Consider the following 91084-nt stretch of genomic DNA (forward strand, 5'->3'; position numbering starts at 1 on the left):
TCTAGTTTTTCCAAACGAAGAGTTTGTTCAACAGCTACACGGTGTTGCTTGCCACCACTCTGGATAACAGCGTACATGTTTCTTACTCCGTTCAGGCATCTCGTGCTACTTTATTCGAAATATAGCATCAAGAGCACACTTATATTAATCTCAATGGTGGCGGATTCTACGGCAAATATTCATTGTTAGCAATGTTATTGGCTAAAAATATTTCAATTTAATTACGCCTTAAATTTACCCGCTAAAATAAAATAAGCATCAATATTAGCGGAAAGCAGATTTTGTTAATAAAGCGCTTGATTTTATTCGCCGTAATCTCAACAAACTGGCAAATGCCCTCCTAAATGCCCTCCTAATGAGCAGCGAATCAATTATTTTTGGCAACCCTTGTAACGGAAAAAACCCTCTAATTTATAATTTATAGAGCGTAATAGTGATAGTGATAACTCTATGCGGAATACTTTTTTGTTTAAGCAGTTGAGATATCGCTGATAAACGGCAATAATAGTCACTCTTTTTAAGCACTAAAATGCGGAACGTCAATACCATGGATATAAAAACAATTCAGCAGATATCACTAACTGAAATGCAGCAGGTTAATGAGCTGATCACCGCGCAATTAAGTTCAGATGTCGCTTTAATTAACCAGCTTAGTTTTTATATCATCAATAGTGGTGGAAAACGCATTCGTCCGTTAATTACCATCTTAGCCGCCAAAGCGCTGGGTATCCATGATCTAAACAGCACTAAACTTGCCACTATTATTGAATTTATCCACACCGCAACCCTACTGCACGATGATGTGGTCGATGAATCGGACATGCGCCGCGGCAAAGAAACAGCAAATGCACTTTTTGGTAACGCGGCGAGCGTACTGGTCGGCGACTTTTTATATACCCGCTCTTTTCAGATGATGACCGAGTTGCGTGATTTCAAAGTATTGGATATTTTATCTTCGGCAACTAATATCATTGCTGAAGGTGAAGTTTTACAGTTGATGAATTGTAATGATCCCGATACTACTGAAAAAAATTATATGGATGTTATCTACTTTAAAACCGCCAAGCTATTTGAAGCAGCAACCCAAATTGTCGCCGTATTAGGAGAGCAGTCTGCGGAAATTGAAATGGCTTTACTCAATTATGGAAAATACCTTGGCACGGCATTCCAGTTAACCGACGATGTTATGGACTATAACTCCGATGCGAGCGAGATGGGTAAAAATACCGGTGATGACCTGGCAGAAGGTAAACCGACCTTACCACTTTTATATGCTATTCAGCACGGCAACAAGCAGCAAGTAGCGCTTATCAGAGAGGCAATCGAAAAAGGCAATGGTATGCAGCACTTTGATGAGATCATGCAGGCGTTGCATGATACTAAAGCATTAGAGCACACCAAACAGCGCGCACTTGAAGAAGCGGAGAAAGCAATTAAAGCCCTTAGTGTTATTCCCGACAATGAATACAAACAAGCATTAATAAGCCTGGCCTACCTTGCCGCAGATAGAACCTCTTAAATATTAAAAAAGCCCTAAGCTACAAACAGCTAAAGGCTTTTATCTTATACCCCGTAAACCCTTGAATTAATGATTTTCAATCAACAACACTCGACACTCATAAGGTTTTAGTGCGACTGACCGCGTCGCTTGCACGGATAATATTTCCGGGTAATTGCCAATAATATAATGGGCGTTGTGAAGTTCCAGATTCATTGGCAACACATATGCAAAGGGCTTGTCGTAATAATTGTTGATACAAATAAGCGTCTGCTTGTCGCTGCGACGCTGATAACAAAACAGCTGCCTATGCTCAGGGGCTAAATCCGTATAATCCCCGGCTGTTATCACCTCGACTTCTTTACGCAGCGCAATTAAACGCTGGTAATAATAAAAAACTGAATTTTGATCTTTAAGCGCCTGCTCGACATTAATCTGCTTGTAATTTTTTGCCACTTCCAGCCAGGGAACGCCTTTTGTAAAACCTGCATGCGGATCACCATTCCATTGAATAGGCGTGCGTGAATTGTCGCGTGATTTCTGAGCAAGAATAGCGAGCACCTGCTGTTCACTTTTCCCCTGTTGATTGAGCATAATGTCATACATATTGGTACTTTCAAGATCGCGGTATTGTTCAACCGAGGTATAACCCGGGTTGGTCATTGCAATCTCTTCACCCTGGTAAACATAAGGCGTTCCCTGCATCATATGCAGTGAGGTTGCCAACATTTTTGCGGATTCAACTCGATACTGCTGATCATTACCCAACCGGCTAACGATCCGCGGCTGATCATGATTACACCAAAATAGTGCCGACCACCCTTTGCCGAACATGCCCTGCTGCCAATGATTAAAAATAGTTTTCAGCTCAATAAAATCAAAGGGTGCCTGCGTCCATTTCTGACCCTTTACATAATCGACTTTTAAATGGTGAAAATTAAACACCATAGATAACTCTTTTCCGTCAAGTGCAGAATATTGCTGACACTGCTGCAGCGAGGTGGAAGACATCTCACCTACCGTGACAGCGCCGTATTTATTAAATACCGCAGCACTTAACTCACGCAGGTATTGATGTACGCGCGGCCCATCGGTATAAAAACGACGCCCGTCACCCTGATAGTCGTTCTGATAATCCTGCTCTTTAGAGACTAAGTTAATAACATCAAGACGAAAACCATCAACCCCTTTTTCGGCCCAAAAGCTGATTATATTTTTGACTTCATCGCGTACTCAGGAATTTCAATAAATTTTACAGAGAGACGAGACTGCCGATAGATCAAAAAAGCCCTTATTACTTTACAAGCATAAGGGCTTTTTATTAAGATCTGAGCATTTACTTAGTTAAACGGGTTAATCCGAATAATAGTTTCATGACGATCCGGACCCGTAGAGATAAGATCCATTGGTATGCCGGTGATCTCTTCCAGACGCTTGATATAAGCCTGTGCATTTGCAGGCAGTGCATCAAATGAAGTCACGCCAAATGAACTTTCTGTCCAGCCGGGCATTGTTTCATAAATCGGTACAGCTTGCTCGTAACCATCTGCACACATTGGTGGAACGTCTACCAGTTTATCGCCGGGCATTTTGTAAGCCGTACAGATTTTAATCTCTTGCAAACCATCTAAAACATCCAGTTTAGTTAAGCAGAAACCGGTAATACTGTTTAATTGTACGGCACGTTTAATAGCAACGGCATCAAACCAGCCGGTACGACGTAAACGACCCGTGGTTGCGCCAAACTCGTGTCCGACAGTACCAAGATGCTTACCGGCCGGATCAAGTTTCTCAAGACCATCATACAATTCAGTCGGGAAAGGACCCGATCCAACACGCGTAGTATAAGCTTTGACAATGCCTAATACATAATCGAGATGAGCAGGACCAAAGCCACTGCCCGTCGCAACACCACCAGCGGTTGTATTTGAAGAGGTAACATAAGGATAGGTACCGTGATCAATATCAAGCAGAGTACCCTGAGCGCCTTCAAACAGGATGTTTTCACCACGTAAACGGGCTTTATCAAGCTCATCCGTTACATCGATAACCAGACTGATAAGCAGATCGGCAACTTCTGTTACCTGTTTCAGCACTTCATCAAAGTTAACCGCTTCTACTTTGTAGTAATTAACTAATTGAAAATTGTGGTAATCAATGACTTCTTTGAGTTTGACCGCAAAGGTTTCCATATTAAAGAGATCATCAACACGTAATCCGCGACGGGCAACTTTATCTTCATATGCAGGACCAATACCGCGTCCTGTTGTACCAATGGCTTTATTACCACGGGCAAGCTCTCGAGCAACATCAAGAGCAATATGATAGGGAAGAATTAAAGGACATCCTTCACTTATATGCAGACGTTCTCTTGCAGGAATCCCGCGATCTTCAAGCATTTTCAGCTCGGTCAATAGGGCTTCGGGTGATAAAACCACGCCGTTTCCGATAACACATTTTACGTTATCGCGCAGGATGCCTGATGGGATAAGATGAAGAACTGTTTTCTCACCATCAATCACAAGTGTGTGACCGGCATTGTGTCCACCTTGATAGCGAACAACCCATTGTGCTTTGTCAGTTAGCAGGTCGACGACCTTGCCTTTACCTTCGTCACCCCATTGAGTGCCAAGTACTACTACATTATTTCCCATCAGAATTACATATCTCTAGCGAATTAAACGCAGATTTTAGCAAACATTAAACCTGCATTTCAAGCACGATATACAGATCTTTACGAACTAATCCATATACGGCTTTATTTAGGACAAAAAAAAGGGCGGAAAACCGCCCTTTTAACATAAAAATAATTAAAACTAATCTTTATTATTCATATACTTAAAGAAGTCAGAGTCAGGGCTTAATACCATCACATCATCTTTACCGGTAAAACTTTTTTGATACGCCTGCATACTGCGTAAAAAAGCGAAAAACTCAGCATCTTTTGAATAAGAGTCGCCATATATTTGTGAAGACTCGGCATCACCTGCACCGCGAACCTGCAAAGATTCTTTATTCGCTTGGGAGAGCATAATAGAGACTTCCCGGTCAATATTAGCGCGAATCACTTCTGATTGCTCCTGACCTTTAGAGCGATGCTCTTTTGCCACGGCTAATCGTTCAGCACGCATCCGTTTGTAAACACTATTGCTGACTTCTTCAGGTAAATTGATTCTTTTGATACGAACATCAACCACCTTAATACCTAATTCACTTGAGCGAGCCATACGTTTCAGTGCTGTTTCCATCACTTGACCACGTTTACCCGAGACAATATCCGTAATAGTATGCGAGCCTATCTCACTGCGTAATCCATTGTTAATTTTACGTTTCAGTAAGGATTCAGCCTGCATTTTATTGCCGCCTGTTGCCAAAAAGTAAACCGCTAAATCATCAATTTGCCATTTCACATAAGAGTCGATGATTAAATCTTTTTTCTCCGAAGTAACAAAGCGATCTGCTTTATCATCCAAGGTTTGGATACGGGTATCCATGCTGCGTACAGAATCAATAAAAGGAATTTTAAAGTGTAAGCCAGGCGGATAAGCAACCGGTACCCCGGCTGAATCACGTTTAACTTTACTAAATTGCATTACGATCCCGTGCTGCCCTTCCATAATGACAAAAGCGCTGCTGAAAAGCATTGCAATAATTAGCACTGGAAGTATTAATAATTTATTCATTAGTAGTCTCTCCCAGAGCTTCTGTTACTGCTACGGGTGAGCGGAGTAGTTCCGCCCGCTCGTTCATCTTGATCTGCTTTTTCATCGGCACGTGAACGTGTTTCGATTTCTGAAACGCCATTAGCGCCCCCTGCTTCAGTGGTGCTTGTCCCCATCAGCTTATCGAGCGGAAGAAAAGTCAAATTACCCCCGGCGTTATTATCGATGAGCACTTTAGAGGTGCTGTTCAATACCATTTCCATCGCCTCGAGATACAGACGTTGACGCGTCACATCAGGATTGGCTTGATATTCAGGTAATAATTGATTAAAACGGGCTACTTCACCCTGCGCTTTTAAAATCAGACCTTCTTTATAGGCTAACGCTTGCTGTTCAATACGTTTCACCTGACCACGAGCAATAGGTGCTTTTTCACGTTCATAAGCTTCAGCTTCACGTATAAAACGCTGCTCATCTTCCTGTGCGGCAATGGCATCATCAAAGGCATCTTTAACTTCTTCAGGTGGACGAGTTTGCTGTAAGTTAACATCCACAATGTCGATACCCAGATCGTATGATCCGATAATATCGTCGATCATTACCCATGTTTCTTGCCGTACCACTTCCCGGCCTGTTGTTAACACATCATCCATAGTCGAATGACCAACAATAAAACGCAGAGAACTGTCTAATGCCTGCAATAAACTGTTATCGGCATCAGTAACACTAAACAGGTATTTTTCCGGCTCAATGATACGGTACTGCACTTCCATGCCAACCTTAACAATATTTTCATCTTCAGTTAACATGAAACCCGTTGTCGGCATAGTACGAAATGCTTCAACGTTAATCGGAATAATTTGATCAACAAACTTCGGATTCCAATGCAAACCGGCATCAACTTGAGAATGGTAAGCACCAAAACGTAATACAACACCACGATCAGATTCTTTAATCGTATACCAACCACTAGCAAACCAAACAATAGCAATTAATGCACACACAGCAATAAGGGCAATATTACCGCCACCCTTGTTACCACTATCGCCTGAAGAGGGCTTTTTACCAAACAAACCACCGAGTAATTTTGATAATTTCTGGAGAACAACATCAAGATCAGGCGGTCCCTGATCTTTGTTCTTATCATTGTTTTTCCACGGGTCTTTATCTTTCCCCGGTTCGTTCCAAGCCATATATAGCTCCCGATTTAATAATACAAAAAAGTGTTAAGCAATGTACCAATGTTCACCCTAATAATAAAGAAAACATGACATAATATGCGACGAGTTGATTAAAAAAAGCTATTTAGCGTTAACCACATACTCCTCTATGGAGGCACCTTGCTGTTTTATCAAGCGCAGCCACTCAATAGTATTTAAACGAATATCCAATATACAATCGCCATTATCAGCATAAGACTCATCTTCAATACAGTCCAACTGGTAAAATAAGGCCCGTAATTTTCCTTCGTCGGCCGGTATGGCAAGTTGCAGCGAACGAATCTGTCCAGATAATATAGTCGTTAATGACTTAAATAACAGCTCCACACCTTCACCGGTTTGTGCAGATAACCACACCTTAGCGGGTTTTCCCAAATCATCAAAATCAACATGCGGCTCAATACCATCAACGGCATCAATTTTATTCATGATCATCAGCTGCGGTACTTCAGCTGCACCGATCTCATCTAAGACGGTTTGCACCGCAATAATATTATCCTGGTAACAGGGATCGGCACAATCGACAATATGTAATAATAATGTCGCGTCACGGGTTTCCTGCAGCGTGGCTTTAAAGGCGGCGACCAGATCATGGGGTAAGTGACGAATAAAACCGACGGTATCGGCCAAAATACAACTGCCAACATCAACAACATCAACTTTACGCAGCATTGGATCAAGTGTTGCAAAGAGTTGATCCGCGGCATAAACCCCGGCATCGGTAAGGTAATTAAAGAGCGTAGATTTACCCGCGTTAGTATATCCAACCAATGCAACAGTCGGCACTTCATTACGTTGACGGGCCCGTCGTCCCTGCTCACGCTGTTTTTCCACTTTTGCCAGGCGCGCTCTGATGGTACTGATACGAGCGCGCAGTAAACGTCTATCTGTTTCTAATTGAGTTTCACCCGGACCGCGTAATCCAATCCCTCCTTTTTGCCGTTCCAAATGCGTCCAGCCACGAATAAGTCGCGTAGAAAGGTGACGCAATTGCGCTAATTCCACCTGCAGTTTACCCTCATAAGTGCGTGCTCGTTGGGCAAAGATGTCTAAAATCAACGCGGTTCTGTCTAATACCAAGCATTCACATAAGGCTTCTAAATTACGTTGCTGAGCAGGGGTTAATGCATGATTAAAAATAACCACATTAGCCCCTAGTGTTTTCACAGTATCAGCAATTTCCTGTGCTTTACCCGTGCCGACAAAGTAACGAGCATGCGGGGCTTTGCGGGGACCGGTAACAGTCTCAAGCGTATCTACACCGGCAGAACTCACTAATAGTTTAAGTTCATCAAGGTCTTCTTTTTTATTCTCATCGGAAAAAATGATATGAACTAAAACTGCCCGTTCTCCGGCTTCGTAACGATCAAACAAATAAATCTCCAATATTGAAGGAAAGTAGTGATTATCATCCTAACATAAGCCACTTAAGGATAGGATGATAATGTTATAAAAAAAGGCCTGCGTAAAGCAAGCCAAAATTGATCGAAAAACGCTTTTTACGCTTAATCATTTTCCGTATGTTGAATTGGAGGCATAGCGCGAGCAGGCACAACGGTTGAAATAGCGTGTTTGTAAACCATTTGACTGACGGTGTTTTTTAACAGGATCACAAACTGATCAAAAGACTCAATTTGTCCCTGTAACTTTATGCCATTTACTAAATAGATTGCCACTGGGATCTGTTCTTTACGCAGCGCATTTAAAAATGGGTCTTGAAGTGACTGTCCTTTGGCCATGGGCTTTCCCTATTATTGTTATTAGATAGTGATTCATGCCTGCTTAGTATAAACAATGGTTAAATAAAAACTGATTTGATTACTCAAAATTTTGATCCATAACACTTTCTTGCAGCGGCAAATGCTAAAAACAGGTACCTGATTTAGAGTGGCTTTTGAAATTTCAGTGAATATTTTATCTGCAATCATAAAATAAGACGTTAACAGTACTTTCAGTCGCAGCCACAGCGCTTTGGTTACGGTTTATAACTACTTATAAAACCACCTTTATTCACTCAAAATTATCAGTATCCCAGTTTCAAGCCAGGTTACATTTTACCAGTCGCGTAGCCCCAGTGTTTTTAATAAAAGGTATTGCCGCACGGCAAATTACTTGGTTACGAGTTATAAAACGGCTTTTATCCGTTTAAAATTATCTTCATGACCCGTTTCAAGCCAGGTTACATTTTGCCAGCCGCGTAACCCCAGTGTTTTTAATAAACAGTATTGCCGCACGGCTAATTACTTGGTTACGGCTTATAAGACGGCTTTTATCCGTTTAAAATTATCTTCATGACCCGTTTCAAGCCAGGTCACGTTTTGCCAGCCGCGTAACCAGGTCATTTGCCGTTTGGCGAGTTGCCGGGTTGCAACAACACCACGAAAACGCATTTCCTCATAATCCATTGTGCCCTGTAAATATGCCCACATTTGCCGGTAACCAACGCAGCGCATTGAGGGTAAATCTAAATGCAAATCACCACGTTGATAAAGTTCGCGCACCTCTTGCTCAAACCCGGATGCCAGCATCAGATCAAAACGTTGCTCGATACGCTTATGTAATGCGCTTTTTTCAAGGGGGGCGATGGCGAACTGTTTAATGTTATAGGGAATAGGATCACTTTTGACTTGCGTCAGTTCAGTTAAGCTTTTTCCTGATATGCGGTAAACTTCAAGTGCTCGGGCTAAACGTTGCGGATCATTAACATGGATACGTGCAGCTGAAACGGGATCTATCTCATGCAGCTGCTCATGTAATACTTGCCAGCCTTTTTCCTGCGCTTCTTTTTCTATCTGCGCACGAATTTCCGGGTTAGCACTGGGCAGCGGGGACAATCCGTCTACGAGGGCTTTGTAATACAACATAGTCCCGCCCACCAGCAAGGGAGTGTGACCGCGATTGGTGATCTCCTGCATTAACCTTAATGCGTCTTCACGAAAGTCACCGGCCGAATAGGACTCAAGCGGGTCGATAATATCCACCAAAGCATGCGCCACTCGTTGCAGCTCTTTATTACTTGGTTTGGCCGTTCCGATATCCATGCTTTTATAAATTAACGCGGAATCAACACTGATAATTTCACAGTCACATTGCAGCGCTAATTTTATGGCTAAGTCAGTTTTTCCAGAAGCGGTCGGCCCCATTAAAAAAAGGACGGTGGGATAGTTATTCATTTGAAAAACCTTGTACTAATAATGAAAAATCGGGCACTTTAAATAATTGCTCCTGACACTCTTTAAGATTATCGGAAAATGACGCCAGTAATAAATCAAAAAGCGCTTTAGCACTTTGCTCAGTCCAGTTAATATTTTCTGTTTGCTGCTGTTTTAATGTTTTCACCAAAAAGGCACAAAACAGATTGACCTGTTGCGCATTCATGTTGTTATCTGTTTGACTTAAATAGCTTAATAATTCGGGAATAATTTTCGCAATCGGCGCCTGCCTGAGTAACGCGGGCACTTTACTGATAATAAGCTTACCGCTCTGACTTTTAAAAACAAAACCTAAGCGCATAAATAACTCGCTAAAGTCTTCGCTGGTTTTTAATAAAAGTGCATCAAGCGCTACACGCACAGGTAATAACAAAGGTTGTGCTATCACTTCACCGTCGGACCAGGCGGCAAATAACTGCGTCTGTTTAATCATCACATCAGCTTTTTCCAGAGACAGCACCAAAAAAGGCGAGTCACTATTGAGCAACTGCTGCTTAGCATCCAGCTTAATTAATAAATATTGGCCGTTGATCAAACACACTATTCCCGCAAAAGTCGCCTGCGAGAGAGTCGCTGATGTTCGCTCGTCTGCCGATAGGGGTAGATGAGCCGCGGCGACAAAATCGCAATAGGCAGCCACTTTAGCTTGATCCAATGGAGGATTGCTTGCACGTTTGGTATAACTTGAATAGGGAACGGCTGCTTGCTCATTCGCCCGTCCAACACTTTTATTCTGCGCCTCTAAATCATACTGGATCTCGGGTTTAGGATCTTCGCGGTTTGCCGGTAAATAAGCATGCTCACTGGGTTTTGGTTGAGCTTCTGATGCCAGTTGGGAGGCTTCATTGTGGGTAGCGGTTAATGTGCTGACGATAAAGTCATGTACCCAACGCGCCTGATGAAAACGTACTTCGTGTTTTGAGGGGTGAACATTCACATCCACCTGATCCGGGTTACATTCAATATAAATAACGTAAGCGGGAAATTTCCCCTGAGGTAAAGAGTAGGCATAAACCTGCCTGATCGCATGATTAATTAATTTATCGCGAATCACCCTGCCATTAATATAACAATACTGCACATCATTTGATGACCGGGCCGAGAGATGATCCGAAACCCAACCGGATATTTTTAATTCATTATCGCTATTTTGAAAAGATAAAGCGCTGAAAACAAAACTTTCGCTGCAAATAGAGGCAAGACGTTTTTCCTGCTGATGTTGGGTCTTTGCGGCGCGATACTGACGAACAATTTTATGATTGTGTTTGAGTATAAAGGTAATTTCAAAACGGCTTAGTGCGATCCGTCGAATCAACTCGTCAATATGCTGAAATTCAGTTTTTTCTGTTTTTAAAAAGCGTCGTCGGGCGGGCGTATTAAAAAACAGATCCAGAACCTCGACCGTGGTCCCCTGCGGATGTGCAGCCGGTTGAATCTTAACCTGCATATCCCGACCTTCAGCGATCGCTTGCCAAGCCTGCTCCTGATCGGCGGGCTTAGAGGTAAATGTCAGACGCGAAACGGAACTTACGCTGGCTAAGGCTTCGCCGCGAAACCCCAGGCTGACAATAGCTTCAAGATCGTCTAAGTGGCTTATTTTACTGGTTGCATGGCGACTTAATGCCAAGGTCAGCTGTTCTTGACAAACACCGCCGCCATTATCTTTGACACGGATACATTTTGCGCCGCCCTTTTCGATATCGATTTCAATTTTTGTCGCCCCGGCATCCAAGCTGTTTTCAATCAGCTCTTTCACCACGGAAGCAGGACGTTCCACAACCTCGCCCGCGGCTATTTGGTTAGCCAGGCGAGCAGGTAAAATTTGAATAGGCATTAAAAGGGTATCCGAAAACGATTAACTGACAGGGATGGTTAATACTTGACCAACCCGGAGCAAAGTTGAACTGAGTTTATTAAATTCTTTGAGCAGATCACTGGTTGTACCATAACGACTGGCAATCACTGAAAGTGATTCACCACTGCGTACCTTATGCTCTTTTATAACATAACCCGCCGATGGCACTTTAAGCTTTTGGCCAACAAACACAGTGCTGGAACTTAACCCGTTATGTGCTTTTAATCGTGAACTTGTAGTCTCGTAACGTTGTGCTATGACGGACAACGACTCGCCCGATTTCACCCTATGCACGCGATCGACCAATGGCACATCGGCGACATAATCTACACTTGGAATTTGCAGCACCTGACCTATCAATAATGAATTTGAGTTTAACTTATTAAAGGCCTTTAAGTTACCTGAACTGATATTGTAACGGTTTGCGAGAACCGACAGAGACTCACCGCTGCTGACCTTATGCGAGCTTGGCCTAACCGGTGTAGCCTTTACAACTTCGCTGCTATTAGCCCCGGGTATCTTTATTTTTTGCCCGATCGCAAGTCTCATTGAAGATAAATTATTAAAGGTTTTCAAGGCGCTGGCAGTGGTATCGTAATGTTGCGCTATCACCGATAGCGACTCTCCCGATTTGACCCTATGTAACCGCTCAACCACCGGCAAAGGGGCGGCATAATCGATGTCTGGAATTTGCAGAACCTGACCTATCAATAATGAATTTGAGTGTAGCTTATTATAGGCTTGTAAGTTATCTGAGCTGATGTTGTAGCGATCGGCAACCACCGACAGGGACTCACCGCTGCTGACTTTATGCGAGCTTGGCCTGACAGGGATGGGCTGCGGCGTTGTATTAACGCCCGGTATGTTGATTTGTTGTCCGATAGCAAGGCTCATTGAAGACAAGTTATTAAAGGTTTTAAGGTTGCTCGCCGTTGTCCCATATTGAGCCGCAATCACCGACAGCGATTCGCCACGGCTTACCCTATGTACACTGGCAGGCCTGCTATTCACAACAACGGTTTTTGCAGCATAAGCGCCCGGAATATTGATTTGTTGCCCGATAGCGAGGCTCATTGAAGACAAGTTATTAAAGGTTTTAAGGTTGCTAGCCGTTGTCCCGTACTGGGCCGCAATCACCGACAGCGACTCTCCACGGCTTACTTTATGTACACTGGCAGCCCTAACATTAGCAACAAGCGGTTTTGCAGCATAAGCGCCCGGAATATTGATTTTTTGACCGATAGCAAGGCTCATTGAAGACAAGTTATTAAAGGTTTTAAGGTTACTCGCCGTTGTCCCGTATTGAGCCGCAATCACCGACAGCGATTCGCCACGGCTTACTCGATGCACACTTGCAGCCCTGCTATTCACAACAACAGGTTTTTCAACATAACTTCCCGGAATGTTGATTTTTTGACCCACCTGCAATGCAGTTGACCGGAGATTATTAAAGTCTTTAAGGGTTTGCGTTTCAGTGCCGTATTGGGCCGCGATTAGCGACAATGACTGACCTCGAGTCACCAAGTGAACACGTGCCGGTTGCTCAGTACGAACGAACTGTTTAACCGGTTCCGGAGTAACAAATAAGTGGTAATCGGGCGGTATATTTAAGACCTGATCAACGTGCAGAGAATTTGAGCTTAAATTATTATATTCCTTCAAGCTGTTCAGGCTGACGCTATAACGTTCAGACAGTACCGATAAGGATTCACCGCTGCGGACAGTGTGTTTGATAACACGTTTTTTTTGTGCAAATAAGGTATTCTGCGGAGGAGATTGAGCGAAATGTTTATAAATGCCGTTAAAGATCGCATTGGTAATTTTGTTTTGATGCGCGGCTTGATTTAACAACCGTTCTTCAGTGCGGTTAGTAATAAAACCGGCTTCCACCAGGATAGAAGGAATATCCGGGGATTTTAATACCGCCAGGCTCGCATGAACCGGTACAGACTGATGCAAAGGAGTCACTTTTTTTAATTCCTGGACAACCCGCTGGCCGACATTAAAACCCACCGCCATGGAATTCCCCATGGACATATCTAAGACCATTTTTTGCAGATAAGGCAGGTTGCTCGAACCCTGCATCATTTTACCCGCACCACCGATTAACTCAGAATGGGCTTCATTATTTTCCATCCAGCGCCCCTGTTCTGTGGTCGCTCTTCTTTTTGATAAGACTAAAACCGATGCACCTCGAGGCCGGGCAGAGGTAAATCCATCGGCATGAATAGACACAAAAAAATCAGCATCACCTTTACGTGCAATAGCGGTTCGTTGATGCAGACCAACGTAATAATCACCTTCGCGAATTAAAAAAGCGCTCATTCCGGTTTGGTGATTAATTTTTTTCAGCAAGCGTTTAGCTATCTGCAGGGTGATTTTTTTTTCATAACTGTATCGGCCCAGAGCACCCGGATCATCACCACCGTGTCCGGCATCGATCGCAATAATAATATCGCGCCCTTGTGGTTGTTGAGGTTTTGGTTTGTTAACCTTTGCAGTGCTTAGCTTATTATGCGGCAAGTCAATAACCAGACGGTGACCATAGGGTTTTGCTGACGGCAAGACGAATATTTTAGCCTGACTGGCTTTATTCAGATCGACCACGATTCGGTAACTGTTTTTGGATCTGCTGGCACTTTCTCGAAGATTATTAACCAGGGGACCATTATGCTTGATTTTTGTTAAATCAACGGCTGTTGAGGTTGACTCAAGATCGATAACCAGTCGATCCGGATTTTTTAAATAATGTGTTTGATAGCTGGGTTTATGTAAAAAATCTAAAACAACGCGGGTATTATCCGGTGAAGGCCAGGTGCGCACCCCTTTTAATTGGTTTGTTGAAGCAGCAGTTGCGCTTGAAATAGTAAACATCCCCTGCACAAGCAGAGCAGATAAAAAAACCAAGCGTATAAAAAGTGGTGTTAATAATTTCATAATTTATTTAATACTCGCTGCCCGACTTCGGTATTCGCCTGTAACTCGACGACTCTTTGTTGATCGACATAACGTAGTGTTAAATCAATATCAGGAGAAGGCAAAACTCCTTCTCCACGCTCAGGCCATTCCACTAAACAATGGCTTGTTGCATTAAAATAATCACGGATCCCCATAAACTCTAATTCTTCGGGATCTCCCAACCGGTATAAATCAAAATGGTACACTTGCCAGTCAGCCAGTTGATAGGGTTCAACTAACGTATAAGTCGGGCTTTTTACATTTCCTATATGGCCTAATCCTTGAATAAAACCGCGGCTTAATGTGGTTTTGCCCGCCCCCAAATCGCCGTGTAAATAGATACAGACAGGCTGCTCGCAAGCTGCGCTTAAACGTCCGCCAAAAGCAACGGTCTGTTCGGCATTAACTAATTCTTCTTTAAAAAAATTTAACATGATGGATTAACTAACTTCCTAATATAAGAGAACAGATCACTGGCTAATAATCCACGCTCGCCTTGCTGCGCAGCCAAGTCCGCGGCATCCCCGTGGATACAAACCGAAAGGCGGGCAGCATCAAGCGAATTTAAACCTTGTGCTAATAGACCGCCTATAATACCAGAAAGCACGTCCCCCATGCCACCACTTGCCATACCGGGATTGCCAACATTTGCCAAAAAGGTTTGCTTGCCGTCACAAATTAAGCTCCCGGCTCCCTTTAAAATCACAATTCCACCATAAATGGATTGTAAACGGCGTACGGCACTAAAGCGATCTTTTTCAATTTCAGCAATGCCCGTCCCCAGTAATTTAGCCGCTTCACCGGGATGGGGGGTTAAAATCCAATTATCTTTACAAACAGGTTTAGACGCCAATAAGGTTAATGCATCGGCGTCTACCACGCAGGGTAACTCGGTGCCTATTACCCGCTTTAATAAACTCTGTGCCCAGTCATCTAAGCCCAGTCCGGGGCCGATCACCAGTACCGTTGGCCAATCTTCAAACAGATCCTCAGATGCTGTTTTTTCAGAATAATATTGAAGCATCAGTTCCGGACGCCCGAAAATAACCGCGTTGTGGTTTTCCTGCCGAGTAAGCACTTTAACTAATCCCGAGCCGCTACGCAGTGCCGATTCTGCGGCTAACCGCACCGCACCGGGCATACCGATATTACCGCCTATAACTAAGGTTTTACCAAATTGGCCTTTATGGCTGTCGCGTTGTCGTTTTTTTAATAAATGAGTAAGATCCTGATAGCTAACGCGGGAGACGTCACTGACCGCTAAATCTGCAAAATACTGAGTAATGCCTAAACCTGAACAATACAGTTGTCCGCAATGATTAGCTCCGGCCCCGGTAAATAAGCCCTGTTTTAACCCCACAAAGGTAACAGTTGCAGCGGCTTTTATCGCCACAGGGTTGACAGCCCCGCTGTCGGCATTAAGACCCGATGGAATATCGACACTCAAAACGGCTTTACCGGCCTGGTTGATTTTAGCAATTAAAGATTTAAATTCCGGGCGCAGGCCACCCGAAAGTCCTGTTCCCAAAAGCGCATCAACAATCACATCGGTAGCGCCAATATTTGCCTGTTCGATTGTTTCTATTTTACCCTGCCCTTTTTCCCATGTTTTTTTGGCCCGCCGTGCGTCATTCGCCACATTGCCAGGATCTCCCATCTGGCAAAGCTGCACCTCCAGCCCCGCCTTTTTAGCAATGCCAGCAAAAATATAACCATCGCCGCCATTGTTGCCCTGACCTGTAAAAACCAGTACTTTCCCGGCATTCGGAAAATGTGTTTTGAAAACGTCATAACAAGCCTGCCCGGCCACTTTCATCAGATCATAAAGGGTCAATCCGGCTAATTGTGCGGCAGCGCCTTCGAATTCTTTGATCTGCTCAGCACGATATAAAGAATGTGGTAAACTGCCGGCTGTTTTTATCTGATCCTTAAGCATATTGATCATCCCATAAGAGTTAAGTATTTAAATGATAAATCAAAAAAATGTAACTGACCCCATTAAAGCAATCGATTTATCAAGTTTATCTGAAAATATCAAGCTGTGGGGTAAAGCGCTCGGTTTTCAGAAAGTGGGGATCACAGATATTGATCTAAAACAGCAGGAAGGTAAATTACAGTCGTGGTTAGATAACAATTATCACGGCGAAATGGAGTATATGAGCAAGCACGGCATGAAACGCGCGCGCCCCGATGAACTGTTGCCCGGTACCTTAAGGGTTATTTCCGTGCGCATGGATTATTTACCGGAGAATGCCCAATTTGCCAGTACATTAAAAAATAAAAACAGCGCTTATATCAGTCGTTATGCCCTTGGCCGGGATTATCACAAAGTGCTGCGCAAAAAACTTAAACAGCTGGGTCAAAAAATTGAACTTGAAGTCGGGCAACTTGGTTACCGTCCTTTTGTTGACAGCGCGCCCATATTGGAACGTCCCCTTGCTTCAAAGGCCGGGCTCGGCTGGGTTGGTAAACACTCACTGCTTATTGATGCAAAAGCGGGATCGTGGTTTTTTATTGGCGAACTGCTGGTCGATTTACCCTTAGTCATTGATCAACCCGTCGAAAAAAAATGCGGAAAGTGTGTTGCCTGTTTAACCATCTGTCCGACCCAAGCGATCGTTGCCCCCTATGTGGTCGATGGCCGCCGCTGTATCTCCTACCTGACCATCGAACTGCAGGGCCCGATTCCGGTTGAATTTCGTAAAGCCATTGGTAACCGCATCTACGGTTGTGATGATTGCCAGCTGATCTGTCCCTGGAACCGTTTTGCCGATACCACGGAGGAAAGCGATTACCAAATTCGTCAGCAGCTGCAAAACAGATCCTTATTGGCATTATTTAGCTGGACCGAAGAAGAGTTTTTATCCTACAGCGAAGGCTCTCCCATTCGTCGTATCGGTTATCAGCGTTGGTTGCGTAATATAAGCGTTGCCTTGGGTAATGCGCCAACCAGCGAGGCAGTAGTCGAGGCGTTAACCAACAAACTTGCCGAGAATCTGTCTGATATGTTAAATGAGCATCTGCAATGGGCACTAGCGCAACACCAAGATCAAATTCCGGTGTTTAATGAGCGCCTTAACCAACGTTTAATTAAGGCTGTCGAAAAAGGTTTACCCAGAGATGCGTAATGATTAGGGCCTAATATAAAAAAAATACTGCCTTAGTTAACGCGTTAGCGTACTTATTCTTGACAGAAACAACATTTTCGAAAAAGATTGCAGATAACTATTACAACAAAATGGAAGAGGTTATGATCTATGTACTTTTTCGCTGGGAAATAAAATCCGGGTGCGAGCAGTCTTTTAAAGAGGGTTGGACAGAAATAATTCATCGTAATATCGAAAAACACGGCGCGCTTGGGTCGCGTTTGCATAAAACCAAAGACAATCAATGGATTTCCTATAGCAAATGGCTCAGCGAAGGGCATTTTAATCGCGCCCAAAATTTACGTGACCAACACGAACAAGCACGTGTTAAAATGGTCAATGCAATCATTAAAACCTATCCACCAATAATGATGGTGCCGGTTTTAGATAATGTTGTAATAATAGATCCCGCGCAGCCGCAATCGCACTTATAAGATACTCAATCAACGGTTTGATTGAGTGGTAAGGCGATAGAGAAGTTAAAAACAATATCCATCAACTAAATTTTTGACTATAGAGTCATCAACAGGACCTAAAATGAGTAACGTGCTAGACACAAAGCAGATTCAAACAATTCAACAATATGATGCGCAGCAGCGTTATAACTATTTACTCAAAGAGGTCGTTAATAATACCCAAATTTGGTTACTGGTTGATGAACATGGTTGCGTAATGCTTAATACCGAAGAGCAGGACTGCGTACCGGTTTGGCCAAATAAAGAGTTCGCTCAAGCCTGGGCAACCGAAGAGTGGTCACACTGCAAGCCAGAATCTATCTCCCTGGCAAAATGGCATAACCGCTGGACCCATGGTTTAGAAGAAGATGAACTCGCTATTGTGGTTTTTCCAAATCAGGATAATGAAGGCTTGATCTTTTACCCAGACGAATTTGATTATGAACTGCAGCAGCAGGCAAAAAAAATAGCCAATAAAAAACGAAAATAGCGCCTTATTAAAATAAACCCGATAATCGTTCGGGTTTATTGTTTATACCTGAAGATCGATCAAAAGAAGCTCAAAACGCCTTCCCTACGAATAAAAGCACAGCACTTTTCACCATGCCCTGGCACAATTTAATTAACCTCATTTTTACCTTTGTCAGCTGATTTGTTCAGGCTCTTTTAACTCAGAAATTGATTGTTATTCTAAAATCGGCTGCGGGATTTTATCGCATTTCCGTATTCAGGCATTTTTACACCCTCCTATAAAATATGGCCAGTTACTTGAGCTGCAGATAATCCCGACCAAGCCGGTGATTCCCCTGTATTTAGCCTGGAAAGTGGTTAACCGGGACAAAGCCTTAAAAATGTTAGATGAGATGTTAGGGGGTAATACGGCGTTGATTAAATGTTAAAAGGCCTATGCAGGCCTTTTTGTTAATTATGCTTAGCTGAGCTTTATTATTCGTCAGGGTAATAATAAGCAACGGAGGAGTATGAGGTAGGTGTATTATTTTCTCCAGCAATATCATTTATATCGGCAAGGGCTTCATCGTAATGGATCGCGGTTGCACTTGATACTGAAACTTCGTTACCACGTACCGACCCCATTATATTGCCTCCTCCTGTCAACGATACATTACCGTTTGGCATATAAACCCTTGCATAGATTTCCGCATTACTGGTTACGGATAAGCCAAGGTCTTCATCTTTTTTAGTTGGGGTGCTTATATAAGATGAATAGATGCTTACAGGAACTTTATTGTCTGCATCAATACTCAATGCGTTACCGTTTGCATAAACAGTCGTGGTATTATTCTTTATATCAATTTGACCAGCAGTATATATGGTTAATGAACTGGATGTATTAGCCAGCGTAAATGCTGTGTTTTTAGTGGTGATATCACCTTTGACATAAATGGTTACATCACCCGTTATTAATACATCGTTACCTGTCGTGTTAAATTCATTATAAACATAAACATTTCCGTCCGTAAAAACATTAGAATTTTTATAGATTGTGCGGACAGTTCCACCTGTAGCAGCAATTTTATTTATTTCCCCTTCCTGGTCAACGCCATCATCATCAGTGTAATCAACCATATGAAGCGGATCACAATCACCAAGGTCGTCTGTTGAATTGGCCATAACATCACCGGATACGCTATTGACTTTTTTTACACCTATTTCCCCAGAGGCAGTGATACTTCCATCAACCGATCCACTAGAGTCCACCTCGGCTCCCCCATCAGTAACAGTAATATCACCATTCTTCAATGAATTACTGGTAGTGTCATAGGCTCCATTTCTTGAATCATAACTATTAACGAAGCCATTTTTTACTGTCACTCCTTTACAGCCCTTAACCGCATCGTTAAAAACACTGCTCCCACTCTCCTCACTGGCTTTTATGGTTGTTTTTAAATAAGCAAAAGCACCGTTAGCTTCGCCTTTACTGGTAAAAGTAAATGTATGTCGACCAAAATAATATCTTGCAGGGTAGATACATTTCCAGTATTAGTATATGGAGTCTTATTAAGATTCGTCTCTATGTTTTCATTTGAAGTACCTAATACATTTTGCGCTTCTATATACACAAAGGCATCAAAAACACCCTTTTCTGCAGCAAGGCGCGCATTGATCTCTTTCTCCTGGTTACCGGCTATCCGCTCCTGCAGGCGATTTTCACTGAATTGAGAAAATGCCAGCATAGTGGTAATAGTGGTGATAATAAGCACCGATACCAGTACAAATCCTTTTTGCTGTTTCATATATTTTCCTTTTTTTGAACCACTTAGTCAGCTAAATCCAATAATATTTTTTGCCGCAATGCTAAGGTGAACATTAACCCGCCAGCGGTTTTCATGGATTCGGGCATTCCATCTATTTTCATAGTTACCTTTACGCCGTCATAAATAGTAGCGCCAGTACTGTCAGCATGGCTAATTGCTGTAAATGTTAACGTTTCAACACCTAATGCAATCAATTGCTCATCGATACCGATACCATCATCGCAATACAAGCCATCACCATTCGAGCTATAAGTATCGGTAGGTGTGCTACCCGATATGAGCTGATTTCCTAAGCAACTATATAATTTAGGGTCATCTGTCACTTCGCCATATTCAGCCAATAATTCAGTGTTACCTGCACCGCTAATAGTAAGGCTTCCCGCCTGACGTATCGAACGCGACATTAGATAAAATGCCCCCCGTAATGACTCCTGCGCTTTTGCCAAATCCTGAGCAGTGCTTATGCTGCTTTTTAATGAGCTGTACAGCGTGGTGCAGGCAAAGATCAATATTAAACTGATCAGCATGGCAACCAGCAGTTCAACTAGACTAAATCCCGCCTGCGGTGCTATTTTTTTGTTAAAATTCAAATTTTTAGTCTGCATTTTATTAACTTCCACAACTGCTATAAGGGAATGTAACATTTAAGGTTAATGTATTATTTGCAGCAGATTCAGGTGTATTAAAACGCCGATCGGTCCAACTGACAGTCACATCTGTACTTTGTGCATATGAAGCAGGAGGGCTATCTGCTTGCGTAAGCATTCCGGCAGAAGTGATTTCATTTCTCCATTTTTGGCGGATCTGCCCATAAGTTCCACTCGCAGATGAGCTTTGTGCATAACATCCCGCCCAGACGGCATCGACAAAACTGTTCGCTCGAATAGTTGCCACGGTATAGTTAAAACTCGACTGCGATGACTTTAGAATATACACCTCCATCTGTGCTAGCCCCAGTAACGCGACCCCGGTGATAAACATCGATACCAGTACTTCAAACAAGGTGAATCCTTTTGCAGTTTTTCTCATGAGCAGGACTCGCCTTTTTCAGGATATCGGAATACGCTTTGCCCGCTTGCGTATATGCATAATAGACTCGTTTTACTCGCACCAGAAATCGTAAAACTGATGCTACTCACTAACGATCCTCTCCCTTTCACAGTCACAGTATCGCCTGCACCAGAAGCAATGATAGTAATACTTTCATGGGGAATCCGACTTACGAGCAACGGAGTAGTACTAGTACTACTGCTTAAGACCTGCCATCCTAACCATTTTTCTTTTCCATCAGCAGTAGTAACTGTCGTCGTCGCCTTTAATATCATTGAATGCGATGTTTTTAGCGCTTCATTACGTGCAAAACGGTAGGCGTTGTTCAGTTCATTGCTCGCCACTGCAAAACGCTCGTTGGCCATAAAAGTGTTATAACTTGGTACAGCGACCATGGCTAATATGATGATAATGGCCATGGTGATTAATAATTCCAGTAAGGTCAGGCCCTGTGAGTTTTTTAGGGAAAAATATTTCATATTACTACCAGCAACCGCTAGGCGTGGTTTTCCCTGCCTGATTAATAGTCATTTCATCACACTCATCACCGTCGTTAATGCCACCTACGACTGGCTTCGCCTTAATAGTAAAGGTGTCAGCGGCATTACTTGTTGGTACAAAAGTATAACTATCCGGACTATCGATGGCTGCGATCACAACTGAGGCTGTTGGAACCGAGATAGGATACCCCCCCTGGCGCGCACTGATTCGTTCAAACTGCTGTGCCATTTTAGTTAAGGCAAGCTGTGCGGTCACGCGATTGGCTTTTTGGATATGGGCTTGGTAAGAGGGCAAAGCAATAGCAGTCAAGATCCCAATAATCACGATCACAATCAGTAATTCAATAAGGGTAAAACCTTGTTTTTTTTTCATAAAACAACCTATTTTATTAAGGGGCTGCATCAATTCAGACGATTTTAGTTATTTTTTTATCGCCTTCTAATAAATCGATTAATTTTCAAATCATACAAAAAATGGGTTTTGTTTTAGATCAATTTAATAAATAAATTCTAAGTTGATCATTCTTTTCTGTCTCATATGCCGAGTTTATGCGAGACTCGCTAAACCTATAGTCTAATATTACGCAGAAAAGATCAACAAAAACAAAAACTTTGATCAATGAAAAACAAAATACTTGATCAATAAGCGACGGACCTAGCTGGATTAAAAACAACCAAAATCATTAATTTTCACCACTAAGATAGCTTATTTTATTCAGGTATCGGGAATCAAAAAATGAGCATTTTTTGATTGATGAAATTAAAAATATTCTCTCTATTGTTATGGCTTTACTGCATATTCAGAATAATATGTAGGAATTCCCTCATGCTTTCAATTTTTGATATCTATAAAATCGGTATTGACCCATCAAGCTCAGACACCAATGGTCCTATTGCAGGTTATCAATTTACTTTATTGATCGACAAAATACTGCCTTCAGTAAACGAAATCAGGGTGGATCTGTTTGGATATTTTGCGCTTACGAGTGAAAGAATCATACCGACAAAGCAGTATTGTTAGATTTGTTAGGCTTTCAGCCTGAAAAATTAAAACAAAAAGTGCCAATCAACTGATTAAAAAGGTGAAAAAACCTTAAAAAAGCCACAGAATTAGCTGTTGGTGATGCTCGTAATAAAATCAAGCAGTCCTTGAATTTAGTTCTGCGCAGGAGGTGTTAAGCAAAGCGCATTGACGGGAGAGTGCAGAAAAATGAATTGGCTTTTTACGACCCAAAAAGGGATAGATCAAATATGCGAAATGATAGGTTTGTGTCTACAACGCGGTTTACAAACCGAAGCTATACTTGAGGGCCGGTTAAATATCATACGGAGTGCCACTGGATTGCGCATTCGCTGAGCAGTGAAATATGCCTAAAAATTAAGACGCATTTAGCGGGCTTTTACCTTTTACAAGATGGCCAGTTGATTGAGCTGCAGATAACTCCGCCCCGGCCGACACTCCCTTTATATTTAGCCAGGAAAGAGGTGAATCAGTGTAAAACCTTAAAAAGGATTCGCGAAATGCAGATCGAAAATAAATCGTTAATTAAATGTTAGAAGCGGGTTTATTTATTAAACCCGCTTTTATTAAGCGCTCTTTTTATAATCAGGATTAGTTCTAACCAGCGGCAGCAACTGCTGTATTATAAGCAGTTAAAGCTGTCTTAGTAGCCTCAATAGCATCCACATAAACAGCTTTTGCAGTATTGGCGGTAGCAGTAGCAGTTTCTACAGCATCTGCTATGCATTTCTTTGTCTGCCCTTTGTTTTTATCGCTACAAGCTGTACTGGCAGCAGCATCATCAGCGGCAGTATTAGCATCCGTAGCAGCATCAGCATAAGCTTGTTGCGCTAAATCTTCAGCATCTTCAGCATCTTGATAATAGGTTTCTGCAGTAATTACAGCTGCGTCCGCTAATTCCGCTGCTTCTATTGCTTCTATTGCTTCCATTGCCTCCAATATATCTTCTTCTGCCGCTGTAATTATTCCCTCAGCGACCCCCGTGGCCGTATCATCTATTCCTTTTGCTATCGCCGCTAACTCTGCTTTCTCCTCATCCGTCGTTGTTCCCTCGGCAATCAACGCTGCCGCTGCCGCCGCTACCCACCTTGCTTCTGCTTTTGCCGCGTATTCGGTGCAAGCCGTTGTTTTCACTAGCGTTTCAGCTACCAACGTGGTCAATGCTGCTCTCTCTGCTGCTGGCGCAGCTGCTACCATAGCTGTCCCTGCATTAGCAACCACTATTGCTAAGTCTGACGCCGCTGTTGATGCAGCTGTTGCAGCTATTGCCGCCGCTGCCGCTCCGTTGTATTCGCTGTATTCGCCAAATGTGTGAGAGCTGTATCCACATAATCCGCTGTCTTCATCATCGTCTACCGTGGCGACGTCGGTACTGCTTTCGCAGTACTCCGGAGTGTACGTGGAATCCGTTTCAGGGTAGTAATAATAATTCGAACAGTATGAGACTAAGCCCGTTGCACCCGAATCACCAATACCACTAAGACCTTCATCGTAATGGAATTGCCCTGCACTGGATGTGAATGAAACTTGGTTACCACGTACCGCTCCCATAATATTACCTCCCCCTGTTAACGATATATTGCCGAATGGCGCATAAACCATTGCATAAATCTCTCCATTACTACCTATGGTAAAAGCAAGATCTGAATCAGAAGTACTTTCATAATTAGAATAAATAGTCAGAGGGACGTCACCGTCTTCATTAACGCTGAGTTCGCTACCGTCTGCGTAAACAGTAGTGGTATTAGAATTTATATCAATTTGGCCAGCAGTATATATGGTTAATGAACTGGATGTATCAGCCAGCTTAAATGTTGTATTTTTAGTGGTGATATCACCTTTTATATAAAGAGTTACATCACCCGTTATTAATACATTGTTACCTGTCGTGTCAAATTCATCATAAACATAAACATTCCCGTCCGTAAAAACATCAGTACTTTCATAGATTGTGCGGACAGTTCCACCTGTATCTGCAATATCCGCCATTACAGTCGCAATGCCAAGCGGATCACAGTCACCAAGGTCTGCGCTTGAATTTGCATCAACCTTGCCGGATATATTGTCTGTTTTGGCTAAATTTATTTCCCCAGAGGCAGTAAGACTCCCATCAACCTCTCCACTTGCCACCACATCGATATCCCCTCCAACAACAGCGACATCTCCATTCTTCAACGGAGTAATATCGCCATAAGCTCCATCTCCAGAGTTATAACTATCAACCTTGCCATTTTTTACCGTTACCCCCTTACAGCCAAGGAGCGCATAGTCAAAAATACCGATCGGTTTAAAATATATTGCTGTCTTCAAATAAGCATTGGCATTATCAGCTACACCTTTACTCACAAAAGAAAAGTTACGGTCAACAAGTTGAATATTTTGGAGGGTATAACCTTCATCATTAGTAAAATCAGTCCCTTCAAGACCCGTTTTGATAGAATCATTTGTACTACCTGATACATTTTGATCTTCTATATATTCAAAGGCAGCAAAAACACCTTTTTCGGCTTCCCGTCGTGCATTAATTTCTTTCTGCTGGTTACCGGCCATCCTCTCTTCCATACGATTCTCGCTGAGTTGCGAAAATGCCAGCATGGTTGTAATAGTGGTGATAATAAGCACAGTTACCAGTACAAATCCTTTTTGCTGCTGCATATATATTCCTTTTTTTAAACCACTTATTCAGTTAAATCTAATAATACTTTTTGCCGTAATGCTAAGGTGAACGTTAGCCCGTCCGAATAGGAAGAGGATGGCATGCCATCTATTTTCATGGTTACCTTTACACCATCTACAATAGTACCGCTAGCATGACTAATTGCCTCAAATGTTAAGGTTTCAACACCTAATGCAATCAGCTGTTCACCTGACCCATCATCACAATATAAGTGAGATAAGCCGTCATCATCTGTTGCAGTAAAATAGGAATCAGTACTTCCGGCGGAAGAGATCGTATTGCCTAGACAACTGTACATGTCATGATTGATTAGACTGCTATACTTAACAATCAGTGGTGTCCCGCTAACATCGATACCGTCGGCCTGATATAGCGAACGGGATAATAAATAAAATGAGCCGCGTAATGATTCCTGCGCTTTTGCCAACTTCTGAGAAGTGCTTATGCTACTTTTTAATGAGCTGTACAGCGTGGTACAGGCAAAAATCAAGATTAAACTGATCAGCATAGCAATTAGCAGCTCGATCAGCGAAAATCCGCCCTGCTGCGCTTCTTTTTGGGTAAAATTATTAGTCTGCATATTATTCACCACAGCCACTATCTGGAAATTCAACATCTAATGTCAAGGTGTTATTTAAATCATCATCGGTGAATCGCGGATCAGTCCACCTGATTGTTACTATTGAAGTCTTATCTGCTGATGTATAGGTTTCTGTAGCAGTCATACCGGCATCAGATACTTCAGCTATCCAATCAGTGCGAATCTCTGCATAGGTATTTAGCGATGCGGATGCCTCTTGTGCGTTACACAAATCCGCCCATACGGCGTCCACAAAACTATTTGCCCGAATTGTCGCCACCGTATAGTTAAAACTCGACTGCGATGACTTTAGAATATAGACCTCCATCTGTGCTATTCCCAATAGCGCCACTCCGATGATAAACAGCGATACCAGCACTTCAAATAAGGTGAATCCTTTTTCAGTTTTTTTCATGAGCAGACCACTGATTCTAATTGACTTTGACCGCTTGATAATATGGATAGGTTGCTACATTTGCTGGTACCGATAATCGAAAATGTTGCACCACCGTCAGATAAACTCCCCATCCCCAATACTGTAATCGCTGTGCCGGAAATAATAATACTTGAATGGGTTGTTTTACTTTCGAATAATATATCTCCACTGCTATTTTTCACCTGCCATTTTGTCCAATTCCCGTCGTCATCCACAGTCACCGCGTCTAGCGTCATTGAACTCGAGGTTTTTAGCGCTTCATTACGTGCAAAGCGGTAAGCGTTGTTCAGGTCGTTGCTCGCCACGGCAAAGCGCTCATTGGCCATAAAAGTGCTATAACTGGGCACGGCGATAGTGGATAAAATGATGATAATCGCCATGGTGATTAACAATTCCAGTAAGGTCAGGCCCTGTGCATTTTTTAGGGAAAAATATTTCATATAACTACCAGCAGTCACTAGGGGTGGTTTGTCCCGCCTGATTAATAGTCATTTCATCACACTCATAATCGTCATTTACAGATCCTTCGATAGCCGTAGCGGTGATCGTAAAAGTATCGTCATCACTAACAGCTGTAATCTCATAAGTAACAGTGTCCTCAGCACCCAGAACATATGTTGAATAATCGCCTTGACGCGCACTGCTTCGCTCAAACTCTTGTGCCAGTCGGGTCAAGGTGAGTTGTGCGTCAATTCGGTTAGAGGTGCGGATATATTCTTGATAAGAGGGTAAAACAATAGCAGTCAAGATCCCGATAATCGCGATCACAATAAGCAGTTCAATGAGTGTGAAACCTTTATTTCTTTCCATACACAACCTGTTTCATCCCATTAAAGAAGTGTTTTAGATCAACTTGTTACCTATTTTATTTTACATACATTCCGAAAAAATAATAATCATTAAATCATCATGTTTAAATCGTTAAATAACCGCCATTGCACGGCAAAGTAAAATTAATTTATTGAATAAATTCAACTTTCATTCCAGATATTCCTGGGGAAATAAATTTCTTTTTAATCAACAAATTACAAGTGTGGGACGAAAAATTAGAAATAAGATCATATTTTATCAAAGGACAACAAGATTAATAATATTCGCTTAGGAGCATACCCTGAAACTAAAAAGATGCTCAGGTACCGTTACAAACACCCTAGCAGCTGATTGTAAAAAACTGCTCAGCAGATTCCTTTCTATCGACTTAGTTCGGATATCAAAACAATAATGACAAATCTGATTTTTTGAATACAAAATTAGAATATAAATGATCAAAAAATGACTAACATTACGTAGAGAAAGGCTAAAATTAGACAGAAATTTAACCCAATACCAACTCTAATGTTATAAACAGCTTATTTAATTAAAAATGCTCTTAGGGGCAGTAAAAAATGAATGGTTAAGTTTATACTTAATCTAAATATTGAAACTTGTTCGAAAGAGATTAGCTATGCAGCGGATAAAGGAAAATGACGGCTTTTGATGAATATTCCGTTAAAAATATCCTCGCTATTGTTAAGACTTTACTGCATATTCAAAATAACGTTTTTTACCTGAAAAACACCTTTTTGCGCGACAACATTTAGGAATTCCCCCATGCTTTCAATTTTTGATATCTATAAAATCGGTATTGGCCCATCAAGCTCACACACTAATGGTCCTATGATTGCAGGTTATCAATTTACTTTATTGATCAGTAAAATACTGCCTTCGGTAAACGAAATTAGGGTGGATCTGTTTGGATCTTTAGCTCTGACCGGTAAAGGGCACCATACCGACAAAGCGGTATTATTAGGTTTATTAGGCTTTCAGCCTGAAACAATTAAAGTAAAAAGCGCTAATCAAATGATTGAAAAGGTGAAAAAAACCTTAAAACTGCCACTTTCAAATGAAAAGTTAATCGACTTTAATCCTCAAGAGCAGATTAAATTCCATTTTGAAAATCTGCCGCTGCACGAGAATGGGATGTCGATCAGTGCTTTTGATGTTAACGGAGCACAGCTTTGCAGTGAGACCTATTATTCTATTGGTGGCGGGTTTATTAAAACAGCCGCAGAATTGACCAGTGGTGAGACCCCAAATAAAATCAAGCTGCCCTTTGAATTTAATTCTGCGCAGGAGCTGTTAAGCAAAGCAGACCGCCAGGGTTTAAGTATTGGCGGGTTAGTGCAGAAAAATGAATTAGCTTTTCGCAGCCAAAAAGAGATCGATCAAAAGACCGATCAAATCTGGAAAGTGATGTGTTTGTGTTTACAACGCGGTTTGCAAACCGAAGGCATACTTGAAGGGGGATTAAATGTCACACGACGCGCCCCGGCGTTATTAAAAACACTTGAAGCTAACCAGGCAACCGATAGCGATCCGATGACTATTATTGATTGGGTTAACCTCTATGCTTTTGCCGTCAGTGAAGAAAATGCAGCCGGCGGGCAGGTAGTCACATCGCCAACCAACGGCGCGGCGGGGGTTGTTCCCGCGGTCTTAACCTACTACCATAAATTTATTCATGAATTAGACACCAAACAATTAAAAGACTTTCTCGGTGTATCGGCTGCGATCGGCATGCTTTATAAAATGAATGCGTCAATTTCCGGTGCAGAGGTCGGCTGTCAGGGCGAAATAGGGGTTTCATCATCCATGGCGGCAGCGGGTTTAACGGCCATTCGCGGCGGCAGTAATGAGCAAATCTGCATGGCGGCTGAAATTGCCATGGAACATTCGCTCGGCATGACCTGCGATCCGGTCGGTGGTTTAGTACAGATTCCGTGCATTGAACGTAATGCCATGGGGGCAATGAAAGCCATTAATGCCTCGCGCATGGCATTAAAACGTAACAGCAAATCAATTATTAGCTTGGACAGGGTCATTGAGACGATGTTTCAGACCGGCAAGGATATGCACAGAAACTACCGGGAAACATCACTGGGCGGGTTAGCGATTATTCACATCGCCCCGCCCTGTGAATAGTTTTGTTAAGTTTAAATAGGTTTAAATAAGTTTTGCGCTATTAAAACGGTCACCACGATAAGGTAACGGGGCCGTTTTAAATGTTGCGCAGATCATCTTTAAAATTAATTAATCGCAATTAACTCAACATCAAAAATCAGCAATGAACCCGATGGGATTTTCCCCGTAGCACGATTACCATAGGCTAAACGACTGGGAATATAAAAACGGAATTTATCCCCTTCGACCATCAACTGCACTCCCTCGGTCCAGCCGGCGATAACCTGATTCAACCCAAATGAGATGGGCGTACCGCGATCCACTGAACTGTCAAAAACAGTGCCGTCTATTAACATGCCGTGGTAATGCACTTTTACGTTACTTTTAGCCGTTGGATGTACTTCGCCAGCGCCTTTTTCTAATACTTTATACTGCAAGCCAGAAGCCGTGCTGAGAACGCCCTCTTTAGCTTCGTTGACAGCCAGAAAATCGGCACCTAGTTGAATATTTTGCGGCGCATTTTTACCTGCATTCATGCGCTGAAAGACAAAAAATGCGGCGAGTAAAAGTAGTACAATAAGAATAATTTTTGACACAACAACCCCCTTTAAGTAAGAAAAAAGTGACTTTACTAAATTTTCATGCAGAACGAAATGATTACTGCTTTTATTTTGGATTAGCGATGATGGCTATAAAGTGCTCGCAGGTTAATCTTACAACAATAAATCACCGGCAATCGGGTAAAATACGGTCGATGCATCAATCAGGGCTTTGGCGGTTAATTTAGGCACACCATAAGCGATGGTTTTAACGCCGTAAGCCTGTTTCACTTTATCAAATAAAATGGCAAAATCACCGTCACCGGAAAGTAAAACAACCGTATCTACCTGCGCCGCGGTTTCCATAATATCGATGGTGATACCCACATCCCAATCGCCTTTGGCGGTGCCGTCACTGCGCTGAATAAAGGGTTTAAGTTTCACTTCAAAGCCTAAGTGGGTCAATACGTCTTGAAATTTTTTCTGCTGGTTATCGCCGCGATCAATGGCATAGGCATAGGCCGCCACAATCTCCCCCTGCTGCTCGAGCTGTTGCCATAATTTGCGGTAGTTAAACTGTTTCCCGTAGGCCTGACGGGTGGTGTAGTAAATATTTTGCACATCGGCAAATACTGCAATTTTTTTCACGCGTTTGTATACCTTCTGTAAGTTGTTACCTGACAAAAAAAAACCTTAACCAAATTAATTGGTTAAGGTTTTTTTATCAAGCTAATTCGTTAACTTTACAATCACTATGAACCGCTGACAAAATTACCGCGGACTGAACGATGTCTTTTGTTAGCCGCTGTATTGGCTGCAGAGCGTTGCCCATCACGATGATCCGAATGCGGTTTTTTTGGCTTTTGCGGTTTAGGGTCACGACCATCCAGTGCTGAAGGCGGCAACGGCTCACCGGGCTCAAAACCTGCGAGGATTTCACGCGGAATCACTTTTTTAATTAATTTTTCAATGTCTTTAAGCAGTTTAAATTCTTCGTTACAAACCAGAGAGAGCGCCTGCCCTTCGTTACCCGCACGACCCGTACGGCCTATTCGGTGCACATAATCTTCGGACACATGGGGTAAATCAAAATTAACAACCTGTGGTAAGTGGTCAATATCGATACCACGCGCGGCAATATCGGTGGCCACTAACACGCGCACCTGGCCTTCTTTGAATCCGGCTAGGGCTCTAGTACGTGCAGCTTGACTTTTATTGCCATGAATAGCGGCAGCAGTAATGCCACGTCCATCCAGACTTTTAACCAAACGGTTAGCACCGTGTTTGGTTTTTACAAAAACCAATACCTGCTGCCAGTCATTTTGTTTTATCAGGGTACTCAGGACAATGGATTTTTTAGTTTTATCGACTTCATAAACCGTTTGGGTGACATTTTCTGCGGTGGTATTACGCGGGCTAACTGAAATTTCAACGGGGTTATTCACTAACCCTTTTGCCAGGCGGCGAATATCGGGAGAGAAAGTTGCAGAGAACAGTAAGTTCTGGCGTTGTTTCGGCAATACCGCCAAAATACGCTTAATATCGTGAATAAATCCCATGTCCAGCATACGGTCAGCTTCATCTAAAATCAAAACTTCTAATTGTTTAAAGCTCACTGCATTCTGGTTGTAAAGATCGATTAAACGCCCCGGGGTCGCCACTAATACATCCACACCCTGACGCAGAATCTGCATTTGCGGATTAATTTTCACCCCGCCAAAGACGACTGCGCTGCGCAGCGGCATATTTTTACCGTAAGTTGCCACGCTGGCATGAACCTGAGCCGCCAGCTCACGCGTTGGTGTTAGCACCAATGCACGGACCTGATTTGATTTTGGACGGTTACCTTTTTCTAACAGGGTTAATAACGGCAGCGTGAAACCAGCAGTTTTACCTGTTCCCGTTTGTGCTGCTGCCATCACATCCTTACCTTCTAATATGGCAGGAATAGCCTGAGCTTGAATCGGCGAGGGTTCTGTATAGCCTTGCTCTTTGACCGCTTTAAGTAGTGAATCGGGTAAACCTAATAAATCAAAGCTCATAATTAATCTCTTGGTTGTAAAGTTGCAAAAGCGCGTAGCTTACAGTAACCCTAGATTAAGTGCTACAACCCAGTTGGCAAATTAATGAGCAAAATTCGTACAAATGCGACGTGATTAACCTCACATTTTCTGTATAATAGCGTCACAATAAAATTGTAGGGTTAACAGCTCTAACACAAACCATATACACATAGCGGCGTTTACCCGTAAACGTCGCCTTGAATTAGGAAAAATGCCTTGTTAAGTACAAACAACATCACCATGCAGTTTGGTGCAAAACCTTTATTTGAAAATATCTCAGTTAAATTTGGTAATGGTAACCGTTATGGCCTGATTGGCGCCAACGGATGTGGTAAATCAACATTCATGAAAATTTTAACCGGCGATCTTGAGCCAAGTGCCGGTAATGTTGCTAAAGATCCTAACGAACGTGTCGCAAAACTGCATCAGGACCAGTTCGCTTTTGAAGAGTTCTCAGTACTTGATACGGTATTAATGGGTCACAAAGAGATGTGGGCGGTGATGGCTGAGCGTAATCGCATTTACAGTCTTCCTGATATGAGCGAAGCAGACGGCATGAAAGTGGCCGACCTTGAAACCGAATTCGCAGAGATGGACGGTTACACCGCCGATTCCCGCGCCGGAGAATTATTACTGAGCGTTGGTATCCCGCTGGATCTGCACTACGGTTTAATGTCGGAAGTGGCACCGGGTTGGAAACTGCGTGTGCTACTCGCACAGGTTTTATTCTCAAATCCAGAAATTATGTTACTTGATGAGCCGACCAATAACTTGGACATTGATACTATCCGCTGGTTAGAAGACGAGTTAAAAGCCCGTCAATGTACTATGGTTATCATCTCCCATGACCGTCATTTCTTAAACTCAGTTTGTTCCCATATGGCCGATATTGATTACGGCGAATTACGTTTATATTCCGGCAACTATGATCAATATATGACCGCAGCAACACAGGTTCGTGAACGTCTATTGTCCGATAATGCCAAGAAAAAAGCGCAGCTTTCTGAACTGCAGGATTTTGTTAGCCGTTTTTCTGCCAATGCATCAAAAGCCAAACAAGCCACCTCTCGTGCAAAACAGATGGATAAAATCGTACTGGATGAAGTGAAACCATCAAGTCGGGTTAATCCTTATATTGTTTTCAAACAAGAGAAAAAACTGTTCCGTACTGCACTGGAAGTCACTAAGGCCTGTAAATCTTTTGATAAAGTCTTGTTTAAAGACTTTAACCTGATGATTGAAGTTGGCGAACGTATTGCTATTATTGGCCAAAACGGCGTGGGTAAAACAACGTTATTACGCACTTTAATGGACCACACTCAATTAGATTCAGGTCAGTTTAAGTGGTCTGAAAATGCCCACTTAGGTTATTACGCACAGGATCATGCTTACGCTTTTGAAAAAGACCAAACTTTAATGGAATGGATGAGTCAATGGATGAAACCCGGTGATGACGAACAATCTGTGCGTGGTACATTAGGGCGTTTACTGTTTGGCTCAAACGACATCGGCAAATCCGTGAAAATCATTTCCGGTGGTGAACAGGGCAGAATGTTATTTGGTAAGTTAATGATGGACTTACCCAACATACTGTTAATGGATGAGCCAACCAATCACTTGGATATGGAATCTATTGAATCATTAAACTTAGCGCTTGAAAACTATGCAGGAACACTGCTGTTTGTCAGTCATGACCGTGAGTTTGTGTCTTCATTAGCAACCCGTATTATCGAAATTAAAACAGATAAAATCATCGATTTCCACGGCACCTACAGTGAATACCTTAATAGCCAGGGTGTTGTATCCGCTTAATAAGATTATAATAATCTTCCGTACCAAACGCGGGAATTAAAAAAAGGGCCTAGTGCCCTTTTTTTGTTGTTATGGAATTACTTTTTTAATAAACACAGATACTGCAGGTCATTACCCCATAAATGAATATAGCGACGTTTTTTATCCTTACTCAAGACGCATTTTCCAAATAAGATAAATCCAGCGCCCTCCAGATCAACCGCCTTCTTAATATCAAAACGACTTAACAAATCATCACGATACTTTGAAATGGGTAACGCAACGCCAGAGTCTTCAGCTGTGTTAAGCCAGTTTAAGGTTTTATCCGCACGAGAAATAGTTCCCCAATACATGCGTGGCGCATTATTTTCCGTGGGCTGCGCATTCTTAATATTAACAAACAGGTTTTTAGCGCGCCATTTATGTTTCTCACTGGTATAAATCCAAAGATCAGAATCCGCCAGAGAGCTACCGCGCAGTAAACTAATCAGCAGTTTTTTTAACCCCTGCTTGCTCACCTTTGGCTCTGGATCACCCACTTCTTTATTTTCTTTAACGGCTGCTGGGGCGGTATTAAGCACCTTATTGGGGCTTGTTTTGTGGCTCGTTGATATTTTACCTGATATTTTTTTCGCTTTAACAAGCGGCGCACTAAAATCAATCACTAAGGAATCGTTTTCAAGCAGTACTTTTTCCACTTCAGCAAGCTGTTTTTCCTCCTCAGTTTTACGCGCAGAGGGGTTATACTCAATGCAGTCCGTTTTATGATAACGGGAGCCAAAACAGGCTTGTTTGCCATCAATGGAGGCTTTTCGAAAGTAGGCTTGTTGTTGGCAGACAGGGCAGATTAGAAAATAGCGTAATTTATCTATATCACGCTCCGCTAAGGCCTTAAACTCAAAAATAGAATAGGTTTTAGGCTTGTCAGGATCATAATTACAAATTGCATCTAACATACTTTCCCCTGCAACGGCGGTTCCGTTTTCTGTGATAACTATATCACCCTCCCCCGTCTGATCTGCATAAAAAACTGTCTCTAAGCATCGCAAAATGGGTGTTTGGATTCGACCAAAAGCATAAACTCAAGGGTTTCAGCTTTATTAAGAGCAGAAAATTTGAAATTATGGACTCTAATAAGGCAGTTATACTGCTGAATTTATCAAAACAGTGTAGTCTTTGAATGACTTTATTTACGACAATCAAGCGCGTTTATTTTTAGCCTGTTATACCAAATGTATTAAAGATGTGATCTTGTATTGCATAGGAAAAATTAACACTAGCAAGGCATGAGTTGCAGGAAGTAGTTATTCTCCTTTCAAGACTCATCACGCAGATAGGGTTGATTTTAACCAGCAAGACTAATCACTTATTGATACGTTTGGTATTATAATCGAATCTATTTAAGGAATCAGTATGGAGTTTACAACGTTGGGCAGCAATGGCCTTTCAATATCAAAAATCTGCTTGGGAACGATGACCTGGGGATTGCAAAATAATCAACAGGATGCAAACCAGCAAATAGAGTATTCCGTTGACCAGGGTATTAACTTTATTGATACCGCAGAAATGTATGCCGTCCCCCCTTCCCCGGAGACCTATGGAAAAACAGAAAGTATCCTTGGTAACTGGCTGGCAAAGAATAAAACTCAACGTAAAGATTTGATCATTGCCAGTAAAATAGCCGGTGCCGGTGTGCCCTGGATACGTGATGGCGGCCCGATAACGGGTGAGGCTGTGGAACAGGCGGTGGATGAGTCCTTAAAACGTCTGCAGACAGATTATATTGACCTTTATCAGCTCCACTGGCCGAATCGAACTTCACCACATTTCAGCAAACACTGGCCAAATCAGTTTAAATTCAGTGACGTTAATGCAGAGGAACACACGGCGCAAATGTTAGATATTTTACAAGGACTTAACCGCTGCATTAAAGCCGGAAAAATAGGTCATTGCGGATTATCCGACGATACTACTTGGGGTATTAATACCTATCTCAAATTAAGTGAAAAACACGATCTGCCAAGAATGGTGTCAATACAAAATGAGTTCAGTTTATTACACGCAAAGGACTGGCCTTATTTAATCGAAAACTGTGTCCATGAAGATATTGCTTATTTACCCTGGTCTCCGCTTGCCGGTGGTATGTTAAGCGGGAAATACCTCAATGGTGTACGCCCCGAAGGCAGTCGCTGGACATTAGCGCAGCGTAATGGTTTATTCCGCGATACGCTGGCGGCGCAAAAAGCAATTGCGGCCTATGCAGAGATAGCTAAACAAAACGGCTTTACACCCGCTCAATTAGCGCTCGCCTGGTGCGCTCAAGTTGATGGTGTTAGCTCAACGATTATTGGTGCGACAAGTATGAGCCAATTACAGGACGATATTAAGGCATTCTCAATGCCCTTAAGCGAGCAAGCCTTAACCGATATTGAATCTGTGTTTAAAACCTATCCGGTTCCTTTTTAAGTTAAGCGCATAAAACTCCGCACCTGAAATAGAAAAACCACCGCTAATAAAATGAGCGGTGGTTTTCTAGCCAAACTACTTAAAGATGTAGTTTCAGAGTTTTGCGCGGTATTTATTGAATAAATTCAATTTTTCCATCAACAACATCGGCTTGTATCTCTTTACCCGTTTGCAAACGTCCAGACAGAATATCTTGCGCTAGGGAGTTCTCCAGCAATTGCTGAATAGCACGTTTTAAAGGTCTTGCGCCATAAACAGGATCATAACCCGCATCCACCAATAATTGGATAGCTTGATCCGTAAAGGTGACGTGGTAATCCTTATCCGTAAGACGTTTTTGTAAAGATTGTAATTGAATCGAAGCAATCGATTTAATATGCTCCTTACCTAATGGATGGAAAACCACGGTTTCATCTATTCGATTTAAAAATTCCGGTTTAAATTGCTGCGCTAATATATCCAGCAGATAAGACTTTATTTCTTCATAGCTGACTTTATCAAACTGCTCCTGAATAATATCAGAGCCGATATTTGAGGTCATAATAATCACCGTATTACGGAAATCAACGGTACGCCCCTGGCCATCGGTTAAACGTCCGTCATCTAATACCTGTAATAAAATATTAAATACATCCGGGTGAGCTTTCTCGACCTCATCTAATAAAATGACGGAGTAAGGTTTGCGGCGCACCGCTTCAGTTAAATATCCGCCCTCTTCATAGCCTACATATCCGGGAGGAGCTCCCACTAAGCGCGACACTGAATGTTTTTCCATAAACTCAGACATATCAATGCGCACCATATTGTCTTCACTGTCAAACAGGAAATTAGCCAGTGCTTTACAAGATTCAGTTTTACCCACCCCGGTCGGACCTAAAAACAGGAAAGAGCCGATCGGACGATTAGGATCGCTTAACCCTGCCCGGCTGCGCCGTATGGCATTAGCAATCGCATCAATGGCTTCGTTTTGACCTATCACTCGAGTATGCAGATGGGTTTCCATTTTAAGCAGCTTATCACGCTCCCCTTCAAGCATTTTCGCCACCGGAATTCCCGTCCAATGGGCAAGAATTTCAGCAATTTCATTTTCGGTCACCGCATGCTTTAACAGGGTCATCTCTTGGGTTTCAGCTTGTGCTGCCAGCGCCAGTTCTTTTTCCAACGCAGGTATGATGCCGTACTGCAATTCAGACATACGGGTTAAATCCACAGCCCGGCTGGCAACTTCAAGGTCTAAACGCGCCTGTTCGATGGATTGTTTAATATTTTGTGTACCTGAAAGCGCGGCCTTTTCAGCGCGCCACACTTTATCCAGGGCCAAATAGGCTTGTTCTTTTTCCGCAAGCGAGCTTTCTAAATCAGCCAGGCGTTTAACCGTGGCTTCATCGGTGTCATTTTGCAGCGCCTTTTGCTCTAACTTTAACTGGATAATTTTTCGCTCTAATTTATCCAAATCTTCCGGCTTAGAATCCATCTGCAAACGAATGCTTGATGCCGCTTCGTCAATCAGGTCAATCGCTTTATCGGGCAGTTGCCGATCGGCAATGTAACGGTGGGAAAGTGTCGCCGCCGCCACAATCGCAGGATCGGTAATTTCAACCTTATGATGGAGTTCATAGCGCTCTTTTAAACCGCGCAAAATGGCAATAGTATCTTCAACCGTGGGTTCATCGACCAGGACTTTTTGGAAACGACGCTCAAGGGCGGCATCTTTTTCAATATACTTGCGGTATTCATCCAGGGTCGTTGCGCCAACGCAGTGCAGGTCTCCCCGTGCCAGCGCAGGTTTTAACATATTACCCGCGTCCATCGCACCGTCGGCTTTACCCGCACCCACCATGGTATGAAGCTCATCAATAAAGAGGATGATTTTGCCCTCTTCTTTGGCTAACTCACTCAATACTGATTTTAATCTTTCTTCAAATTCACCGCGGTATTTTGCACCGGCAATCAAGGCTCCCATATCCAGAGACAGTACCCGTTTGTTTTTTAAACCTTCCGGTACTTCGCCATTAATAATACGCTGAGCCAGACCTTCGACAATAGCTGTTTTACCCACACCCGGCTCACCGATAATTACCGGATTATTTTTAGTCCGGCGTTGCAGCACCTGAATCATACGGCGCACTTCATCATCGCGGCCAATAACAGGATCGAGCTTGCCCTGCTCAGCCTGCTCGGTTAAGTCAATGGTAAATTTAGCTAATGCTTTCTCCTGTCCCTCGCCATCCTGATCCGTGACGTTTTGGCCATTACGATTTTTTTCAATCGATTTTTCAACTTTTTGTTTACTTAAACCTAATTTTTTTAAAATCTCGCCTAACCGACCTTTGTCTTCACAAGCGGCGACTAAAAACAGCTCCGAAGAGATAAATTTATCCTGGGATTTTTGGACATATTTGTCGCACAGATTAAACAGCGTATTAAGTTGCGCAGATATCTGCAGATCACCGCCGACCCCGGCAACTTTTGGAAGACGATCCAGTTCAGTGGAAAGTTGCGAGCGTAATGCGCTAAGATCAACCTCCAAATCGGAAAATATTGGCCGCAGTGACCCGCCATCCTGATTGAGCAGAGCAAGCATAATATGAATCGGTTCAATATATTGGTTATCACGTCCGAGTGCTAAGGATTGCGCATCGGCAATTGCTAATTGAAACTTACTGGTTAATTTATCCATACGCATTGGGAAACCCTCAATAATAATGTATACATGAATAATGGTGGTTAATTAAACAATTTCAAGGAAGGAAGATAAAACAGCGGTAGTTTTTTGATAAAAAATTATGAGTTTTGATATTGAGGGACTATTTTTCTACTTGTTAATCCAGATTAAAGTTGCCATTCGCCCGGTGATACCATCACGACGATAGGAATAAAAAAGATCGCTCTGATTAAAGGTGCAGTATTCACTGGCGGTGATTTCAAAAACATTAAATGGCGCTAAGCGTAAACGCGCCAACTGCTGTAAATCAGCCAACCAACGATCTCCACAAGCCTTAAATGCAGATTTAGCTTGTCCGTTTTCAGCAATAAAGGCAGCCCGTACCTCACTACCCACTTCAAAAGCCGTTTTGCCGATACAAGGCCCTAACCAGACCAGTAAGTCCTTGGCATTAACGCCTAACTGCCCGCAAATAGTGTTAATTGATTTTTCAATAATACCATCACATAACCCCCGCCAACCGGCATGGATAGCAGCAACAAAAGTACCAAGCTTGTCGGTAATAAGCACCGGCAAACAATCAGCCGTCATAATAATACAGGGGGTGTTTTTATTATGGCTCCATACCGCGTCGCCGGTCAGAGAACTTGCGGTATTTTCTTCAAGTTTGAGTAAAATAGTGCTGTGGGTCTGATTTAACCAGCAAAGCGGGGTAGGTAAGGATAAAGTATTGGCTAAGGTGCTGCGATTTTTGCCGACAATAAGAGGATCATCACCAACATGTAAACCTAAATTCAACCCGCAATAAGGGCCCTGGCTGACTCCATCAAGTCGAGTGCTGGAATAGGCCCGAATATGTGCAGGAGCAGACCAGTTAGGTTTGAGCAACTGCACATCAGAATATTTATTAACCACCGTGCAGAATCATATCCTGACGTAACGCTTCTGCTAATTCAGCCATATCGGCCGGTAGTGGCGCATGCCATTCCATCATTTCACCGGTGATAGGATGCGCTAAACGTAACATAGTTGCGTGTAATGCCTGACGTCTAAAACCACGTAAAACATCTAATAACGCCTCAGATGCACCTTTAGGTGGACGAGGACGACCGCCATAAACGGGGTCACCCGTCAGTACATGACCAATATGCATCATATGCACACGAATTTGGTGTGTACGACCTGTTTCAAGGCGTAAGCGCAAACGCGTATGGGCACGATATTTCTCAGAGACCCGGTAATGAGTCAGAGCATGTTTACCGCCGGTTGAATTAACCGCCATTTTAACACGATGTACTTTGTCCCGCCCAATCGGAGCATCAACAAATCCACCTGCAGTAAAGCCGCCCATGGCAATTGCTTCGTACTCACGGGTGATTTCGCGCGCCTGCAAACTGGTCACTAAATGTGTTTGTGCCGGCACAGTTTTAGCAACGACCATCAGTCCGGTTGTATCTTTATCCAAACGATGCACAATACCTGCTCGAGGCACTTCAATAATTTGCGGATAATGATGCAGCAGTGCATTCAGGACAGTACCGTCGGGGTTACCTGCACCGGGGTGCACGACTAAACCGGCTGGTTTGTTAATGACTAAAATATCATCGTCTTCAAAGACAATTTCTAATTTAATCTTTTGCGCTTTATAAACCACTTCATCTTCGAGCATCGCCTGCACTGCGACCGTTTGCCCGGTATAAACTTTTTCGCGAGGACGATTAACGACTTCGCCATCAATTTTGACCATATCAGCCAAAATCCATTCTTTAATCCGCGTACGCGAATAGTCAGGGAATAGTGACGCTACTGCCTGATCGACTCGAAATCCGAGTTGTTGATCAGTCACTTCTGCGGTAAGGTTTAACTCTTGGCTCATATATTGTTCTCTTTTCTACACTATTGTTTGTTAGCAAATGGATTGATTATTTTCCCATGCCGGGAGTCATTTAATCAAACCATTATTAATAAGATTCATTTAGCTGTGATACAGTCACATTTTATCTTTTTTAACTTTTCTTTTATGGATTGATAGAAGATACTGTACCTTTATCTGCATTGGCATTATAACACTTATGAAAAAGATCCTCAGACTAATAACGTCCTCTCTTGTGATTGTTTTATTAAGCACCGGCTGTTCATCTAAAAAAGCCGAAAAACCTAAAGTGGAAGATAAACCACCTACGGTACTTTATGAACAGGCAAAACAAGCATTAGAGTCAGCAAGTTTTGAAAAAGCATCTGAAATTTTAGAGGCTTTGGATACCCGTTACCCCTTTGGCCCCCATTCAGATCAGGTCCAATTGGATCTTATTTACGCTTATTATAAACGTAATGAAACCGCATTGGCACTGGCCAATATTGACCGTTTTCTACGCCTCAATCCGACCCATCCGGATCTTGATTATGTTTATTATATGCGTGGATTAACCTATATTGCCTCAGATCAGCAATTTTTCCAGGACTTATTTGGTGTTGACCGTTACAACCGGGCGCCAAATAATTCAATCCAAGCCTTCAAAGACTTATCAAGAGTTATTAAATATTACCCGAACAGTGAATACGCTGCCGATGCACAGCAGCGAATAATATATCTTAAAGATCGTTTAGCACGTTATGAAATTAGCATTGCGCAGTGGTATCTCAAACGTGAAGCTTATATTGCCGCTATCAACCGCTGCAAAATAGTCTTAAATAATTACCCCGATACGCCATCGGTTGAACAGGCACTGGAAATCATGATTGCAAGTTATGATGTATTAGGGATCGCAGAGCCTAAAAGCAATGCATTGGCGGTATTAAAGTTAAATTACCCGAAAAATCCGCTGCTTTAGGTTTTAAGAATTAAAATTTTAATTTCAATTCCTGATGGTTTTAAAGAGAGAAACGGCCTTACGGGTAATATTCAAGTACTAGATATGACGCAATAGGCTATAAAAGAATATAAAAAAAGGAGAACTGAGTTCTCCTTTTTTTATGCTGCACAAGTGACTAAACGGCTTCATTGTCCTCTTCACCGGTACGAATTCGAATAACACGTTCAACGGGCATAACGAAAATTTTACCATCGCCAATTTTCCCTGTTTGCGCGGTACTCATAATGGCTTCGATACAACGGTCAACATCTTCTTTTTTAACCACTAATTCTATTTTCACTTTGGGTAAAAAATCAACCATGTATTCCGCACCGCGATAAAGCTCAGTATGTCCTTTCTGACGACCAAACCCCTTGACCTCAGAAACCGTCATCCCGGTGATATCGATATCGGCAAGCGCTTCACGAACATCATCCATTTTAAACGGTTTAATTATTGCTTCTATTTTTTTCATAGAGATCTCTTTATGTTATTTTAAACGAAAATATATCTCACTACTTTAATACTAATTACAGTAAATATACAGATAGAAAACGCAAAAAACGCTACAGCCGTTGTATTTTTAAATGCATTTCACTCTAAAAGATAAAAATCAGTCGATCTGCTTAATGCGCAGTTCAGCCGGTACTTCAAAAATGATACTTTCTTCAACACCCTGATTTTCAGTCACTACAGTGCCGCCCAATTTTTTGAGTTTATCTATCACCGCCTGCACCAGCACTTCGGGTGCAGAGGCCCCTGCAGTAACACCAACCACTTTTACATTTTCAAGCCACTCAGGCTTAATATCTCTTTCATTGTCAATCAGGTAAGCATTCACGCCGACACAACTTGCTTTTTCCTGCAAACGATTTGAATTTGAAGAATTGGTCGAGCCAACCACTAAAACAAGGTCGCTTTTTTCGGCAAGGATTTTAACCGCATCCTGGCGATTTTGTGTTGCATAGCAGATATCGTCTTTGCGCGGCCCTTCAATGCTCGGGAACTGCTCGCGCAGAGCCGTAATAATATTTGCGGTATCATCTACGGAAAGGGTCGTTTGTGAACTGAAACAAAGACTGTTGGGGTTTTTAACCTGTAAGGTTTTGACATCTTCAGGCGATTCAACTAAATAAATCCCACCCTGCGGATTATCATATTGCCCCATAGTGCCAACTACCTCGGGGTGGCCCTGATGACCGATCAAAATACATTCCTGCCCGCGACGACTGGCACGCGTCACTTCCATATGTACTTTAGTCACTAACGGACAAGTTGCATCAAAGATTTTAAGATCGCGGCGTTTGGCTTCTGCGCGCACCGATTGTGCTACACCATGGGCACTGAAAATAACGATACTGTTCTCGGGGACTTCATCTAACTCTTCAACAAATACCGCGCCACGGGACTTTAAATCATCTACAACATACTGGTTATGCACGACTTCATGACGCACATAAATGGGGGGAGTAAAAATCTCCAGGGCACGATCAACAATTGAAATAGCACGATGAACACCGGCACAAAAACCACGCGGATTCGCTAAAATAATTTCCATAAATAACCTTTATTTAAGAAGCAGGAAGCTATCAGCAGTGGCTGCCAGCTCGAAGCTCGAAGCTAATTAGTTTAAAACTTCTAATACATCCACTTCAAAGGTGACCGTTTGACCTGCCAGAGGATGGTTGAAATCAACGGTCACACTGTCTGCGACAATCTCGCGAATAATACCGGGAATTTCCTCACCATTTGGCTGCGTAAAGCTAATAATGGTGCCTATTTCTGCCGGCACATCACTGCTGAATTTACTTAATTCAAGGTGATGGATATTATCCGGATTAGGCAAACCAAATGCCGACTCGGGCGCCAGAGTAAAGGTTTCCGATTGTCCGACCTGCAAACCAAGCAGACACTCTTCAAAACCAGGCGTTAAACTGCCGTCTCCCATTACAAACTTTGCCGGTTTATTGGAGACTTTAGTACTGTCAACAGCAGATCCATCGGATAAACGAATCGAAAAATGCATCAGAACTTCACTTTTATCTACAATCGACAGATTCTTAACTTCAGACATTTTTATTTCCCTTTGGTTGGTTAATTGGTTTTTCCTGTTTAGCAAAAAAAGACTCAAAAATCATCATCGCAGCACCAATAAAAATAGCAATATCTGCAACGTTAAAGGTCGGCCAGCGATAAAAACCTAAATCAAAATCTAAAAAGTCGACAACATAACCAAACATCACACGATCCATTACATTGCCAAGCGCACCCGCTAAAATCAACGCATAAGCACAGTTAATCCAACGATCGGCCGAAGAGTTTTTCTTTAATAAGTAAACTAAATAGCTGGAAACGACGATCGCAATTGCCGTAAACAGGTATCTTTGCCACCCGCCCGCGTCACCTAAAAAGCTAAAGGCTGCACCGTAATTTCTTGCGTGGGTAAAATTGAAGAATGAAAAGATCCTATAAGATTCATATAGATCTAATGACTGTATTGTCCAATACTTAGTCACCTGGTCAAGCACGACCATTATTACGGCAAGCCATAACCAGCGCAAACCTGATTTTTCTATTATTTCTGCCATTTTAAATCCCAATTAAAAACGCCTTAAAATATTAAGGCGTTGATACCCAAACCACTTGAAGATACAGATTCAAATAGTGTGGGTTTATGTTAGATAATACAATTATTACGCAAATTTACGGTCTTCACCCTGCCCGTCAATATTGGTCACGCAGCGGCCACATAGTTCAGGATGCTGTTCATTTTGACCAATCTCTTCACGGTGATGCCAGCAACGCTCACACTTCGGCGCCGCACTCTTAACTACGCTGACCAATAAACCGCTCAGTTCAGTTTGAAGAGCTGACTGCGGTGCATTCGCCAAAGGTTTAACCTCTGCTTGGGAAGTGATCAGAACAAAACGTAATTCATCTTCCAGGGTTGTCAATAAAGTCGCTATTTCATCGCAAGCATAAAGGGTGACTTCGGCTTCCAAACCACCACCGATAACATTTTCTTTACGGGCGATTTCTAAGGCTTTATTAACCTCGGCACGGACTAAAATCAACTGCGACCATGCGGATTCGCTGAGGGCTTCATTATCAGACAAACCAAACAAACCATCGTACCAAACTGTGGTGAAGACAAATTCATCACGTGCGCCCGGCAGACGTCCCCAAATTTCATCGGCGGTAAAGCTTAGAATGGGTGCCATTAAACGTACCAACGCTTCGGCAACATGGAACAGAGCAGTTTGACAACTGCGATGTGCATTACTGTCCGCTTTAGCGGTGTACTGACGATCTTTAATAATATCCAGGTAGAAGCTGCCTAATTCGATAGAGCAGAAATGGGTCAACTTTTGGTAAACCACATGCAGGCTATAACTGTCGTAGGCTTCAATAACTTCATTTTGTAATATTAAGGTTTGCGCTACAATCCAGCGATCCAGCGCAACCATCTCTTCGTTAGGCACTAGATCAGTGCTTGGTTCAAAACCGTTTAAGTTAGCCAGTAAAAAGCGTGAAGTATTACGAATACGGCGGTAGCTGTCTGCACTGCGATTAAGTATTTCATCGGAAACCGTCATCTCGCCGGTGTAATCCGTTGAAGCTACCCATAAACGCAGAATATCCGCGCCAAGATTGTTCATCACGGTTTGTGGAGACATGACATTACCGAGGGACTTAGACATTTTTTTGCCCTTGCCGTCAACCACAAAACCGTGGGTTAATACTTCTTTGTATGGGGCTTTATTATTAATCGCCATACCGGTCATTAACGACGACTGGAACCAGCCACGGTGTTGATCTGAACCTTCAAGATAGAGATCCGCTTGTGCTTGTTCGCCGGACGCTAACGTGTATTCTTCTCGTTTTGCAACAACCGAAGCATGGGTTGTACCTGAATCGAACCACACGTCTAGCGTATCGGTTACTTTACGGTATTCTTCAGCTTCAAACCCTAACAGGGTTTCCGGCTCTAAATCCCACCAGGCCTGAATACCCTCTTTTTCAATTTTGCGCGCAATCAGTTCCATCATTTCAACACTGTTAGGGTGCAGTTCATCTGTTTCTTTATTGACAAACAAAGTAATAGGAACTCCCCAGGTACGTTGACGAGAGATACACCAGTCAGGACGGTTCTCGACCATTTTTTCGATCCGTTGCTGACCCCAACTTGGAATCCATTTTACATCTTTGATCTCGGCCAGTGCATCCGCGCGTAAACCTTTTTGATCCATGGCGATAAACCATTGTGGCGTAGCACGAAAAATAATCGGGGTTTTATGTCTCCAGCAATGCGGGTAACTGTGATTCAATTTGATAAAGCACAGTAATGCGTTTCTTTCTTCTAAGACTTCAAGCACCCGGTCGTTAGCTTTAAAGACGTGTAAACCTGCAAAAAATTCGGTATCTTCGCGGAAAACACCATTATCGGCAACCGGGTTAGCAACCTCTAAACCGTAACGCAAACCGACAGCGTAATCGTCCTGACCATGCCCTGGCGCGGTATGTACACAACCGGTACCCGCATCTACAGTGACGTAGTCGGCAAGAATAGCCGGTACCTGCAAATCTAAGAAGGGATGGTTAAATAATTGCTTCTCTAAATCGCCCCCTTTACAGATAGCCAAAGTGCTAAAATCTTCATTACCATAACGTTTCAGACAATCGGCCACTAGATCCGTGGCTATAATTAAACGTCGTTCTCCAGCTTGTACTAATGAGTATTCTACTTTTTCAGCTAATGCAATGGCGCGGTTAGCCGGCAGTGTCCAGGGAGTGGTTGTCCAGATCACGGCATATACATCACCTGTTCCGAGATTATCCGTCACCGCGCTAAAGCAGTTTAAAACTTGATCGTTATCAACCGCGCTAAAAGCGACATCAATGGCTGGCGATAGTTTATCTTCATATTCAACTTCGGCCTCAGCTAATGCACTGCCGCAGTCTGTACACCAATGCACAGGTTTAGAGCCTTTATGAAGGTGGTCATTTTTAATGACTTGCGCGAGCGCGCGAACGATGTTGGCTTCGGTGCCAAAATCCATCGTAAGGTAGGGTTTCTCCCACTCGCCTAACACACCCAAACGTTTAAAATCTTTACGCTGGCCGTCAACTTGACGCGCTGCATATTCACGACATTTTTTACGAAATTCAGCGGCTGTGATTTTTTTACCGGGTTTGCCAACTTTTTGCTCAACTTTCAGCTCAATAGGCAGACCATGACAATCCCAACCTGGAATATAGGGCGCATCAAAATCAGATAATGTTTTTGATTTAATAATAATGTCTTTAAGGATTTTATTAACCGAGTGACCGATATGAATATCACCATTTGCATAGGGAGGACCATCATGCAGAATAAATGTTTTTTTACCTTTTTTAGCCGCACGGATCTTGCCGTAAAGGTCGTTGCTGTACCAATTTTTCAACATATTAGGTTCACGATTAGCAAGATTTGCACGCATCGGGAAACCAGTTTTTGGTAGGTTTAATGTACTTTTATAATCACTCATTGCTTTTTTATTCCATCTGACATTACGTTGGGATTTATACCCAAGCTACTTTAACATTAATTTTCAAAGTCATGTACGACTAACGGATTCCTGCATCTTCAAGTAGTTTGTGGCTATTTATTGAGCAAGTGCCATTGTTTGGCCTGCTTGATGTCTTTGTCTATCTGAATTTTTAATTCTGCGAATGAATCAAAGCGCACTTCATCGCGTATTTTTTCTTCTAACACTACTTCTAATTGTAAACCGTATAAGTTCGCATCAAAGTTAAATATATGCACTTCTAACTGCTGGCGGACACCCTGCACGGTCGGACGCTGGCCAATATTAGCTACCCCCTGATAAACCTGATTGTCAATGCCCAACACTGATACCACAAAAACACCAGAAACGGGTGAGACTCGACGTTTTAACAACAGGTTAGCAGTGGGTACACCAATAGTACGCCCTAACTTTTGCCCATGAGCCACTCTACCGGTGATACTGTATTTTCGGCCCAGCATTAGCGCAGCTTCTTGCATCTGGCCGTCAGCCAAAGCAGCGCGAATACGACTGCTGCTGATACGATGTTTTTTTTGGGTCAGACTGTGAGTATCCACAACCTCAAAACCATGCTTTTTACCGGCTTTTTTTAATAACTCAAAGTCGCCTTGACGCTGATAACCAAAATGAAAATCATCACCAATCACCAAAAACTTCACGCCGAGTTTTTTTATCAACAGCTCTTCGATAAATGCCTGCGCACTTAAATTAGCGAACTGATGGGTAAATGAAACGCATAAAAGGCGATCTAACCCAAGTTTATCAAGTTGTATAAACTTATCGCGTAAACGGCTTAATCGGGCAGGTGCATTATCTCCGGAAAACAGTTCAGCAGGTTGCGGTTCAAAGGTTAAGACAGTTGCCGGTACCTGCAGGCGCTTCGCCTCAAATAATAATCGGGAAAGCACCGCCTTATGGCCTAAATGTATCCCGTCAAAATTGCCAATACTCAAAACACATCCCTGATGTGATGCTTTGATATTGTGAATGCCGCGTAATAATTCCATTTTATTTTACTTAATAAGAGGCGCTAAAATATAAATAGAGTGGATTATATATGAAGCCGCGCAACTAATCAGCCCTCATTTAGGCATTCTTATGTGAAAATGCCTGAAGCGTAATCCGGTCAATGCTAAGGCAAACAGATACACCAGAGCACCCGCTGCGATTAGAGCAAACAGTTTTATTGCCGCTTCAATCCACGACAATTGACTCCACTCCTGTAATGATGGATTGAAAACCACTAAACCTGCGGCCATCACCAGCCCCGCAATCATAATACGCAGCAATACCGACACACTGTCTTTTTGTCTTTGATAAACACCTTTTTTGTATAAACCATACCATAACAAACTTGCATTTAAGGTCGCTGAGATTGAGGTGGCAATGGCAAGACCGACATAACCGTAGGGGATAGCAAAAATTATATTTAAAACCATATTGCTGACCATGGCAATCACGCCGTATTTTACCGGGGTTCTTGTATCCTGGCGGGCGTAGTATCCGGGTGCTAATATTTTCACCATCATAAAGCTCAATAATCCACTGCCATAAGCGCATAAACTCATGGAGGCCATCACCACATCATTACTGGCAAATTCACCGCGCATAAATAAAACCCGCAGCATAGGCTCCGCCAGTACAATCAAACCTAACATCGCGGGAAAACCCAAGATGCAGATCATACGTATGCCCCAGTCCAGCGTTTTCGCAAAATACTCTTTGGACAGGGTAACGTGAGATGAAGACAGACTCGGTAAAATAACCGTTGCGATGGCGATCCCAAATAACCCTAATGGAAATTCCAGCAAACGATCCGAGTAATATAACCAACTGATCGAACCCGTTTGCAGAAAGCTGGCAATAAAAGTATCAAGTAATAGATTAATTTGGCTAACGGATACTCCAAACAGTGCGGGGATCATCAATACCCTGATTTTTACAACCCCGGGATGATGCCAATTCCAGGTGGGTTTAACCAATAATTTTTGTTTATGTAGAAAAGGGATCTGGAAAAAAAACTGTACCGCCCCACCAATAAACACGCCCATTGCCAAGCCTATTTCGGGTTGCTGCAGATGCGGGGAGACAAAAAGTGCACAACCGATAATTGCCACATTTAAAAATACCGGCGTAAAAGCAGCGACAGCAAATTTACCCAGAGTATTTAAAATGGCTCCGGATAATGCAGTGAAGGTAATAAACCATAAATAGGGAAAGGTAATTTTTAACATGAAAGAAGCAAGTTCAAATTTTTGCCCGTCCGGACCGCCGTGCCACCAGTCTAAAAACCAACCGAAGCCGAATAATGCGGTAATAACGGAAGAGCCGAGCACCCCGAAAATCGTAATAATAGTAACAATAGTGCCCAGAGTGCCGGAGACAGCGGCAATTAATTTTTTAACTTCATCAAAAGAATGTTTTTTTTCGTATTCTGTCAAGACCGGTACAAATGCCTGCGCAAAGGCACCTTCAGCAAATAAACGACGTAAAAAATTAGGGATTTTATTGGCAAAGAAAAACACATCGGCGGCAGCTCCGGCGCCCATCAAGTTGGCAATAACAACATCTCTCAGCAGACCTAAAATTCTAGAAATTAATGTCATCGAGCTTACGATCAAACCTGATCTCAGTAATTTTTTACTCACAATATTTTTCCTACTAAAGGGAATTTAATTTTGTTCAACGTATTTGAAAAATGCACTCAATAAGTTAACCGAAGTTTGAATCGTCAGCATTCGTCAATCCCATCAGCCGCTGGAAATATCGTAACTGAAAGGCCTGCAGATTCTTGCATTGTCAAGCCGCTTGGGTATATAATGCGCGCAGTTTAACCATCTACTTGGTTTCTTACCAGTTTTTTAAGTGGTTAAAAAGAAATCATTTGACAATATACGTACGACAGGGCATATTCCACGACCTTTGATTATCCCTTGTTATACAGAATTTAGGAGTTTAGGTCTTGGCTAATATCAAGTCTGCTAAAAAACGCGCTTTACAATCCGAAAAAAGCCGTAAACATAATGCCAGTCGTCGTACAATGATGCGTACTTTCATTAAGAAAGTTGTTGTTGCTATCGAAGCTGCAGATAAAGAAGTTGCTACCGCTGAGTTTATAAAACTGCAATCAGTTTTAGATACCTATGCAACTAAAGGCTTAATTAACAAAAATACTGCTGCTCGTAAGAAAAGCCGTCTTTCTGTAAAAATCAAAGCACTATAATTCTTATTTAAGAAAATAGTCTTTAATTTTAAGCTTTAAAAAAACGACCTAGTGTCGTAAGGTCACCAGCTATATTCGGGGCGGACCACTATAAACAGGAAGGTTGATAGGCGTAATGCTTATTAACCTTTTTTTATGCCTGTAATAAAGTGGGACGTTGACGATTAAAAATTGAGCTTTTTATATCAGACCAATTCCACGTATCAAATACCTCATTTACGCATCAAAGCAGAGCATTGATTACAGTCACTCATTTTCTCTTTAGACACCGCCCTCTCGGCTCATTGCCCTCATGGAGCACCACCTCTGAATGCAGAAATTGTGCAGCCTCGGCGGAATCCTTCACTTTGCTGGCACTGCGTGCCAACATTTCCGATTCAAACTCAGTTAACACACTTTCCCTTACGCCTGCCCTCCTCCATTGAGATAAGGGTCTGCATCCTTTTTTGATCCCTCGAGCCAGCGCTAGCGCATCCAATAACGCTTGATTCGCTCCTTGGCCTTTGAATGGACTCATCGGATGAGCCGCATCTCCGATCAGAGTCACTTTAGATCCTTTCGCCAACAATTCGGGCTCAATGGGGGCACGATCGTAGACCGGATAACCGGAAATCTGCTCTGTCAGCGTTGCCGCTAAAATCTGGGGAATAGGATTGTGCCACCGACATCGACGCAAGGCTTCCTGCTTAAGTGCTTGAGGCCCTTCTGCACTTAAGGCCTTGGCCGCTTTTTCTGACATTGGAAAACTCAGCTGCCACATCACCGAGTTTGATGTATAAGGCATCATATAGATACGCTCATTGCCATTGGCTGTCTGGAATACCGTGGCCGAGTCCAGCAAAGCACTATCACGAGCTTCGCTGTCTGCAATAGCCTGCAAAGGACAAATCCCCAGAATCACAATGCAACCTAAGTAACATAACGGGGAAGTCTCTTCACCAATCAATAACCTGCGCACCGAACTGCGAATACCATCCGCTCCCACCACAAGATCCGCATTGACGTGCTTTATCTGCCCCTCTACTTGAAAGCTTAAATCCACACCTTGACCCTGACATTCTTTAAAATCCAGCAACTGGTACCCCCACTGCACCGCATTCTCTCCACCTAGCTGCTGGAGCAGCGCTAAGCGCAACGACTGCCTCGCGATATGGATATTGGTGCGTTTCGATGAGGTTTTCTCATTGCGCGGCCCCAACTCCCTTATTCCCCATTCACCGATCACTTTTCCGTCGCTAGTATGAACCACATGCCTGGTTGACATCACACCTTCTTCTAAGGCCGCAATTCCCAATCCCTGAATCGCACGACTTGCTTGCTGCAGAGTCAGCCCATAACCCTGATTTCGTGTGTCGAATCCGCTATCGCGCTCAAAAAGAGTAAAGGGGATTTTGCGGTGTAAACAGGCGACGGCAAGGGCCACCCCGCCTATTCCACCGCCAATAATGGCAAGCTGCGGATAGTTTTCTTGATCGGCTAAAGGAGGCGTCACAGAATGAATCAACCCGGAACCTTTACAGTTCAAGCACGTATCAAGGTGACCCAGAGGACGAATTGGAGCGCTTCCCTGGCTGTTGTTTTTTTCAAATTGCTGCAATTCCCTCTGGTAGCGGAGTCTCACTTTTTTGCGCAGCCCCTTACTTTTATTGCCACGTCCCTGACATTCAGGACAAATAGTCCAGTTATCATCTTTATTTTTCACCTTTCCACCGCCTTTTATGTAACCCGCTATTACTCACCCTTTAATAGGAAAAATTTCAGCCGACAGGGCTGACGTAGAGGCAGATAGCCAAGTTGTGACTGCAACCTTTATTACTGTCTATTATCTTATAATAAAAGAAAATTTATAAAGATCTTACCGTGTTCAAATCATTAGCAAAGAGCTTAAGGGGTGCTCCACCGATTAGTTAATTTTTGGCACGCAATAAAATAAACTAGAACAATTAAAAAAACCGACTCGGGGTCGGTTTTTTGTGTCCATTTTTCAGGAAAAATACAAATCTACTCTCTTTAATCTAAGCGGGTTTATATTCCCATGCTAGAGAGTGCTGCAATCAGGTCTTTAATCACCTTACCGACAGCCGGATTGGTTTCTTCAAAAACGATCAGTTGCTCGGCAAGCTTTTTATCACGAATCGATTTTCTCGGATCACCTGATTTTATTGCTTCTTGAAGCTCATCACGTACCTGTCGTAATTCTCCGGCAGTACACTCATCAGCAATAAGATCCTCGTCTAAAATGGCCGATAATTTTTCAAACTCTGATTTAACTTTTTTAATAGGCATAAACACCTCTGAACAGTGAATGAATTAAAACCAAACCAATTAATTATACACCTCAGAGGTTTGGCTAAAATAAATAATATTAGGATCAATAACCAAGTATAGTCTTAAAATAAACAATGCGGTCAGCTTGATTTAAAAAAATGATCCAGACAACGTCCTAATAATAAAGAGATAATAACAAAAAAGACACTCAATAACATCAGGCCAATTTTAAACCACTGGTAATCTGCATAATGTTGCAAATATAAAGAGGAGAGATAAATAGCAAAAACCCAGTATAGGATACGAAATACGTATGCCCAGAATGGATAAACACGATCGGTTAACCATAATTTAGCCACATCAGGCTCCTTTAATTGTAAAACTGATGACATCATCAATGTGTGTTTTAGCGCAAGCCAGCATCACTAGGCGATCGATTCCCAGAGCAACACCCGCACAATCAGGTAAAGACGCCAGCGACGAGATAAAGTGCTCGTCAATCGGCATTTGCGCGAGTCCCTTTTGTGATCGTAAATAATTATCTGCTTGAAAGCGTTTTAACTGCTCTTGCCCGTCGCTTAATTCATGAAAACCATTCGCCAGCTCAATACCTTGAAAATAAACCTCAAAACGTTCTGCAACACGCTTATCTGCGTAACTAATTCTTGCCAGTGCAGCTTGAGAAGCTGGAAAGTTATAAATAAAACAGGGTTTGTGCTGCGCAATAACAGGTTCAATAGCGATACAAAATAATAGCTGCAGTACAGTATCCCGGTCAGGCTCTTCACTGAGCACGTCCCCAAGATTAAGCTTTTCTCCTGAACTCTTCAATTGCTTAAGACTCGCAGAGAGAGGATCAACCGCTAATACTTCTAAAAAAGCATTCTGGTAGGTACAACGGCGGGCAGGCTGCGATTTAAGAATAAATTGTAATAACTGATCCATTTCATCCATTAACCGGAAATGATCAAATCCAATCCGATACCATTCCAGCAAGGTAAATTCCGGATTATGGAAGCGTCCCGACTCTTCATTGCGAAAGACTTTACTTATTTGAAAAATACAACCACTGCCGGCAGACAAAAGACGTTTCATATGAAATTCAGGCGATGTTTGCAGATATAACGGGCAGCCCCGGTTATCCTGCTGTGATGAAGATATTTGCGGTCCGATAAAATGGGTTTTAAAACAAAACAGGTGGATATCCGTCACACCCGCCTGACTTAATGCCGGCGTCTCTACTTCTAATAATCCGCGGGTTATAAAAAAATGTCGAATAGCCTGTAATATTTTTGCACGTTGTTTTAATTCTTTGATCGAAGCACTTGGTTTCCAGCTCATCTTGATTCCTTTATCTCCGCGGATTGACCTTTTTACACCGCAACAGGTGATGGCATAAGCACCCTAGTTTACCTAAGTATAAAAAATTCGGTAATAAAAAATCATTGTCATTTTCCGACCTGATTTAGATCACTATTTATTGCTTATTTTCAAATAACCATGTTTATTTCACGGTATTTTATAAACTCACTGATAGAATCAAAGAATAATATCAATAACATGAATAAGATGAATAAGATGAATAATATAAACAACTAATGGAGTAGAAATGTGCAGATAATTAAAACAGATGTTGCCATTATTGGTGCCGGCGGTTCCGGTCTTCGAGCCGCGATTGAAATTGCAGAAAACCATCCAGAGCTCGATATTGCCTTAATATCCAAGGTTTATCCGATGCGTAGCCATACTGTTGCAGCTGAAGGCGGCGCGGCAGGTGTTGTCCAGGGTCATGATTCATTGGATAACCACTTCGATGATACTGTCTCGGGTGGTGACTGGTTATGCGAGCAGGATGTTGTTGAGTATTTTGTGGAGAATGCAGCCAAACAACTTACCCAACTTGAACATTGGGGCTGCCCATGGAGCCGCAAAGAGGATGGCTCTATTAATGTGCGCGCATTCGGTGGGATGAAAATAGAACGTACCTGGTTCGCTGCCGATAAAAGTGGCTTCCATATTCTCCACACGCTTTTTCAAACCTCACTCCAACACCCCAAAATCAGACGTTTTGATGAGCATTTTTGTCTGGATCTGGTTGTTGAAGATAATAAAATACAGGGTGTTGTGATCCTTGATATTGCCGAAGGTGAAGTCAAACTGATTCAAGCCAAATCGGTGATCATGGCAACCGGCGGCGCAGGTCGCGTATACAGCTACAATACCAATGGCGGCATTGTCACCGGCGACGGTATGTCCCTCGCTTATCGACATGGTGTTGCGCTGCGTGACATGGAGTTTGTACAGTATCATCCGACCGGTTTACCGGGCAGTGGTATTTTAATGACCGAAGGTTGTCGTGGTGAAGGGGGAATATTAGTCAATAAAAATGGTTACCGTTATCTGCAGGATTATGGCTTGGGGCCTGAAGTACCTATCGGACAGACTAAAAATAAACACATGGAACTTGGGCCGCGTGACAAACTCAGCCAATGTTTCTGGCAGGAACAGCAAAAGGGCAATGTCTTTAAAGGTGAACGCGGGGACTATATTCACATGGATCTTCGTCATCTGGGTGAAGAAAAAATTAATGATCGCCTGCCGTTTATTCGCGAACTGGCAAAAGCCTATGTCGGAGTGGATCCTGTTTATGAACCTATTCCAGTGCGCCCTACCGTGCACTATACAATGGGCGGTATCGAAACGGATGCTAAAACAGCAACCAGTCTGGCCGGATTATACGCAATAGGCGAATGTGCTTCTATTGGTTTGCACGGTGCTAACCGTTTGGGCTCCAATTCGTTGACCGAGCTTGCCGTATTTGGCCAGTTAGGAGGCCAGGAAGCCGCAAACTATGCCCACAATACGGAGCATCAGGATACGGCTCCATTAAAAAAACAAGCGGATGCTATTTTGGCCCGCACAGAAGCCTTATTACACAGCAAAGGCACTGAAAAGATGGCCGATATTCGTTTAGAAATGGGCGACTGCATGGAAGAAGGCGTTGGCATTTACCGCACCAAAGAATCAATGCAAAAAACCATTGATAAACTCGCAGAGCTTAAAGAACGTTATAAAAATATTCAAATCATTGATAAATCCAGTGTGTTTAATACCGAGTTTTTATATGCCGTGGAATTGGGATATTTACTCGACAGCGCCGAAGCAATGGCTCACAGTGCAATAAATCGCGAAGAGTCGCGTGGTTCACATCAACGTATTGACGGTTTTGATAAACGTGATGACCAAAACTACTTAAAACATTCGCTGGCATATTATCAAGCTGATAAAGCACCCAAAATTGAATATTCAGCCGTAACTATTACTAAAAGCCAACCCGCTGAACGTGTTTATGGTGAAGCATCGGACAAAGCACACGCTGCCGCTGAACAAGCAAAAGCAGACTCGGCACAGGAGCAGATTTAATGACCCCGTCAACTATTACAATAGATATACTGAGATACCGTCCTGAAATGGATGAAAAACCATTTACTCAATCTTTTGAAGTTCCTTACACTGCAGACTTATCTATTTTGGAAGCCTTGCAATATATTAAAGATCATCTGGACAGCACCGTTAGTTTCCGCTGGTCTTGCCGCATGGCGATTTGTGGCAGTTGCGGAATGATGGTGAACGGCGTTCCTAAATTAGGTTGTAAAGCATTTCTGCGCGATTATTTTCCTAAAAAAGTCACTTTAGCACCGCTGGCCAACTTCCCTATCGAACGTGATTTGGTGGTCGTAATGGATGACTTTATTAAAAAATTAGAGTCTGTTAAGCCCTACATCATTCCTGAAAAAGAAAAAAGTTTATCGGAAGGTCCTTATCAGCAAACACCGCTGCAGATGGAGAAATATAAACAGTTCTCAATGTGCATAAATTGCGGCCTTTGTTATGCGGCCTGCCCGCAATATGCCTTAGACAAGAAGTTTACCGGCCCTGCGGCCCTTGCATTACTGGCGCGATACAACCGTGATAGTCGTGATAATGGTGAAGCCGAGCGAATCAAAATAGTCAACCAGGAAGAAGGTGTTTGGGGTTGTACTTTTGTTGGTTATTGTTCGGTAGTTTGCCCTAAAGATGTTGATCCTGCTGCAGCAATTCAGCTTCTTAAAGTGGACAGCAGTAAAGATTATTTAATTGGTATGTTTAAACCTGATTAAACGGATAACTATGCGAACAAGCAACAGGATTGATAACAGCTTTAATTTATGGAGACTACAAAAATGAGTAAACGTAAACCTTATGAACGGCCACTGCCAACGGATTGGTGGCTGAAAAATGCATTTTATACAAAGTATATGATTCGCGAAGGTAGCAGTATTTTCATCACTATATACAGTCTAATATTAGCCTGGGGAGTGTTCCGTTTAAGTCAGGGTGAAGTCGCTTTTGACGCCTGGATGGCTGCATTGCACAATCCATTTTCAATTATTGTGCACCTTATCGCCTTAGCGTTGGCCCTGTATCATACTGTTACCTGGTTTTCGCTTGCACCTAAAGCGATGGCCTTATGGATCAAAGGAAAAAGATTACAAGACAAGGTTATTATTGTCGGTCATTATTGCGCATTAGTTGCAGTGGCTATTTTCTGCCTGGTCATTATTACCCTATAAGGAGAATGGAAATGTCTAATACTACAGAGAAAACCTATATACGTTCACATGAACCCATTTTCTGGGGATTGTTTGGTGCGGGCGGAATGCTTATCGCATTCATGACACCGGTGATGATTTTGATTACCGGTATCTTAATTCCAATGGGTTTAATGGACAGTGAGAATCTTAGTTATGAAAGAGTTCATCACTTTGCCACCAGCTGGTTCGGAGCAGCCATTGTATTAGTGTTGGTTGCTTTGCCTCTATGGCATACCCTGCATCGTATTTTCCACGGGCTGCATGATATCGGCATCAAGCGCGGCCGCGATTTGCAACAGGTTTTCTGTTACGGGTTTGCTTTTGCCGTCAGTGTGTTTGTGTTTACCCTGCTGCTGCAGATGTTCTAGTAATTTCTTACTCGAGAAAAAAAAACCAGCTGATTAGCTGGTTTTTTTATATTCAAATTACTTGAAGATATCAGAAAAGTTTATTTTTTCACCCGGCTAACGTATTCCGCGCTGCGAGTATCCACTTTTACCATATCACCAATCTGAATAAATAAAGGTACTCGAATAAGCGCGCCCGTTGCCAAGGTAGCAGGTTTACCCCCCGTACCGGCAGTATCACCTTTGAGTCCCGGATCTGTATCTGTCACTTCCAGCTCAACAAAGTTTGGTGGTGTTACCACAATAGGGCTATCGTTCCAGGTAGTGATGGTACACATATCCTGCTCAACCAACCATTTAGCCATATCACCGACCGCTTTTTCATCTGCGGCAATTTGCTCAAAAGTCTCATTATTCATAAAATGGTAAAACTCACCATCGTTGTAGAGATAGGCAAGATCAATATCCATTACATCTGCCGATTCAACTGACTCGCCAGATTTAAAGGTTTTTTCAATCACTTTACCGGATAAAAGTTTGCGCAGTTTGACACGATTAAAGGCCTGCCCTTTACCTGGTTTAACAAATTCATTATCGATAATTGTACAAGGCTCGTTATCGAGCATAAATTTTAGCCCGCCTTTGAATTCACTGGTATTATATGTTCCCATCATTACCTCACTATAAATTGATTTATAAAATATGCTGCAAATAATTACCACGGATAATACCCATGTGTTGCCGAGTTGGCAAAAAGAACTCGCTAATGCGGTCAAAAATCCACAACAACTATTACAATTATTGGATTTATCCCCAAAAAATGTACCGTTAAGCTTAAAAGCCCGTAAAAGCTTCCCGATGTTGGTACCGATGCCGTTTATTCAAAAAATGAAAAAAGGAGATATTAATGACCCTTTACTGCAGCAAGTGTTACCTATAACAGATGAAGAATTAGTCTCGGAAGGTTACAGTACCGATCCTTTAGAAGAGCATGATAGTGCCCTGCCCGGTTTATTACACAAGTACCAAAGCCGCGTATTACTGATTTTAAAATCAGGTTGTGCGGTTAATTGCCGTTACTGCTTTAGGCGGCATTTCCCTTATCAGGATAATAATATTAACAAAAAGCAGTTACAGGAAATTATCGCCTACATCAAAGCCCATCCCGAAGTGAATGAAGTCATATTAAGCGGCGGTGATCCATTAATGAGTAAAGATGATTTTTTACAATACTTGATCAATGAATTGGAGTTATTACCGCAACTGACCCGATTAAGACTGCATAGCCGTCTACCGGTTGTGATCCCGTCCAGAATCACTGACCAACTGTGTGATATGCTCAATAAAAGTCGGTTAAATGTGGTCTTCGTATTACATATCAACCATGCTAATGAAATCGATTCTGTATTTAAAAATGCGATGAATAAACTTAACCAAGCGGGTGTGCAATTATTAAATCAAAGTGTTCTGCTAAAAGGCATAAATGATAACAGCCAGACGCTGGTTGCCCTTAGCGAAGCACTTTTTGAAGCACATATACTGCCTTATTATCTGTTTTTATTAGATAAAGTGCAGGGCGCGCAACATTTTGATTTACCCGAGCAGCGGGCGATACAATTAGTCCAACAGATGAGCATTGCCTTACCGGGTTATTTAGTGCCCCGATTAAGTCGGGAAATTGCCGGTCAAAAGAGTAAAACACTAATAACCGCCTAAAATCAAAACAGGCGCTGCTAGCAGTTCAGGGTTAAAGGTTAAAGGTTAAGTTAAATAGTTTCAAACAGCATAACATTGCGCTTAACCCATAGCGCCCGTAACGATGATAGAATAGCTAAAACCAAGATGTGCGAATATTTAAGTGATCTGTTCAGGATCAGTTCGCTATAATCGCTTTAAAAAGGGCCAAACAATGAATAAAGAAAGTGTGATTAAAAAGCTACAAGAAAATATAAAAATCATTTACCACCGTGCCGTTGACGCAGATAAACAGCTGGAACAGCTACGTCAGCAAAAGAAAGCGGGATTTGCACAAATATTTACCAATGATAGCGCGTTTAAAAATCACTCCACAACCTTCTTGCCCTATGTTGAAGAGTTAGCTGCGGATCTGCAGGCTATTCAAACGGATAATAGCGAGCATTACAAAACATTAATTCCAGCAATAGTCGTTAAAATTGAACTTCTTTTTAAGACCCTTAAGGCTTTTAAAGACAATTTAAAAGGTGAATAAATAGCATTATAAAACAAACACCACTTTTGCTTAAAAAGTGGTGTTTAAAGTCAATAATGATTTTTATTTAAGCGTACATAGGCACAAGCAGTATAGTACCTATAACCACGGTGATTAAACCGCACAAGACTGGAACGGAAGTGCGTTTGACCACTTCAAAGGGGCTAATTTTAGCCATACCTGCTGTTGCTACGATAACCCCCGACACAGGTGAAATGGTCCGGCCCAGGTTTGATGCCTGCAGCATAGGAATAATAAGGTAAGCTGGACTGAGGCCTAATTTAGCAGCCAGAGTCGGTGCGAGTTCTACAAACGCATAAAACGGCGCGTTACCGGAACCCGTTGCGATTGCCGCGACAACTGTTATTAAAGTCAGCAGAATCATTAATGCGAAGCCGCCCGCGCCAGCCGATTCAGCCAGACCGATCAGGTTATCAATTGCGCCTATTGACATTAAACCCTGTGCAAACACACCAGCCCCGATCAACAGCATGACCACACCTTTAAAGGCGTCAGCCATACCAGCGTAACAAACTTCTAACCCCTCGAGCGTTTCTTTACCGTTAAAACGTCTGCTAATGTATTCAACAACGACGCCGATGAATATCGACAATACAACAATAGTGTAGATATCTAATTCAAGACCGGGAATTGTTTTACCGTTGAAAACAAAAACGCCGACAATCGGCAGGAACGGCAGAATAGAGTAGTAAGGTGGTGCCGTTATTTTTATATGAGAGACATCCAGTTTCTCCATTGGTGTATTTTCTTTTTTATCTAAATACTTATTCCAGAAGAAAGCAGCTGCCGCCATAACGACAATTGCACTGATTGATACCGGTAGTACTGTTTCCACTGAGAATACGTCCAGCGCTATACCTGATTTTTCAGCTGCGATAACAACGTCCCCCGATGTCGGAGAAAGAATAATAGCCGCCGGTGATGCGCATACGGCTACCGCTGCCGGGCGAGATATACCCATCGCGGTCATCATTGGAAATAAAGTTGCCATTAACAGTACACCAAGGCCCGTTGCAGAGCTTACTGCTAACGACATTAAGCAGGCAACGATATAAGCTGCGACCAATAATGCATAGGGTGATTTGATGAATGCTAACGGATGTGAAAATTGTTTGACCACGACATTGTTTGCACCGATATGCGTCATGTAGGTCGCAAAACCACATAACAGCATGATCTGCATACCTAAACCGCCGCCACGATACTGCAGCATATATTTCACAAATTCCAGCGTATCTAAAAATGAGCTTCCCGTGCTGGCTACATTTTCAGGTAAAACCGTGTGCCCCATAAAACCTGTGATGATTAACAAAAGCATACCTGCACTGAGCAGAACCCCTGCAGGTTTATACTCTTTAACGATCAAGTAACCGACCACTATTGTGACCACCAGGCCGATGAATAGCTCTAACATAAAAAAACCTTATTATTATTATTATTATTGGATTAGATTGGATTGCAGATGATGTTGATTTTTCTTTAATAAATCAATGAATTGCTCCTGTATTAGTTGATCTGAAATTAATTTTTCCCTATTAGTGTTGCAGGTATGCTTTTTCTGTTATTTTATCCATCAAATCACTCGCATAAATATTGTTTTTACCAAATAAAAAGTGGTGCTTATTTTAGTTACTATAGCGACCTGTAAATGCGAATAAAAAGATTACCAGCATAAAATTTTATCCCCCCTAAAAATCAATTTCTGACCAGAATCGTTACGCTAGTAGATCGGCTACAGTCATTTTATCGGCAAGGTCAGGAACAAAAATTCGATAGGCCAAAATAGGAATTATAATTGATACAGACAGTTGGCTAAACCTTGCCTCACAGAGAATCATCTTAATTATTTAGCTTTGCACTTAGCGATTGGGGTTCATAAAACAACAATTTTCTTCTTTCCCTCCAACCAAAAGATCAGTCTGTTTAACTGTTCAAAAAAACTTATTATGTTCTTAAACGCATAGCCAGTTTTAGCAAAGTGGATAAACAGTCTATTTTAAAGCCTTCCAGCAGCGCCTGAAACAAATAAAGGCAAAGGCTCAAACCTATGAGTGAAGCACCTTTATTCGTCCTATACTGTTAATAATATCCTGTATTTTTCAACCCAAACCATAGGCACTGAGAACAACTGAGAGAAGAAAAAAGAGGAGAAAAACCATGAAACAAGCTCAGGCATTATTAATGATTTTTGTGTTTTTACTGGTAGGTTGCACGCAGCCTATGGGGGCTAAGGAAAGCGCTGGCACCCTGCTTGGTGCGACCGCCGGAGCTGTATTGGGTTCCAATGTGGGTAAAGGAAAGGGAAATGTTGTGGCTATTGCTATCGGCACTCTGGCAGGAGCCCTGTTTGGTCAGGAAATTGGTCGCTCTCTGGACCGCGCCGATCGCATTGCCATGGGCCAGAATGCCCAGTACTCACTGGAGCAAACCCGCAGTCAGGAAACGACCCGTTGGAACAATCCTGATTCCGGCAATAGCGGTTCAATGACCCCGCTCCAGACCTATCAGCAGACAACGGGTCAATATTGCCGCGAGTATCGTCAGACAGTCTTTGTTGGCGGCAAAAAGCAGGAGGCATACGGCACAGCCTGCCGTCAACCGGATGGCAGCTGGATAATTAATAATTAACGATATATATATGGCGATTAAAGGTAATTGGCCATATACCCAAATCACCTGACGATACAGGCACCAGCATAGTCAAGTCGTTTGGGTATATAGCGCAAGCACTTTTGTGCTCTGCCTTGTATAACAGCAGATTTGTCAGTTGAGTTGCAATCTCTATTCGGCTGCATTTTTGTCGAAACACAACAACCGGCTTGTCTGTAAGCGCCCTCAAGCCTGAAAATATGCAAAGAATAGCTTTCCCCTTTTGGCACGGAGAACGTCATAATGTTGGCTTTTATCAGCAGAAATATTATTACCGGACTGGTGGCAATACTGCCTGTATTGTTAACGCTTTACCTGCTCTACTGGTTTGCCGTTTCCGCAGAATCACTGCTCGGTGGATTGATCCAGGCCCTGCTCCCCGATCACTGGTACTGGCCGGGGATGGGACTGGCTGCTGGTCTGCTGGTCGTGTTTATAACCGGTCTGTTGATGAATGCCTACCTGGTGCAACGTCTGTTCGCCAAGGGTGAGCAGCTCTTTTACCATACGCCCCTTATTAAATCGGTTTATCGGGCTATTCGTGACTTTTTTGACTATTTCTCGCCGACCACTAAAAAAGAGTTCCAGCAGGTAGTTGCAGTAACCATCGGAGATACTGATATGCAGGTCATAGGCTTTGTTACTCAGGCGGAACCTGCGAAGCTGCCGAAGGATTTTCGCGAAGATGACTGCATTATAGTCTACCTGCCACTGAGCTATATGATAGGCGGTTACGCGGTACTCATTCCGCGCAGCAGGGTGCGGCCGCTGGATATGAAAATAGAGGAAGCCATGCGCTTTACCCTGACTGCCGGCATCACCGGAACCCCACCTGCTGAGCAGAAAAAAAAGCAGCCCCATGCGAAACAAGAATAACTCTGTCATCCCGGGCCATTTGGCCTAGATCCGCAAGCGATAGCCTTAGTCGATTAGATTAATAATCATATTTCCGGTTGATTTTTCTCTGTGCAAAAATATAAGTTGAATTGTTTATTTCTCCAAGGGCAAACTTATCATCCAGAACAGACAACTCTTTTCCCTTTTTCATCTTAATATCATGTTTTGTTAGGTTATAGTTAATTGACATTGCACCATTGTATCCGTTAACTGGATCCCACAGCACAGAAAAAGGCCAAAGTATTAAGTTTGTTATTCCCATCCCGGGTCCTTGACTGTAAAAGGAACCAAAGCCAGGTAAAATCCCCAAAAAAGTTCCAAGCGTTGGATCTTTCTTTTTAATTAAAACCCCTTCATTCTCAAAAGCTGCGTATTCTCTTTTTTGCTTCGTATTTAATCCGGCGGCGCAACTCGATAGTACCAGAACAGCCGTAACCAATATGATTGGTTTTACAAACTTCATTACACTTCCTTTTGATTAATAATTTAAAGACTCTTACAGATCAACTTAATATGACTATGACCGTCTTATTTTTTAGTCGCATTGCTGTCCTTCGCCGCTTCAGACATCACAGCTAATACCTGCTTTTGTTAAGGGTGAATGGCACTCTTTAAAGAATATCGTGACTGTAGATGATTTCACTGCTTTTGTGCTTTTTGAATAAGCAAAAGTCGTAATAAACAGTATGACGTTTTGACTAAAAACACATCATCACTTTTTTTTAGGTTTAAAGTCATAGGGTTACCTAAATAATTCAGTTGTTATTATTTCGATAAGATAATGAAATGAGTAAAAAGTTCATTTTTTTATTAAAAGCAACTTAAATAAGCAAGCTAAAGAGGAAAATTTGGCGGGAAAAGTATTTTTTGATCTGCTGCAGCTTCTGTATAGCTTGAAAGTCATGTTCACCGAGAATCAGCGTGTTATGCAGAAGCAGCTGATCTTTCACATAGAAATCATTGAACATAGTTTCACAGTGAATCTTAAATTTGCGGTGTCTTGTGGCAACCCCACTAAAATATTCTAAACAATCTGATCATGCGATATTTTCTAACTCAAAGCAAAATCGATAATCAATCCTATTCCAAAACTCAAAAACTCAGGTAAATTGGATCACAAAAGCTAACAGCTAATGGATAATTGTCTGTATCTGTTTAGGTTTTTTATAGACTCAACCTTTAAAAAATAGTTTTTGTTTGGAATCAAAAAAGCGAACTATTTAAGTTCGCTTATGGTTATTCAGAGTTTCCAACTAGAATGACCGTGATCAAATCTATTAGTAGAAAGTGTTAACTAATACGCTCAAATAACAGATCCCACACACCATGACCGAGGTTATTACCACGATTTTCAAATTTGGTTAACGGACGCCATTCCGGACGTGGCGCATAATCACTTTCACTGGTATTTTTAAAATCTGCCGCGGCCTGCAATACTGCCAACATATGCTCTGCATAATTTTCCCAGTCAGTGGCCATATGAATCACACCGCCGATCGCAAGCTTACGACGCATGTTTTCAATAAACTCAGGTTGGACAATGCGACGCTTATGATGGCGAGATTTATGCCAGGGATCAGGAAAATAAAGCTGGAATACTGCCAAACTGTTATTCGGGATCATTTTATCCAAGACTTCAACCGCATCATGGTTCATCACGCGTAAATTAGTCACTCCCGCCTCTTCTGCATCTGCAAGGCAAGCACCAACACCGGGTCCATGTACTTCAATTCCGAGAAAGTTCTTTTCCGGTGCATTTTTTGCCATTTCAATTAATGACTTACCCATGCCAAAACCGATTTCTAATACAACCGGAGCATGACGCCCGAATAATTCATTAAAATCAATTAATTTATCCTGAAAATCAACACCTTTGGTAGCCCAAAGGTTTTCTATTGCGGTCTGCTGACGGCTGGTCATTCGCCCTTCACGTTTTACGAATGAACGAATTTTGCGCATATATTTGCGCTCTTCGACGGTTTCAGCATTTTCTTCGCTTGTCGAATGTTCTTGGTCAGTCATTTTTATACCTTTATTTCGGGATCATTTATATTCGCCCATTATACCAATAATATTTAATAATGGATCGACTTTATGCACTTCAAAATAAGCACCTAATATTTGTGACGTTATATTTTTAACGTATCTCTGTTATGCTCGCCGCTCCTAAAAAGAGTGTTCAAAATATGAAAGAGCTTGTTGTAAATCACCAAAATTTTAGTCAGCGCATCATTGCATGGCATCAAAAATTTGGCCGTAAAACATTACCCTGGCAGCAGGATAAAAGTCTTTATCGAACCTGGGTAAGTGAAGTCATGCTGCAACAAACCCAAGTTGCCACTGTGATCCCTTATTTTAATAAGTTCATGCGTGCTTTCCCGACCATTTCCTATCTTGCTAATGCGCCTTTAGATGAAGTATTGCATCATTGGACTGGACTCGGCTATTACGCCAGAGCGCGTAATTTACATAAATCAGCACAATTTATTCGGGATAATTACGCAGGCAATTTCCCGGAAAAATTTCAACAAGTGTTGGATTTACCCGGCATTGGCCGCTCAACCGCAGGGGCTATTTTATCCCTGACTTTGAATGAAAACTTTGCTATTTTAGACGGTAACGTTAAACGCGTCCTGACGCGCCATCAAACCATCGAAGGCTGGACAGGTGAAAAAGCGGTTGAAAATACCCTCTGGCAACTTGCTGAAAAATTAACACCGGCAAAACAGACCAATATATTTAATCAGGCAATGATGGATATGGGCGCGATGGTTTGCACCCGCAGTAAAGCAAATTGTGCCGAGTGCCCTGTTCAGGACGATTGCCTAGCGCTTGCAGACGGGACAGTGCAGGCTTATCCGACACCCAAAGCTAAAAAGAAGATTCCGATAAAAACAGCGGTGATGCTGGTACTGTGTAAAAATGGTGAAACATTGCACTTAAAAAAACGCCCGCCAGTCGGCATCTGGGGTGGATTATGGTGCTTCCCTGAATATGAAAGTGAAGCGTTATGTCTTGCGGCTATTAAAGCACAGGGCATCGAACAGTTTAGCAGCACCCTGTTACCTACATTTCGTCATACTTTTAGCCATTTTCATTTTGATATAACGCCACTGAAAATTGACGTTTCGATCATAGAATCAAAACAAGTAATGGAAGAAAGTGACTCGCTTTGGTATAACTTATACCATCCACAAAAAATTGGCTTAGCAGCAGCAACAACAAAAATTATAACCACTGTTAACAAAAACATCGAAAAGGAAAAGACAGATGACTAGAACCGTATTTTGCAGTTATTTAAAAAAAGAAGCCCCTGGTTTGGCCTTTCAATTAATTCCGGGCACTTTGGGCAAACGTATTTTTGACAACATCAGCCAGGAAGCTTGGTCAGAATGGCAACGTAAACAAACTATGCTGATTAATGAAAAAAAATTGAACCTGATGAAAGCTGAAGACAGAAAAATTGTTGAGGATGCTATGATTGGTTATCTTTTTGAAAATAAAGAGGTAGATATCGAAGGATATACGCCGAAAAAATAGTATCAACAATAAAGACAATTATTTGCCCACCCTGCAGATTAAAATTAACGCTATTTTTAATCTCAATAGCTGCAATGTTCACAAATAAAGCGGATAATGTTCAAAGGGTGAGCGAACAGCAGAAAAAGCAAATAAATATGTAGAAAGGTGTTGACGCCCGAGGTTAAAATCTATTTAATACGCCTCGTTCCGCTTCGTTAGCTCAGTCGGTAGAGCAGAGGATTGAAAATCCTCGTGTCCTTGGTTCAATTCCGAGACGAAGCACCATATTATGATTTACTGAAAAGATTAACTTCCAATCGGTAAATGAGGTTGATAACCTCGGTGCAAATGCACACGTTTTCGTGTGCCGACTTAGCTCAGTTGGTAGAGCAACTGACTTGTAATCAGTAGGTCACCAGTTCGATTCCGGTAGTCGGCACCATTAATACCTTCTTTATATTTAAAGAAGCTTGTTTTAAAAACAAGAAAAGTTTTGCTTCGTTAGCTCAGTCGGTAGAGCAGAGGATTGAAAATCCTCGTGTCCTTGGTTCAATTCCGAGACGAAGCACCATTATCATCTAAGCCTCGATAAAGAAATTTATCGAGGCTTTTTTGTATCTGATATTGATTGAAAATAATCGTCTCAGTGGTTCAACTTTTGATCAATGGCCCAGAGACGAAGCACCATCATCATCTAAGCCTCGATAAAGAAATTTATCGAGGCTTTTTTGTATCTGAATATTGATTGAAAATAATCGTCTCCGTGGTTCAGCTTTTGATCAATGGCCCAGAGACGAAGCACCATCATTCAAGCCTCCCTAAAGAAATCCCCCAAGGTTTATTTGTATCCGGGACTTGATTGAAAATAATCGTCTCCGTGATTCAACTTTTGATCAATGGCCCAGAGACGAAGCACCATCATTCAAGCCTCCCTAAAGAAATCCCCCAAGGTTTATTTGTATCCGGAAATTGATTAAAAATAATCGCGTCCGTAGTTCAAATGTTGATCAATGACCCAGAGACAAAGACCCCTCATTCAAGCCTTGGTAAATAAATTTACCAAGGCTTTTTTGTATCCAGATATTACTTGAAAAAATCGTGGCCGATAGTCAAATGGTCCCTTTATACTTGAGCCTTATTCAATAATCTAAACTCAGCGGCTGGATAATCGAGGGATCTGTATCTTGGTTGTGATTTACTATAAACTCAAGCGTCAATAATTCCCTCAATCCGGGCTTGGTAAATAAATAAAGGCTTAATTAGATGTTTTATGAAGGGACTGAAAAACGCTTGGAGATAATTACAACAGAACTGGATCTGTTGCAATTTTCCGATATTTTTTGGCAGCAAATGGTCGCGCAGGCAGGTGCTTTCATTATTTCAAAAATACAGAATACTCAGCTCAAAGCTTATCTTTTATCTGAATCGAGTTTATTCGTTTGGCATAACAAATTATTACTGATCACCTGCGGCAATACCCACCTTGTAAAAGCAGCACAATTCTTTCAAAAGCAGGTCGAGAACCGGGTCATTCAATCCTTATTATTTCATCGCCACCAAGCTCATTTACCCGATTTACAGAAAAGCAGTTTTGCACAGGATACCGTGCTCTTAAAAACGCACTTACAGGGGAAAACAATGCATTGGCAGGCAAACTACCGCGGTGATCTATTTTTATTCGGAGAAGCGCTGACAGGAGCTGTAAAGACCAAACAAATATTGATGCTGCATGGTTTGTGTGGCGATTTTGCCAGTTTATTACAATCAGGTATGGCAGGTCAGCAACAGATTGAGTCAACACTAGCGGTATTGCAATTTTTCCCAGGCCTGCAAACAGACCAATTTACCTTTAGTCCAAAGGGTTATTCATTAAATGCGCTTGCAGGAAAGCAGTACTTAACTGTCCATATTACTCCGGAAAAGTTAAGCACCTATTTGAGTGTGGAGAGCAGCTTTGAGACGCAGGTTTTGCAGCCCTTTAGTGATCACCTGCATGCCCTGTTTCGACCACAACAAAGTCACCTGATGTCTTTTATTGACCATCCTGATCAAGGCTTAGAAATAACCGTCTCTTCGGCAATGTAATACCAAGTACGTTAATCTTCTAGTATAAATACAGCCTCTACTTGATCACTTACCTTAATTTTATTAACTTGATAACTGCTTTCGGCCATCTGATCACTTTTTGCGCGCATCATTAGCGGTTGAGTATAACTGTGCTGATAATTGATGGCGTAAATTTTTCCCAGCTTAGCTTGATAGGCCGATGCTAAATTTGCCGCTTTCTCCTTTGAATCTTGAATGGCCAGTTGGCGGGCTTTTAATTGCCACTCTTGTGGTGCCTGTAAGCCATAATTCATTTGTCCGATAGATTCTATATTTGCAGCGACAACAAGCTCTAAAAATTGATTAACTTGCTCAAGGTCAGTTAACAGATAACTCAAATCACGGGTCGCGACAATCCCCTGCAATGTACGTTGATCTTTTATATATTGGTATTGCGCTCTGCTATTGATTTTACCTCGTTCCAGTATGTTTGTATCAAAGCCTGCCTTTTCGAGGTTAGTTAAAAGAGCAGAAACCTGTTGATCAACATTGTGCTTAGCTGAACCCGCGGTTTTCTCCAATGAAGTCGCTTGAAACTGAATATTCACTTGATCGGGCTGTACTTCAATTTGGGCACTGCCGGTGACAGCAACATGCGGACCATCGGGTAAAGCAGCTGCATTTACGAACGTTGAAAGGGAAATAGTTGTTATAAAAAGCAGTATTGTAGTTCGAAAATAGCGCATAAATATCCTTAAAAATAATTTGATAAGTTTGGGTATACGACAGAACTTGGCTCAGTTAGTTGCATCAAGGTATTATTTTGGACAAAAAAAAGCCAGCAATTAAGCTGGCTTCATAATTTAATTGTTCAGCTGGTAAACAGCTGAATTCATTAAATTATAATACGTCGACTGCGTTAAGATCTGAGAATGCTTTCTCAAGACGTGCAACCATAGAATCTTGCGCTGCACGTAACCATGCACGTGGATCGTAGTATTTCTTGTTTGGAGCATCTGCACCCGTTGGGTTGCCGATTTGACTTTGTAAGAAATCATGGTTTTTAGCATCATAACCACGAACACCATCCCAACATGCCCACTGCGTATCTGTATCGATGTTCATTTTGATAACACCGTAACCGATAGACTCTTGAATTTCTGCTTCAGAAGAACCAGAACCACCGTGGAATACGAAGTTTAAGCTGTTAGTTGGAAGACCGTGCTTCTCAGAAACAAATGCTTGTGAATCACGTAAGATAGTTGGAGTCAGTTTAACATTACCTGGCTTGTATACGCCGTGAACGTTACCAAAAGAAGCCGCAATAGTGAAGTTAGGGCTAATTTTAGAAAGTTCAGTGTATGCATAATCAACTTCAGATGGTTGAGTATAAAGTAATGAATCATCCATATCAGAGTTATCAACACCGTCTTCTTCACCACCAGTACAACCAAGTTCAATCTCTAACGTCATGCCCATTTTAGACATACGCGCTAGGTATTTAGCACAAGTTTCGATATTTTCTTCTAGAGGCTCTTCAGAAAGATCTAACATGTGTGAAGAGAAAAGAGGTTTACCAGTTTCTGCGAAATGCGCTTCAGAAGCAACTAGTAGTCCGTCAATCCAAGGAAGTAATTTTTTCGCAGCGTGGTCAGTATGAAGAATAACCGGTACACCGTAAGCTTCAGCCATTGCGTGAACGTGTTTAGCACCTGAAATAGCACCAAGAACAGCAGCTTCTTGACCTGCAAGCTTAAGACCTTTACCTGCGTTAAATGCTGCACCGCCGTTAGAGAACTGAATTACAACGGGTGCTTTAACTTTAGCGGCTGCTTCAAGTACTGCATTGATTGAATCACTGCCGATAACGTTTACCGCTGGAAGTGCAAATTTGTTTTCTTTTGCAACTGCAAATACTTTTTGTAAGTCATCACCAGTGATAACACCAGGTTTTACGACGTCTAAAATCTTAGTCATTAGGATAGTCCTGTTTGTTTATAGTTAAATTAAATACTGCTCAATTTCACGGCTAATGTTACACAATTTTGCGACGAAAAGCACGTAAATGGAAATTGGATATAAATTAAAAAACGAGAAATTATCTCGTTTAAACTGTTTGCTTAAGCGTTTGCGCGTGACTCTAGCATTGCTACTGCAGGTAATACTTTACCTTCAACAAACTCAAGGAAAGCACCGCCGCCCGTTGAGATGTAAGAAACATCTGCAGTAATACCGAATTTGTCGATAGCGGCTAATGTATCACCACCACCAGCAACAGAGAACGCATCGGATTCAGCAATCGCTTTAGCGATACCGGCAGTACCGGCTTCAAAGTTTTTAAACTCAAAAACGCCAACCGGACCATTCCAAAGAATAGTTTTAGCATCTTTTAGAATAGCCGCTAAAACAGCCGTTGAATCAGGACCTAAATCGAAGATCATGTCATCATCTTGTACGTCTGCAACATTTTTAATCACAGCTTCTGCGTTTTCATCAAATGCTTTAGCACAGGCAACATCTGTTGCAACTGGAATAGCACAGTCAACCATTAATTTTTTAGCTGTTTCAACTAAGTCTGCTTCGTATAATGATTTACCTACATTATGGCCTTGCGCTGCAATAAAGGTGTTAGCAATACCACCACCAACAACCAGCTGGTCAGCAATTTTAGACAGAGACTCAAGTACAGTTAGCTTAGTAGATACTTTAGAACCACCAACAATAGCCACTAATGGGCGAGCCGGATTGTCCATCGCTTTACCTAATGCTTCAAGTTCAGCGGCAAGTAGCGGACCTGCACATGCGATAGGCGCAAACTTAGCAATACCGTGAGTAGATGCTTGAGCACGGTGAGCCGTACCAAATGCGTCCATTACGTAAACATCACATAGTGCAGCAAGTTGCTTAGCAAGACCTTCTTCGTCTTTCTTTTCACCTTTATTAAAACGGACGTTTTCAAGAACAACGACTTCACCTGCATTTACTTCCAGGCCATTTAAATAATCAGTCACTAAACGAACGGGAACATCTAATGCTTCATTTAAATAATCAACCACAGGTTGTAGAGAGAATGCGGCATTTTCTTCAGCAGTTCCGCCTTCAACAGGACGACCTAAGTGAGATGTGATCATTAATTTAGCGCCTTTTTCTAACGCTAGTTTAATTGTTGGGATCGAAGCACGGATACGCGCATCAGATGTTACTTTACCGTTTTTAATTGGCACATTAAGATCTTGGCGAATAAATACACGTTTACCTGCTAAATCTTGATCTACCATTTTTTTTACTGACATGATGAGTCCTCTCATTTAATTTTAAAACTATATGTATACCCAAATTACTTGAAGATACAGTCATCTGCAAGACGATAAATGCTGGCTTTATAACACTTGAGAGGGGTATAACCATTCGCAAGTGTTACGTCTTGCTCCCACATTCAGGCGAAACGCTGAATCTGCATCTTCAGGTAGTCTGGGTATATTTCTTATCTTACTGCCTGAATATTCATCCAAGCCTAGCTATAACACAGCTTTATAGTAAACATTTATCGGTTCAACTTGTATTAACGTAAGCATTATAGACGAAAGTTTTTCTGACTTCGATATTAATGAGAGTGTAATTTACCTTTTTCCCCTATCAGGGAGTTGATTTACATCATTTTCCGTGACTTTTTTCACAAAACAGGACAATAACTACGATTTTTCCGATTTTCAACCTGATTGACTAAATTAAACACCACCCTTTTATTGACTGTGGTTAATAAGGTCAGTTATCGACCTCAAACCCCTGATTCAACTGCCCCGGTATAATATTGAGCGATCAATTGAAGGGGTCTGAGTATCAATAAATAGCGCATAAAAATCGGTAATTTATCCTCGCATGAATCAAATAAAGGTATAAGTGACAACGTTTACATTCGTCCGACAATAGAGCAGAATGAAGAGCATTAAGACAATATACTTTACTACATTTTATACGCAAAAAATAAAACATCTCACAACAGGAAAATCCCCATGGCTACCATCAAAGATGTGGCTCAATTAGCAAATGTTTCTGTCGCAACCGTATCACGCGTCACCAACAAGTCGCCAAAAGCAAGTAAAGCATCAATTATGGCCGTCCATGCTGCAATGCAGACCTTAAGTTATCGCCCTAATGCCAATGCACGTGCACTGGCAAGCCAAACGACCAATACTGTTGGCGTGGTGGTCGGTGACGTTTCCGATCCATTTTTCGGCGCATTGGTAAAAGCGGTAGATCAAGTGGCCTTTGCTCAAGGTAAGCACCTGCTTATCGGTAACGGCTATCACGATGCAACTTGTGAGCGCCAGGCTATTGAGCTGCTTATTAATAGCCGTTGTGATGCGTTGATCGTACACAGTAAAGCTCTTCCCGATGATGAGTTAATTGCTTTAACCAAAGAGCTGCCTGGTTTAGTCCTAATCAATCGTTATATTGAAGAGATAGCTGACCGCTGTATTCGTTTAGACAATGAACGCGGTGCATACCTGATCACCGAACACCTGATCAAACAGGGACACCAGCAGATAGGTTATATTTGCTCAAATCACGATATTGAAGATGCACATCAGCGTAAAGCCGGATTTCTTGCAGCGCTCAAGGAGCATGGTATAGATTGCCCGGAAGAATATATTGAATACGCATCTCCCGATGAGCAGGGAGGCGAACAAGCAATGAGTAACTTACTTGCCAAAGGTCTGCATCTCAGTGCGGTGTCGGCTTATAATGACTCGATGGCTGCCGGTGCGTTATCCGTGCTCGATGAAAATGCGATTGACGTACCGGATCAAGTCTCTTTAACCGGTTTTGATGACGTTTTTATTGCCAAATACCTGAGACCAAAACTTACCACCATGCGCTACCCGATACAAATGATGGCATCACAAGCGACACAACTGGCCCTCTTATTAGCCAAAAAACAGCAAACTCAGTCGATTATTCATAGTTTTTCTCCCACCTTAGTGCGCCGCCATTCTGTTGCCTCTTTAGCGCAGACAAAGCCTAAAGTCGTAAAAGTTTGAAAATCTGCTGTACAGCTTAGATTTGGTATTTTTTACGATCGCCCAAGTCATAAAAGAGCGGCATGTGAATTTTCTTCCAGGCCATGTACAGATATAAAAAAGCCGCGAGAGAAAAACCGCCTGCTGCCCATTGCACCTGAGCAAAAAGCACTGCAAACCAGGACAGCACTAATAACAGCGGTATGACTTTAAGATAAGTTAATGAAAAGCAAAAACTTTCTTTGTATGCAATGCCCGACAGGGTAATAAATAATGCACCCATACTCAAATAAGCCGCTAATAATCCGCTTGTTGCAAGGCTAAGACCCACCAACCAAACGCCTATCCAACAGGAGGTGACTAATATCCAGCGCACGGATTTTTTATAAATATGCAATGAAGCGGCCTGCAATAAAGCGCCTAAGGATAAAAACACCAGGCTGTGTTTAAACCAATAGGGATAAAAAATTTGTTGTGCCGCCAACAGCAGTAAAGACACTCCGGTCAATATCATTCCGCAACGATATAATAGGATACTTAATTTGTCCCAAGCATCTAATCGTTCTTTTACCCCGGTATCTGCCATAACCTAACCTCTATTTAAATGATAGTTAAATGAAATTAAAATAGATAAATAATAAACTGATTTTTCGTTGTTTGTTAAGAATATGTAATAATAAACCTCTTGCAAATATATTGTTATAAAACCAGAGGATAATCATGAGCAACATCGAAATTCGCGGCGCTAAAACTCATAATCTTAAAAATATCGATCTTTCTATTCCTCGCGATAAACTGATTGTGATCACCGGACTTTCGGGTTCAGGAAAATCATCTCTGGCTTTTGATACTTTATATGCAGAAGGACAACGCCGTTACGTTGAATCTCTTTCTGCCTACGCTCGCCAGTTTCTTTCCTTAATGGAAAAACCTGATGTTGAGCATATCGGGGGTTTATCTCCCGCTATCTCCATTGAACAAAAATCAACTTCTCATAACCCGCGATCCACGGTGGGAACCATTACTGAAATTCACGATTATCTGCGCCTTTTATTTGCACGTATTGGCGATCCGCGCTGTCCGACACATAACGTCACCCTTAATGCGCAAACCGTCAGTCAGATGGTCGATTCGATTTTAAGTAATCCGGTGGGCAGCAAAATGATGCTGCTTGCCCCGATTGTCAAAGAGCGTAAAGGTGAGCATGTTAAAACCTTTGCCAGCCTTGCTGCACAGGGATTTTTACGGGCGCGTATTGACGGGGAGATTTGTGATTTAAGCGATCCGCCAACATTAGAGCTGCATAAAAAACACACCATTGAAGTGGTTGTGGATCGTTTTAAAGTACGCGATGACTTAAAACAACGCTTGGCTGAGTCGGTGGAAACAACCTTGAATTTAAGTAACGGATCAGCCGTTGTTGCCTTTATGGATGACGATCAACCGGAACAAATTTTTTCAGCTAACTTTGCCTGCCCTCATTGTGGTTACAGTATTGCAGAATTAGAGCCGCGTATATTTTCCTTCAACAATCCGGCGGGTGCCTGTCCAACTTGTGACGGACTGGGTATCGAGCAATATTTTGATCCTAAGCTGGTCGTCAGCAATCCATCATTAAGCTTAGCTGATGGCGCTATTAATGGTTGGAGCAGTAAATCTAATTATTATTTCCAGATGTTATTAGCGGTTTGTGACCATTATGGTTTTTCCGTGGAGACGCCCTTCAAAGATCTCACTAAAAAACAGCAACAAATTGTATTATCTGGCTCCGGAAAAGAAAAAGTCTCATTTTCATACAGTAATGATAAAGGGGATGTTGTTTCCCGCTTACATGAATTTGAGGGTGTCATTCCCAACAGAACACGTCGTTACCGCGAAACAGAATCCAGTGCGATGCGCGAATATCTTGGTAAATATATGAACCGCCAGCCCTGCTCAAGCTGCCATGGTTCGCGTTTAAAAGAATCATCTCGCCATGTATTTATTAATGAGGTCAACTTACCTTACATCTCGCAGTTATCAATTGCAGATGCAGAATCATTTTTTGCCGATATCAAGCTACAGGGGCAAAAAGCTAAAATAGCAGAAAAAATTCTCAAAGAAATTTTAGAACGCCTCAGTTTTTTGGTCAATGTCGGCCTTAATTATCTGAGTTTAGATCGCAGTGCCGAAACTCTTTCCGGAGGTGAAGCGCAGCGTATTCGCCTTGCCAGCCAAATTGGCGCGGGATTAATGGGGGTTATGTACGTCTTGGATGAACCCTCTATCGGTTTGCATCAGCGCGATAATGCACGTTTACTGAAAACCTTAACCCATCTGCGCGACCTTGGAAATACGGTGATCGTGGTTGAACACGATGAAGAGGCTATTCGTCTGGCAGATCATATTATTGACATAGGCCCGGGCGCGGGTATTCATGGCGGTTTTATTATCGCAGAAGGCAATTATGAAACCATTCTTAAGGCCAAAAATTCATTAACCGCTGATTATCTCAGTGGCCGTAAATCCATCGCAATCCCCGAGCAACGCACCGCGCTTAGCGATAAATGGCTTAAGTTGAGCGGAGCAACGGGCAATAATCTAAAATCGGTCAATCTTGAGATCCCCATTGGCGTATTAACTTGTATTACCGGCGTTTCCGGCTCAGGGAAATCGACCCTGATTAACGATACTTTGTATCCGCTGGCGCAAACCCGATTAAATAAAGCAAGCACCCTGCAACCTTCGCCCTATCAAAAAATAAGCGGTCTGTCTCATTTAGATAAAGTGGTTGATATTAACCAAAGTCCGATAGGACGGACGCCGCGTTCCAATCCGGCCACCTACACCGGTATTTTTACCCCGATTCGTGAATTGTTTGCCGCCACGGCTGAATCACGAGCGCGCGGTTATAAACCCGGCCGTTTTAGTTTTAATGTTAAGGGCGGGCGCTGTGAAGCCTGCCAGGGTGACGGGGTTATTAAGGTTGAAATGCACTTTCTGCCCGATGTCTATGTACCCTGTGATACCTGTCAGGGTAAACGTTATAACCGCGAAACATTAGCGGTAAAATACAAGGGCAAAAATATCCATGAAACCTTAGACATGACCGTTGAAGATGCTTTTAAGTTTTATCAGCCGGTTCCAGTGATTGCGCGAAAATTACAAACCTTAATGGATGTGGGGCTCTCCTATATTCGTTTAGGGCAGGCTGCAACTACCCTTTCAGGCGGTGAGGCTCAGCGGGTAAAATTAGCCAAAGAGCTGTCAAAACGTGATACCGGACAAACCCTGTACATTCTTGACGAGCCAACCACGGGTTTACACTTCCATGACATTGCTCAGCTTTTAAAAGTCATTCAGGCGTTACGCGACCATGGTAATACCATCATCATTATTGAACATAATTTGGATGTAATTAAAACCGCGGATTGGATAGTAGATTTAGGTCCGGAAGGCGGCAGTGGCGGCGGCGAAATTATCGCAGCGGGAACACCGGAAGAAGTTGCAAAAGTATCGGCCAGTTACACCGGACAGTTTTTAAAAGCCATGTTAGATAAAAAATCATAAGCGCATAATACCAGCACATTACATTAGCGTATAAGCATAAATGTTGCAGTTATAACAAAGAGAGCAGTTGATAAATGGATTTACAGCAAAAATTAACCCGTGCATTTTTAATCACTTTTGCGCTTTTAATGGGCCTCGGAGCCCATTATTTCCAGCATAATCAGGGCGGCAGTGGCCTTGAGTTGGCACAGAATAATGTGGTATGGATGTTTTTTTCGACCTTGATTGGTCTGGGTTTATGGAAAATAAGCGTGCAGAAAAAGATATTCTACAGCCGTTTTACAGTCTTTTTATTGAGCGCTATAGGACTGTTTTTAATTCCGCTTCTTTACCCCAATAATGCGCTGGCAGATCAAAGTTATACGCGCTTAATCGGCCTGTTTGCCGGTTTTTTATTATTTGTTAGTTTGCAGCAGTTTCAGTTTGATAAAAAGAACCTCGAAAAGCTTTTATTGCTCATTGTACTGGCAGGTTTTATACAAGCCTGTTATAGCTTAACCCAAGATTATTTATTACCGGCTGATAATATCTTTGGTTATGATGTCGGCTACGGTCGTCCCTACGGTATTTTCCAACAGCCTAATGTCCTTGCCAGTTTTATGGCAACAACGCTGATTTTAGCGGGCTATTTATTACTACAAATCAAGACCAGAAAGTTACAAATTTTTTTATTGCTCACAGTTGTATTAAATATATGGGTGCTCACTATAACCGTCTCACGCACTGGCTATTTGGGGTTATTAATTGCACTGGTGTTATTTATTCCGTGGGCATGGCAGTGCAATAAAAAGAAACTGGGAATTTTTCTTTTCGCTTTATCCCTGGGCATCGGTTTTGCGGCGATCAAAGGTGACGCTTTAGGCACAAGAAACGCAGAGAACCTTAAAGAAGGTGGCGTACGCTTAAATTTCTATTCCCATTCGATACAAATGATTAAACAGCATCCTTTAATAGGATATGGCTACGGCGGATTTGAAAAGAACTATTTGATTACTTACGCCGAGCAGGTTAAAAATGGAAATTTACCTGCATATGGTAGCGACCTCACCCACCCGCATAACGAAATATTATTCTGGGCCGTGGAAGGCGGTATTATACCTATAATCGCAATATTGTTATTAGTCGTTGCTTTTATCCGCTTATTAGGTGCCTTTAAATTAACCAGGGCGATGGCCTTAGCGGCGCTCGTAGCGCCAATAATAGTGCATACTCAAACTGAATATCCGCTGTATCATTCAGCTCTGCATTGGTTAGTTTTGTTAGTCTTGATTTTTTATATTGATTCTCAATCAGCAAGCAGCCGACAAATACAGTTTAGACCCACCTTTTTGCTACGTACCTCTGCGTTATTAATTCCTCTTTTTACCACCGTGTTTATGATCAGTAATTTACATACTATCTCCAAAATAACAGCCTATGAACGCAGTAAAGAACCAAACATTCAACTCTTGGTCGATGTCATTAACCCATTCGTCTTTGAAGATCGCTTTGACTTCTATCTCAATAATTTCCGCTTGAGAGTGGCAATGCAAATGCATAAACCCGAAGAAATTCAAAAAATAATAGATTGGACAGAAAAAAGCATTAAAAGTAAGCCAAAATCGTATTTTTATCTTACCCTTTATCTTGCATACCTTAATAATCAGCAGCCGCAAAAGGCGCAGCAAACCTTGAATTATGCACGTTATCTGTACCCTAATGATCGCCAGTTGGCCAATGTAGATAAAAAAACCAGTGAGGCGGAATCAAGCAGTTCAGCTCAAGCTTCACTGGTTAATGTAAATAAAGAGAAAAATATAAATACACCGCAAGCAAATAATTAAATGAGTGATAAATAGATTATGGAACAATCGAAGATCATGCAAATATGGAAAATTGGAGTGCCGTTATTGGTTAGTTTACTGCTGACCAGTAATGTCGGTGCTGATATTTATATGCTGGTTGATAAGGAAGGTAATCAACATTTTGCTGAACGCCAGGTTAATCCCTCTTACCGTTTAATCTTAAAAAGTGATTCCAATACAAGTTCTAACTCTTTTAATACCCAGAAACGTAAAAATGTTACCGTTATTCACGTACCTAGAAATAAAACTCTGCAGAAAAAGTATCACTCTATTATTCTTCAAGCGGCGCAGAAATATCACCTGGAACCTTCATTTATTCATGCGGTGATCACCGCAGAATCCAGCTATCGTTATAATGCAGTTTCATCCGCCGGAGCGCAGGGTTTGATGCAGCTGATGCCGCAGACGGCGCTGCGTTTTGGAGTCAGTGATCCTTTTGATCCCAAGCAGAGTATTCATGCCGGCAGCGAATACCTGTATAAACTTCTGCAGGAGTTTAAAAGTAAAGAGCTCGCATTAGCCGCATACAATGCAGGGGAAGGCGCAGTAAGACGTTATAATAAACAGATTCCGCCCTATCCGGAGACTGAGCAATACGTTGAGAAAGTAATGGGTTTTTATTGGTATTACCGCAATAACCTCTAAATTATTTATTCTTTATTCTTTATTAACGCTGTCAGCAAGCTTCTAAAAACTGATTGGCTTACGCATTTTTTTGACGGCTTTGCTCTTTTCAGGTTTTGCTGCTGGTTTCTGCTTTACAACTTCATAACCCTCGGTTTGGCCTTTTAAAGCAATCTGATAATGCTGGTCATTAAAACTAATGATATCTCCCGCATATATTTTTTTGCGTTTTTGCGTTTCAACCTGGCCATTCAAAAAAACATAACCTTCGGTGATCGCAAGTTTCGCTTCCCCGCCACCCGACACTAAGTTTTCAAATTTTAGTATCTTATAAAGGGCTGTTGGCTCCTCTTTAATTTCCACCAATGTTGCGTAAATTTCTTGCTCTGACATATCACCTTCTTAATTAATCTATTATACAAACTGACTTATTTACCCGTCAGGCTATGATCCCAATCTTTCCAAACCACCTCAAAACCTTTTGATTTAACCAACTTCGCCATTGTAGCAGGAGATCTGTCATCGGATATTTCAAACTGCTCAAGAGCTTTTTCAGATGTTGCTGCATAACCGCCCGGCTGTGTACTGGATCCTGCACTTAATGATGTAATACCTAAGGGTAAAACATGATCCCTAAAATGTTCCGATTCACGCGTTGAAAGTGATAACTCAACCTCGGGACTAAATAAACGATAGGCACAAATCAACTGCACCAACTCTTTATCATTCATCACCGACTTTATCTCCATGCCTCCCTTACAGGGGCGTAAACGCGGAAATGAGATAGTATAGCGGCTTTGCCAATACTTTTTCTCTAAATACGTTAAATGTGCAGCCACATAAAAACAATCGGTGCGCCACTCTTCAAGGCCAATTAAGCTTCCTAAGCCCATTTTAAGCATTCCCGCTTTGCCGAGTCTGTCCTGAGTATCTAAACGATATTTAAAATCAGATTTTTTACCTTTTAAATGATGCTCTGCATAGGTGACCGGATTATAGGTCTCCTGATACACCAATACGGCATCAACACCAAACTCAATCAGCTCTTCATATTCATGCTGATCTAAGGGCTGTACCTCAATGGTGATATGCGAAAAATGCTTTTTTATAATAGGCAGAGCCTGTTTAAAATACTCCACCCCAACCTTGCGTTCAGACTCCCCGGTCACCAGTAAAATATGCGCAAAACCCATTTTTTTAATGGCTAAACACTCATTCTCAATCTCTTTAATATCCAGAGTCTTACGACGAATCGCATTATGCATGGAAAAACCGCAATAGGTACAGATATTACTGCACATATTGGACAGATAGAGCGGAATATAAAACTGTTGTGTTTTGCCAAAACGCTGCTGGGTTAGTTGTTGTGATTTTTGTGCCATTTGTTCTAAAAAAGGCGCTGCAGCGGGAGAGATTAATGCTTTAAAATCCTCTAAATCTAAACGCTCTTTGAATAAAGCGCGCTGCACATCATTTTCATTTTTGCCATAGATAGACAAACGAATATCATCCCACTGATAATTTTTTATCTGTTCACTAAAAGTCATAATTTGTCTACCCCGCCTGTAAAAATGCAGTCAGTGGACTTGATCCCACCGCATGATTCACCTGCCCCGCCAGACCGGCAAGATATGCCTGTCGTCCGGCCTGCACTGCTTTAGCAAAAGCTTCACTCATTGCCACGGGATCTCTCGCCACGGCCATTGCGGTATTAACTAACACCGCATCGGCGCCGAGCTCCATTGCCAGCGCCGCATGTGAAGGACTGCCGATGCCGGCATCCACAATCACCGGAATATTTGCCTGCTCGATAATTATTTCTAAAAAATCAAGGGTTTTTAGCCCTTTATTAGAACCAATAGGAGCACCCAGCGGCATCACCGCGGCACAGCCGGCGGCTTCTAAATGTTTGCACAAAACAGGATCTGCATGCACGTAGGGAAGCACCACAAAACCATCACGCGCTAAAAATTCAGCGGCTTTTAATGTTTCAATAGGATCCGGCAGCAGATATTTAGGGTCGGGATGAATTTCTAATTTTATCCAGTTGGTCTGCAGGGCTTCGCGGGCGAGTTGCGCTGCAAATATCGCCTCTTTGGCATTTCGCGCACCGGACGTATTGGGTAATAAATTCATGCCGTTTTTAATTAAGGGCGCGAGGATATCATCGTCCTTATGCTGCATATCAATACGCTTTAAGGCCATGGTCACCAATTCAGATTGTGATGCTTCGAGCGCCGCAATCATAGTTTGTTGATCATTAAATTTACCGGTTCCGGTGAACAGACGGGAAGTGAAGGTTTTATCCGCAATCACTAATGGATCATGTTTATTAAATAACATTCTGACTAACCTCCTGCTATGGCTTGGAAAAGTGCAATTTGATCGCTTTCATTAAGTTTATATTCAGCCCATTTTGAACGACTGATAATGTGCTGATTAACCGCCACTGCGCTGCCCTTTAAGGGGCTTTCTAACAGCAATAATAATTGTTCAATATTACAATCAGCGGGAATGGTTATGAGCTGCTCATTTACAAATAGTTTCATTTAAATTGTCCGCATACGCTGCATTTGGGATCTTTATTAATCGCAAAGGTTTGCCAATCTAAGGTTTTACCATCAAAAATCTTTAATTTATTGCGGATTCCGGAAGGTAACCCGAGCAGATACTTAATAGCTTCCAATGCCTGCAAGGTGCCAATGGTGCCAACCACCGGACCAAGGACCCCTGAATTACTGCAATTCAAAACCTGCTCATCGTTATTTGGAAATAAACAGTGGTAACAGGCAGAATCGGCTTTACTGTGGTCAAAAAACATTAGCTGCCCTTCAAAACGAATAGCCGCACCCACTATTAACGGGGTTTTAGCTTGTACGCAGGCGCTGTTAATCATCTGCCGGCTGGCCATATTATCGGTACAATCCAAGACCAAATCCGCCAGCATAAGCTCCATGGACAGTTGTGATTCACTCATTTGAGTGTTAATACTACGTACCCGTATTTCAGGATTAAGTGCCTCGATACGCTGCTTCATCAAGGTCACTTTAGCAGCGCCGATATCACAGCTTTGATACGCGATTTGACGTTGCAGATTACTCACTTCCAAATGGTCAAAATCAGATAATACCAGAGTGCCTATACCCGCAGCGGCTAAATACAGTGCGGCGGGAGAGCCGAGTCCACCCATGCCAACAATCAGTACCTTGGCAGATTTTAAAGAGACCTGCCCGGACTCACCCACATCTTCCAATAACAGATGCCGGCTATAACGTAATATTTCAGGATCAGTTAACATATGTACCTTAATATTATTAATGAAGAGCTTAAACTTCGAGACGAAAAACTCGAAAAACATAAGACTAGTTATTTTTTACTGCATCACTTGATTAAAGGATGCAATGTCTATTTTGGGGGAGGCGGCAGAGGTTATTGCGCTAACCACCGCAATACTGCCAACCCCGGTTTTCCAAACGGCAGGAGCCCGCTCAAGGTTAATGCCGCCAATCGCCACCGTCGGAACAGCGGACAACAACGCAGCATATTTTTCTAAACGCTCTAACCCCTGCGGATTTGAGGGCATCTCTTTAGTTTGGGTTTCAAAAATATGTCCTAGTGCGATATAACTGGGTTTTAACTGCTGCGCCCGTAATATTTCATAATACCCATGGGTACTGAGCCCTAAGCGCAGCCCCGCATCGGCGATTAAGGGTAAGTCTGCTAGATCCATGTCTTCCTGACCAAGATGCACCCCGTAGGCCTGATGTTTGATTGCCAGTTGCCAGTAATCATTGATAAACAAACGCGCATTATATTTACGCCCAAGGGCTATCGCCTCGATAATCTGTGACTCAACTTGTTCTGGGCGTTTATCTTTAATGCGCAGTTGCAGGGTTTTCACCCCCAACTTTAAAACTTTTTCTAGCCATTCAACACTGTCCAGAACCGGATATAAACCCAGTTTAATGGTATCGCAAGGCTCAAAACCGGGGCCGGCTTCCAACGTGCCCGGCAAGTCCAACTCATAGCCGATGGCTGACTCCGGCAAAACCACTTCCGGAAAATCACTTTTATTGCTCGGCCAGCCTAAATGAGCTATCGCCGCCTCACCTTTACCCAGCTGTTTGGCAGCTTTTAGCCCTTGATTAAGGTAAGCTTTCGCCAGCACAAAAGCATCTTCAATAAAATAATCAAGCGCCATAGTGGCCGCAATTGCGCTGGCTAAAGTGCCTCCGGTGCAAATAGACTGCGCTTTAGTTAAGCGTGGACTGCTTAGAGCAATTTCACGCAGCCCGTCGCTCCAGTAATCAAGCGCTATTTTATTCACCAGCTCAAAATTTCCACCTTTGATAAGCACACTGTCACAGCCCATACTGATCAGTTTTAGTGCCGCAGGTTTAAATGATTCACCGGAAATCAAAGCATGCCCGCATAGGGTTAATACCTCATTTGTATTGAGTATTAATAAATCAACTTGCGGTAATAACTTACTTTTGATGACTTCATTAATGCCTTCTTCTATTATCTTTTCACCCATTGATGAAATCGCCACGGGATCAAAGATGACAAAGGGTTTATGCGGCCAAGTTTGTTTATATAACGCTAACTGCTGAGCAAGTATTTCAACCTGTTCAACACTTGCAATTAAGCCGATTTTAATGACTTTAGCGGGCATATCGGCCGCCAAACTCGCTAATTGCTCAGTGAACATTTTATCGGAAACACTTTCAAGTAAATTCAGCGCTTGAGAGTTTTGGGCAGTGACCGCGCTGATCACACAGCTGCCGTCGGCACCTAAATCAAAAAAGGTGCAAAGGTCCGCTTGAAGACCCGCGGCAGCGCTGCAATCAGAACCCGCAATAGTCCAAACAATATTACTCATATTTTATCCTTAACAAGAACCGCTATCTGCCGACAGCAGATAGCTTTTTGATCAAACCGGTTGGTAGATCTCAGCACCAGAGTCGTTAAATTCTTGTGCTTTAAGCGCCATGCCCTGTTCTGCTGTCATTGTAATGGTTTCATCTAAAATTTTAATATTAATCTCACCGGAATCTAATTTCGCGGTAAAATCACGCACATCCTGAGTGATTTTCATGGAGCAGAATTTTGGCCCGCACATGGAGCAGAAATGCGCCACTTTTCCCGATTCCTGCGGCAGGGTTTCATCGTGGTATTCACGTGCTGTGACCGGATCTAAACCGAGGTTAAATTGATCTTCCCAACGGAATTCAAAACGGGATTTTGATAAGGCATTATCACGAATTTGCGCACCGGGGTGCCCTTTTGCTAAATCTGCGGCATGCGCAGCAATTTTGTAGGTTATCAGACCTACTTTGACATCATCTTTGTTGGGCAGACCCAAATGCTCTTTAGGCGTGACGTAACATAACATCGCACAACCGTACCAACCGATTTGGGCGGCGCCTATGCCCGAGGTAATATGATCATAACCCGGCGCAATGTCCGTGGTGAGTGGCCCTAAGGTATAAAACGGCGCTTCAAAACAGTCATCCAGCTGTTTATCCATATTATCTTTAATCATCTGCATCGGTATATGACCCGGACCTTCGATAATAACCTGCACATCGTATTCCCAGGCAACTTTAGTCAATTCACCTAACACTTCCAACTCGGCAAACTGCGCCTGGTCGTTGGCATCCGCAACTGAGCCAGGGCGCAGACCATCACCTAAAGAAAGCGCAACATCATACTGCTGACAGATTTCACAGATTTCACGAAAGTACTGATAAGCAAAGTTTTCCTTATGATAAGTCAGGCACCATTTTGCCATGATAGAGCCGCCGCGCGAAACAATACCCGTGACACGTTTAGCCGTCATCGGTACAAAACGTAATAACACCCCTGCGTGAATAGTGAAATAATCCACTCCCTGCTCGGCTTGTTCAATTAAGGTATCGCGGAAAACTTCCCAGGTAAGATCTTCAACAACGCCCTTAACTTTTTCTAATGCCTGGTATATAGGCACTGTGCCGATTGGCACCGGTGAGTTACGCAGGATCCATTCACGGGTTTCATGAATGTTACGACCGGTCGATAAATCCATTACCGTGTCGCCACCCCAGAGCGTTGACCAGACCAGTTTTTCGACCTCTTCTTCAATGGAAGAGCTCACCGAAGAGTTACCTATATTAGAATTAACTTTGACTAAAAAGTTACGGCCGATGATCATTGGCTCAAGTTCCGGATGGTTTATATTAGAAGGGATAATAGCCCGTCCGCGAGCGACTTCCTGACGCACAAATTCAGGGGTTATTTTTTCCTGCAGATTGGCACCAAAACTATGACCCGCATGCTGAAAATGCAGCGCTTCACATTTTACGCGGTCACGGCCCATGTTTTCACGAATCGCAATATATTCCATTTCCGGGGTGATAATGCCCCGACGGGCGTAATGCATTTGAGTAACGCATTGCCCTTTTTTAGCGCGCAGTGGTTTAGGCAGGTTAGCAAAACGTAATTCGTTCAAGCTGTCATCGGCTAAACGCAGCTGTGCAAAATTCGAGGTGACACTCTGCAGCGTTTCAATATCATCACGGGCGGTTATCCACGCTTCACGTAAACGCGGTAAACCGGCATGCACATCGATTTTCGTTTTGGGATCCGTATAAGGACCGGAAGTATCATAAACGGGAATGGGTTCATTTTTTTCATAAACAGGCTTTTCATCATTGCCTGAGACAAATGTATCGGTTTGATGAATTTGCCGCATAGCGACTTTAATGGGGTGGATGTTACCCTCAATAAAGATTTTTTCTGAATTGGGATAGGACTCGTTATTAAGATTTTGAATGTAGTCCTGCGCCGCCTGACGGCAGGCTTTGCGGGATAAACCTTTACGGCTGCTGGTTTTTAAATTTGAGTTTACTTGATTAGACATAGCATTCTTTACCTTAATTAAAGTGGGTAGTTAGAGTGCTTGTCGAAATTTAGTGGAAAGAGTAAAGAAAGGAGATCCCGTTTCTTTATGCTTGTTTCCTACGCAGGTATTAACCCAATCAGGTTCCACGGATTCCACTTTGCTGTGTATAAAATCCCCATTATGTGGTGATAATATTACAAACTTTGTGGTCTCAGCCCGAAGGCGCTCCGACAAGAACCCGCAGTATAGAAGAAAAAGCACACAAGTTAAATAAAATAACTCAATGTTATAAATTCATGCGGGGATCTAAATCATTTTTCCGGTTCCTGAATTTGATAGAGAGTCTGATGCTGATCGCACACCTTTTCGCAGTCGCAACTTTTCTCGATACCCACGCTCGCCAGACCACCACAGCTTCCCTGAAGACTTTTCCGACCGAAAATAACCCCCAGTGCCAGTCCGATAATAACCAGCAAAAAGATAAAAAACGTAATAATAAATTCCACGGTACTTTCCTCTCAATACTTCCCTATCAATGCTGTCCTATCAATGCTTTCCACAATTTTCCATTTTACTCTTAACGCCCTGTTCCGGGCTGGTTAAGGCATTTTTGTGCAGGTCCGCAGCGGTTAATAATTCTTGGTAAGAATGGCGCGTATTTCCCTGCTCAACTTTAAAACCTGCATGTAATAATTTGGCCAGTGTCTTTTCGCCAATTTTTCTGACAATCACCACATCACAGCCTCTTTTATGGAGAAGATCAATTAACAGGCGCTTACCCGTACAACCCGGAGAAGCTAAGGCAGGGTTTTTATCAACCGCAATAACCTCCTGCTGCTGGTTATAAAAAGTAAAGAGTTCTGCTTTTGAAAAACGATGAGCCAGCTGTTGATCCGTTGTTGCAATGGCATAAATCATAATATTTCCCCTTATTCGTTGGATGGTGCTGATTTTTTCGGTAACACTAATGCGTAACCGTTAAGCAACGCAGTGCTGATTTTGCGGCGTGAATTTTTTAAAATATTGGCAAAGGTCTGCCGGGAAACCCCCATCTGCTGCGCACCATCCTGCTGAGAAAAGCCTTCACTATCGACTAAACGCAGCGCTTCAAACTCATCGGCTTCTATCTGTATTTTTACTAACTCAGAAGCGGGTATACCATTTGGTTTAAAGAGACTGAATTTGGCACAGTTATCGGCGCAAATATGACGCTTAATTTTGGGACGCATTTAAAAACTCAATGGCGAATAGATATACTAACTTAACTTAGTTATTGGCATATGCCAACTACTATTTTGTAATTCATCTTATAATGGGAAACTGACGACCACAAGCGGCGCGTATTTTATGAGAAAGAGAGTTGGGAAAAAAATAAAAGTGCAGCTGCTGTGCAGGAAAATGACGGCTAAATGATAGATATAAAAAAACCCCGTTATTTGCATAACAGGGTTTCTTAATCTTAAAAGTTATTTAAAAAAGATTATTTCTTTTTAGCAGCTTTATCAGCTTTAACTTTTTCGATTACGCCTTCAGCAACGTTGTTCGGACAAGGCATGTAGTTTTTGAACTCCATAGAGAACTGACCACAGACTGATGTCATTGTACGTAGAGAACTGAATATATGTGCCCAAATATTTTTGCAGGCAGATAAAAAAAAACCCCGTTATTTGCATAACGAGGTTTATTAATCTTAAAAATTATTTAAAAGAAATTATTTCTTTTTAGCAGCTTTATCAGCTTTAACTTTTTCGATTACGCCTTCAGCAACGTTGTTCGGACAAGGCATGTAGTTTTTGAACTCCATAGAGAACTGACCACGGCCTGATGTCATTGTACGTAAAGAACCGATGTAACCAAACATTTCTGAAAGAGGTACGTCAGCTTTAATACGAACACCACTATTTCCAGCTTCTTGACCGGCGATCATACCACGACGACGGTTAAGGTCACCGATAACATCACCAACGTGATCTTCAGGTGTAAATACATCTACCGACATAACAGGTTCAAGAAGTTGTGCACCCGCTTTAGGGATAGACTGACGGAATGCACCACGTGCTGCTAATTCAAATGCGACTGCAGATGAATCCACGGCGTGGAAACCACCGTCAAAAAGTTCGATTTCAACGTCAAGTACTGGGAAGCCAGCTAGTACACCAGTATCCATCATGCTCTTGAAGCCTTTCTCAATCGCAGGGAAGAATTCTTTTGGTACGTTACCGCCAACAACTTTAGAAGCGAATACGAAACCAGTACCTGGTTCACCAGGCTTGATACGGTAATCAATTTTACCGAACTGACCAGAACCACCAGACTGTTTCTTATGCGTGTAGCTATCTTCAATTTCTTGAGTAATAGTTTCACGGTAAGCAACTTGAGGTTCACCAACTGCAAGGTCAACACCGTAGGTACGTCTAAGGATATCAACTTTGATATCTAAGTGCAGCTCACCCATACCAGACAGGATAGTTTCACCCGAATCGACATCAGTTTCAACTTTAAAGGTTGGATCTTCTGCAACCATTTTACCGATAGCAATACCCATTTTTTCAGTAGATCCTTTATCTTTCGGAGTTACCGAGATAGAGATTACTGGATTTGGGAATACCATTGCTTCTAAAACAATCGGATGTTTTGGATCACATAATGTGTGGCCCGTTTGCACGTTGTTCTTCATACCAACGATAGCGATGATATCACCCGCTTGTGCTGAAGCAAGCTCTTTACGGTCATCTGCTTGCATCTCACACATACGTCCAACACGCTCAGTTTTACCTGTGAATGAGTTAAGGATGGTATCACCTTTCTTCAACGTACCTGAGTAGATACGTACGAAAGTAAGTGAACCAAAACGGTCATCGGTAATTTTGAATGCTAACGCTTTAAATGATTCTTCTGCAGATACAGTTGCAAATTCACCGTTTGGCGTACCTTCTTCGTCCGTAAGAGGTTGTGGATCAACTTCAGTTGGAGAAGGCAGGTAATCAACAACAGCGTCAAGAATGTTTTGCACGCCTTTGTTTTTGAAGGCAGAACCACAGTAAGCTGGGAAGAACTCCATAGTACGTGTACCTTTACGGATACAAAGCTTGATCTCTTCAAGAGTAGGTTCAATACCTTCTTCTAAATATGCTTCCATCAGATCATCGTCCTGCTCAACGGCAGTTTCGATCAATTTTTCACGGTATTCTTCAGTCAATTCAAGCATATCAGCTGGAACATCAGTAATTTCATAGTTTTCTGGAAGACCAGTATCATCCCAGATGTATGCTTTACGGGTTAATAGATCAACAACACCACTGAATTCGTCTTCGATACCGATAGGTAGAACCATAACCAGCGGGTTAGCACCCAGTACTTTTTTAGTTTGCTCAATTACACGGTAAAAATCAGCACCCATACGGTCTAATTTGTTAACGAAAATAATACGGGCAACTTTTGAGTCGTTCGCATAACGCCAGTTAGTTTCTGATTGTGGTTCAACACCACCAGAACCACAGAATACACCGATGCCGCCATCCAATACTTTAAGAGAGCGGTAAACTTCTACAGTGAAGTCAACGTGCCCAGGAGTATCGATAACGTTAAAACGATGATCTTTCCAAAAACAAGTTACCGCAGCAGACTGGATAGTAATACCGCGCTCAGCTTCCTGTTCCATGAAGTCAGTTGTAGATTCGCCATCATGTACTTCACCGGTTTTGTGGATTGTGCCGGTAAGTTTTAGGATACGCTCTGTAGTTGTGGTTTTACCCGCATCAACGTGCGCGAAAATACCAATATTTCTGTATTTACTTAAATCTTTCATTTTATATACTCTTTAGTAAAAAATTGAATCAATATTCCGGCAGCATTATACAAGTATTAGCGTTAAACAGAACACGGAATTCAAAATAA

General features: G+C 42.3%; 84 protein-coding genes, 3 tRNA genes, 2 pseudogenes and 1 riboswitch. Of the genes and pseudogenes, 28 read left to right on the forward strand and 61 right to left on the reverse strand.

Annotated features, from left to right (window positions below; all coding sequences use genetic code 11):
• Window positions 1–77, reverse strand: a 77-nt coding sequence (locus ACJAZP_RS10235; protein ID WP_415230723.1) for a bL21 family ribosomal protein, incomplete at its 3' end; no start/stop codon positions are given.
• A gap of 470 nt (window positions 78–547) precedes the next feature.
• Between ACJAZP_RS10235 and ispB the strand changes: the two genes are divergently transcribed.
• Window positions 548–1519 (forward strand): octaprenyl diphosphate synthase, encoded by a 972-nt coding sequence (gene ispB, locus ACJAZP_RS10240; RefSeq protein WP_415230643.1) that lies wholly within the window; start codon window positions 548–550, stop codon window positions 1517–1519.
• Window positions 1520–1585: 66 nt separating this feature from the next.
• Here the strand turns inward: ispB and ACJAZP_RS10245 are convergent, their stop codons facing one another.
• The 12 genes and pseudogenes from ACJAZP_RS10245 to ACJAZP_RS10300 form a co-directional block, all read right to left on the reverse strand.
• Window positions 1586–2710, reverse strand: coding sequence for an alpha,alpha-phosphotrehalase (locus tag ACJAZP_RS10245; protein WP_415230724.1), 1125 nt, complete (start codon window positions 2708–2710; stop codon window positions 1586–1588).
• A gap of 128 nt (window positions 2711–2838) precedes the next feature.
• Window positions 2839–4152 carry an adenylosuccinate synthase gene (locus ACJAZP_RS10250; RefSeq protein ID WP_415230644.1) on the reverse strand — a complete coding sequence of 438 codons (1314 nt, stop codon included), beginning with the start codon at window positions 4150–4152 and terminating at the stop codon, window positions 2839–2841.
• A gap of 162 nt (window positions 4153–4314) precedes the next feature.
• The gene (gene hflC, locus ACJAZP_RS10255; RefSeq protein ID WP_415230645.1) at window positions 4315–5181 is read right to left on the reverse strand and encodes a protease modulator HflC; all 867 of its coding nucleotides are present in this window, start codon (window positions 5179–5181) and stop codon (window positions 4315–4317) included.
• On the reverse strand, window positions 5181–6353 hold the full coding sequence (hflK, locus tag ACJAZP_RS10260) for an FtsH protease activity modulator HflK (protein ID WP_415230646.1): 1173 nt from the start codon (window positions 6351–6353) through the stop codon (window positions 5181–5183). The genes hflC and hflK overlap by 1 nt, the downstream gene beginning before the upstream one ends.
• 108 nt (window positions 6354–6461) lie before the next feature.
• Window positions 6462–7754 carry a ribosome rescue GTPase HflX gene (gene hflX / locus ACJAZP_RS10265; protein WP_415230647.1) on the reverse strand — a complete coding sequence of 431 codons (1293 nt, stop codon included), beginning with the start codon at window positions 7752–7754 and terminating at the stop codon, window positions 6462–6464.
• A 131-nt stretch (window positions 7755–7885) separates the two neighbouring features.
• Entirely contained in the window at window positions 7886–8119 is a 234-nt protein-coding gene (hfq, locus tag ACJAZP_RS10270) for an RNA chaperone Hfq (RefSeq protein WP_415230648.1), read from the reverse strand.
• 516 nt (window positions 8120–8635) lie between these two features.
• Window positions 8636–9553 (reverse strand): tRNA (adenosine(37)-N6)-dimethylallyltransferase MiaA, encoded by a 918-nt coding sequence (gene miaA, locus ACJAZP_RS10275; RefSeq protein ID WP_415230649.1) that lies wholly within the window; start codon window positions 9551–9553, stop codon window positions 8636–8638.
• Window positions 9546–11426, reverse strand: coding sequence for a DNA mismatch repair endonuclease MutL (gene mutL, locus ACJAZP_RS10280; RefSeq protein WP_415230650.1), 1881 nt, complete (start codon window positions 11424–11426; stop codon window positions 9546–9548). The genes miaA and mutL overlap by 8 nt, the downstream gene beginning before the upstream one ends.
• 21 nt (window positions 11427–11447) lie before the next feature.
• A pseudogene (locus ACJAZP_RS10285) lies at window positions 11448–11609 on the reverse strand (LysM peptidoglycan-binding domain-containing protein); the annotation flags it as partial.
• A gap of 1437 nt (window positions 11610–13046) precedes the next feature.
• Window positions 13047–14321: pseudogene (locus tag ACJAZP_RS10290) on the reverse strand (N-acetylmuramoyl-L-alanine amidase); the annotation flags it as partial.
• 59 nt (window positions 14322–14380) lie between these two features.
• Window positions 14381–14839 carry a tRNA (adenosine(37)-N6)-threonylcarbamoyltransferase complex ATPase subunit type 1 TsaE gene (gene tsaE, locus ACJAZP_RS10295; protein WP_415230651.1) on the reverse strand — a complete coding sequence of 153 codons (459 nt, stop codon included), beginning with the start codon at window positions 14837–14839 and terminating at the stop codon, window positions 14381–14383.
• Window positions 14833–16341, reverse strand: a complete 1509-nt coding sequence (locus ACJAZP_RS10300; RefSeq protein WP_415230652.1) for an NAD(P)H-hydrate dehydratase — start codon at window positions 16339–16341, stop codon at window positions 14833–14835. The genes tsaE and ACJAZP_RS10300 overlap by 7 nt, the downstream gene beginning before the upstream one ends.
• Window positions 16342–16372: 31 nt before the next feature.
• Between ACJAZP_RS10300 and queG the strand changes: the two genes are divergently transcribed.
• The 3 genes from queG to ACJAZP_RS10315 all read left to right on the forward strand — a co-directional run bounded on the left by queG (window position 16373) and on the right by ACJAZP_RS10315 (window position 18496).
• Window positions 16373–17533 (forward strand): tRNA epoxyqueuosine(34) reductase QueG, encoded by a 1161-nt coding sequence (gene queG, locus ACJAZP_RS10305; RefSeq protein WP_415230653.1) that lies wholly within the window; start codon window positions 16373–16375, stop codon window positions 17531–17533.
• Between the two features lie 122 nt (window positions 17534–17655).
• Complete coding sequence (locus ACJAZP_RS10310) at window positions 17656–17985, forward strand: antibiotic biosynthesis monooxygenase family protein (protein WP_415230654.1); 330 nt, start codon at window positions 17656–17658, stop codon at window positions 17983–17985.
• Window positions 17986–18088: 103 nt separating this feature from the next.
• Window positions 18089–18496 (forward strand): DUF2750 domain-containing protein, encoded by a 408-nt coding sequence (locus tag ACJAZP_RS10315; RefSeq protein ID WP_415230655.1) that lies wholly within the window; start codon window positions 18089–18091, stop codon window positions 18494–18496.
• Window positions 18497–18951: 455 nt separating this feature from the next.
• Here the strand turns inward: ACJAZP_RS10315 and ACJAZP_RS10320 are convergent, their stop codons facing one another.
• The 6 genes from ACJAZP_RS10320 to ACJAZP_RS10345 form a co-directional block, all read right to left on the reverse strand.
• Complete coding sequence (locus ACJAZP_RS10320; RefSeq protein WP_415230656.1) at window positions 18952–19839, reverse strand: hypothetical protein; 888 nt, start codon at window positions 19837–19839, stop codon at window positions 18952–18954.
• Window positions 19840–19910: 71 nt separating this feature from the next.
• Window positions 19911–20261: a hypothetical protein gene (locus ACJAZP_RS10325; RefSeq protein WP_415230657.1), complete on the reverse strand. Its 351-nt coding sequence runs from the start codon at window positions 20259–20261 to the stop codon at window positions 19911–19913.
• Window positions 20262–20284: 23 nt separating this feature from the next.
• Window positions 20285–20887, reverse strand: a complete 603-nt coding sequence (locus tag ACJAZP_RS10330; RefSeq protein WP_415230658.1) for a PilW family protein — start codon at window positions 20885–20887, stop codon at window positions 20285–20287.
• A 4-nt stretch (window positions 20888–20891) separates the two neighbouring features.
• Window positions 20892–21311, reverse strand: coding sequence for a type IV pilus modification PilV family protein (locus ACJAZP_RS10335; protein WP_415230659.1), 420 nt, complete (start codon window positions 21309–21311; stop codon window positions 20892–20894).
• A complete protein-coding gene (locus ACJAZP_RS10340) occupies window positions 21308–21811 on the reverse strand; it encodes a GspH/FimT family pseudopilin (RefSeq protein WP_415230660.1) in 504 nt (167 codons plus the stop codon). The genes ACJAZP_RS10335 and ACJAZP_RS10340 overlap by 4 nt, the downstream gene beginning before the upstream one ends.
• Window positions 21812–21815: 4 nt before the next feature.
• The gene (locus tag ACJAZP_RS10345) at window positions 21816–22205 is read right to left on the reverse strand and encodes a type IV pilin protein (protein WP_415230661.1); all 390 of its coding nucleotides are present in this window, start codon (window positions 22203–22205) and stop codon (window positions 21816–21818) included.
• Between the two features lie 453 nt (window positions 22206–22658).
• Between ACJAZP_RS10345 and ACJAZP_RS10350 the strand changes: the two genes are divergently transcribed.
• Window positions 22659–22853 (forward strand): serine dehydratase beta chain, encoded by a 195-nt coding sequence (locus ACJAZP_RS10350; protein ID WP_415230662.1) that lies wholly within the window; start codon window positions 22659–22661, stop codon window positions 22851–22853.
• Between the two features lie 597 nt (window positions 22854–23450).
• Here ACJAZP_RS10350 and ACJAZP_RS10355 read toward each other — a convergent pair.
• From ACJAZP_RS10355 to ACJAZP_RS10375, 5 genes are read right to left on the reverse strand one after another with little or no spacing between them, the layout of a single operon-like run.
• Window positions 23451–25508, reverse strand: a complete 2058-nt coding sequence (locus ACJAZP_RS10355) for a hypothetical protein (protein ID WP_415230663.1) — start codon at window positions 25506–25508, stop codon at window positions 23451–23453.
• 23 nt (window positions 25509–25531) lie between these two features.
• Window positions 25532–26110: a PilW family protein gene (locus tag ACJAZP_RS10360; protein WP_415230664.1), complete on the reverse strand. Its 579-nt coding sequence runs from the start codon at window positions 26108–26110 to the stop codon at window positions 25532–25534.
• A 1-nt stretch (window position 26111) separates the two neighbouring features.
• Window positions 26112–26525, reverse strand: coding sequence for a type IV pilus modification PilV family protein (locus ACJAZP_RS10365; RefSeq protein ID WP_415230665.1), 414 nt, complete (start codon window positions 26523–26525; stop codon window positions 26112–26114).
• Complete coding sequence (locus ACJAZP_RS10370) at window positions 26522–26986, reverse strand: GspH/FimT family pseudopilin (protein WP_415230666.1); 465 nt, start codon at window positions 26984–26986, stop codon at window positions 26522–26524. Before ACJAZP_RS10370 ends, ACJAZP_RS10365 begins: the two co-directional genes overlap by 4 nt.
• Window positions 26987–26990: 4 nt before the next feature.
• Window positions 26991–27356 (reverse strand): type IV pilin protein, encoded by a 366-nt coding sequence (locus ACJAZP_RS10375; protein ID WP_415230667.1) that lies wholly within the window; start codon window positions 27354–27356, stop codon window positions 26991–26993.
• A gap of 780 nt (window positions 27357–28136) precedes the next feature.
• Between ACJAZP_RS10375 and ACJAZP_RS10380 the strand changes: the two genes are divergently transcribed.
• Window positions 28137–29507 carry an L-serine ammonia-lyase gene (locus ACJAZP_RS10380; protein ID WP_415230668.1) on the forward strand — a complete coding sequence of 457 codons (1371 nt, stop codon included), beginning with the start codon at window positions 28137–28139 and terminating at the stop codon, window positions 29505–29507.
• Between the two features lie 104 nt (window positions 29508–29611).
• Here the strand turns inward: ACJAZP_RS10380 and ACJAZP_RS10385 are convergent, their stop codons facing one another.
• The 3 genes from ACJAZP_RS10385 to ACJAZP_RS10395 form a co-directional block, all read right to left on the reverse strand.
• Window positions 29612–30022, reverse strand: coding sequence for an FKBP-type peptidyl-prolyl cis-trans isomerase (locus ACJAZP_RS10385; RefSeq protein WP_415230725.1), 411 nt, complete (start codon window positions 30020–30022; stop codon window positions 29612–29614).
• 177 nt (window positions 30023–30199) lie between these two features.
• Complete coding sequence (locus ACJAZP_RS10390) at window positions 30200–30673, reverse strand: NYN domain-containing protein (protein WP_415230669.1); 474 nt, start codon at window positions 30671–30673, stop codon at window positions 30200–30202.
• A gap of 104 nt (window positions 30674–30777) precedes the next feature.
• Window positions 30778–32067, reverse strand: a complete 1290-nt coding sequence (locus tag ACJAZP_RS10395; protein ID WP_415230670.1) for a DEAD/DEAH box helicase — start codon at window positions 32065–32067, stop codon at window positions 30778–30780.
• Window positions 32068–32304: 237 nt separating this feature from the next.
• Here ACJAZP_RS10395 and ACJAZP_RS10400 point away from each other — a divergent pair, with 237 nt between their 5' ends.
• A complete protein-coding gene (locus ACJAZP_RS10400; RefSeq protein WP_415230671.1) occupies window positions 32305–33900 on the forward strand; it encodes an ABC-F family ATPase in 1596 nt (531 codons plus the stop codon).
• Window positions 33901–33977: 77 nt separating this feature from the next.
• Here ACJAZP_RS10400 and ACJAZP_RS10405 read toward each other — a convergent pair whose 3' ends face one another.
• A complete protein-coding gene (locus ACJAZP_RS10405) occupies window positions 33978–34835 on the reverse strand; it encodes a hypothetical protein (RefSeq protein WP_415230672.1) in 858 nt (285 codons plus the stop codon).
• A gap of 457 nt (window positions 34836–35292) precedes the next feature.
• On the opposite strand from ACJAZP_RS10405, the gene ACJAZP_RS10410 reads away from it, so the two are divergent.
• The gene (locus ACJAZP_RS10410; RefSeq protein ID WP_415230673.1) at window positions 35293–36345 is read left to right on the forward strand and encodes an aldo/keto reductase; all 1053 of its coding nucleotides are present in this window, start codon (window positions 35293–35295) and stop codon (window positions 36343–36345) included.
• A gap of 112 nt (window positions 36346–36457) precedes the next feature.
• Here the strand turns inward: ACJAZP_RS10410 and clpB are convergent, their stop codons facing one another.
• From clpB to rluD, 3 genes are all read right to left on the reverse strand, one after another.
• Window positions 36458–39031, reverse strand: a complete 2574-nt coding sequence (gene clpB / locus ACJAZP_RS10415) for an ATP-dependent chaperone ClpB (RefSeq protein WP_415230674.1) — start codon at window positions 39029–39031, stop codon at window positions 36458–36460.
• Between the two features lie 129 nt (window positions 39032–39160).
• Window positions 39161–39925 carry a peptidoglycan editing factor PgeF gene (gene pgeF / locus ACJAZP_RS10420; protein WP_415230675.1) on the reverse strand — a complete coding sequence of 255 codons (765 nt, stop codon included), beginning with the start codon at window positions 39923–39925 and terminating at the stop codon, window positions 39161–39163.
• The gene (rluD, locus tag ACJAZP_RS10425; RefSeq protein WP_415230676.1) at window positions 39918–40886 is read right to left on the reverse strand and encodes a 23S rRNA pseudouridine(1911/1915/1917) synthase RluD; all 969 of its coding nucleotides are present in this window, start codon (window positions 40884–40886) and stop codon (window positions 39918–39920) included. The genes pgeF and rluD overlap by 8 nt, the downstream gene beginning before the upstream one ends.
• A gap of 196 nt (window positions 40887–41082) precedes the next feature.
• Here rluD and ACJAZP_RS10430 point away from each other — a divergent pair, with 196 nt between their 5' ends.
• Window positions 41083–41841 (forward strand): outer membrane protein assembly factor BamD, encoded by a 759-nt coding sequence (locus ACJAZP_RS10430; protein ID WP_415230677.1) that lies wholly within the window; start codon window positions 41083–41085, stop codon window positions 41839–41841.
• A 157-nt stretch (window positions 41842–41998) separates the two neighbouring features.
• On the opposite strand, the gene glnB is transcribed toward ACJAZP_RS10430, so the two are convergent.
• The 7 genes from glnB to murJ form a co-directional block, all read right to left on the reverse strand.
• Entirely contained in the window at window positions 41999–42337 is a 339-nt protein-coding gene (gene glnB, locus ACJAZP_RS10435; RefSeq protein ID WP_415230678.1) for a nitrogen regulatory protein P-II, read from the reverse strand.
• A 138-nt stretch (window positions 42338–42475) separates the two neighbouring features.
• Complete coding sequence (gene ispH / locus ACJAZP_RS10440) at window positions 42476–43420, reverse strand: 4-hydroxy-3-methylbut-2-enyl diphosphate reductase (protein WP_415230679.1); 945 nt, start codon at window positions 43418–43420, stop codon at window positions 42476–42478.
• 66 nt (window positions 43421–43486) lie between these two features.
• On the reverse strand, window positions 43487–43936 hold the full coding sequence (gene fkpB / locus ACJAZP_RS10445; protein WP_415230680.1) for an FKBP-type peptidyl-prolyl cis-trans isomerase: 450 nt from the start codon (window positions 43934–43936) through the stop codon (window positions 43487–43489).
• Window positions 43929–44450 carry a signal peptidase II gene (gene lspA / locus ACJAZP_RS10450; protein WP_415230681.1) on the reverse strand — a complete coding sequence of 174 codons (522 nt, stop codon included), beginning with the start codon at window positions 44448–44450 and terminating at the stop codon, window positions 43929–43931. Before lspA ends, fkpB begins: the two co-directional genes overlap by 8 nt.
• Window positions 44451–44555: 105 nt before the next feature.
• The gene (ileS, locus tag ACJAZP_RS10455) at window positions 44556–47390 is read right to left on the reverse strand and encodes an isoleucine--tRNA ligase (RefSeq protein ID WP_415230682.1); all 2835 of its coding nucleotides are present in this window, start codon (window positions 47388–47390) and stop codon (window positions 44556–44558) included.
• A gap of 113 nt (window positions 47391–47503) precedes the next feature.
• A complete protein-coding gene (ribF, locus tag ACJAZP_RS10460; RefSeq protein WP_415230683.1) occupies window positions 47504–48436 on the reverse strand; it encodes a bifunctional riboflavin kinase/FAD synthetase in 933 nt (310 codons plus the stop codon).
• Between the two features lie 75 nt (window positions 48437–48511).
• Entirely contained in the window at window positions 48512–50077 is a 1566-nt protein-coding gene (gene murJ / locus ACJAZP_RS10465) for a murein biosynthesis integral membrane protein MurJ (protein WP_415230684.1), read from the reverse strand.
• 314 nt (window positions 50078–50391) lie between these two features.
• Here murJ and rpsT point away from each other — a divergent pair, with 314 nt between their 5' ends.
• Window positions 50392–50652: a 30S ribosomal protein S20 gene (rpsT, locus tag ACJAZP_RS10470; RefSeq protein WP_415230685.1), complete on the forward strand. Its 261-nt coding sequence runs from the start codon at window positions 50392–50394 to the stop codon at window positions 50650–50652.
• 250 nt (window positions 50653–50902) lie between these two features.
• Here the strand turns inward: rpsT and ACJAZP_RS10475 are convergent, their stop codons facing one another.
• From ACJAZP_RS10475 to epmA, 4 genes are all read right to left on the reverse strand, one after another.
• Window positions 50903–52354, reverse strand: coding sequence for an FAD-dependent oxidoreductase (locus ACJAZP_RS10475; RefSeq protein WP_415230686.1), 1452 nt, complete (start codon window positions 52352–52354; stop codon window positions 50903–50905).
• A 323-nt stretch (window positions 52355–52677) separates the two neighbouring features.
• Window positions 52678–52938: a DUF4404 family protein gene (locus ACJAZP_RS10480; RefSeq protein ID WP_415230687.1), complete on the reverse strand. Its 261-nt coding sequence runs from the start codon at window positions 52936–52938 to the stop codon at window positions 52678–52680.
• Window positions 52939–53060: 122 nt separating this feature from the next.
• Window positions 53061–53279 (reverse strand): hypothetical protein, encoded by a 219-nt coding sequence (locus ACJAZP_RS10485; RefSeq protein ID WP_415230688.1) that lies wholly within the window; start codon window positions 53277–53279, stop codon window positions 53061–53063.
• A 1-nt stretch (window position 53280) separates the two neighbouring features.
• Complete coding sequence (epmA, locus tag ACJAZP_RS10490; protein WP_415230689.1) at window positions 53281–54261, reverse strand: elongation factor P--(R)-beta-lysine ligase; 981 nt, start codon at window positions 54259–54261, stop codon at window positions 53281–53283.
• Window positions 54262–54531: 270 nt separating this feature from the next.
• Here epmA and frdA point away from each other — a divergent pair, with 270 nt between their 5' ends.
• The 4 genes from frdA (at window position 54532) to frdD (ending at window position 57922) form a co-directional block, all read left to right on the forward strand.
• Window positions 54532–56343 carry a fumarate reductase (quinol) flavoprotein subunit gene (gene frdA, locus ACJAZP_RS10495; protein ID WP_415230690.1) on the forward strand — a complete coding sequence of 604 codons (1812 nt, stop codon included), beginning with the start codon at window positions 54532–54534 and terminating at the stop codon, window positions 56341–56343.
• Window positions 56343–57080, forward strand: a complete 738-nt coding sequence (locus tag ACJAZP_RS10500) for a succinate dehydrogenase/fumarate reductase iron-sulfur subunit (RefSeq protein ID WP_415230691.1) — start codon at window positions 56343–56345, stop codon at window positions 57078–57080. The genes frdA and ACJAZP_RS10500 overlap by 1 nt, the downstream gene beginning before the upstream one ends.
• Before the next feature lie 63 nt (window positions 57081–57143).
• Window positions 57144–57533, forward strand: coding sequence for a fumarate reductase subunit C (locus ACJAZP_RS10505; protein ID WP_415230692.1), 390 nt, complete (start codon window positions 57144–57146; stop codon window positions 57531–57533).
• Between the two features lie 11 nt (window positions 57534–57544).
• On the forward strand, window positions 57545–57922 hold the full coding sequence (gene frdD / locus ACJAZP_RS10510; protein ID WP_415230693.1) for a fumarate reductase subunit FrdD: 378 nt from the start codon (window positions 57545–57547) through the stop codon (window positions 57920–57922).
• A gap of 80 nt (window positions 57923–58002) precedes the next feature.
• Here frdD and efp read toward each other — a convergent pair whose 3' ends face one another.
• Window positions 58003–58572, reverse strand: a complete 570-nt coding sequence (efp, locus tag ACJAZP_RS10515; RefSeq protein ID WP_415230726.1) for an elongation factor P — start codon at window positions 58570–58572, stop codon at window positions 58003–58005.
• 31 nt (window positions 58573–58603) lie between these two features.
• On the opposite strand from efp, the gene epmB reads away from it, so the two are divergent.
• On the forward strand, window positions 58604–59617 hold the full coding sequence (epmB, locus tag ACJAZP_RS10520) for an EF-P beta-lysylation protein EpmB (RefSeq protein WP_415230694.1): 1014 nt from the start codon (window positions 58604–58606) through the stop codon (window positions 59615–59617).
• 193 nt (window positions 59618–59810) lie between these two features.
• Window positions 59811–60131 carry a hypothetical protein gene (locus tag ACJAZP_RS10525; RefSeq protein WP_415230695.1) on the forward strand — a complete coding sequence of 107 codons (321 nt, stop codon included), beginning with the start codon at window positions 59811–59813 and terminating at the stop codon, window positions 60129–60131.
• A gap of 67 nt (window positions 60132–60198) precedes the next feature.
• On the opposite strand, the gene dcuC is transcribed toward ACJAZP_RS10525, so the two are convergent.
• Window positions 60199–61566 carry an anaerobic C4-dicarboxylate transporter DcuC gene (dcuC, locus tag ACJAZP_RS10530; protein WP_415230696.1) on the reverse strand — a complete coding sequence of 456 codons (1368 nt, stop codon included), beginning with the start codon at window positions 61564–61566 and terminating at the stop codon, window positions 60199–60201.
• Between the two features lie 743 nt (window positions 61567–62309).
• Here dcuC and ACJAZP_RS10535 point away from each other — a divergent pair.
• Together ACJAZP_RS10535 and ACJAZP_RS10540 are read left to right on the forward strand one after the other, a co-directional pair.
• A complete protein-coding gene (locus ACJAZP_RS10535; RefSeq protein WP_415230697.1) occupies window positions 62310–62780 on the forward strand; it encodes an RT0821/Lpp0805 family surface protein in 471 nt (156 codons plus the stop codon).
• Window positions 62781–63044: 264 nt separating this feature from the next.
• Window positions 63045–63677 (forward strand): DUF502 domain-containing protein, encoded by a 633-nt coding sequence (locus ACJAZP_RS10540; protein WP_415230698.1) that lies wholly within the window; start codon window positions 63045–63047, stop codon window positions 63675–63677.
• A 58-nt stretch (window positions 63678–63735) separates the two neighbouring features.
• On the opposite strand, the gene ACJAZP_RS10545 is transcribed toward ACJAZP_RS10540, so the two are convergent.
• Together ACJAZP_RS10545 and trmB are read right to left on the reverse strand one after the other, a co-directional pair.
• Complete coding sequence (locus tag ACJAZP_RS10545; protein ID WP_415230699.1) at window positions 63736–64161, reverse strand: hypothetical protein; 426 nt, start codon at window positions 64159–64161, stop codon at window positions 63736–63738.
• 827 nt (window positions 64162–64988) lie between these two features.
• Window positions 64989–65720 carry a tRNA (guanosine(46)-N7)-methyltransferase TrmB gene (gene trmB, locus ACJAZP_RS10550; RefSeq protein WP_415230700.1) on the reverse strand — a complete coding sequence of 244 codons (732 nt, stop codon included), beginning with the start codon at window positions 65718–65720 and terminating at the stop codon, window positions 64989–64991.
• A 164-nt stretch (window positions 65721–65884) separates the two neighbouring features.
• Here trmB and mutY point away from each other — a divergent pair, with 164 nt between their 5' ends.
• The 6 genes from mutY to ACJAZP_RS10580 all read left to right on the forward strand — a co-directional run bounded on the left by mutY (window position 65885) and on the right by ACJAZP_RS10580 (window position 69305).
• Window positions 65885–66976, forward strand: coding sequence for an A/G-specific adenine glycosylase (mutY, locus tag ACJAZP_RS10555; protein WP_415230701.1), 1092 nt, complete (start codon window positions 65885–65887; stop codon window positions 66974–66976).
• Entirely contained in the window at window positions 66969–67238 is a 270-nt protein-coding gene (locus ACJAZP_RS10560) for an oxidative damage protection protein (protein ID WP_415230702.1), read from the forward strand. The genes mutY and ACJAZP_RS10560 overlap by 8 nt, the downstream gene beginning before the upstream one ends.
• A gap of 191 nt (window positions 67239–67429) precedes the next feature.
• Window positions 67430–67505: transfer RNA gene (locus ACJAZP_RS10565), tRNA-Phe, on the forward strand.
• 81 nt (window positions 67506–67586) lie between these two features.
• A tRNA-Thr gene (locus tag ACJAZP_RS10570) sits at window positions 67587–67662 on the forward strand.
• Window positions 67663–67715: 53 nt separating this feature from the next.
• Window positions 67716–67791 (forward strand) — tRNA-Phe (locus ACJAZP_RS10575).
• Between the two features lie 692 nt (window positions 67792–68483).
• On the forward strand, window positions 68484–69305 hold the full coding sequence (locus tag ACJAZP_RS10580) for an S-adenosylmethionine decarboxylase (protein WP_415230703.1): 822 nt from the start codon (window positions 68484–68486) through the stop codon (window positions 69303–69305).
• A gap of 11 nt (window positions 69306–69316) precedes the next feature.
• Here ACJAZP_RS10580 and ACJAZP_RS10585 read toward each other — a convergent pair whose 3' ends face one another.
• The 3 genes from ACJAZP_RS10585 to ACJAZP_RS10595 all read right to left on the reverse strand — a co-directional run bounded on the left by ACJAZP_RS10585 (window position 69317) and on the right by ACJAZP_RS10595 (window position 72559).
• A complete protein-coding gene (locus tag ACJAZP_RS10585; RefSeq protein WP_415230704.1) occupies window positions 69317–70012 on the reverse strand; it encodes an SIMPL domain-containing protein in 696 nt (231 codons plus the stop codon).
• A 154-nt stretch (window positions 70013–70166) separates the two neighbouring features.
• A complete protein-coding gene (gene fbaA / locus ACJAZP_RS10590; protein ID WP_415230705.1) occupies window positions 70167–71243 on the reverse strand; it encodes a class II fructose-bisphosphate aldolase in 1077 nt (358 codons plus the stop codon).
• A 143-nt stretch (window positions 71244–71386) separates the two neighbouring features.
• Window positions 71387–72559, reverse strand: a complete 1173-nt coding sequence (locus ACJAZP_RS10595) for a phosphoglycerate kinase (protein ID WP_415230706.1) — start codon at window positions 72557–72559, stop codon at window positions 71387–71389.
• A 720-nt stretch (window positions 72560–73279) separates the two neighbouring features.
• Here ACJAZP_RS10595 and ACJAZP_RS10600 point away from each other — a divergent pair.
• Complete coding sequence (locus ACJAZP_RS10600; RefSeq protein ID WP_415230707.1) at window positions 73280–74308, forward strand: substrate-binding domain-containing protein; 1029 nt, start codon at window positions 73280–73282, stop codon at window positions 74306–74308.
• A gap of 16 nt (window positions 74309–74324) precedes the next feature.
• On the opposite strand, the gene ACJAZP_RS10605 is transcribed toward ACJAZP_RS10600, so the two are convergent.
• A complete protein-coding gene (locus ACJAZP_RS10605; protein ID WP_415230708.1) occupies window positions 74325–74873 on the reverse strand; it encodes a DUF2301 domain-containing membrane protein in 549 nt (182 codons plus the stop codon).
• A 134-nt stretch (window positions 74874–75007) separates the two neighbouring features.
• Here ACJAZP_RS10605 and uvrA point away from each other — a divergent pair, with 134 nt between their 5' ends.
• From uvrA to ACJAZP_RS10620, 3 genes are all read left to right on the forward strand, one after another.
• Entirely contained in the window at window positions 75008–77836 is a 2829-nt protein-coding gene (uvrA, locus tag ACJAZP_RS10610; RefSeq protein ID WP_415230709.1) for an excinuclease ABC subunit UvrA, read from the forward strand.
• Window positions 77837–77910: 74 nt separating this feature from the next.
• The gene (locus ACJAZP_RS10615) at window positions 77911–79659 is read left to right on the forward strand and encodes a PglL family O-oligosaccharyltransferase (RefSeq protein WP_415230710.1); all 1749 of its coding nucleotides are present in this window, start codon (window positions 77911–77913) and stop codon (window positions 79657–79659) included.
• A gap of 36 nt (window positions 79660–79695) precedes the next feature.
• Window positions 79696–80325, forward strand: a complete 630-nt coding sequence (locus ACJAZP_RS10620) for a lytic transglycosylase domain-containing protein (protein ID WP_415230711.1) — start codon at window positions 79696–79698, stop codon at window positions 80323–80325.
• Between the two features lie 42 nt (window positions 80326–80367).
• Here the strand turns inward: ACJAZP_RS10620 and ACJAZP_RS10625 are convergent, their stop codons facing one another.
• From ACJAZP_RS10625 to fusA, 11 genes are all read right to left on the reverse strand, one after another.
• Window positions 80368–80697 carry an RNA-binding S4 domain-containing protein gene (locus ACJAZP_RS10625; RefSeq protein WP_415230712.1) on the reverse strand — a complete coding sequence of 110 codons (330 nt, stop codon included), beginning with the start codon at window positions 80695–80697 and terminating at the stop codon, window positions 80368–80370.
• A 35-nt stretch (window positions 80698–80732) separates the two neighbouring features.
• Window positions 80733–81851 carry a 2-iminoacetate synthase ThiH gene (gene thiH, locus ACJAZP_RS10630; RefSeq protein ID WP_415230713.1) on the reverse strand — a complete coding sequence of 373 codons (1119 nt, stop codon included), beginning with the start codon at window positions 81849–81851 and terminating at the stop codon, window positions 80733–80735.
• A 7-nt stretch (window positions 81852–81858) separates the two neighbouring features.
• The gene (locus tag ACJAZP_RS10635) at window positions 81859–82647 is read right to left on the reverse strand and encodes a thiazole synthase (RefSeq protein WP_415230714.1); all 789 of its coding nucleotides are present in this window, start codon (window positions 82645–82647) and stop codon (window positions 81859–81861) included.
• 5 nt (window positions 82648–82652) lie between these two features.
• Window positions 82653–82853 (reverse strand): sulfur carrier protein ThiS, encoded by a 201-nt coding sequence (thiS, locus tag ACJAZP_RS10640; RefSeq protein WP_415230715.1) that lies wholly within the window; start codon window positions 82851–82853, stop codon window positions 82653–82655.
• Window positions 82850–83602 (reverse strand): HesA/MoeB/ThiF family protein, encoded by a 753-nt coding sequence (locus ACJAZP_RS10645; RefSeq protein WP_415230716.1) that lies wholly within the window; start codon window positions 83600–83602, stop codon window positions 82850–82852. Before ACJAZP_RS10645 ends, thiS begins: the two co-directional genes overlap by 4 nt.
• Window positions 83603–83677: 75 nt before the next feature.
• Window positions 83678–85186 (reverse strand): thiamine phosphate synthase, encoded by a 1509-nt coding sequence (thiE, locus tag ACJAZP_RS10650; RefSeq protein WP_415230717.1) that lies wholly within the window; start codon window positions 85184–85186, stop codon window positions 83678–83680.
• A gap of 51 nt (window positions 85187–85237) precedes the next feature.
• Window positions 85238–87205 (reverse strand): phosphomethylpyrimidine synthase ThiC, encoded by a 1968-nt coding sequence (gene thiC / locus ACJAZP_RS10655; RefSeq protein WP_415230718.1) that lies wholly within the window; start codon window positions 87203–87205, stop codon window positions 85238–85240.
• Window positions 87206–87283: 78 nt separating this feature from the next.
• A riboswitch (TPP riboswitch) is annotated at window positions 87284–87427 on the reverse strand.
• Window positions 87428–87498: 71 nt separating this feature from the next.
• Window positions 87499–87693 carry a (Na+)-NQR maturation NqrM gene (nqrM, locus tag ACJAZP_RS10660; RefSeq protein WP_415230719.1) on the reverse strand — a complete coding sequence of 65 codons (195 nt, stop codon included), beginning with the start codon at window positions 87691–87693 and terminating at the stop codon, window positions 87499–87501.
• Between the two features lie 40 nt (window positions 87694–87733).
• A complete protein-coding gene (locus ACJAZP_RS10665) occupies window positions 87734–88105 on the reverse strand; it encodes a NifB/NifX family molybdenum-iron cluster-binding protein (RefSeq protein WP_415230720.1) in 372 nt (123 codons plus the stop codon).
• A gap of 11 nt (window positions 88106–88116) precedes the next feature.
• Window positions 88117–88416 (reverse strand): DUF134 domain-containing protein, encoded by a 300-nt coding sequence (locus ACJAZP_RS10670; RefSeq protein WP_415230721.1) that lies wholly within the window; start codon window positions 88414–88416, stop codon window positions 88117–88119.
• 482 nt (window positions 88417–88898) lie between these two features.
• Window positions 88899–90995 (reverse strand): elongation factor G, encoded by a 2097-nt coding sequence (fusA, locus tag ACJAZP_RS10675; RefSeq protein WP_415230722.1) that lies wholly within the window; start codon window positions 90993–90995, stop codon window positions 88899–88901.
• Between the last annotated feature and the right edge of the window lie 89 nt (window positions 90996–91084).

Origin of the sequence: Psychromonas sp. (genome assembly GCF_047632955.1) — a bacterium.
In the GTDB taxonomy this organism is placed as follows: domain Bacteria; phylum Pseudomonadota; class Gammaproteobacteria; order Enterobacterales; family Psychromonadaceae; genus Psychromonas.

Excerpts from the sequence above, each read along its gene's own strand:
- ACJAZP_RS10635 (WP_415230714.1), bottom strand. The coding sequence starts at position 82,647 with ATGTTATTTAATAAACATGATCCATTAGTGATTGCGGATAAAACCTTC.
- ACJAZP_RS10345 (WP_415230661.1), bottom strand. The coding sequence starts at position 22,205 with ATGAAAAAAAAACAAGGTTTTACCCTTATTGAATTACTGATTGTGATC.
- epmB (WP_415230694.1), top strand. The coding sequence starts at position 58,604 with ATGCTGCAAATAATTACCACGGATAATACCCATGTGTTGCCGAGTTGG.
- ACJAZP_RS10670 (WP_415230721.1), bottom strand. The coding sequence starts at position 88,416 with ATGCGTCCCAAAATTAAGCGTCATATTTGCGCCGATAACTGTGCCAAA.
- dcuC (WP_415230696.1), bottom strand. The coding sequence starts at position 61,566 with ATGTTAGAGCTATTCATCGGCCTGGTGGTCACAATAGTGGTCGGTTAC.
- trmB (WP_415230700.1), bottom strand. The coding sequence starts at position 65,720 with ATGACTGACCAAGAACATTCGACAAGCGAAGAAAATGCTGAAACCGTC.
- ispB (WP_415230643.1), top strand. The coding sequence starts at position 548 with ATGGATATAAAAACAATTCAGCAGATATCACTAACTGAAATGCAGCAG.
- uvrA (WP_415230709.1), top strand. The coding sequence starts at position 75,008 with ATGAGCAACATCGAAATTCGCGGCGCTAAAACTCATAATCTTAAAAAT.
- ACJAZP_RS10585 (WP_415230704.1), bottom strand. The coding sequence starts at position 70,012 with ATGCGCTATTTTCGAACTACAATACTGCTTTTTATAACAACTATTTCC.
- ACJAZP_RS10380 (WP_415230668.1), top strand. The coding sequence starts at position 28,137 with ATGCTTTCAATTTTTGATATCTATAAAATCGGTATTGGCCCATCAAGC.
- miaA (WP_415230649.1), bottom strand. The coding sequence starts at position 9,553 with ATGAATAACTATCCCACCGTCCTTTTTTTAATGGGGCCGACCGCTTCT.
- ACJAZP_RS10595 (WP_415230706.1), bottom strand. The coding sequence starts at position 72,559 with ATGTCAGTAAAAAAAATGGTAGATCAAGATTTAGCAGGTAAACGTGTA.
- clpB (WP_415230674.1), bottom strand. The coding sequence starts at position 39,031 with ATGCGTATGGATAAATTAACCAGTAAGTTTCAATTAGCAATTGCCGAT.
- thiH (WP_415230713.1), bottom strand. The coding sequence starts at position 81,851 with ATGACTTTTAGTGAACAGATAAAAAATTATCAGTGGGATGATATTCGT.
- ACJAZP_RS10385 (WP_415230725.1), bottom strand. The coding sequence starts at position 30,022 with ATGAATGCAGGTAAAAATGCGCCGCAAAATATTCAACTAGGTGCCGAT.
- thiS (WP_415230715.1), bottom strand. The coding sequence starts at position 82,853 with ATGAAACTATTTGTAAATGAGCAGCTCATAACCATTCCCGCTGATTGT.
- glnB (WP_415230678.1), bottom strand. The coding sequence starts at position 42,337 with ATGAAAAAAATAGAAGCAATAATTAAACCGTTTAAAATGGATGATGTT.
- mutY (WP_415230701.1), top strand. The coding sequence starts at position 65,885 with ATGAAAGAGCTTGTTGTAAATCACCAAAATTTTAGTCAGCGCATCATT.
- ACJAZP_RS10500 (WP_415230691.1), top strand. The coding sequence starts at position 56,343 with ATGACCCCGTCAACTATTACAATAGATATACTGAGATACCGTCCTGAA.
- ACJAZP_RS10250 (WP_415230644.1), bottom strand. The coding sequence starts at position 4,152 with ATGGGAAATAATGTAGTAGTACTTGGCACTCAATGGGGTGACGAAGGT.
- ACJAZP_RS10325 (WP_415230657.1), bottom strand. The coding sequence starts at position 20,261 with ATGAAACAGCAAAAAGGATTTGTACTGGTATCGGTGCTTATTATCACC.
- ACJAZP_RS10645 (WP_415230716.1), bottom strand. The coding sequence starts at position 83,602 with ATGTTAACTGATCCTGAAATATTACGTTATAGCCGGCATCTGTTATTG.
- ACJAZP_RS10605 (WP_415230708.1), bottom strand. The coding sequence starts at position 74,873 with ATGGCAGATACCGGGGTAAAAGAACGATTAGATGCTTGGGACAAATTA.
- ACJAZP_RS10360 (WP_415230664.1), bottom strand. The coding sequence starts at position 26,110 with ATGCAGACTAATAATTTTACCCAAAAAGAAGCGCAGCAGGGCGGATTT.
- ACJAZP_RS10300 (WP_415230652.1), bottom strand. The coding sequence starts at position 16,341 with ATGCTTAAGGATCAGATAAAAACAGCCGGCAGTTTACCACATTCTTTA.
- hfq (WP_415230648.1), bottom strand. The coding sequence starts at position 8,119 with ATGGCCAAAGGACAGTCACTTCAAGACCCATTTTTAAATGCGCTGCGT.
- ACJAZP_RS10580 (WP_415230703.1), top strand. The coding sequence starts at position 68,484 with ATGTTTTATGAAGGGACTGAAAAACGCTTGGAGATAATTACAACAGAA.
- fkpB (WP_415230680.1), bottom strand. The coding sequence starts at position 43,936 with ATGTCTGAAGTTAAGAATCTGTCGATTGTAGATAAAAGTGAAGTTCTG.
- ACJAZP_RS10545 (WP_415230699.1), bottom strand. The coding sequence starts at position 64,161 with ATGAAGTTTGTAAAACCAATCATATTGGTTACGGCTGTTCTGGTACTA.
- ACJAZP_RS10430 (WP_415230677.1), top strand. The coding sequence starts at position 41,083 with ATGAAAAAGATCCTCAGACTAATAACGTCCTCTCTTGTGATTGTTTTA.
- ACJAZP_RS10405 (WP_415230672.1), bottom strand. The coding sequence starts at position 34,835 with ATGTTAGATGCAATTTGTAATTATGATCCTGACAAGCCTAAAACCTAT.
- ACJAZP_RS10375 (WP_415230667.1), bottom strand. The coding sequence starts at position 27,356 with ATGGAAAGAAATAAAGGTTTCACACTCATTGAACTGCTTATTGTGATC.
- ACJAZP_RS10620 (WP_415230711.1), top strand. The coding sequence starts at position 79,696 with ATGCAAATATGGAAAATTGGAGTGCCGTTATTGGTTAGTTTACTGCTG.
- fbaA (WP_415230705.1), bottom strand. The coding sequence starts at position 71,243 with ATGACTAAGATTTTAGACGTCGTAAAACCTGGTGTTATCACTGGTGAT.
- ACJAZP_RS10310 (WP_415230654.1), top strand. The coding sequence starts at position 17,656 with ATGATCTATGTACTTTTTCGCTGGGAAATAAAATCCGGGTGCGAGCAG.
- hflC (WP_415230645.1), bottom strand. The coding sequence starts at position 5,181 with ATGAATAAATTATTAATACTTCCAGTGCTAATTATTGCAATGCTTTTC.
- ACJAZP_RS10480 (WP_415230687.1), bottom strand. The coding sequence starts at position 52,938 with ATGCCTATTAAAAAAGTTAAATCAGAGTTTGAAAAATTATCGGCCATT.
- ribF (WP_415230683.1), bottom strand. The coding sequence starts at position 48,436 with ATGGAATTATTACGCGGCATTCACAATATCAAAGCATCACATCAGGGA.
- frdD (WP_415230693.1), top strand. The coding sequence starts at position 57,545 with ATGTCTAATACTACAGAGAAAACCTATATACGTTCACATGAACCCATT.
- epmA (WP_415230689.1), bottom strand. The coding sequence starts at position 54,261 with ATGAGCTGGAAACCAAGTGCTTCGATCAAAGAATTAAAACAACGTGCA.
- tsaE (WP_415230651.1), bottom strand. The coding sequence starts at position 14,839 with ATGTTAAATTTTTTTAAAGAAGAATTAGTTAATGCCGAACAGACCGTT.
- ACJAZP_RS10335 (WP_415230659.1), bottom strand. The coding sequence starts at position 21,311 with ATGAGAAAAACTGCAAAAGGATTCACCTTGTTTGAAGTACTGGTATCG.
- ACJAZP_RS10315 (WP_415230655.1), top strand. The coding sequence starts at position 18,089 with ATGAGTAACGTGCTAGACACAAAGCAGATTCAAACAATTCAACAATAT.
- ispH (WP_415230679.1), bottom strand. The coding sequence starts at position 43,420 with ATGGAAATTATTTTAGCGAATCCGCGTGGTTTTTGTGCCGGTGTTCAT.
- efp (WP_415230726.1), bottom strand. The coding sequence starts at position 58,572 with ATGGGAACATATAATACCAGTGAATTCAAAGGCGGGCTAAAATTTATG.
- ACJAZP_RS10395 (WP_415230670.1), bottom strand. The coding sequence starts at position 32,067 with ATGAGCTTTGATTTATTAGGTTTACCCGATTCACTACTTAAAGCGGTC.
- rluD (WP_415230676.1), bottom strand. The coding sequence starts at position 40,886 with ATGAGCCAAGAGTTAAACCTTACCGCAGAAGTGACTGATCAACAACTC.
- hflK (WP_415230646.1), bottom strand. The coding sequence starts at position 6,353 with ATGGCTTGGAACGAACCGGGGAAAGATAAAGACCCGTGGAAAAACAAT.
- ACJAZP_RS10665 (WP_415230720.1), bottom strand. The coding sequence starts at position 88,105 with ATGATTTATGCCATTGCAACAACGGATCAACAGCTGGCTCATCGTTTT.
- queG (WP_415230653.1), top strand. The coding sequence starts at position 16,373 with ATGATAAATCAAAAAAATGTAACTGACCCCATTAAAGCAATCGATTTA.
- ACJAZP_RS10410 (WP_415230673.1), top strand. The coding sequence starts at position 35,293 with ATGGAGTTTACAACGTTGGGCAGCAATGGCCTTTCAATATCAAAAATC.
- ACJAZP_RS10370 (WP_415230666.1), bottom strand. The coding sequence starts at position 26,986 with ATGAAATATTTTTCCCTAAAAAATGCACAGGGCCTGACCTTACTGGAA.
- ACJAZP_RS10505 (WP_415230692.1), top strand. The coding sequence starts at position 57,144 with ATGAGTAAACGTAAACCTTATGAACGGCCACTGCCAACGGATTGGTGG.
- fusA (WP_415230722.1), bottom strand. The coding sequence starts at position 90,995 with ATGAAAGATTTAAGTAAATACAGAAATATTGGTATTTTCGCGCACGTT.
- ACJAZP_RS10625 (WP_415230712.1), bottom strand. The coding sequence starts at position 80,697 with ATGTCAGAGCAAGAAATTTACGCAACATTGGTGGAAATTAAAGAGGAG.
- ACJAZP_RS10525 (WP_415230695.1), top strand. The coding sequence starts at position 59,811 with ATGAATAAAGAAAGTGTGATTAAAAAGCTACAAGAAAATATAAAAATC.
- thiE (WP_415230717.1), bottom strand. The coding sequence starts at position 85,186 with ATGAGTAATATTGTTTGGACTATTGCGGGTTCTGATTGCAGCGCTGCC.
- ACJAZP_RS10330 (WP_415230658.1), bottom strand. The coding sequence starts at position 20,887 with ATGCAGACTAAAAATTTGAATTTTAACAAAAAAATAGCACCGCAGGCG.
- thiC (WP_415230718.1), bottom strand. The coding sequence starts at position 87,205 with ATGTCTAATCAAGTAAACTCAAATTTAAAAACCAGCAGCCGTAAAGGT.
- lspA (WP_415230681.1), bottom strand. The coding sequence starts at position 44,450 with ATGGCAGAAATAATAGAAAAATCAGGTTTGCGCTGGTTATGGCTTGCC.
- ACJAZP_RS10355 (WP_415230663.1), bottom strand. The coding sequence starts at position 25,508 with ATGCAGCAGCAAAAAGGATTTGTACTGGTAACTGTGCTTATTATCACC.
- ileS (WP_415230682.1), bottom strand. The coding sequence starts at position 47,390 with ATGAGTGATTATAAAAGTACATTAAACCTACCAAAAACTGGTTTCCCG.
- ACJAZP_RS10540 (WP_415230698.1), top strand. The coding sequence starts at position 63,045 with ATGTTGGCTTTTATCAGCAGAAATATTATTACCGGACTGGTGGCAATA.
- ACJAZP_RS10600 (WP_415230707.1), top strand. The coding sequence starts at position 73,280 with ATGGCTACCATCAAAGATGTGGCTCAATTAGCAAATGTTTCTGTCGCA.
- ACJAZP_RS10535 (WP_415230697.1), top strand. The coding sequence starts at position 62,310 with ATGAAACAAGCTCAGGCATTATTAATGATTTTTGTGTTTTTACTGGTA.
- ACJAZP_RS10340 (WP_415230660.1), bottom strand. The coding sequence starts at position 21,811 with ATGAAATATTTTTCCCTAAAAAACTCACAGGGCCTGACCTTACTGGAA.
- ACJAZP_RS10350 (WP_415230662.1), top strand. The coding sequence starts at position 22,659 with ATGCTTTCAATTTTTGATATCTATAAAATCGGTATTGACCCATCAAGC.
- ACJAZP_RS10615 (WP_415230710.1), top strand. The coding sequence starts at position 77,911 with ATGGATTTACAGCAAAAATTAACCCGTGCATTTTTAATCACTTTTGCG.
- ACJAZP_RS10365 (WP_415230665.1), bottom strand. The coding sequence starts at position 26,525 with ATGAAAAAAACTGAAAAAGGATTCACCTTATTTGAAGTGCTGGTATCG.
- mutL (WP_415230650.1), bottom strand. The coding sequence starts at position 11,426 with ATGCCTATTCAAATTTTACCTGCTCGCCTGGCTAACCAAATAGCCGCG.
- ACJAZP_RS10560 (WP_415230702.1), top strand. The coding sequence starts at position 66,969 with ATGACTAGAACCGTATTTTGCAGTTATTTAAAAAAAGAAGCCCCTGGT.